The organism is Stenotrophomonas sp. Br8 (genome assembly GCF_014763005.1).
Lineage (GTDB): Bacteria > Pseudomonadota > Gammaproteobacteria > Xanthomonadales > Xanthomonadaceae > Stenotrophomonas > Stenotrophomonas lactitubi.
The window spans coordinates 1-112,581 of sequence record NZ_JACGTN010000018.1 but is presented as its reverse complement, the minus strand read 5'-3'; the positions used below and the strand labels follow the sequence as shown (position 1 = coordinate 112,581).

Below are 112,581 nucleotides of genomic sequence, written 5' to 3'. Positions count from 1 at the left end.
CCGCCTTGTGCACCGGGCCGGTCACCACGCCGTGCAGTTCACCGGACAGGCAGGCTTGGCCAGCACCCAGCAGGGCAGCGATCACTGCGCCTGCGTTGGCAGAGTCGGTATGGCCAAAACGGCTGGGGGTGCTGTTGGCGACGGCGCGCAGGCGCAGGTCGCCGGGGACGCGGGCATGCGCGTCCTCGGGCAGCAGTTGCAGGGGCAGGTTCAGCGCGGCAGCGGCCGCGCGCAGGGTGTCCGGATCGGCAAATGCCAGCAGCCGGCAATCATCGCGCGGCTGCTGGACCAGTCGAACACACAGCTCCGGGCCGATCCCGGCGGGCTCGCCCGGTACCAGAGCGAGCTCGGGGAGCATGGCTCAGGACTGCGGCGGCGTGGCGGTATTTTCCGCCCGGTCACCGCTGCGGAAGCTGACGTAGGCTTCGCCACGCAGTTCCTGCAGGAAGCGGTTGTACTCGTCTTCCAGCTTGCGGCGGCCGATGGTCTCGCGGACCTGGGCACGCTGGTTGTCGCTGCCGACGTCGGTCTGGCGGGTGCCTACGCGCTGCACGATGTGCCATCCCGCATCGGTGCGGAACGGCTGGCTCACGCCGCCGTCCTGGATGCCTGCCACCTGCTGGCCGAAGGCCGGGCCGAATGCGTCGGCCGGGAACCAGCCCAGATCGCCGCCCTGGCCCTTGCTGTTGGTGTCCTCGGACGATTCCTTGGCCACCTGCTGGAAGTCGGCACCGCCGGCAATGCGGGCGCGCAGGGTATCGATCTTGGCCTTGGCGGCCGCGTCGGACTGTGCATCGTCCACGCGCACCAGGATATGGCGGCCGTGGTACTCGGTGACGGTGTGGGTGCCTGCCGCCGCGCTGGCGTCACGCACTTCCACCAGCTTCAGCAGCTGGAAGCCGCTCGGGCCGCGGATCGGGCCAACCACTTCGCCAGGCTTCATCTGCTGCATCGTCTGTGCGAACGCCGCCGGGATTTCATCCAGGGTGCGCCAGCCGAGGTCGCCGCCTTCCAGTGCATTGGGGCTGTCGGAATAGCGCACGGCCGCCGCATTGAAGTCCAGTTCGCCCTTGTCCAGCAGCTCCTTCACGCCGTCGGCTTTCTTCTGGCCGGTGGCGATCTGCTCGGCAGTGGCGCCGTCGGGCAGGGCGACCAGGATGTGCGCCAGGTGGAACTGGTTGCCGGCATCGGCCTGCTGCTTCAGGGCCGCATCGACCTCGCCTTCGCTGACGCTGATGCGGCTCTGCGCAAAGCTCTGGCGCAGGCGCTGCACGGTGATCTCGTCACGCACCGAGGCACGGAAATCATTGAAATCGATGCCGTCACTGGCCAGGCGCTGGCGCAGGGCATCCAGGGTCGAACCGTTCTGCTGGGCGATGGCGTTCATCGCCTGGGTCAGTTCCTGGTCGCCGACATGGATACCGCTGCCCTGCGCACGGGCCACCTGCAGCTTGACCAGCACCAGGCGCTCGAGCACCTGGCGGCTGAGCACGTCATCAGGGGGCAGCTGGGCCTCACGGCCGGCGTACTGCGCCTTGATGTTGGCGATCGCACGCTGGAGCTCGCTCTGCAGGATCACGTCCTCATCGACGACAGCAGCGATGCGGTCCAACGGCTGGGCCTCCTGCGCAAGAACCTGCAGGGGGGCGGACACGCTGGACACCGCCAGAAGCGATGCGAGGAGAACGGGGAAGCTCTTGGTCATGGGATCTGATTCGGATCGTAGTCATCGCGGGTCGTTCCGGTGTTGCTGGGCGGCACGAGATAAAGGTCGTCGCGGTTGTAGCCGAGGATAGCACGGCGCAAAGTGCGGTCCGTGTCCTGGCCGAGGGAGCTCAAGCCCTTGAGCACGAACTCGAGCTGGATGGAGTTGTTCATTTCGCCTTCGCGGTTGCGCACGTAGCGGCGGGCCACGGCGCGCACGGCCAGGCAGCAGCTGTCCCACTGTACGCCACCGATGATCTCCAGCGGTTCCTTGTCCTGCAGCGAGTAGTAATAACGGCCCACCAGACTCCAGCGCTCGTTCAGCGGGTACAGGAACGACAGGTCGGCCTGTTCCAGCAGGGTACGGTCGTGCTTGTTGGCATTGGCCGGGGCACCGGAATTGATGCGGTAGCGGTAGCTCAGGTTGACCACGCCGTCGTTGGACATCAGGTAGCGGGCACGGACGCTGGCCAGGTCCTCGCGCTTGTACTTGGGATCCCACTGGTAGGTGGCACCCAGCGTCCAGCGGTCGTTGATCATGTAGTTGCCGTCGGCGATCCAGGCCGACTTGCCCTTTTCCACCGGCGCGCCACCGGGGGTCACGGACACCCGCGATTCGTCGAAGTACTGGATCTGGCCGATGGAGGCCGAGAAGCGTTCCTTGCCGGTGGTCTGGTCGATGAAGCGGGTGCCCAGCGCCAGGGTCAGCTGGTTGGCGTCGTTCTGGCGATCCGCGCCGGTATAGCGCGAATCGCGGAACAGCTGGCCCCAGCTGAAGGTGAAGTCGCGGGTATCGAAGATCGGCAGCTCGTCCTGGTTGCGGTAGGGCGTGCGCAGGTAGAACAGGCGCGGCTCCAGGGTCTGCAGGAACGACTTGCCACCGATCTTCGTCTCACGATCGAAGAACAGGCCGGCGTCGAGGCTGGCGATGGGCAGGCTGCGGCTGGGCGAGGTATTGCCGCGCAGCTGTTCCGGCGTGGCCGTGTTCGGATCGATGCCCTGCGAGACCAGGATGCTCCTGCGGGTGGCATCGGCCAGCCCGCGGTCCAGCTCGTAGCCGGTATAGCGGTAGGCCAGGGTCGGGGTGATGTACCAGGCCGCGCCGCTGATCGGGAACGACACGTAGGGCTTCACATCCAGGCGCGAGCCGCCGTACATGCGCTGGGTCTGGCCGTTGCGCGTGTACTGCAGGTCGGGACCGGCACTGGCGTCGTACTTGAAATTGATGTCGTCGTGGGTGAAGCGCACGGCCTCGGCATAGACACCGGTCTCCAGCCATGGCAGCAGCGGCTTGTCCCAGTTGACGTACAGGCGCGGCTGGCGGTTGTAGGCCAGCGCGCGTTCGTCGAGGGTGTAGTCGGTCAGCTGCCAGCGGTCGGCCATGATGCCGGCCGTCCAGTTCTTGCCGGTGCCGTACAGGCCCACGGTGCTCTGCAGGTTCGATGCGGTGACACCCACCAGGCGGTTGGCGAAGTCCTCCACATAGCGCTCGTCGCTGACCCAGGCCAGGTTGGCGCGTGCCTGCCAGTGGTCGTCGAGGTTGTGGTAACCGCCGAACATCACCCGGCCGCGGTCGCGGTCGCGCAGCTTGTCGTTGGGCATGAACGCGGTCAGCAGTTCGCCACGGCCGCCCTCGTAGAGGTAGCGGAACTCATTGTCGAGCATCAGGCCGCGCCGGCTCATGTAGCGCGGGGTCAACGTGTCGTCGTAGTTCGGCGCCAGGTTGAAGTAGATCGGTTGTGCGTAATCGAAACCGTTGCGGCCGGACATGCCCAGCTGCGGGAACAGCAGGCCGGTCTTGCGCCGGTCATCGATCGGGAACTTGAAGTAGGGCGCCCACAGGATCGGCACCTTGCCGATCCGCAGCACCGCGTTGCGGGCGGTGCCGAAGCCTTCGTCATTGTCGACTTCGATTTCCGGCGCCGTCAGCCGCCATACCGGCTGCGACGGGTCGCAGGTGGTGTAGGTGGAGCGGTGCATCTGCCCGACCGCGCCCTGCAGGTCGACCGATTCGGCTTCGCCATTGCCGCGGCGGGACACCAGCTGGTACTGGATGTCGGTGATCTTGTGGGTGTCGCTTTCCTGGTTGCCCTCGGCGCGCTTGGCGACCATCCGGATCGAGGCATCCTGGTAACGGACGTTGCCGTCGGCGACGTAGTTGCCGCTTTCGGTATCGAAGCTGAGCTTGTCGGTGCCGACGAACTGGTCGCCCCGGCGCAGCGCCACATTGCCTTGGTACTGCGGCACGGTGGTGGTGCCCAGCAACTGGTCGCCCTCGATGTCGGTGGGCTGCTGCTCGCGCGCAGCGCTGGCGGCAGCCTTGTCCTGGCCGGGCACCGGCGTCGGCGCGTCGGTGAACGCAGGGATCACGTCCGTGGCCGGGCAAAGGCCCCAGTTGAGCGGCTTGTCATCGGCCCATGCCGGAAGGCAGACGGCGATGCTCAGGGGCAGGGGAAGCAGGCGGAGGGCTCGGCGCACGCGGTTCGGATTCGGGCGAAAACGGACGGTAGCTTGCCCCATCCCTTGCATAGGGGCAATGAAGGCCTCCCCGGATTGCCGGTTCGGGTTCATCCAGGCCCGTTGCCGGAAGGTGTCGCCATCAGTGCCTGCAGATGGGCCACGCTGCACTCGGCCAAGGCCTGCAGGTCGTATCCGCCCTCCAGCATCGACACCACCCGGCCAGCGGCATGGCGGCGTGCCAGCGCGTGCAGTTCGCGGGTGATCCAGGCGAAATCGTCGGTCTCCAGCATCAGGTCGGCCTGCGGATCGCGCAGGTGGGCATCGAAGCCGGCCGAGATCAACAGCAGCTGGGGGCGGAAGTCGTCGATCGCCGGCAGCATCTCGTCGGCCCAGACGTTGCGGAAGCGGAAGCCACCACTGCCCGGTGGCAGCAGGATGTTCATCAGGTTGCCGGCGCCGCGGTCACGGCGCAGGCCGGATTCGGGGAACAGCCCTGCCTGATGGGTGCTGTAGTAGGACACCCGGGCGTCGTGCTGGAAGATGTCCTGGGTGCCGTTGCCGTGGTGGACATCGAAATCGACCACCGCGATCCGCTCCAGACCGTGGCGATCGCGGGCGTAGGCGGCGGCGATGGCGATGTTGTTGAGCAGGCAGAAGCCCATCGCGGTACTGCTGGTGGCGTGGTGACCGGGCGGGCGCACCGCGCAGAAGGCCAGTGGATCCTCACCCAGCATCACTGCATCGACGGCCGCGACACCTGCGCCGGCGGCATGCACCGCGGCACTGGCCGAACCCGGCGAGGTCCAGGTGTCCATGTCCAGCTGGCGCAGCGGTGCGGTCTGCGGTTGCAGCACCAGATCCAGCAGCGCGCTGTCGTGGACCCGGGTCAGTTCGCCAAACTTCGCCGGTGGCGCTTCGCGCCACTCCAGTTGGCCGGGGAAAGCCTCATGCAGCGCATCGAGCACCACCTGCAGGCGTTGCGGGCATTCAGGATGGCCAGGGCCGGGATCGTGCAGCAGGCAGGCGGGATGGGTGAAGACCAGCATGGCGGCTCAGCGCTGGCGATGCTGTGGTTGCCACAGCGCTTCGCCGTGGCCATCGGCCCGTGCCAGCACCCGGGCCAGCACGAACAGCAGGTCTGACAGCCGGTTGAGGTACTGCAGCGCTTCGCTGCGTACCGGTTCCACCCGGGCCAGGGCCACCGTGTCGCGCTCGGCGCGGCGGACCACGGTACGGGCCAGGTGGCAGCGCGCGGCGGCCTCGCCACCGGCCGGCAGGATGAACTCCTTCAGCATCGGCAGGTCGGCGTTGTAGTGGTCCAGCTGCTGTTCCAGAGCCGATACGTCGGCGGCGTGGATCGCGGCATGGCCGGGAACGCACAGTTCAGCGCCCAGATCGAACAGCTGGTGCTGCAGGTGCACGACCAGCGCGCGGACGTCCTCCGGCAGCGGCACGGCCAGCAACAGGCCGAGCGTGGCATTGGCTTCGTCGACGGTGCCATAGGAGGCAACACGCAGATCGTCCTTGCCGACCCGGCTGCCGTCACCCAGGCCGGTGCTGCCGTCGTCGCCGGTGCGGGTGTAGATGCGCGAGAGGCGATGACCCATGGCGCGGCTCAGTGATGGATGTCGCGGCGGGCCTGCAGGAGCTTGAGCACCTGCTCCACGGCCAGCTGCAGTGCGGCGGCCAGGGCCACGTAGATCGCGGTGGTGCGCAGGTAGGGGCCGAACCACTGTGCGTAGTTCTGCGCCCAGCCGGCCACGGTCGGCTCGGCCACGTTCTGGCTGGTCCAGTAGAAACCGCCCTGTGCCAGCAGATGGCACAGCGCCACCGACGCCACCAGCAGCAACGCACCCTTGCCCAGCACCGACCACTGCGCACTGCGGTAGTTGCGGCCCAGCAGCATGCCGCCGGCCCACATGGCGAAGTACGCCGGCAACAGCAGCCAGTAGCCCGGCGACACGCAGTAGTGCTGCCAGAAATCGAGGCCGCTGCTGCGGATCACGATCCAGTCGACCAGCACCGCGAACACCATCAGCAGCGGGAACGCCCAGCGGGTCCAGCGGGCGAGGTAGAAGCCGCCGATGAAGAACACGGCCCAGGAGGCGTCCGGGATTGCCGCGAAGTGATTGACGCGGGTCGCCGCCAGCAACAGCACGAGCACTGACAGGACGAAGGCGCGGGGTGCGGAGTCGGACATGGCGGTGGGGGCCGGAGCGGATTCAGGTTTCATTCTAGCCCGGCGCGACGCTGGGCGCAGGCGGGGCCGTGCCGGGCATGCAGGCGCGGCGAGCGCGTATCATGCGCCCATGAGTGAACGACATGACGTGCTGATCGTCGGTGGTGGTCTGGTGGGTGCCAGCCTGGCCATCGCCCTGGACCGGCTGGGCCGCGACGTGGGCCTGCTCGAAGCCAGCCCGGCGGGTGAACTGCCAGCGGTGTTCGACCAGCGCAACCTCAGTTTTGCCGCAGCCACCATCAACGCGCTGACCGCGCTTGGGGTCATGCAGAAGCTGTCGATGGCACCAGGCCCGATCCGCCGCATCCATGTCAGCCGCGCCGGTGATTTCGGCCGCGTGCAGCTCGATGCAACGGATTACGACCGGCCGTGGTTCGGCCAGGTGGTGGTGGCGCGTGATTTCGGCCAGGCGCTGGAAAGCCGGCTGCAGGAGCTGCCACGACTGCGCCGCTACCGGCCGATGCGTTTCCTTGGTCTGGGCGATGTGATTGATGGTTACCGCCAGGTGCGGGTGGCCGATGACAGCGGCGAGCGCGTGCTGCTGGCGCGGCTGGTGGTCGGTGCCGACGGCACCAGCAGCGGGGTGCGCGATGCGTTGGGCATCGAAGTTGATCGCCACGATTTCCAGCAGACGCTGTTCGTGGCCCGCGTACGCAGCCAGCGTGCGCCCGATGGCACCGCCTGGGAGCGCTTCACCGATACCGGCCCGACGGCGTTGCTGCCGCGTGGCGACCGCCATTTCGGCACCGTGCATGGCGTCGCCCGTGACCAGGCCGAAGCGGTGATGGCGCTGGACGACAGCGCGTGGCTGCAGCGCCTGCAGCAGGCCATCGGCTGGCGTGCGGGTCGCCTGCTCGACTCTGGTCCGCGCAGCGCCTATCCGCTGATCCAGGTAATGGCGCGCGCGCTGGTGGGGGAGCGCACGGTGCTGCTTGGCAATGCCGCGCAGACCATCCATCCGCTGGGTGCACAGGGCTTCAACCTCGGCCTGCGCGATGCGTTGACGTTGGCCGAGCTGCTGGAAGTGGAGGGCGACGCTGGCAGTGATGCGCTGCTGCGGTCCTACGTAGCCCGCCGCGAAGAAGATCGACGACAGACGGTGGCGTTCTCCGGTGGTCTTGCCCGCCTGACCAGCAATCCGGCGCCGCTGCTGCGCCCCCTGCGCAGCCTGGGCCTGGTGGCCGCACAGCGCGCCTCGGTGCAGTCGATGCTGGTCGGTGGTGCGATGGGCTTCCGTGGCGACGTGCCGCGTCTGTGCCGTGGAGAAGGCGCATGAACCGGCGCGCACGCCTGGACGTGGCCATTGTGGGTGGCGGCGTGGTCGGCGCTGCCTGTGCGCTGGCCTTGGCCGATGCTGGTCTTGCAGTGGCATTGGTGGAAGGCCGTGAACCTGCGCCGTGGCAGGCCGCACAGCCGGACCTGCGGGTGTTCGCCTTCGCCGCCGACAACGTGCAGCTGCTGCAGCGTCTCGGCGTGTGGCCGACGATCGCGCAGGCACGCGCCTGGCCATACCGGCGCATGCAGGTGTGGGACGCGGCCGGTGGCGACGACCTGCTGTTCGACGCGGACCGCTTCGGCCGTCGCGAACTGGGTTTCATCGTCCAGAACGGCTTGCTGCAGGATCGCCTGTGGGCGGCGTTGCCGGCCGCCGGCGTGGAGCTGCATTGCCCGGCGCGCGTGGAAGCGCTCGAACAGGACGAGCACGGTGTGCGCCTGCGCCTGGATGATGGCCGTCGCATCGAAGCCGCGCTGGCCGTGGCCGCCGACGGTGCGGAATCGACCCTGCGTGGACTGGCCGGGATCGAGGTCGAGCGCCACGATTACCAGCAGCGCGGGGTGGTCGCCTATGTGGACAGCGAGCTGCCCAACCAGGCCACGGCCTGGCAGCGCTTCCTGCCGACCGGTCCGCTGGCGTTGCTGCCGGTGGCCGAGCATCGCAGCTCCATCGTCTGGACGTTGCCCGACGACGAGGCGGCACGCGTACTGGCCCTGGACGAAGACGCATTCAATCGTGAGCTGACCCGCGCCTTCGCCGCGCGCCTGGGCGAACTGCGGCTGGCCTCGCCGCGCGCGGCGTTCCCGCTGCGCCGGCAGCTGGCCCGCCACTACGTGGCCGGTCGCGTGCTGGCGCTGGGCGATGCCGCCCACGTAGTGCATCCGCTGGCCGGGCAGGGCGTCAACCTCGGCCTGCGCGACGTCGCCGCCCTGCAGCACTGGCTGGCGCCATCGGCCGAACGGCGTGGGCAACCCCGGTTGTCGCCGCAGCGCGTGCAGCGCTGGGCGCGCGAGCGTCGCAGCGACAACCAGATCGCCGCCTACAGCTTCGACGCGATCAACGGGCTGTTCTCCAACGACGAGATGCACCTGACCCTGGCGCGTGGCCGCGCGCTGGGCTGCGTGGGCAAGTGGCCGCCGCTGGTGCAGGCCTTCTGGAAGCGCGCCGCAGGGGTATGACCGCTGGGTGCCAACCAAGGTTGGCGCGCGTGCCCCGGATCATCCACCGGTAGCGCCGGGCCATGCCCGGCGAGCGCGCAGCGCGGTTCATGGATTCCGCCGGGCATGGCCCGGCGCTACCGCCGTCGGTAGATCCACGCCATGCGTGGATACCGTTACCGCAGCGGGCTCAATCCACCAGCCAACCGGCCAGATCGGCGCGGTCCAGCTTGCCGCGACGCTTCACGTCCAATGCGTTGAACTCGTCGGCAAGCGCCGGGTTCACCTGCGCCTCCTCACGGCTGATGAAGCCATCACCGTCCACGTCCAGCTCGGCGAAATGGATGCGGTACTGGCCGACCACGCTGGCCGGCGCCAGCGAACGCACCGTTACCGGGGTTTCGCCCAGCGGCACCACGATGTCGACGCTGCCGGTCACCCGGCCGGGCGACAGTGACTGCTGGCGGACCACGCCACTGTCATCGCGCAGCGGAGCACTCTGTGCCGGCTGCGGGCGCACCGGCTGTGCCAGCGCCGGCGATGCCAGCAACGCGGTACACAGCAGCAGGGAAATGCGCGGGGTGTTCATCAGCGCAGCGGCGACGCCAGCACCGTGATTTCCTCACGGTCGTGGTACAGCTGCTTGGCACGCACCACCAGCGGCTTGCCGGCCTGGTCCTGGAACAGGTCCAGGCACAGGCGCGTTTCGTCCCAGCGCTTCTTCATCGGCAGCTTCAGGTTGAAGATCGCGTGCCTGCACCAGCCCTCGCGGAACCAGGTGGCCATGCGTTCGGCGACGCGACGCGGTTGCTCGACCATGTCGCAGACCATCCAGTCCAGCGGCTGCTCCGGATGCCAATGGAAGCCATCGGCACGCAGGTGCTCGACCAGGCCGGTGTCCAGTACGTGCTGGCGCAGCGGGCCGTTGTCGATGCTCAGCACATGCACGTGCTGGCGGGTCAGCACCCAGGTCCAGCCGCCCGGTGCCGCGCCGAGGTCGGCCGCGCGCATGCCCGGGCGAACCAGCGCTTCGCGTTCTTCCGGGGCAAGCAGGGTCAGCAGTGCCTCATCCAGCTTCAATGCCGAGCGCGAGGGTGCGTCGGGCAACAGCTTCAGGCGCGGAATGCCCAACGCCCAGGGTGCACTGTCGTCCGGGTTGGCCACGCAGATGAAAGCGTGGGTGCCATCGACGAACACCACGTGCAGGCGCGGCAGGCGTGCGTTGGGTTTGTCGCTGAGTTTGCCGGCCTTGCGCAGCGCCGGGCGCAGGGCATTGCCGAACGCACGCGCCAGTCCGGACAGCGGTTTGCCAGCGTCCGAATCGGGATGCTCCACCCACAGATCACCAAAGCGCGGCGCATCGGCCAGCACTTCCAGCATCGGGGTGATGCGGTCGGCCGGGTCCAGCTGCGGCAGCTCGGCCAGCACCACCAGCTTCTGGCGGGCGAAGATCAGCTCGCGCCACGGCAGTCGCGGTGCAAGCGCCGCGGCTTCATCGCACATGAAGAGCACGTAGCCATCATTGCGCTGGGTGCGGGCGTAACCGGCAAAACCGGCAGCGCCTGCGCGGAACTGCAGTTCGCCGGCCAGCTCGGGCTCGAAGCCCTGCCGGCACAGGCACAGCAGGCCGATGCCGGTCTCAGTAACGGGCGCCATCGCTTTCCCCATAGGCACGCAGCACGCTGCGCGCCGCATCGCGGTTCAGACCCTGCACCACTTCGATGCCGCGCTTGTTGAGTTCGCCCACCCAGTCGGCCGGCAGCGGGCCTTCATCGAACGGGGTCAGTTCTTCCACGTCGGCCGAACTCGCGCCGATCAGCAGGCGGTCGATGCCGGCCCACACGGTAGCGCCGTAGCACTGGCAGCAGGGCTGCGAGCTGGTGGCCAGGGTGATGGGCGACAGCACCGTGTTCAGGCGCGGGGTCTGCAGGCGCTGCTGGGCCAGCATGTAGGCCATGTTCTCGGCGTGCGCCAGCGAGGTCGAGTGCGGCATCACCCGGTTCACGCCGGCGGCGATCACCTTGTCATCCGGCCCGAACACCACGGCGCCGAACGGGCCGCCACTGGCGTGGTCGACGTTCAGCCGCGACAGCTCGATCGCCAGCGCGACCTTGGCCTCGTCGCCCGGATATCGACGATCCAGGTCGATCTGGTCGTGGATCCAGGCGGGAAGGGTCAGGTGGACTTGCGCGTACAGCATCGCGGGGGTGCCTCGTTGGGAGTGAAAGGAACAGGTGCAGCAGATGTCGGCGCGCAGTGTAGCGGCAGTGGCATGTACCGGGCGTGCGCGCTGGATTCAGGCCGGTGACGGTGAGCCGGTGCGGATCACCACGTACTGCTTGCGGAACTCCAGCCCCGCCTGCGGCCAGCGCGCGGCATAGGCGCGCAGCAGCGGCAGGGCAGGGGCGAAGTCATGGCCGTTGACCCGGCAGTCGGCTTCGCACTGGCCCTGCTCGTCGCGCGACGCGAACAGGCGGATGGCCAGGAAGTGGTGGGCCTTCAGCAGGTCGTCGAAGGCATCGATGCTCTTGGTGAACAGGCAGCAGGGGCAGGAGCCGTGGTCGTCCTCGCTGCATGCGGCAGCGTCGTCCAGTTCGCGGGCGCGGTAATGGGCCAGCGGCCCCAGCACCACGGTGCGCTCGTGTTCTTCGCCTTCGTCGCCGCTCGGGTAGGTCAGCCCCATCATCGGCAGATCCGGTGCGTCTTCGGCACCGACGGCGGCCTGCAGGGTCGCCAGATCCACCCGCACCCAGGTGTCGAAGCCGGACAGCAACGACTCCTGTTCGGTCGCGCCATTGGCGTGCTGGTATTCGAACAGGCCATCGGCGAACAGGCCGGCGTGACGGGTCTCGATGACGGTGGAGGTCTGCCAGCCGCCGTTGTCGCGTTCGTTGCTGGAGACGCTGTGCGGCGTCAGCTGCAGGCCGCTGCCAAGCAGCAGGTCATCACCCTCGACGGTGCAGGCGATGTCACGGCCCAGCAGGACCTGTTGCAGCAGCGGCAGAAGTGCACTCGGGGCAGCGGACATGGCAGGGCCTGACAGGGGCGAGGAGGGGATGATGACGCCGACAGCGGCTGCGCGGTGGCATTGCATGCCTGCGCTCGCGCAGCAAGGCCTGCCGTTACCGAGGGTCGGCTACGCAGGCTTCAGCAGAGGATGAGGCAGTTGCAGGATGACGCGGGCGCCTTCGCGGCGCCCGCGCAGGTGCTCAGGCCGACCAGGTGTCGCGCAGGGTCACGCTGCGGTTGAACACCGGCTTGGCTTCGGTGTGGTCGCGGCGGTCGGCAACGAAGTAGCCGGTGCGCTCGAACTGGAACGACTGTTCCGGCGCAGCGGTGGCAGCCGCCGGCTCGACATAGCCGGTGACGGTGCGGCGCGATTCCTGATTGAGGTAGTCGCGGTAGGTCTTGCCTTCCGATTCGTCGTCCGGGTTCGGTACCGAGAACAGGCGGTCGTACAGGCGGATCTCGGCCGGCACGCCGTGCACCGCGCTGACCCAGTGGATGGTGCCCTTGACCTTGCGGTTGGCGCCTTCCATGCCCGGGCGCGATTCCGGATCCAGCCAGCCGCGCAGCTCGGTGATGGTGCCGTCGGCATCCTTGATCACGTCGTCGCAGCGGATGATGCCGGCCCCGCGCAGGCGCACTTCGCCACCGGGAACCAGGCGCTTCCAGCCCTTCGGCGGCACTTCGGCGAAGTCCTCGCGGTCGATCCACAGCTCACGTGCGAACGGCACGTCGCGGGTACCGAAGCTCTCGTCCTTCGGATGGTTACTGAAGGTCAGCTGCTCTTCGTGGCCTTCGGCGAGGTTGGTCAGCACCAGCTTGACCGGGTCGACCACGGCCATGCGGCGCGGTGCGGCGCTGTCCAGGTCTTCGCGCAGCGCGCCTTCCAGCACGCTGAAATCGATCAGCGAATTCTGCTTGCTGATGCCCACGCGCTCGGCGAACAGGCGCATCGCCGCCGGCGTGTAGCCGCGGCGACGCAGGCCCTGCAGGGTCGGCATGCGCGGGTCTTCCCAGCCGTCCACCAGCTGTTCGGTGACCAGCGCCATCAGCTTGCGCTTGCTCATCACCGTGTAGTTGATGTTCAAGCGCGAGAACTCGATCTGGCGCGGCTTGGCCGCTTCGCGCGGCAGGCCGGCGTCGACCAGCGGCTGGGTCAGCGCGTCATCGTGGGCGAAGTCGACGTTGTCCACGCACCAGTCGTACAGCGGGCGGTGGTCTTCGAATTCCAGCGTGCACAGCGAGTGGGTGATGCCCTCGATCGAATCGCCCAGTGCATGGGCAAAGTCGTACATCGGGTAGATCGGCCACGCGTTGCCGGTGTTCTGGTGCTCGACGTGCTTGATGCGGTACAGCGCCGGATCGCGCAGGTTGATGTTGCCGCTGGCCATGTCGATCTTGGCGCGCACGGTGCGCGCGCCATCGGGGAATTCACCGGCACGCATGCGGCGGAACAGGTCGAGGTTTTCCTCGACGCTGCGCTCGCGGTACGGCGAGGGACGACCCGGTTCGGTCAGGGTGCCGCGGTAGGCGCGCACTTCCTCGGCCGACAGGTCACAGACGTAGGCCTTGCCGTCGGCGATCAGCTTCTCGGCGGCCAGGTAATAGGTCTGGAAGTAGTCCGAGGCGTGGCGCAGCTCGTTCCACTCAAAGCCCAGCCAGCGCACGTCGTCCTGGATCGCGGCCACGTACTCCGGGTCTTCCTTGGCCGGGTTGGTGTCGTCGAAACGCAGGTTGCAGACGCCACTGAACTCACCGGCGATGCCGAAGTTCAGGCAGATCGACTTGGCATGGCCGATGTGCAGGTAGCCGTTCGGCTCCGGCGGAAAGCGGGTCTTGATCGCCTGGTGCTTACCGCTGGCCAGGTCCTCGCGCACGATCTGGCGGATGAAATCACGCTTCTCGTGGCTGTCGGCGGGGGTCTCGGGGCTGGCGGGGGTGTGCTCTGACATGAGTCGGCGAAAGTAAGGCAGAAAGATTGCCAGTCTAACGCTTACCGGGAAGGGCTGCCCGGTGGGCGGGCATGGATGGTTGGTGTTGCCGGCCAGCGGCCGGCACTACCCGCGTCGTCTGTAGTGCCGGCCGCTGGCCGGCAACCCGCGGATGCCACCCGCGGCACCATTCAGCCCCCGGGCGTATGCTGGAATCCTGTCCCACGGAGCTGCCGCATGCACATCGTGTACAAGGCCGACAATCTGTTCGACGCCCACCTGGTCAAGCACGCGCTGGAAGACGCCGGCATCCCGGCCTTCGTGTTCGGCGAGTCGCTGCTGGGTGGCATGGGCGAGCTGCCGCTGTTCGGCGTGCTGCGGGTCGGGATCCCCGACGCCGCGCGCCCGCAGGCCGAGGACATCGTCGCCGCGCTGGACTTGGGCCACGCCCCCAGCGACCCCATTTCAGATGCCGACGACATTGCCGGCCTTCCGGCGTAGGAGCGCATCATGTTGGGAATCGGACAGGGCATCCTCGGCATCGGGGCCTTCAAGCAGCGCCTGCCGCGCCCGGAAGAAGCGCTGCCGGGCCGCGAGCAACCGCTGCCGCTGCACAGCAACCAGCACTTCGTGAACAGCCATCCGCTGAAGGACCGTTTCGCCGGCCTGCAGCAGATCCGCTTCGCCCTGGGCTGCTTCTGGGGCGCCGAGCGCAAGTTCTGGAGCGAACCGGGCGTGTACAGCACCTCGGTGGGCTATGCCGGCGGCATCACCCCGAACCCCACCTATGAAGAGGTCTGTTCAGGCCTGACCGGCCACACCGAGGTGGTGCAGGTGGTGTTCGACCCGGCGGTGGTGAGCCTGGAGCGCCTGCTGCAGCTGTTCTGGGAAAGCCATGACCCGACCCAGGGCATGCGCCAAGGCAACGACACCGGCACCCAGTACCGTTCGGCGATCCACGCCACCGACGAGGCGCAGTACGCGGCGGCGCTGGCCAGCCGCGAGGCCTACCAGGCGCAGTTGGCTGCAGCGGGCTATGGCCCGATCACCACCGAGATCGTGTACCCGGCGCCTGAGAACTACTACGCCGAGGACTATCACCAGCAGTACCTGGCGAAGAATCCGAACGGTTACTGCGGCATCGGCGGTACCGGCGTGAGCTGCCCGATCGGGTTGGATGTGGAGGTGCCGCGCTGACGCGCGGTGGTCCGCCTGCGGCGGGCAGAAGCTGAAAGCAACGGCCAAAGCCAAAGCCAAAGCGGCTCTGGGTTGCTGTGGGTTTGGCGGGACGGGTACAGATGGCGGGACACGCCGTAAACCCATCCCTGGGGGCTCGGCCACGGCATCCATGCCGTGGACGGTCCCGCCATCTGCACCCGTCCCGCCTTCGACAGTTTCCCGGTGACGGTGGGCAAGAGCATTGGGTTACTGACGACCTGATAGAAAACAAAAAGGACGCGGCATTCGCCGCGTCCTTTTTGTTTGTGAGCACGCGTAGCGCGCGACCCGCTTTTGCTCTTCTTTTCTTTCTTCCGTGGCGGACCGCCGCAGGAAATTGTCGAAGGCAGGGCGGGTGGGCCGTGCAGGGGCGTGAGCCGCATGGATGCGGCGACCGAGCTTACATGGACGTACTTGCAGCGTCCCCTGCATGGCCCACCCGCCCTGCCAATCCCACGATCTGCCTTGAGCGCCCCCCCACGAGGGGCTCAGCCGTTGGCCGGAATCCTCACAGCGCCTCGCGGATCCGCTGACGCAGCGCTTCCAGATCCTTGGCGAATGCATCGATACCGGTCGCCAGCTTCTCGGTTGCCATCGGATCGGCCGCCAGGTCCGCAGCGAACGTCGTCGCGTCGATCGGCGTCACCTGCACCACTTCAGCGGCACCGGCCACCAGCTTGCGCGGCAGCACGCCGTGGTCGGCATCCAGCTTCTCCAGCAGGTCCGGCGAAATGGTCAGGCGATCGCAGCCGGCCAGCGCTTCGATCTGCGCGGTCGAACGGAACGAGGCGCCCATCACCACGGTCGGCGAACCGCGGCGCTTGAATTCGGCATACACGCCACGCACGAACACCACGCCCGGGTCTTCGTCGATGTTCGCCGGGGTCTGGCCGTTGGCCACGTACCAGTCGAGAATGCGGCCGACGAACGGCGAGATCAGGAACGCGCCGGCTTCGCTGCAGGCGAGTGCCTGGGTCGGGTTGAAGATCAGGGTCAGGTTGCAGTCGATGCCTTCGGCCTGCAGCACGCGCGCGGCTTCCACGCCTTCCCAGGTCGCGGCGATCTTGATCAGGATCTTCTCGCGCGGCACGCCAGCATCAGCGTACATCTGGATGAACTGGCGGGCCTTGGCCACGGTCGCGGCAGTGTCATGGGCCTGGTCGGCATCCACTTCGGTGGACACACGGCCCGGTACCAGCGTGCTCAGCAGCGCGCCGACGCCGATGGTCAGGCGGTCGGCCACGGCGTGCACCACGGTCTCGCGGTCACCGCCCTGCTGGCGGCCCCAGGCCAGTTCGCGTTCGATCAGTTCCGCATAGACCGGCAGGTCCAGCGCCTTCTTCACCAGGGTCGGATTGGTGGTGCAGTCCACCGGCTGCAAGCGCTTGATCGCCTCGTAGTCACCGGTATCGGCAACGACCACGGACAGTTCGCGCAGCTGGGACAGTTTGGACGGGGTACTCATTACGGCTCCTGGTGCGGGGATTGCAGGGAAACTGATCGCGCGCGGTACGCAGCGCAGGTCAGGGACGGTCGTTGTGGACCGCGCTCACGCGCAGCCGCAGCTTGCGGCCGCCGGGGGCGGTCCAGTCGATGCTCTGGCCCACGGCCAGGCCAAGCAGGGCGCTGCCCACGGGCGCCAGCACGGACACCTTGCCTTCATCGACATTGGCTTCGCGGGGGAAGACCAGGGTCAGGACATGCTTTTCGCCCGACACTTCATCTTCGCACTCCACGCGCGAATGCATCATGACGATGCCTTCGGGAATCTGGTCTGGCGGCAACACGGTCGCCCGGTTGAGTTCGTCGGCAAGCGCACGCGCGGCCGGCGTCTGGCTGTTTGCCGGAGATTCGAGCATGGCGTCCAGGCGGTCCATGTCGAGGGTGGAAACGGTGATCGACGGCGGCAGGCCGCTGGCGGTGTTCATGGTGACGCTCCTTGGTTGAAAGCCATGCAAAAGGCGGCACCTGCTGGCGCCGCCTGACTGTATTGTGGGGACAAATGCGGCCGGAATCGACTCCCGGCGGTTTCGAGGCCCGGCTGCGGTGTCTCAGCCGTTCAGCACCGGCGTGGGCGGGGTGGCAGCATCGCCGTTTGCCGGGGCCAACGCCTCCAGCGTAAACAGCGCATCGGGCAGGCGCTTGAACTGCTCGGCCAGCTCCATCAGGAACTCGTTCATCGCCGAGCTGCGGCGCCAGATCATGGCGATGCGCCGGCTGGGACGGCCCTCGCCGACGAAGTCGAGCAGGCGGATGTTGTTCGAGCGCGGCACCGGCGGCTGTACCGACAGGCTGGGTAGCAGGGTGATGCCAACGTCGGCGGCGACCATCTGTCGCAGCGTTTCCAGGCTGGTGGCGCGGAATTCGGATTTTTCATTGGCGCCGAACAGGCGACAGACTTCCAGCGCCTGGTCACGCAGGCAGTGGCCGTCTTCCAGCAGCAGCAGTTTCTGCGTGGCCAGTTCCTGCACGTCCAGATGCTCGCGCGTGGCCAGCGGATGGCGGCCGGATACGGCCAGCAGGAACGGCTCCTCGAACAGGAATTCGGCATGAAGCTGGTCGTCGATCACCGGCAGTGCCAGCAGTGCGGCGTCGAGCTTGCCTTCGCGCAGGCGCTCCAGCAGCACATCGCTCTTTTCTTCCACCAGCAGCAGTTCCAGCTCGGGGAAGCGGCTGCGGATGCGCGGAATCACGTGCGGCAACAGGTACGGGCCGAGGGTGGGGAAGATCCCCAGGCGCACGGTACCCGCTTCCGGATCGCGGCTGCGTCGCGCCGCTTCCTTCAGCTGCTCCACTTCGGCCACGATCACCCGTGCCCGCGCGGCCGCTTCGTGGCCTGCAGGGGTCAGCATCACCTTGCGCGGCGCGCGTTCCACCAGCGGCAGGCCCAGTTCCTCTTCCAGCTTGCGGATCTGCGTCGACAGCGTGGGCTGGCTGACGAAGCAGGAGGCGGCGGCCCGGCCGAAGTGCTTGTGATCGGCCAGGGCCACCAGGTATTTCAGGTCACGCAGGTTCATCCTCAGACCTCTCGGGGTACTGCACCGGCATGGCGTTGCCCCGCCGGTTGATGGTGCTCCCGATGGCCTGGGAACGTTGGATCAGGCCGCTTCGGCCACCGCACCGCTGCTCTTGGGAACCGAAGAGCGGATCAGGTGATCGAAAGCGCTCAGTGCGGCGGTCGAACCGGCGCCCATCGCGATGATGATCTGCTTGTAGGGTACCGTCGTGCAATCACCCGCGGCGAACACGCCCGGCAGATTGGTCTGCCCGCGGTCATCGATGACGATCTCGCCACGCGGCGAAAGAGCCACGGTGTCCTTCAGCCATTCGGTGTTCGGCAGCAGGCCGATCTGCACGAAGATGCCTTCCAGTTCAACGCGATGCGAATCGCCGCCGACACGGTCCTTGTAGACCAGGCCGGTGACACGGCTGCCGTCGCCCAGCACTTCGGTGGTCTGCGCGCTGGTCAGCACGGTGACATTGGCCAGGCTGCGCAGCTTCTTCTGCAGCACTTCGTCGGCACGCAGGCTGGAATCGAATTCCAGCAGGGTCACATGCGACACGATGCCGGCCAAGTCGATGGCGGCTTCAACGCCGGAATTGCCACCGCCGATCACCGCTACGCGCTTGCCCTTGAACAGCGGGCCGTCGCAATGCGGGCAGTAGGCCACGCCCTTGTTGCGGTACTGGTCTTCGCCGGGCACGTTCATCTGCCGCCAGCGGGCACCAGTGGACAGGATCACCGAGCGCGACTTCAGCACCGCGCCGTTTTCCAGCTGCACCTGCACCAGGCCGTCTTCACCGGCCGGCACCAGCGCACTGGCGCGTTGCAGGTCCATGATGTCGACCTCGTATTCGCGCACATGCTGCTCCAGCGCCGCGGCCAGCTTCGGGCCTTCGGTCTCCTTCACCGAAATGAAGTTCTCGATCGCCATGGTGTCCAGTACCTGGCCACCGAAACGCTCGGCAGCGATGCCGGTACGGATGCCCTTGCGCGCAGCGTAGATCGCCGCTGCGGCGCCGGCCGGGCCACCACCGACCACCAGCACGTCGAAGGCCTCCTTGGCGCCGATCTTCTCGGCATCGCGCTTGCTGGCGTTGGTATCCAGCTTGGCCACGATCTGCTCCAGGGTCATGCGACCCTGGTCGAACACGGCGCCATTGAGGTAGACGGTCGGCACCGACATGATCTCGCGCTGCTCGACTTCCTCCTGGAACAGCGCACCGTCGATGGCCACGTGCTGGATGCGCGGGTTGAGCACGGCAGCCAGGTTCAGCGCCTGCACCACGTCCGGGCAGTTCTGGCAGGACAGCGAGAAGTAGGTTTCAAACTTGTAGTCGCCTTCCAGGTTCTGTACCTGCTCGATCAGCTCGGCGGTGGCCTTGGACGGATGCCCGCCGACCTGCAGCAGTGCCAGCACCAGCGAGGTGAACTCGTGGCCCATCGGCAGGCCGGCGAAGGTCAGGTGGATGTCCTGGCCCGGCGTGCCCAGGTCGAAGGACGGCACGCGGCCTTGGCCATCACGCAGCACCTGCAGCGAGATCTTGTCCGACAGGCTTTCCAGGGTCTGCAGCAGGTCCAGCATCTCCTGCGACTTGGCACCGTCGTCGGCATGCGCGGTGATCTGGATCGGGCGGGTCACGCGCTCCAGATAGGTCTTCAGCTGCGACTGCAGGTTGGCGTCCAACATGGTCTTCTCCTGGCTTCAGGCAAAACGGGGGCGTGGCACCGCTGTAGAAGGTAGCGGACCAGCGAGGGGTAGGGGTGAACCCAAGACAGCGACACCGTGGAAGGGGCTGGCTGGCCAAGGCTGGCGCGCGTTGGCTTGCGGGCTCGGCTGTCTTGGGTTCACCCCCACGCCGGCGGGGGGACCGGCACGGGGATGAAGGCCGCGCCGCAGCGTGGGGCTGCGGCAGGCCGGTACTGCGGGTACTGCTTTAGATCTTGCCGACCAGGTCCAGCGACGGGGTCAGGGTCTTTTCGCCTTCCTTCCACTTGGCCGGGCAGACCTGGTTCGGGTTGGCGGCGGTGAACTGGGCAGCCTTCAGCTTGCGCAGGGTCTCGGAGACGTCACGGGCGATCTCGTTGGAGTGGATCTCCAGGGTCTTGATCACGCCTTCCGGGTTGATGATGAAGGTGCCGCGCAGGGCCAGGCCTTCTTCTTCGATGTGCACGCCGAAGGCGCGGGTCAGCTGGTGGGTCGGGTCGCCGACCAGCGGGAACTGGGCCTTGCCGACGGCCGGCGAGGTTTCGTGCCAGACCTTGTGCGAGAAGTGGGTGTCGGTGGTGACGATGTAGACCTCGGCGCCGGCCTTCTTGAACTCGGCGTAATGGTCAGCGGCGTCTTCGATCTCGGTCGGGCAGTTGAAGGTGAAGGCTGCCGGCATGAAGATCAGGACCGACCACTGGCCCTTCAGGGTGCTGTCGGAGACCTTGATGAACTCGCCATTCAGGTAAGCGTTGGCTTCGAACGGCTGGATCTGGGTGTTGATCAGGGACATCGTTTTTCCTCTGGGTGAAGGGGAGTGGGTGAATCGACAGGACCTAGGTTACTGGTTCTGTTTCGATAAGGACAATGCATTGATTACATCTATTTGATAGAGGCAGGCTATCAAAATCCAATGGGCAGGCACTGAACCCGGCCACGTCCATCCTGCAACTGCCTGTGTGACAAGGAAAATCTTCCTGGACGTGTGAAGAGGGCTGATAGCCCCTCCTTATCCCCTCTGGCGGAACCTGAACGGATTCCAGCATTCTCTAGCGTCGAGCCATGCTCGGCTGTGGATCCTTAGAGCCGAGCCCACGCTCGGCTGGGGCTACCGCGAACAGCAGCCGAGCATAGGCTCGGCTCTACAATTGCCGGATGTCTCTACAACCCGAACCCACCCTGCGCCAAGTCGTGACCGACGCGAGTACCCGGCTGGGCGGCGTCGACGCCCGCCATGAGGCCGAACTGCTGCTGCTGCATGTGCTGGAGCGGCCGCGCAGCTGGTTGTTCGCGCATGCCACCGATCCGTTGCCGGCCGCCGAACAGGCCGCCTTCGAGGCCCTGCTGGGCCGTCGCCTTGCGGGTGAACCGGTGGCTTACCTGACCGGCCGCCGTGGCTTCTGGACGCTGGACCTGGAGGTCGACCCGGCCACCCTGATTCCGCGGCCGGAGACCGAACTGCTGGTGGAACTGGCATTGGACCGCCTGCCACCGGACCGCGCGCTGCAGCTGGCCGACCTCGGCACCGGCAGCGGCGCCATCGCCCTGGCCCTGGCCAGCGAACGGCCGCAGGCGCAGGTGCTGGCCACCGACGCCAGTGCCGCGGCCTTGGCGGTGGCGGCCCGCAACGCCGCGCGCCACGAGCTGGGCAACGTGCGTTTTGCCGAAGGGGGCGACGACTGGTACGGACCGCTGCGCGGCGAGCGCTTCGATCTGATCGCCAGCAATCCGCCCTATATCGCCAGCGACGACCCGCACCTGGAACAGGGCGACCTGCGCTTCGAGCCGGCCACGGCACTGGCCTCGGGCGTTGATGGGCTGGACGACATCCGCCGCATCGTCGCCGGCGGCGGCGACCATCTGCAGCTCGGCGGCTGGCTGCTGATCGAGCACGGCTGGGACCAGGGCGATGCCATCCGCGCGCTGTTCGAGCAGGCCGTCTACAGCGACGTGCAGACCGTGCAGGACCTGGAGCAGCGCGACCGGGTCACCCTGGGCCGGCGACCGGCCTAGAATGGGGGTTCTCCTGCCAAGGGCAGGGCACCACCACGGAGCTGCAAGCATGCGTACGCTGTACCCCGCCATCACCCCTTACGACGTCGGCACCCTGAAGGTCGACGACCGCCACACGCTGTACTTCGAACAGTGCGGCAACCCGGACGGCAAGCCGGTGGTGATGCTGCATGGTGGGCCGGGCGGCGGCTGCAGCGACAAGATGCGCCAGTTCCACGACCCGGCCAAGTACCGCATCATCCTGTTCGACCAGCGCGGCGCCGGTCGTTCCACCCCGCACGCCGATCTGGTGGACAACACCACCTGGGACCTCGTTGCCGACATCGAGAAGCTGCGCCAGCACCTGAAGGTCGATCGCTGGCAGGTGTTCGGTGGCAGCTGGGGCTCGACCCTGGCGCTGGCCTATGCCGAAACCCATCCGCAGCGAGTGACCGAACTGGTGCTGCGCGGCATCTTCATGCTGCGCCGCTGGGAACTGGAATGGTTCTACCAGGAAGGCGCCAACCGCCTGTTCCCGGATGCGTGGGAGCACTACCTCAAGCCGATTCCGGCGGTGGAGCGCCACGATCTGATCTCCGCCTTCCATCGCCGCCTGACCAGCGAAGACGAAGCAACGCGGCTGGATGCGGCCAAGGCCTGGGCGGTGTGGGAAGGTGCGACCAGCTTCCTGCATGTGGACGATGACTTCATCAACAGCCATGAAGACCCGCATTTCGCGCTGGCGTTCGCCCGCATCGAGAACCACTACTTCGTCAACGGCGGTTTCTTCGAAGTGGAAGACCAGCTGCTGCGCGACGCGCACCGCATCGCCGATATCCCGGGCGTGATCGTGCATGGCCGCTACGACGTGGTCTGCCCGCTGGCCAACGCCTGGGACCTGACCAAGGTGTGGCCGAAGGCGAAGCTGGAGATCACCCCGGCCTCGGGGCACTCCGCGTTCGAGGCCGAGAACGTCGACGCGCTGGTGCGGGCCACCGATAGTTTCGCCTGATCGATGGTAGTGCCGGCCGCTGGCCGGCAACGCCTTGCCGGTAGCGCCGGGCCATGCCCGGCTGCTCTCGCGTCGAAGCATTCATCCACGCATGGCGTGGATCTACTGCGGGTCGGTATCCACGCATGGCGTGAATCTACTGCGGGTCGGTATCCACGCGTGGCGTGGATCTACTACAGGTCAGTAGAGCCAGGCCATGCCTGGCTGCTTTTGCCTTGAAACGCTCATCCACGCAACGCGTGGATCTACCAATCCCCGGCGAGCAACGCCTCGGCCAGCACCTGCAGCTTCGGCGAGTGCTGCCGCGACGGCGGATAGATCAACGACAACGCGCGGCTGCGGCCTTCGAACGGCTGCAGCACGCGCTGCAGGCGACCATCGGCCAGCGCGTCGGCCACGGCGAAATCCATTACCTGCACGATGCCGATGCCCGCGATCGCTGCTTCGACCAACGGATCGCCGCAGTCGAACACCATCCGCGTCGGCGGCGTGACCTCGCGCAGCTGCCCGTCCTGCAGAAACTGCCAGTCCACCAACCGGCCACTGCGCAGGTTGCGCACCGCCAGGCAGGCATGGTCCTGCAATGCCGCCACGTCGGCCGGCTCGCCCTGCGCGGCCAGGTAGGCCGGGCTGGCCACGGTCACCCAGCGCAGTGGCTTCAATGGACGCGCGACCATCCGCTGGTCAGCGATGGTGCCAGTGCGCAACGCTGCATCGAAGCCTTCCTCCACCAGATCCACCAGGCGGTCGCTGAGCACCGCTTCCACCTGCAGCTGCGGATGCCGTTCCAGCAACGGCCCCAGCAACGGCACCAGCACCTTGCGCCCGAACATGGAGGGCGCGCTGATTTTCAGCACGCCCGAGGGCGTGCAGGGGCGGTCGGCCAGCAGCCGCTCGGCGTCTTCCATGCCGCACAGCAACGGTCCCACCTGCTCGACGAACTGCTGGCCATCCGGGGTCAGCGCGACATTGCGGGTGTTCCGCTGCAGCAGCTTCACTCCCAGCGACGCTTCCAGCCGGCCGATCGCGCGTGACAGCCCGGACTGGCTCAGGCCGAGCTGGCCGGCGGCCACGGTGAAGCTGCGCGCTTCGGCTACCTGCACCAGCATGCGCACCGCATTGAGGTCCATCGAGGATCCATTCATGCCAAAAATCATGACAGAAATCGCGCGAAGGGGGTTTATTGATGCACCGGCATCAATGAGACTGCCGTCCCCCCCTCCGAACCGGGCGCCGCATGCCTCCCCTGAAATACCCGCGCTGGGCGCTGACCCTGCTGGCCACCGCGCAGCTGATCATCGCCCTGGACGCCACCATCATCTTCGTTGCCCTGCACGACATGGGCCGCGCGCTGCAGATCAATGCGCAGCAGCTGCAGTGGGTGGTCAGCGCCTACACCGTGGCCTTCGGCGGCAGCCTGCTGCTGGGCGGGCGGGCGGCTGATCTGCTGGGCCGGCGCCGCTTCTATCGGCTGGGCATGCTGCTGTTCGCGCTGGCCTCGCTGCTGGGCGCGCTGGCGCCCAACGCCACGCTGCTGATTGTGGCGCGTGCGGTGCAGGGCATCGGTGCGGCGCTGCTGTTCCCGGCCACCCTGGCGCTGATCAATACCCTGTATGCGGAAGGCCCCGTGCGCAACCGCGCGCTGGCGATCTGGAGCATGGCCAGTGCGGCGGGCCTGGCGCTGGGCACGCTGCTGGGCGGCGTGCTGACCCAGGCCTTCGGCTGGCCGGCGGTGCTGGCAGTGATCGTGCCGCTGGCGACCGCCTGTGCGGTTGCCGCCGGTGCATGGCTGCCGGCCGATGGCCCGCGCGTGCGCGGCCGTTCCTTCGACCTGGCCGGTTGCCTCACCGTCACTGCTGGCGGCAGCCTGCTGGTCACCACCCTGGTGCAGGGGCCGGAGTGGGGCTGGACCGCGCCGGCCACGCTCATCTGCCTGCTGCTTTCCGCTGTACTGCTGACAGTGTTCGTGCAGATCGAAAAGCGCAGCCGTGACCCGCTGATGCAGTTCGCGCTGCTGCGCCTGCCTGGCCTGCGTGCAGCACTCGGCCTGACCTTCGCGTTCATGAGCAGCTATGGCGTGCAGTACTACTTCCTGGCGCTGTACTTCCAGGATGGTTACGGCTGGAGCCCGCTGCAGGCTGGCATGGCCTTCCTGCTGCCGACGCTGGTGTGCACCTTCGGCATCCGCATTGCCGAGCGCATGCTGCAGCGCCGTTCGCCACGGCAGGTGCTGGCCTGGGGCTTCGCCGCCGGTGCCATCGGCATCACCGCAGTGGCGCTGGCGATGCCGCACGGCGCCGGCTACTGGCCGCTGCTGCCGGGCATCGTGGTGCTCAGCGTCGGCCAGGGCATGAGCTGGACGGCGATGTGGATCGTGGCCGGGCAGGGCGTGCCGGGTCCACAGCAGGGTGTCGCGTCCGGCATGGCCGCCACCGCACAGCAGATCGGCGGCGCGTTGGGGCTGGCGGTACTGGTGATGGTGGCCAATGCCGCGCGCGGTACGCAGGCAGCGACCAGTGCCGATGCCCTGCAGGGTATGGTCAACGCACAGTACGGCGCCGCGCTGTTCGCCGCGCTCGGCGTGGTCATCGCGCTGGGCCTGCGTCCGGCACGGGTAGACTCGGCGACGACCGCTTGCCTGAGCAACGAAGCATGATCGAGCTGCTGGACCTGCAACAGACCCTGCACGCGTTCGCAGCCTGCAACGATGACGATGAGGTGTATGCCTCCTTCGGTTGGGTGCACGCCACCGATGACGACCTGCTGCAGGCGCGCTTCTGGTTGCCGGCCGATGAAGACGCCGCGTTCGATGATGACGGTGAGGTGCCCGAGGCCGCGCAGGCGCTGGGCCTGTCGACCTGCCTGGAACCGGCTACGTTCGCTGACGTCCTGGATGTGCAGAAGCGCCAGCGTCCACTTTCTTCCCTGCGCGATTACGCCCAAGCGTTGGCGTACTACGCAGAGTACGACGCCTTCCTGCAGGTGGAGGGTGTCGATGAAGCATTGGGCGAGGCGGGTGCTGCGGAGCAGGCCGCTGCGCACGCAGCCGGGGTAGGGCCGGGCATCTTCGCCGCGTTCGGGTTGACGCTGGAGGGATGTGCGGACGAACAGATCAAGGCTGCGGCACAGCGCGTGGCGCACCTGCTCGACATTCCGGTGGGTGAAGCGTTGGCACGCTGCCGTGCGCTGCCGCTGGTGCTGGGTGAAGCACTGGATCGGCGTCGCGCACAGGCGATCAAGGATGATTTTGAAGCGATCGGCGCGACCGTGCAGGTGCTCGGGTTCAAGCCGTTCCCGTGGATGGATGTTCCCGTGCTGCGTTGACGAAAATCATCCACGCATGGCGTGGATCTACTTGTAGTGTCCCAGTAGATCCACGCCATGCGTGGATGCGGTCATCCGAACGCCAACAACTGCGGCTGCAACGCGGTGAAAATCCGCGCCAACCGCTCCGCCCAGGCCTGCTGACCGGCTTCATCGGCAATCAGGTCCTGGCGGATCTCCAGTTCCACGTGCACCAGGCCATGGCCTTCGCCATGCACCGGCACCGCGTAGTCGCTGCTGCTGTTGACCGAATAGGGTTCGTTGTCGCCCACCACCAGGTCGCCTTCATCGCGCAGCGCCTGCAGCAAGGCGTGGGCAAAGCGCGTGTCCTGGTGGTACAGCACGCCGGCATGCCAGGGACGCTCAACGCCGTTCATCACTGGGGTGAAACTGTGCATCATCACCAGCAGCGTCGGCCGTGCCGCATCGCGGCGCGCATCCAGTTCGGCATCGATGCGTGCATGGTAGGGCGCGTGGATCGCATCGATGCGCTGCTGCCGCTGCGCGGGCGACAGCCCGGCATTGCCCGGCACCACGGTGTGGTCGCTGACCTCGGGGATCAGCGTGGGCGAAACCAGCGGACGGTTGCAGTCGATCAGCAGCCGCGAATAGGTCTGCTCGATCGCCCACGCATCCAGCCGCTCGGCCAGTGCACGCGTGGTGCCGCCGATGCCGATGTCCCAGCCGATATGGCGGTCCAGTTCGGTCTGCGGCAATCCAAGATCGGCCAGCGCACGCGGTACCCGCTGGCCTGCATGATCGGCCAGCAGCAGGAACGGCGAAGCGCCCTGCGCACGGTGCACGCTGAAGATCGCCGGATCGTCGGCACCCAGCAGCGTCGGCAGCGCGTGCAGGCCGGCATCAGCCACGGGGGCGGCCGTCCAGATGGTGCTCGATCATCCACAGGCCGGCCCACAGCTTGGCATCGGCTTCATAGCCTTCGGCCATTTTCTGCACCAGCCAGGCGGCCGCCTGCGTGCGTGGGATCTCATGCACGGTGATGTCCTCGCTCTCGTCGCCGCCGCCTTCGCCGATGCGACGCAGGCCGGTGGCACGGACGAAGGCGATCTTCTCGCTGCTGGCACCGGAGGAGGTAGGACCGATCATCAGCACTTCGGCGTGCTCGGCGGTCCAGCCGGTTTCCTCTTCCAGCTCGCGTACCGCGGAAACTTCGATCGACTCGCCCGCATCGATGTCGCCGACCAGCCCGGCCGGCATCTCGATGGTCGGTGCCTGCAGCGGCACGCGGAACTGTTCGACGAACAGCACCTTGTCCTCGGGGGTGACGGCGATGATGATCGCGGCCAGGCCACCGGCGTGGGTGCGCTCGCTGTATTCCCAGGTGCCGCGCACCACCATGCGCTGGTATTTGCCTTCGTAGACGACACGCGGTGCTTCGGTGTTGCGCTGGCTCATGCGGGCTCGCTGGAAGTGGGAGAAGTGGGAACGGGGTCGGAAATGCCGGCGGCATTGAACAGCCGACGACGGGTCATGGGGCCGAAGCGCAGGGTCTGGCACAGGCCGCCAAGCAGCTCTGGATCGGCCGCCTGGCGCGGCATGCCGGGCTGGCAGCCTTCCAGTGGGGCGTCCAGGGCGATGGTGGTCAGCTGGCGCCAGAGCTGGGCGTGCTCGCGCTGCTCACGCAGGCGCACCGCCATCTGGGCCGCGCCGCGCAGGCGCAGGAACGGCACTTCGTCGAGGCGTTCGTACAGCACGTCCATGCTGCCGAAATGGGCCAGCAGCACGGCTGCCGATTTGGCGCCGACACCGCTGATCCCCGGAATGTTGTCGACCGCATCGCCACACAGCGCCAGGTAGTCGGCGATCTGGTGCGCGTGCACGCCGTGCCTGGCCTTTACCCCGGCCACGTCCCAGCGCTGGTTGCGTGCGTAGTCCCATTGCTCGTCATGGTCGAGCAGCAACTGCGACAGGTCCTTGTCGGCGGAAATGATCACGCCGCGATGGCTGTTGCGATGGCCATGCAGGGCGCTGCCGATCAGGTCGTCGGCTTCGTAATCATGGTGGGCCAGCACCGCCAGGCCCAGTGCCGCGCACAGCGCCTTGCAGTGCACGAACTGGCGCTTGAGCGCTTCCGGTGCCGGGTCGCGGTTGGCCTTGTAGGCCGGGTACAGGCGGTGGCGGAAGCCGCTGTCCAGCGCTTCATCGAAGGCGATGGCGATGTGCCGCGGGCGCTCGCGCTCAAGCAGGTCGAGCAGGAAACGGGCGAAACCATGCACGGCGTTGGTCGGCCAGCCCTGGCTGTCCTGGAACTCGTCCGGCAGCGAATGCCAGGCGCGGAACACATAGATGCTGGCGTCGACCAGGTACAGCGGCGGCGGTGCCGGCAGGGTCATGCCGGAGGGGTCCAGTCACGCAGCAGCGCCATCGGGTCCGGGCGCTCGCGCTCAGGCACCTCGGCCTTGGGCGTGCCGATGTGGATGAAACCGGCAATGCCTTCGCCCTCGGCCAGCCCCAGATGGGCGTGCACGGCGGGATCAAAGGCCATCCACGCGGTCAGCCACTGCGCGCCGAAGCCCAGCGCCTGGGCCGCCTGCAACAGAGCAAAGCACACGCAGCCAGCGGTCATCAGCTGTTCCTGCGCGGGCACTTTCGGGTCCGGGCGCGGGCTGGCTACCACCACGATCACCAGGGGTGCGTGGCTGAAGCGCTGGCGGTCCTTCTCGAACACGGCGTCGCCGGCATGCGGATCGCGCTCACGGCTGCGCGCGGCCAGAAAGTCGCCCAGAGTGTGACGTGCATCGCCGGCGATCTTCAGGAAGCGGAACGGCACGCGCTTGCCGTGGTCGGGCACGCGCACCGCCGAGGCCAGCATCCGCTGCAGGGTGGCCGGGTCTGGTCCGGGCTCGCCCAGTTGCCGCGAGGGCACCGAGCGGCGGGCATCCAGGGCAAGCAGGGCAGCAGGGTCGGGCATGGAGTCTGAACCGGTCATCACGGGTCGCTGATTATAGTCGGGGAGGTAGATGACGCCGTTTGTGTCGCGTCAGACCCCTGAATAGCAAACTGTGATGAACATCATGCCACTGGCGGATCACGAAGCCCCGCTTCCCCTCGCCTCGCAGGCCCTGCACGGCTTACGATACGTAATATTGCCGGGCCGCCGTTCATGAGGTTTGAAGTGAGGACTGTTTCACTGTCCGTGATGGGCTGGCCGGCCTACCATCGAGGGACCGGTGCATGGGGTGCACCGGCCGTCGCGATGTCCATGATGTCTGTCGCACCAGAGAAGGTGGGGAGCCTTCCCGAATGATGAGCGCGCCCACTCCGATGGGATCGCCGGGCCGTGACCCGGCCCAGCTCCAGCTTGCCCGGGACATCGTCCTGCCGGCGTTGTGCCAGGCCTTTGGCGCGGCACTGGCCCGCTTCGATGATGCCCTGTTCGACCGTGCCGGCAATGCCGGCTCGTCGCAGTTGCTGTTCCTGGACGCGATGCGCGAGCTGCGCCGCCGCCGTGAGGAGATTGCCGGTGCCTTCGCCGGCCATCTCGGCCATGCCTGGGCCGGCCTGGCTGCAGGCGAGCCCGTCTCTGCCGAGCTGACCCTGTCCGGACAGGCCCAGGACGGCCTGAGCCTGGTGCCGGAACATGTACTGGAATCGCGGTTGGCGGTGCGCAACTTCGCCACCGTGCTGCTGCGCGACTTCAAGCCGGTGCTGGCGCGGCTCGACCGTCGCCTGGGCTGGCTGGGTGGCGGTATCGACCTCGATGCCGACCGCAACCCGATCAGCCCCGAGCATCTGGGCGTGGCCATCCACGAAGCCTTCGCCGGCTGTGAGCTGGCCCCGGAAGTGCACCTGGTGCTGATCAAGCTGTGCGAGCGCGACATGCGCGCGCCGGTGGGCCGCATCTACGAAAAGCTGGACGAGCACCTGGCCGCGGCCGGGGTGATGTCGCAGATGGGTGCCCCGCGCCGACCACTGGCGCCGGCCCCAACGCAGCACGTTGCGCATGGCCTGGATGATCTGGTCGAGCAGCGCACGGCACCTGGCTTCGACAACGAATTCAATGACGACGAACAGGCCGCACCGGCCTGGGCGCAGCGATTCGCCGCGCGCTGGTCGGAGCGTCGTGGCCACATGCAGCAACACGCGGGTGGCGAAGAGAGCCCGTCCGGTGAAGCCTATTCCGGCCAGCAGGGCATGCTGCTGGAGGCCCTGCACGAACTGCTGCAGCAGACCCGCCACGTGCGCGAGGACGCGACCTCTGCGGCGCAGGTCGCGGTCGGCCAACATCGCCCGTTGAGCCAGCGCGAAATGATGTCCGTACTGTCGCTGCTGCAGGCCACGCCCAGTGCGACCCTGCGCGCGGCGATCGGCGAGGACGGCGAATCCCTGGCGCAGCGCTTGAAGAGCGAAGTGCTGTCCAGCGCCACCCGGCTGGGTGTCGATCCGGGCCAGACCCGGCTGGATGCGCAGGACGAGGATGCGATCGACCTGGTCGGCATGCTGTTCGACGTGATGCTCGATGAGCGTGAACTGGAAGGCCGCTCGCGTGAGCTGATCGGCCGTCTGGTGGTTCCGTTCGTGAAGGTGGCGATGCTGGATCGCCGCATGTTCGTGCAGAAGACCCACCCGGCGCGCAAGCTGCTCAACTCGCTGGCTGAAGCCTGCGAGGGCAACACCGGCGAAAGCCAGGCCGAACGCATGCTGATGGCCAAGGTCGAAGAAATCATCGAGCGGCTGGTCGCCGAGTTCAACGAGAACCTGGCAATCTTCCTGACCCTGGAAGAAGAGTTCCGCGATTTCCTGGTACAGCACCGCCGTCGCGTGGAAATCGCCGAGCGTCGGGCCGCCGAGACCCAGCGCGGCCAGGAAAAGCTGGAAATGGCCCGTACCCGTGCCGGTGCCGAACTGGATCGTCGCATCGGCGACGCCACCCTGCCGCCGGCGATCGCCGAATTCCTGCGCCAGCCCTGGCAGCACCATCTGACCCTGGCGCTGCTGCGCGAGGGCGAGGAGGGTGCCTCGGTGGCCGAAGCGCTGACCCTGGCCGATGGCCTGCTGGAGGAAGTGGCCGAGGCGCGCCGGCAGATTGTCGGCAAGCCGTGGCTGCAGGCCTGGCAGCCGCTGCTGGCCAAGGTGTTTGCCAGCGTCGGCGTGCATGGCGACGCAGCCACCGCCGCCGTCGATGCGCTGCACGACACATTGCAGGGCATCGCCGAATCGCGACCGGAGCTGCAGCGCGCGTTGCCCGAGCTGCCGCAGGTGGTGCTGCCCGCACCGCCGGCACCGGAAACGCCCGCCGTCGAGCTGGGCAGTACCTTCAATACCGACGATTTCGACAACGCCGATGCCGATCGCTTCCGCCGGATGGAAATCGGCAACTGGCTGGACTTCGTCGACAAGGACGGCAAGGTGCAGGCCGGCAAGCTGTCCTGGATCAGCCCGATTTCCGCACGCCTGCTGTTCGTCAACCGTCGTGGCGTGCGCTTCTGCGTGGCCTCGCCCGAGGAGCTGGCGGTGATGGTGCGGTTGGGTCGCCTGCGTCCCCACGTCGACGATGGCGCCTTCGACAGCGCCATGCAGGGCGTGCTTGACCGCCTCGACCCGGGTGGTGCGACGCTGCACTGAGCCGCGTACGCCTGCTAGGATCGGACCCACTCACCGATCAGCGGGAATCTGCATGGCCGTGGTGTTGCTGGGGATCAAGGAGACCGCGCCGGGCGAACGACGCGTTGCGCTCACGCCGGAGACGGCGCGCAAGCTCGGTGCGCTTGGCATCACCGTGTGGTATCAGCCCGGTGCGGGCCAGGCCGCCGGTTTCACCGATGCCGCCTACGACGACGCAGGTGCCCGCGCCTTCGACGCCGCCCGTTGGGCCGAGATCGACATCCTGCTGTGCGTGCAGGCGGCACCCGCCGAGGTGCTGGCCCAGCTCAAGCCGGGCGCGAGTGTGGTCGGCCTGCTGACCCCGGCGGCCGACCCGGCGTTGGCTGCATTGGCTTCGGATGACCGCCTGCACCTGTTCCCGCTGCAGCAGTTGCCGCGCACCACGCGCGCGCAGGCGATGGACGTACTCAGCTCGCAGGCGGGCATGGCCGGCTACAAGGCGGCATTGATCGCTGCCGAACGCGCGCCGCGTTTCTTCCCGATGCTGACCACGGCGGCTGGTACCGTGCGTCCAGCCAAGGTGCTGGTGATCGGCGCCGGTGTCGCCGGCCTGCAGGCCATTGCCACCTCGCGCCGCCTGGGTGCGCAGGTGGAGGGCTTCGACGTGCGCCCGGAAACCCGCGAGCAGATCCAGTCGCTCGGTGCGCGCTTCCTCGACCTCGGGGTAAGCGCGGTGGGCGAGGGCGGTTATGCGCGGGCGCTGACCGACGAAGAGCGTGCCGAACAGCAGCGTCGTCTCGGCGACCATCTGCGCAGCGTGGACGTGGTGGTCTGCACTGCCGCCGTGCCGGGACGCCGTGCGCCGATGATCGTCACCGCCGCGATGGTCGAAGGCATGGCAGCGGGCAGCGTGATCGTCGATCTGGCCGCAGAGAGTGGTGGCAACTGCGAACTGACCCAGCCCGGTGGATGCATCGAGCACCAGGGCGTGACCATCGATGGCCCGCTGGGCCTGGCCAGCCTGGGTGCGACCCAGGCCAGCGAGATGTATGCGCGCAACCTGATGAACTTCGTCGCCCTGTTCGTGCGCGAAGGCCAGCTTGGTTTCGACTGGGAAGACGAGCTGCTGGCGAAAACGCGCTGGCAGGCATGACCCGGCAACGCCGGTTGCCTCTCCGGTAGATCCACGCCATGCGTGGATGAGGGGCCCCGCGTGCGGATGGCGGGTTACCGCGGTTTCGCCGGCGGCGGATTGTCCCGTACCCATTCCCTGCGTTCGTCCGCGCTCATCTGCGACCAGCGCTCGCGCATGGCATCGCGCTGGGCCGGGCTGAGGTCACGCATCTGGCCGAACAGCGCCCGGGCCTGCTCGCGTTGTTCCGGGCTCATGTGTTCGAAGCGGCGCAGGCCGCGGCGGGCCTTGTCGCGTTCTTCCGGGCTCATCGACTGCCAGCGCTGGCCGTGCGAGAGCATGCGCTGGCGCTGAGCAGCGTCGGCGCCGTTCCAGCGGTCACGCAGCGGCGCCAGCAGCGCTTCACGCTGGGCCGGGCTCAGCTGTTCCCAGTCCGGCAGCGGCACGGTTGCAGGGGCCGGCCGCGCGGCAGGCGCCGGTGCGGTGGCCTGCGCCAGAGCCGATGCAGCCGGCAGCAGGGTCAGGGCGATCAGCAGGGGCAGGGAGGGGTATCGCAACATGGTTCACTCCATCGCCAGGTCGTTGTCGCCCAGCCACAGGTACAGATCGGGATTCTCGTCGTACAGCACGCCATTGTCTTCTTCCGCCGCCACGATCGGCGCGGCGGCACCGCCTTGATGTTCGCCCGGGCCGACGAACTGGACACCGATGCCCAGCGCGATCACCAGCGAACAGGCGCTGGCCAGCCACCAGCGCCAGCGACCGGCGTGCGCCCTGGCAGCGCTGTGACGGGCACCACGCAGGCGTGCCAGCGTGGCCGGCGACAGCGCCTGCAACGACTGCGCGTGCAGGCTGCGCAGGGCGTCATCGGAAGGCAGGGGGCGGTTCACAGGTGCATCTCCAGTTGATTCTGCAGCGCCTGTCGGGCGCGCGCCAGATGGGTCTTTACCGCGCCCTCGCTGCAGCCCATGGCGCGGGCGGTGGTGGCGCCGTCCAGGTCCTGCAGCACGCGCAGGGTGAAGGCTTCGCGCTGGCGGGCGGGCAGCGCGCGCAGTGCCTGCACCAGCTGCTGGTACTGCTGGCGCTGCTCGTGCGCCTGCGCGGGGTCCGGGCCAGGGTCGGCCCAGTCGATCTCGCCACCGTCGGCGTCCTGGTTGTCGCGCCAGAACGGCAGGCGGAAGCGGCGGCGGCGCTGCAGGTCGATCACCCGCCGGCGCAGGATGCTCCAGAACAACGGCGCCCACTCGGCGGCCGGCTTGTCGGCGTAGTCCAGCATGCGCAGCAGCGCATCCTGCACCGCATCCAGCGCGTCATCACGCTGGCGCAGGCCGGCCTCGGCGAAGCGGAAGGCGCGCGGCCCGACGCTGGCCAGGAACGCTTCCAGCGAGGCCGGAACGGCGTCGGCATCGGTGGTTGAGGGGACAGGGCTGCTCACCAGCACAGGGTACGGTTCCTCGGCAGGGGTCACCATCGACAACGCGTGAGCGCGGTTGTGGTTGACCGGAACGCGCGCCGGGTTCAGCCCGTGGTTATGATGGGGCGACGAAGACAGAGCAGGAGCGTTGCCGGTGAGTGACGGGTTCGTGGCGCTGTACATCTTCATGTTGGCCGCGATTGCCGGCCACGTGATCATTTCCCGGGTCCCGGTGATCCTGCATACCCCGTTGATGTCGGGCTCCAACTTCATCCACGGCATCGTGCTGATCGGCGCGATGGTGGTGCTGGGGCACGCGCAGACACCGCTGGAGAAAATCCTGGGGTTCCTTGCCGTGGTACTCGGCGCCGGCAACGCAGCCGGCGGCTATGTGGTCACCGCGCGCATGCTGGAAATGTTCAAGCCGAGCGTGCGCAAGACCGGCAACGATGAACCGAAGGAGCCACAGGCTTGAACATCAGCACCGTCGAACTGCTCGATTGGCTGGTCAAGGCCAGCTACCTGGTTGCCGCCACGTTGTTCCTGCTCGGCCTGCAGCGCATGGCCTCGCCGATGACCGCAAGCAGCGGTATCCGCTGGGCGGGGCTGGGCATGCTGCTGGCCACGGTGGCGACCTTCTTCCTGCCCGAACTGCACAACGTGCCGCTGATCCTGGTGGCACTGCTGCTGGGTGCCGGCCTGGCCTGGTGGTCGGCGGGCAAGGTCGCGGTCACCGACATGCCGCAGATGGTCGCGCTGTACAACGGCATGGGCGGTGGCTCGGCGGCGGCCATCGGTGCGGTGGAACTACTGCGCTATGCCTTCCTGGCCAACCGCGATACCACCCACTGGAGCGCGCAGGCGCTGGCCGACCTGGCCGCGCGCCAGCCGTCCGGCACGGTGCTGGTGCTGGCCGTGGTCGGCGCGGCGATCGGTGCTGTGTCGCTGTCCGGCTCGGTGATCGCCTGGGCCAAACTCGATGGCCGCCTCGACAAGCGCGTGACCTGGCCCGGCCAGCAGGTGATGAACCTGCTGGTGGCGCTGGCCGTAGTGGTGCTGGGCATCATCGCTGCAAGCACGCTCAGCACCTGGGCCATCGTTGCCTTCTTCGTGCTGGCGCTGGCGCTGGGCGTGTTGATGACGCTGCCGATCGGTGGCGCCGACATGCCCGTGGTGATCTCGCTGTACAACGCGTTCACCGGCCTGGCGGTGTCCTTCGAAGGCTACGTGCTGGGCAACGAAGCATTGATCATTGCCGGCATGATGGTCGGCGCAGCCGGCATCCTGCTGACCCGGTTGATGGCCAAGGCGATGAACCGGCCGATCCGCAACGTGCTGTTCTCCAATTTCGGCGGTGGCGCCGGGGGGGAAGCGCAGGCGATTTCCGGATCGCAGAAGCCCATTGAAGCGGCCGACGTGGCCGCGATGATGGGCTTTGCCGAACGTGTGGTGATCGTGCCCGGCTATGGCATGGCCGTGGCCCAGGCCCAGCACAAGATCTGGGAACTGGCGCAGCGGTTGATCACGCGCGGGGTGAAGGTGAAGTTCGCCATCCACCCGGTGGCCGGGCGCATGCCCGGGCACATGAACGTGCTGCTGGCCGAAGCGGGTGTGCCGTATGACCTGATCGCGGACATGGACGACATCAATCCCGAATTCGCCACCACCGACGTGGTGCTGGTGATCGGCGCCAACGATGTGGTCAATCCGGTGGCGCGCACCGATCCGGCCAGCCCGATCTACGGCATGCCGGTGCTGGACGTGGTCAACGCGCGCAACGTGGTGGTGATCAAGCGCGGCAAGGGCACCGGCTTTGCCGGTATCGAGAATGCGCTGTTCTACGCCGACAACACGCGCATGCTGTATGGCGATGGTGCAGAGGCGGCGGCGTCGCTGGTCAGCGAACTGAAGGCGCTCGACGGCGGGCATTGAGGGTTGGGGTCGGATCCCTTTCCGCAGGAAAGGGCTCTGACCCCAGATCCAACCACCCATCCACGCGTGGCGTTGATCTACCAGGGCATCACCGGCGCGATCAACGCGCCAGCCACGCTCCAATCACAACGGCCACCGCCAGCCACAGCCATTCGACCACGCCATTGGCCAGGGTGATCAGCGTCCAGGCCAGGTGCGGGCCCATCCGCAGCGAGGCGTCCCACGGGTTCAGGCCCATCGAGCCGCCCATCCAGGCACTGGCGATGGCCCAGTTCGCGATGGCGGCCACCAGCAGCGTGCCCAGCACCACCAGGGCGATGCGCAGCTTGCCGGGGCCAAGTGTGCCCAGACGCAGCATGAACACCAGTTCCAGGGCGGTCAGTACCGCCATCCAGCCGACCGGACGGCCGGTGAACAGGGCGATCAGCATCCAGGCGAGGGGGGCGGTGGCCAGCGCCAGCAACAGCATGAAGGGCCAGAGCCAGGTAACGGTCCTGGCGCGTGCGGCATTGGAGGACATCGAAGCTCCTGAAGGTCACCCACAGGATACTGTGGTTTGCCGCAGTGCACCGGCGAGGGCCGGGCGCCTACGTTAGAATGCCGTCTTGCGTGGCTTCGGCCGCAGCCCCATATCGGTCCCCATGTATTCCCGTAGCAGCGAACCTGTCCACTTCGAACGCGATTGCGAGGCCGTGATGGTCCCGCAGGGCGACACCGTGACCCTGCCCGCCGGCAGCTATGGGTACATCACCCAGGCGTTGGGCGGCAGTTATTCGGTGTTCGTCGAGGGCAATCTGTTCCGCATCGCCGGCAAGGATGGCGATGCCATCGGCAAGGAAGCGCCGGCGCCGCTGGAGCTGCCCGACGATGCCAGCGACGAGCAGGTCGAACAACTGGTGTGGCAGCAGCTGCGCACCTGTTTCGACCCGGAAATTCCGGTGAACATCGTCGAACTGGGCCTGGTCTACGAGGTCGAGATCAAGCACCTGGACGAAGGGCAGCGCGAGATCGACGTGAAGATGACCCTGACCGCGCCCGCGTGCGGCATGGGCGACATCCTGGTCGACGACGTGCGCAGCAAGCTTGAAATGATCCCGACGGTGGCCGAGGCCGACGTCGAGCTGGTCTTCGATCCGCCGTGGAACCAGCACATGATGTCCGAGGCTGCGCGCCTCGAAACCGGCATGCTTTGACCCACGGCCCGCAGTGACGCGGGCCCGGCATTACCCGCAACCAGAACAGGAAATCTCCGGTGTCCCAGTCCATTCCCAGCTTCGCCGTCACCCGTTCGGACCACCCGCGCAGCGCTGAAGAGCGCGCCCAGATCCTGGAGAAGCCGGGCTTCGGCCTGCACTTCACCGACCACATGGTGGAAGTGCGCTGGGACAAGGACACCGGCTGGCACAACGCCAACGTGCGTGCCTATGGTCCGCTGCAGCTGGACCCGGCCGCGGCCGTGCTGCACTACGGCCAGGAGATCTTCGAGGGCATCAAGGCCTACCGCCATGCCGATGGTTCGATCTGGACCTTCCGCCCCGATGCCAACGGCCGTCGCCTGCAGCGTTCGGCGCAGCGCCTGGCGCTGCCGGAACTGCCGGTGGAGATCTTCGTCGAATCGCTGAAGCAGATGATCGCCGTCGACAGCGCCTGGGTGCCGTCGGTCGATGAGTCGAGCCTGTATTTCCGTCCGTTCATGATCGGCGATGAAGCCTTCCTTGGCGTGCGCGGCGCACACAAGGCCGGTTACTACGTGATCGCCAGCCCGGCCGGCCCGTACTTCGCCAAGGGCGTCGCCCCGGTGTCGATCTGGCTGTCCACCGAGTACGCGCGTGCGGCCAAGGGCGGCACCGGTGCGGCCAAGTGCGGTGGCAACTATGCCGCGTCGCTGCTGCCGCAGCAGAAGGCGCAGGCACAGGGCTGCTCGCAGGTGCTGTTCCTGGACCCGGTCGAAGGCAAGTATCTGGAAGAACTGGGCGGCATGAACGTGTTCCTGGTCTACAAGGACGGGACGCTGGTCACGCCGGAACTGTCCGGCAGCATCCTCGAGGGCATCACCCGCGAGAGCATCCTGCAGCTGGCCCGCGACCGCGGCATGAAGGTCGAAGAGCGCAAGGTCACCATTGACGAGTGGAAGCAGGGCGTGACCTCCGGCGAGATCGCTGAAGTGTTCGCCTGCGGTACCGCTGCGGTGGTCACCCCGATCGGCCAGCTGAAGGGCGAAGGCTTCTCGGTGGGCGACATCAATGCGCCGGCCGGCGAAGTGACCATGTCGCTGCGCAAGGAACTGACCGACATCCAGTACGGCCGCCTGCCGGACCGCCACGGTTGGCTGGTCAAGCTGGGTTGATCGCCTGCATTGAACTGTAGAGCCGAGCCCACGCTCGGCTGCTCCTCCGGAAAGCCCGTCCTTGTGACGGGCTTTCTGCGTTGTGAGCCTGGGGTCAGATCCCTTTTCCGCAGGAAAAGGGATCTGACCCCGAATCTACCGACGCCGATGTCAGCAAAGACATGATGAGACAGGACATTGCGCAGTCAGGTCTGTGCAGGTGACGCGAAAGTTCCTTCACCTTCACAAACCCTCGACCCGGAAAGTCTCAGATCCAACATTTCATCTTGCTGAAAAGACGCTGAAAATCTTGTGGTGTCCGGTTTGAGCCACTAGCGTCATCAACACAGCGGATGGTCAGGGGAATCCGCTGGCTCGCCGGACCCGAACCTCGCCATTGCAAGCCAGCCCACGGTTCAGGCCGGTGCTTCTGCCGATTCCGGCATTCCTACCATTAGAAGGGAAATCCGATGTCCCAGGTAACGCAACCGCGTGTGCGTCGTGTGTGGGTGGTCCTTGGTGCGTCCGTCCTGTCATCGCTGCTGCTGGCCACGCCTGCGCTGGCCGGTGATGTCCAGCTCAGCGGCCTGCAGTCCGCGCCGACCCATCAGCGGTTCATCGTGAAGTACCGCGACGGCAGTGCGCCGGTGGCCAACACCACCGCACTCGCCTCTTCGCTGAAGACCGCTGCTGCCGGCATCGCCAGCAGCCAGGGCCGCGCGCTGGGCCTGCAGCAGGTCCGCAAGCTCGCTGTCGGCTCCACCGTGGTCAGGACCGACCGTGCACTGGACCAGGCCGACGCCGAACTGCTGATGCGCAAGCTCGCCGCCGACCCGAACGTGGAATACGTCGAAGTCGACCAGATCATGCGCCCGACGCTGACCCCGAACGACACCCGCTTCAGCGAGCAGTGGGGCTTCGGTACGTCCAACGCGTCGATCAACGTGCGCCCGGCCTGGGACAAGGCCACCGGCACCGGCGTGGTCGTGGCCGTGATCGATACCGGCATCACCAACCATGCCGACCTCAACGCCAACATCCTGCCCGGCTATGACTTCATCAGCGACGCGGCGATGGCGCGCGATGGTGGTGGCCGTGACAGCAATCCCAACGACGAGGGTGACTGGTACGGCGACAACGAGTGCCAGGCCGGTTACCCGGGCTCGAACTCCAGCTGGCATGGCACCCACGTGGCCGGCACGGTCGCCGCTGTAACCAACAACAGCACCGGCGTGGCCGGTACCGCCTTCAATGCCAAGGTCGTGCCGGTGCGCGTGCTCGGCAAGTGCGGCGGCTATACCTCCGATATCGCCGACGCTATCGTCTGGGCCTCCGGCGGCACGGTCAGCGGTGTGCCGGCCAACGCCAATCCGGCCGAGGTCATCAACCTCTCACTGGGCGGCGGCGGCAGCTGCTCGACCACCTACCAGAACGCCATCAACGGCGCGGTCGGCCGTGGCACCACCGTGGTGGTCGCTGCCGGCAACAGCAATACCAACGTGTCCTCGTCGGTTCCGGCGAACTGCCCGAACGTGATCGCGGTTGCCGCGACCACCTCGGCAGGTGCACGTGCCAGCTTCTCCAACTACGGCACCGGCATCGACATCTCCGCACCGGGCCAGGGCATCCTGTCCACCCTCAACAGCGGCACCACCACCCCGGGCAGCGCCAGCTATGCGTCCTACAACGGCACCTCGATGGCGGCGCCGCACGTGGCTGGCGTCGTTGCGCTGATGCAGTCGGTGGCACCGAGCCCGCTCAGCCCGGCGCAGGTGGAAAGCATCATCAAGAGCACGGCGCGTCCGCTGCCGGGTGCGTGCTCGGGTGGTTGCGGCGCCGGCATCATCGACGCCGATGCCGCGGTGACAGCTGCGATCAACGGCACCACTCCCAACCCGGGTGGCACCGTGCTGCAGAACAACGTGCCGGTCACCGGCCTCAGCGCGGCCAGCGGCGCATCGCTCAGCTACACCGTCAACGTCCCGGCTGGCAGCTCACAGCTGCGCGTGGCGATCAGCGGCGGCAGCGGTGACGCCGACCTGTACCTGCGCCAGGGCAGTGCCCCGACCGACACCGTCTACACCTGCCGCCCGTACCTGAGCGGCAACAACGAGACCTGCACCGTCAACAGCCCCGCTGCCGGCGTATGGCACGTGCGGGTGAAGGCCTACAGCACCTTCTCGGGCGTGACCCTCAACGCCCAGTACTGAGCCCAAGCCCCTCTCCATGGGCACGCCCCGGCCTCGGCCGGGGTGTTTTTTTGTAGAGCCGAGCCCACGCTCGGCTATCAGAGGGCTGCCGAGCATGGGCTCGGCACTACAAGTCCCTCAAACCGACTCGAACCGGTTCGCCGCCACGTTCTTGCGCACATGCTGCGGATCGAAGATCCGGCCATTCATCGCGATGAACACCCCCGCCGGCAGCGACTGCACCGCACCGATCGCACAACCGATGTTGAACTCCGCATCCGAACCACGGAAACGCGCCGGGCTCAGCGCACCGGTCATCACGATGGTCTTGTCGGGAATCGTCGCCAGCACCTTGCCGGTCTGCACCATCGAATCGGTGCCGTGGGTCACCAGCACATGGCGGGTGGGCTGCGCAGCGATCGTCGCGCGGATCAGCTCACGATCGTCGTCGTTGATGTGCAGCGAATCCTTGCGCAGGATCGGAATCACGTTGAAACGGAACGTGACCCCCAGTTCGCGCAGGATCATGCCGATCTGCGGGTCGCCGATCTGGTAGTCCGACTTGTCGTCGAAATAGATCTTGTCGATCGTGCCACCGGTGGTGACGACCAGGAGCTCTTCCATCATGTGCATGCGCGAAACCAAGGCAGGTACAGCGGCGCGGGGCCGGGAACGCAGATGATACGGCCCGCCGGGCGCAGCGTCAGCGCCGCGGACCGAAACGGGCGCGCAGGCCGGGCAGGCTGGCCGAGAAGATCACCAGCAGCGCCAGCGCGATCTCGATCAGCGCCAGCCAGCGGGTCTCGGGATGGCTCCAGGCGCTCATCACGCCGTGGCTGAACCAGCCCAAGGCCAGCACCGCGGCCCAGAACCCGGCCTTGCGCCAGCCCAGCCGCAGGGCGATGGCCAGGGCCAGCGGTGGCGCGGTGAACACCAGCTGGGTGGCCAGCCAGTGCCTGTCGTTGATGAACCAGCCGGCAAACAGCGCCGCCAACCCCATCAAGGCCAGCAGCAGCACGGTGCGCGGCGCGGCGCTCATCGTGCCAGCCGCTGCGCGATGTCGGCCACGCGCCGGCCCAGCGCCCGTGCCAGAACCGCCTCATCGTCGGTCGGTTGCGGGTCGTCGGCGGCACCGGCCACGTGGCTGGCGCCATACGGCGTGCCGCCACTGGTGGTGTGGCTCAGCGCCGGCTCGGTGAACGGAATGCCGACGATCAGGCAGCCGTGGTGCAGCAGCGGCACCTGCATCGACAGCAGGGTCGACTCCTGGCCGCCATGCATCGACGCGGTGGACGTAAACACCCCGGCCGGCTTGCCCGCCAGCGTGCCGTTCACCCATTCGGCGCCGAGCCCATCGAGGAAATGCTTGACCGGCGCGGCCATGTTGCCGAAACGGGTGGGGCTGCCCAGCAGCAGTCCCTGGCACTCCACCAGGTCCTGCACGCTCACATACGGCGCGCCATCGTCCGGCACCGGAGGCTGCGCGGTCTGGGTGACGGCAGCCACCGGCGGCACCGTGCGCAGCCGCGCCGCCATGCCCGGAACCTCGCCGATGCCCCGCGCGATCTGGCGCGCCAGCCGTGCCACCGAACCGCCGCGGCTGTAGTACAGCACCAGGATTTCGCCCATTGCGCCCAGCTCTCCTCATCGTGTGGACGCCAGTATGGCTATCCTGCACCGATTCCGCATCGGGTACCCTTTCGCCGATGGAACCTTTGGATACGCTCAATTTGTGGATGGAGCGCGCGCGGGATCGCGCACGCGCCGCCAGCTTCGGCCGCTTCCTGTGGCGCCGCTTCCTCGACGACCGCCTGTTCCAGGCGGCCGCCGCGCTGGCCTACACCACGGTGTTCGCGCTGGTGCCGTTGGCGATCGTGGTGTTCGGCGTGCTCTCGGCCTTCCCGGTGTTCGATCGCTGGAGCGACCAGCTCAGCGACTACGTCTTCTCCAACTTCGTGCCCAATGCCGCGCGCGCCGCCGAAGGCTACCTGCGGCAGTTCTCGGCCAGCGCGGGGCAGCTCACTGCGGCCGGCTTCATCGCGCTGGTCATCTCGCTGCTGATCACCCTCAACAGTGTTGAAGAGACATTCAACCAGATCTGGCGCGTCGGCAGCAGCCGGCCGCGGCTGACCCGCTTCCTGGTCTACTGGACGGTGCTGACCCTCGGCGCGATGCTCGCTGCCGCTTCACTGGCCGTGTCGGCGCGCGTGTTCGCGATGCCGCTGTTCGGCACGCAGGAGGGGCGCTGGCTGGCCGATCTCGCGTTGCGGCTGGCGCCGATCCTGATCGAATTCGTCTGCATCACCCTGATGTTCCGCGTAGTGCCACACCACACCGTGAAGTGGCGCCACGCGGTTCCGGGCGCGATTCTCGCCGCGGTGATCCTGGAGCTGGTGAAGTGGGGCATCGGTGCTTACCTGGGCAGCTTCCAGTCCTACCAGAAGTTGTATGGCACGGTGGCCTTCGTGCCGATCCTGCTGCTGTGGATCTACCTGTGCTGGGTGGCCGTGCTGCTGGGCGCGTCGCTGGCGTCGTCGATGGCGGCCTTCCGCTACCAGCCGGTGGAGCTGCGCCTGCCGCAGGGCTACGAGTTCTATGGCCTGCTGCGACTGCTCGGGCGCTTCCAGCACGCACGCGCCAAGGGCAGGGGTCTGGCCGACGACGAGATCCTGCGGCTGGAACCGATGCTGACCGACTCGCTGCTGCAGGACCTGGCCTGCAACCTGGAAGGCATCGGCCTGCTGCGCCGTGATGAGCGCGGCGAATGGCTGCTCGCACGCGACCTGGACCAGGTCAGCCTGGGCGATCTGTACGAATGCACGCAACTGCGCATTCCGGTGGCCGAACAACACCTGCCTTACCGCGATGACAGCCTTGGCCGGGCCGCATTGGCCGCGCTGGATGAGTTGCGCCTGCCGCTGCGTGAACGCCTCAAGCGTCGCGTCAGCGACATCTACCCTGATTCTGGAGACGCCCCATGACCTGCAAGACCCCATTGCTGCTGGCTGCGCTGCTGGCTTTGGCCGCCTGCAAACCCGCGCAGGAGCCGACCCCGGCCAGCAGCCAGCCGCCCGCGCAGGCACCAACCCCGACCGCCCCGGCGCCGGTTCAGGACACACCCGCCGAGCGCGTCACCGCCGAGTTCCCGACGCTGAAGATGAAGGCGGTCGATGGCAGCGATTACGACCTGGCCGCACATCGCGGCAAGTGGGTGGTGGTGAACTTCTGGGCGACCTGGTGTGCACCCTGCCGCAAGGAAATGCCCGAGCTGTCGGCATTGCATGCCATGCGCAGCAACATCGAAGTGGTTGGCCTGGCCTACGAGGACATCGAGGCGCCGGAGATGCAGTCGTTCCTGACCAAGCATCCGGTGACCTATCCGATCGTGATCGTCGATCCGTTCGATCCGCCGGCCGACTTCGCCACCCCGCGCGGCCTGCCGCTGACCCACCTGATCGATCCGCAGGGCAAGCTGGCCCACAGCTTCCTGGGCCCGGTCACCGCCGCCGACATCGAACAGCAGATCGCGGCTGCCAAGTAACAGGTGGGTCGGCAGGGCTGCGCCCTGCACCCGCCGAAGCAACAGCAACAGCCGAAGCAGAAGCGGGTTTCCTGAGGGTAGGCGGGGTGGGTCCGGTTGCGGGGGACGCTGCAAGTACGTCCATGTAAGCTCGGTCGCGCCATCCATGGCGCTCACGCCCCCGCAACCGGACCCACCCCGCCTTCGACAGATTCTCGCGATCTGTCGGAATGTCATGGCCTGTTCTTGGTGGGTGTCGACCTTGGTCGACACGTAGATCCACGCCATGCGTGAATGCTTTTCGATGAATTGTCGAAATATTCGATTTCGATGGAGATTCATTCACGCATGGCGTGAATCCATCAGCCACCGGAAATCTGTCGAAGGTGGGGCGGTGTCGGATTGCGGGGTGTCAGCCGCATGGATGCGGCTGCCAAGCCTACAAGGACGTACTTGCGGCGTCCCCGCAATCCGACACCGCCCCGCCATCCCCCGGAATGCCGCTTCGGCCGTTGCTTCGGCTGTTGCCGTTGCCTGTAGCAGGTGCAGGGCGCAGCCCTGCCGAACAAACCCTATTCTTCGACCGGGAAATCCTCGATCGGCTTCAGTACATCGTAGTGCTCGCGATGCAGCTTGCCCTTCAGCTTCGGCAGCTCCGGCAGCGGCGCATCCACCCGCGTGTCCGGCAGCCGGTCCAGCAGGTTGCGGGCCAGGGTCAGGCGGCCCAGCCGCTGGTCGTTGAAATCCACCAGCGTCCACGGCGCACCGTCGCGATGGGTGGCGCGCAGCATTGCCTCGCGCGCTTCGGTGTATGCGCTGTACTTGCTGCGTGACTTCAGGTCCACCGGTGACAGCTTCCAGCCCTTCAGCGGATCGACATGGCGTTCGGCAAAGCGCTTTTCCTGCTGCTCCTGGTCCACGCACAACCAGTACTTGAACAGCAGGATGCCGTCATCCACCAGCAGCTGTTCGAACACCGGTGCCTGACGCAGGAACTGCTGGTACTCGGTCTCGCTGCAGTAGCCCATCACCCGTTCAACGCCGGCGCGGTTGTACCAGCTGCGGTCCATCAGCACGATCTCGCCGGCAGCCGGAAGATGCGAGGCGTAGCGCTGGAAGTACCACTGCGTGGCTTCGCGGTCGGTGGGTTTGGGCAGCGCCACCACCCTGCATTGGCGTGGGTTGAGGTGCTCGCTGATGGTCTGGATCGCGCCACCCTTGCCGGCGGTATCGCGTCCTTCGAACAGTACCAGCAGGCGTTGCCCGCTGTGCTGCACCCAGCGCGCCATCGCAGCCAGTTCCAGCTGCAGCGGCTGCAGCAGTTCGTCGTATTCCTTGCGCTTGAGCTTGGCCATCGTCATACCACGCGGGAAGGAAGCCCGAGCGTAGCGCAGGGCGAGGTCAGGGCGTGTCGAGGCCCTGCCAGCCCTGTTCGCGGGCCAGCTGCTGCAGCAGTGCGGACAGATCACGCGCGAAAGCTGCCATGTCGAACAGGTCACTGCGCTCGCGTGCCTGCGCCAGTTCGGCGCGCACTGCGGCCAAGGCGACAGGGTCGTTGCCGAGTGCACTGGCGGTGGCGACGAACGCCGCATCGTCGGCGACGTTCATGTGCTCCAGACCCAGCTGATGATTAAGGCTGCCGGCCACGCGCGCGGCGAAGGTGGCGCCGGGGCAGGTCAGTACCGGGCAGCCGGCCCACAGTGCATCCGACGCGGTGGTGTGCGCGTTGTACGGGTTCGTATCCAGGAACAGGTCGGCCAACTGATAGCGGGCCAGATACTGCGGATGCGGCAGCTTGGCCATGAACACCAGACGCGCCGGATCGAGTCCTGCTGCCTGCGCAGCGGCACGCAGCCGCGCATCGGCCTGGCCGGGGCCGGACAGCAGCCACAGCACGCTGCCGGGTACGGCCTGCAGCACCGCGAACGCGCGGCCCATGCTGCGCGGGTTGAGCTTGTAACTGTTGTTGAAGCAGCAGAATACCGTGCCCTGCGCAGGCAGCCCGCACGCCGCGCGGTCCGGTGCCGGCTCCAGCACGCGGGTGTTGTCCGAGGGCTGGAACGCGCGCGGCAGGCGCAGCACACGTTCGCTGTAGTGCGCCTCCAGCGGGGGCGGCAGCGTGAAGTGGTCAGCGATCACGGCATCCAGCCATGGTGCACCGGAGGTGCCGGGGTAGGCCAGCCAGTTGAGCTGTAGCGGGGCAGGGCGCATGGCCAGTACTTCCGGTGTGCCGCCGCCGCCCCAGCCGCGCAGGTCGAACAGCAGGTCGATGCCCTGTGCACGGATGCGTGCGGCCGTATCGGCATGGCGCAACCCCGCCACGTCATGCAGCCGGGTGGCGGTCTGCAGGCGCTGGCGGATGCGGCTGCCATCGTCGGCGTTGAGCGCGAACAGATGCAGGTGCAGGGCCGGGTTCTGGCTCATGTGTTCCAGCAGTGCCACCGTCAGCAATCCGGTGGGATGAGCGCCGAAACCGTTGGACAGGAAGCCCACGCGCAGTGGACCTCGTTCGCGCAGCTTCACCGGGAGCAGGGGGCGCACCGACGCCGCCACAGCGGCCGCGCGCGCACGCGCACAGGCCAGCTGTTCGGCCGCGCTGGCGTCTTCGCTGAGGAACGCGAAGGGTTCGACCACGCCCTGGCCGGATACAAGCGCGCCGCGTACCTGGGTGGCAAGCGCATCCACGTCCTGCCAATCGCACAGGCGACGCTGCCAGGCGAGGCGCTGTGCGGCGATATACGGCTCATCGGGCATCAGTGCGTGCGCACGGCGATAGGCTGCCGATGCACCTTCCGCATCGTTGGCATCTTCCAGCGCGTGCCCCAGCCACAATGCGATGCCCGGGTGCTCCGGTGCCAGCGCGGAGGCCTGGCCCAGCAGCGTGGCGGCATCGGCGTGCGCCCCTGCCATCCACGCTACCCGGCCCAGCCGGGCAAGTGCTTCAGGATGATTGGGCCGCAGCTGCAGCGCGCGTCGCGCGGCCTGCTCGCCGGCCGCAATGTCGCCGGCTTCCAGTTCCAGGTCGGCCAGCATCACCCAGGCAACGAAGTCGCCGGGCTGGCGCGTGATCGCCTGCTGCAGTTGCTGCCGCTGCTGCCAGGTCGACATGCTGGTCAGCCCGCCGAAAGCTGGGCCAGGGCGTCGACCTGATGCTCGTGACTCAATCGCTGCAGCAACGGGTCCAGGTCGCCGGCCAACACGTTGGGCAGGTCGTACAGGGTCAGCCCTTCCACGCGGTGGTCGGTGATGCGGCCCTGCGGGAAGTTGTAGGTGCGGATGCGCTGGCTGCGGTCGCCGCTGCCGACCTGCAGGCGCCGTGATTCGGCCTGCGCCGCGTCATGGCGCTGGCGCTCGGCATCGAGCAGCTGCGCCTTCAGGCGTTTCATCGCCTTGTCCCGGTTGGCGTGCTGGCTGCGCTCGGTCTGGCATTCGACCACCACGCCGCTGGGCACGTGGGTGATGCGGATCGCCGATTCGGTCTTGTTGACGTGCTGGCCGCCGGCGCCGGAAGAACGGTAGGTGTCGACTCTCAGGTCAGCCGGGTTGATGACGATCTCATCGACTTCGTCGGCTTCCGGAATGATCGCCACGGTGGCCGCCGAGGTGTGGATGCGGCCCTGCGATTCGGTGGCCGGCACGCGCTGCACGCGGTGCGTGCCCGATTCGAATTTCAGGCGCGAGAACGCGCCACGGCCGACCACGCGTGCCACCACTTCCTTGTAGCCGCCATGTTCGCCGGGATTGTCCGATTCGATCTCGACCTTCCAGCCCTGTCGCTCGGCGTAGCGGGCGTACATGCGGAACAGGTCGCCAGCGAAGATCGCCGCCTCGTCACCACCGGTGCCGGCGCGCACTTCCAGGAACAGGTTGCCTTCATCGCGCGGGTCGCGCGGCACCAGCAGCAGCGCCAGTTCCCGCTCCAGTTCCTGCAGGCGGGCTTGCGCGGCGGCGATTTCCTCGTCGGCCAGCTCGCGCAGGTCCGGGTCCGTACGCATGCTTTCGGCCGCAGCCAGGTCGGCCTTGGCGCGTGCTTCATCGGCCAGTGCGGTGGCGATCGGTTCGAGCTGGGAAAATTCGCGCGAAAGATCGCGGAAGCGCGCGTTGTTGGCGACCACCTCCGGTTCGGCGAGCAGACGTTCCAGTTCTTCGCGGCGCTCGGCCAGCGCTTCCAACTTACGGCGCAGGGTCGGCGTCATCGGTTCTCACAGGTGGGTGGCGGTAACCCGGCGTCGCCGGGAACAGGCGCTCGGCGGCGCGGGTCAGGTCGGCATCGCCGCTGAGCGCGGCCGCACGCAGGGCGGCGGTCGGCGGGTGCAGCAGGCGGTTGGTCAAGCCGTGGGCAAGCAGTTCCAGCACTTCGTCGGCCGGCTTGCCGTTGGCCAGCTGCTGGCGCGCGCGTTCCAGCAGTTCGGCACGGGTGGCCTCGCCGAAGGCGCGCAGCTGCCGCAGCGGTGCCTGGTGGGCACTGGCCTGCAGCGTTTCCACGAAGCGCGAAACCTGCAGGTCGATGATCGTCTCGGCCTCAGCGGCGGCCTCGCGGCGGCTGCGGCGGTTGTCTTCCACCGCGCGCTCGAGATCGTCCACGGTGTACAGGAACGCATCCTTGAGCGTGGCAACGTCGGCTTCGATGTCGCGCGGCACGGCCAGGTCGAACAGCAGCATCGGTTTGTGCCGGCGCGCACGCAGGGCGTTGGCCACTGCGGCACGGTGGATCACCGGCTCACGGGCGGCGGTGGCCGAGAACACCACGTCGGCCTCGGCCAGGTGGCGTTCCAGCTCGGTAAGCGGCAGCGCCACACCGCCATGGCGGCTGGCCAGTTCCTGCGCATGGGCGAGGGTGCGGTTGGCGATCAGCAGACGCCGCACCTTGCCTTCGCTGAGGTGGCGCGCGGCCAGTTCGATGGTCTCGCCGGCGCCGACCAGCAGCACGGTGGAATCATCGAGGCGGGCAAATGCGTTCTGTGCCAGGCGTACCGCTGCCGAGGCCACCGAGACCGGGTTGGCGCCGACCTGGGTATCGGTACGCGCGCGCTTGGCCACCGAGAACGTCTGCTGGAACAACCGGTCCAGGCGCTGGCCGAGCAGGCCGTGGTCGCGCGCGGTCGACCAGGCATCCTTCACCTGGCCGAGGATCTGCGGCTCGCCCAGCACCATCGAATCCAGCCCCGTCGCCACCCGGAACAGGTGGCGCACGGCATCGGCATCGGCGTGCTGGTACAGATAGCCCTGCAGGTCGCCGGCCTGGGCGTGCAGCCACTGGTCCAGTGCCTGCGCGGACTCGGCGACGGCATACAGCTCGGTGCGGTTGCAGGTGGACAGCAGTACCGCCTCGGCGATCTGCGGGGTATCGCGCAGCGAACCGAGCGCGCGCGGCAACGCGTCACCGGCGAAGGCTGCGCGTTCGCGCAGTTCCACCGGTGCGGTCTGGTGATTCAGTCCGAGCACCCACAGGGTCATTGTTCAGTTGCTTGCGATAAGCTGCTGGCCATTGGACGACATTTTAAGGCCCCGATGCCGACGATGCCCGCATTGATTCGCATCCCCAGTGTTCTGCTGCTGTCTCTGGCCTGTGCCCAGGCCCTGGCGGCGGTGCCCGCCAAGGCGCCCGCACGGCCCGCGGTGACTGAGGAACTGGCGCTGGAGCCGGTCCTGGCTGGTGAGTTCGCCCTGCAGGCGGGCAAGCTGGCCGAGGCCGCGCGCTGGTACCTGCAGGCCGCCCAGCAGACCGACGGCGACGCCGGCCTGGCCGAGCGGGCGACCCGCATCGCCATGCTGGCCAACGAGGATGATGCGGCAGCCAAGGGCCTGGCCCTGTGGCAGCAGCGTGCGCCGCGCTCATTGGCGATGCGCAGCGCCGCCGGTGCGCTGGCGATGCGCCAGGGCGATGTGAAGACTGCGCGCAGCGAGCTTCAGGCTCTGTTGCAGGACCCGGGCGACGAGGGCTGGAAGTTTGCCCTGGGCGCTCTGATCGGCGGCGGCCGCGATCCGGCCGTGCCGGCCCAGGTGCTGGGCGAGCTGGTCGATGCCAACGCCATTCCCCAGAAGATCGAGGCCTGGCAGGAGTTTGGACGCCTGGCGTTGCGCATGGAGAAGCCCGAGCTGGCGCGGCGCATGATCGATGAGGTGGTCAAGCGCTTCCCCGAGGAGCCGCGCGTTGCCTTGCTGCGCGCCAGCCAGCTGCAGCAGGCCGGACAGACCGAGCAGGCGCTGTCGCTGCTGCGTGGGGTGGAACCGAAGACCCGTCAGGATCCGGAACTGCGCAATGCGGTGGCCATCGCCTATGACAGCCTCGGCCAGCCCGCAGCGGCCGAGCGCGTGCTGGCGGTCGGTCCGCAGAATGTGCAGACGTGGGGCATGCGCGCTTCGCTGCTGGCCAAGCAGGGCGACAAGGCCGCGCTGTCCAACCTGTACAACGAACTGTCGCGGCAGGCGGCCAAGCCTGACCCGGCGCAGCGCCTGTTGCTGGGCAAGATCGCCGAGTACCTCAAGCGCTACCCGGAAGCGGTCAACTGGTACCACAGCGTGCCTGGCGGCGATGAACTGAATGAAGCGCGCCTGCGCGCGGCCAATGCACAGGGTCTGGCGGGCCGGCAGTCGCTGGCGCTGGATGAAGTGCATGCGATCCAGTCCGATGCCGGCGTGGATGACGATGTGCGGCGCGATGCGTATCTGCTGGAAGCCGAGCTGCGCCAGCGCGCCGACGACCTTCCCGGCGAGATCGATGCACTGGCCCGTGGCCTGGCGGCGTATCCGGACGAGAACGGCCTGTTGTATGCCCGTGCGCTGGCCTGGGAGCGTCGCGATGACATCGCCCGCGCCGAGGCCGATCTGCGCAAGATCCTGGTGACCGAGCCGGAGAACGTGCCGGCACTGAACGCACTGGGTTACACCCTGGCCGACCGTACCGGCCGCTACCAGGAAGCGCTCGAACTGATCGACCGCGCGCGCGTGGCCGAGCCGGACAACGCGGCCATCGTCGACAGCTATGGCTGGGTGCTGTATCGGCTGGGACGCAACGCCGACGCGCTGGTACAGCTGCGCCGCGCCTGGACGCTGGCCAAGGACCCGGAAATCGCCGCCCACGTGGGCGAGGTGCTGTGGGTACTGGGCAAGCACGATGAAGCCCGTCACTTCTTCGAGGAAGCGGCCCGGCTCGACCCTGAAAACCGCGCGCTGCTGCGCGCCCGCGAGAAATTCAATCCATGAGTGTTTCCACGATCCGGCCCCTGCTGCTGGTGGCCGTGACCCTGGCTCTGAGTGCCTGTACCACCGTTGGCCGGCAGAAGACGCCGGCACCGGCCGTGGTCAGCACCGTTTCCGCCGAAGCGGCCGCTACCGAGGTCGCGCGCGTGGAAGCGCTGCGATCGGCAGCGGACTGGAATTTCCAGGGCCGGGTGGCGGTCAGCAAGGGCAAGGACGGTGGCAGCGGCCGCATCGACTGGAAACAGGAAGGCCAGCGCTATGTCGTCGAACTGAGCGCGCCGGTGACCCGCCAGAGCTGGAAGTTGAGCGGTGATACCCACCATGAAGCCGGGCGCCTGGAGGGACTGGCCGGTGGTCCGCGGGAGGGTGAAGACGCGCAGGCGCTGCTGCTGGAGGCGACCGGCTGGGATATTCCGGTCAATCAGCTGCCGGACTGGGTACGCGGCCTGGTTGCCGGCGACAGCGCTGGGCCGGGAAAGATCGACCGTGATGCTGATGGCCGTCCGCGGCGCATGCAGCAGATGGGGTGGGTGATCCAGTATCTGGACTGGTACCCGGCCGAAGCCGGGCGTCCGGCCCTGCCGCGCAGGGTCGAAGCGGTCAATGGCGACGCCAAGGTGCGCCTGCTGGTCGACCAATGGGGCCAGGGCGCGCCATGAACGCGCGGGTGGATGACGCGGGCTGGTCCTGGTGGCCGGCCCCGGCCAAGCTGAACCTGTTCCTGCACATCACCGGCCGCCGTGCCGACGGCTACCACGAGCTGCAGACGGTGTTCCGCCTGCTCGACTGGGGCGACCGGATCGGCCTGCGCCTGCGTGAAGACGGTCAGGTGCGACGGCAGGGCGATGGCCTGGCCGGCGTCGCCGAAGCCGATGACCTGGCGGTTCGCGCAGCGCGGATGCTGAAAGAAGTGGCGAATGTCGAGAAAGGTGTCGACATCATCGTCGAAAAGCATGTTCCTGCGGGCGGCGGTTTCGGCGGCGGTTCGTCCGATGCGGCCACCGTACTGGTGGTTCTGAACCGGCTATGGGGCGCGGGGCTGGACGAAAATGCGCTGGCTGCGCTGGGGTTGCGCCTTGGCGCCGACGTGCCGGTGTTCGTGCGTGGCCACAACGCCTGGGCCGAAGGGGTGGGCGAGCGGCTGCAGCCGATCACCCTGCCGCAGGCCTGGTATGTGGTGGTCGAACCGGGCGTTCATGTGCCGACGCCCCTCCTGTTCGCTGATCCGGATTTGACGCGCGACAGTCCACAGGCGAAAATAGAGGACTTCGCTTCCGGCACGCTGGTCGGGAACGTGTTCGAACCGGTGCTGCGCCGCCGTGAGCCTGCCGTCGAGGTCGTGCTTGCTGCGTTGAGCGACATCGGCACGGCACGTCTGACCGGTTCGGGAAGTGGTTGTTTCGTCGAGTTCGATTCGCAGGCTGCCGCCGAGCAGGGACGAGCGAAGTTGTCGAAGGAGTTGCGGGCAAGGGTGGCTGCGGGCGTTGCACGTTCGCCACTGCTGGATGCACTCGAGCAACACTGATTCATCAATGCAGGGGCGTCGCCAAGAGGCCCAAGGCACCAGGTTTTGATCCTGGCATTCGGAGGTTCGAATCCTCCCGCCCCTGCCAATGCGGCTGCGTCCGCGCCTTCCAGCGCATCATCTGCGCGGGACGTGGGAACAGCCGCGGTGTTGTCAGCAGCAGGGGCCGCAGTGGTCCTTGCCGCTACCGGATCCCCGCCACTCGTCCCCGCCCGAGACAATCATGATGCAAGAGTCCCCGAACCTGCTGGTCTTTTCCGGCAACGCCAACAAACGTCTGGCGCAGAACATCTGCAAGGAACTGGGAGTCCGCCCGGGCAAGGCGCTGGTCTCGCACTTCTCCGATGGCGAAGTGCAGGTGGAAATCGAAGAGAACGTCCGCAAGCAGGACGTGTTCGTGATCCAGCCGACTTCGGCGCCGAGCGCGGAAAACCTGATGGAACTGCTGGTGCTGATCGACGCGCTCAAGCGCGCATCGGTGGCCAGCGTGACCGCGGTGGTGCCGTACTTCGGCTACTCGCGCCAGGATCGCCGCATGCGTTCCTCGCGCGTGCCGATCACCGCCAAGCTGGCGGCGAAGATGTTCAGCACCGCCGGCGCTGATCGTGTGCTGACCGTCGACCTGCACGCCGACCAGATCCAGGGTTTCTTCGATATTCCGGTCGACAACGTGTATGCCTCTCCGCTGCTGCTGGCCGACATCTGGCGCGCCTACGGCACCGAGAACCTGATCGTGGTGTCGCCGGACGTGGGCGGCGTGGTCCGTGCCCGCGCAGTGGCCAAGCGCCTGGATGACGCCGACCTGGCGATCATCGACAAGCGCCGTCCGCGCGCCAACGTCTCCACCGTGATGAACATCATCGGTGACGTCGAAGGCAAGACCTGCGTGATGGTCGATGACATCGTCGATACCGCCGGCACCCTGTGCGCCGCTGCCGCTGCCCTGAAGGCGCGCGGTGCGCTCAAGGTCGCCGCCTACTGCACCCACGCGGTGCTGTCGGGCCCGGCGGTGGACAACATCACCAACTCCCAGCTCGATGAGCTGGTGGTGACCGACACCATCCCGCTGAAGGACGCCGCGCGGGTGTGCAGCAAGATCCGCCAGCTGAGCGTGGCGGAAATGCTGGCCGAAACGATGCGCCGCATCGCCTTCGGCGAGTCGGTCAGCTCGCTGTACGTCGATTGATTTTTTCGTCCCCGCCGGCAACGGCAGGGACACACTGGGCACTTCTGGTCGCGGAAGTGCCTTCAACCGCCAAGCCGCAAGGCAAGGCAACAACCGAGTAGTCGAAAATGTCGAAGACCCATGAAATCAAGGTCACCAAGCGTGAACTGCAGCGTAAGGGTGCGAGCCGCCGCCTGCGTACCGCTGGTGTGATCCCGGCGATCGTGTACGGCGGCAACGCCGAACCGGTCGCCATCAGCCTGGACCACAACGAAATCTGGCTGGCCCAGCAGAACGAGTGGTTCTATGCCTCGATCCTGGACCTGAACCTGGACGGCCAGGTGCAGAAGGTGCTGCTGCGTGACATGCAGCGCCATCCGTTCAAGCAGCTGATCATGCACCTGGACTTCCTGCGCGTGAACGAGAACGAGAAGCTGACCGCTTCGGTTCCGCTGCACTTCATCAACGAAGACACCTCGCCGGCTGGCAAGGCTGCCGACGTCGTGGTCGCCCACGAACTGAAGGAAGTGGCCATCACCTGCCTGCCGAAGGACCTGCCGGAGTCGATCGAAGTCGACCTGGGCGAGCTGAAGGCTGGCGACGTTGTGTACCTGTCGGACATCAAGCTGCCGAAGGGCGTGGAAATCCCGGCGCTGGCGCTGGGCAAGGACCACGACGACGCGATCGTCACTGCCAAGCACGGCAAGCAGGATGCTGCCGACGCTGAAGAAGCAGCGGCCGAGTAATACCCCGCGGCGCCTGTCCCTCGGGGCAGGCGCCGTATCTGGATGGAACGATGGCAGGATTGCGACTGATCGTCGGTCTGGGCAACCCCGGATCGGAGCACGCCCGGACCCGGCACAATGCCGGGTTTCATTTCGTTGAGGCCCTGGCTGAAAAGGCCGGTGCGCGATGGAACGTGGACAGCAAGTTGTTTGGCGAGACCGCCAAGGTCGACATCGCTGGGCAGACGGTGTGGCTGCTCAAGCCCGCCACCTTCATGAACCTCAGCGGCAAGTCGGTCACCGCCGCGCAGCGGTTCTGGAAGATCGAGCCGGAGGAGACCCTGCTGGCCCATGACGAACTGGACCTGGCGCCCGGCGTGGCGCGGTTGAAGTTCGACGGTGGCCACGGCGGACAGAACGGCCTGCGTGACACCATCCGGTTGCTCGGCCATGGCAAGTTCCATCGCCTGCGCGTGGGCATCGGCCACCCCGGCCACAAGGACCGCGTGGTGGGCTGGGTGCTGGGACGCCCCTCCAAGGACGATGAAGTACTGATTTCGCGCGCCATCGACGATGCGATCGACGTGCTGCCGTTGGCAGTGCAGGGCGATTTCAGCGAAGCGATGAAGCGGCTGCACACCCCGAAGTAACCCGCTTTGGGTAGGTGCCAACCTCGGTTGGCACAGATGTTGATCGGCAACACCGAGATGGATTGGCCAAGCGGCGCGCGCGCTGTTTCACCAATCACTTTCACCCCAGAGAGCTGTCACCCATGGGTATCAAATGCGGCATCGTCGGCCTGCCCAACGTCGGCAAGTCGACCCTGTTCAACGCGCTGACCAAGGCGGGCATCGCCGCGGCGAACTTCCCGTTCTGCACCATCGAACCGAACGTCGGCATCGTGCCGGTGCCGGATCCGCGCCTGAACGAACTGGCAGCGATCATCAACCCGCAGAAGGTCATCCCGACTGCGGTCGAGTTCGTCGACATCGCCGGCCTGGTGGCCGGTGCCGCCAGCGGCGAAGGGCTGGGCAACAAGTTCCTCGCCCACATCCGCGAAGTGGATGCGATCACCCACGTGGTGCGCTGCTTCGAGAACGCTGACGTCATTCACGTCAACAACAAGGTCGACCCGATCTCGGACATCGACACCATCGATACCGAACTGGCTTTGGCCGACCTGGACAGCGTCGAGAAGGCACTGAACCGCGCCGAGCGTGCGGCCAAGGGCGGCGACAAGGACGCAGCGGCACGCAAGCCGGTGCTGGCCAAGCTGCAGGCCGCGCTGGCCGACGGCAAGGCCGGTCGTTCGGCAGGTCTGGACGAGGAAGAGAAGGCGCTGGTGCGCGATCTGTTCCTGCTGACCCTGAAGCCGGTGATGTACATCGCCAACGTGCTGGAAGACGGTTTCGAGAACAATCCGCACCTGGACGCCGTGCGCGCCCGTGCCGCCGAAGAAGGCGCACAGGTGGTGCCGGTGTCGGCGGCGATCGAAGAAGAGCTGTCGCAGCTGGACGACGAAGACCGCGATACGTTCCTGGCCGACCTCGGCCTGAGCGAGCCGGGCCTGAACCGCGTGATCAACGCGGCGTACAGCCTGCTCGGCCTGCAGACCTACTTCACCGCTGGCGTGAAGGAAGTCCGTGCGTGGACCGTGCGCAAGGGCGCCACCGCACCGCAGGCTGCCGCAGTCATCCATACCGACTTCGAGAAGGGCTTCATCCGCGCCGAAACCATCGCGTATGACGACTTCATCAAGTACAAGGGCGAAGCCGGCGCCAAGGAAGCCGGTCGCCTGCGCCTGGAAGGCAAGGAGTACCGCGTGCAGGAAGGCGACATCCTGCACTTCCGCTTCAACGTCTGATCGACGACGCAGCGCAGTGATTGCCAACAGGGCCCCGCAATGCGGGGTCTTGTTGTATCGGCCGCCTGTCGGAAGGCGCACACGCTGGCAGTGTCATTGCGCATCTGCGCTGCGGAAGCGCCAGCCCGGTGTTGCGGGTGGCAGTGGACATAAATTCACCGCGCGTTGAAACGCTTGGCCTGCATGGCTCGCGGCGACTTGTCCACACCAAACCCCCACGGCTTTCCACGTGGCGTGTGGAAAACCGATGAGGCGCCTGGACAAAAAACAGCCACTCCTTGAAACGCTTGCGGCATAACGTTCAAGGTGGGTTGTCCACATCAAGTTCGCATCGCTTTCCACCTGCTGTGTGGAAAACACGCACCTGCCTGCATCCTGGACGGCCTGGACAAAAAATAGCCAGCGTCGAAAACGCTTGTCGTGCGTGGCTTACGACCACTTGTCCACATCCAGCCCCCATCGATTTCCACGCGCGGTGTGGAAAACAACGAGGGGTCCGACGAAGCATCGTCGGACCCCTCGATGGGCTCGCCAGCGGTACGTCTTACCAGCGGTAGGAGACGCCCAGCTGACCGCTGGTATCGCGGAAGCCCATGCCGCCGGTCTGCCGGCTGATCTCGCCCCAGCCACGCCAGCCGCCTGACAGATTCACCTGCACGCCGGCCTTGGCTTCGTAGATGTCACGCGGCAACTGCCGGCGCAGGCGTTCGCCGTCCATGGCGATGGCGGCGTCGTTGCCACCGGACCACCAGTTCACCGCGACGAACGGCTGTACCTGCCCCTGGCCCTGCGTCAGCGAACGCGTGTACAGGCGCATGCCCACACGCGTGGTGGTGCTGTCCTTGTCGCGACCTTCGACCACCGTGCCATTGGTTTCGACCACGCGGTCGGCATCGTAGCGGCTGTGGATCACCTGCAGCTGTGGCTCCAGGTAGACACCGCGCTGCGCTGTACGCTGCACGGGCAGCACATAGCCTGCCTCGGCCGAACCGGTCCAGCTGTGCGAGCGATAGTGCTCCTTCTGCAGCCCTTCGCCCTGCACGCTGTTGCGGAACCGTCCGTACTGCAGCCAGCTGTCCACATACGCACCGCTGTCCATCCGTGCGTCCTGCAACCAGGTGGCATACAGGCCCAGGCTGGTGCCGTTGACCACACCGTGCGCGGTGTACCCGGTCACCTGCGAACGGCTGTCGTTGCGTGCCCGACCCTGGCCGGCCATCACACCTGCCTGCAGCTGACCACCGGGATTGGCTTCGAAGCGGCGACCGACACCCAGCAGCACGCTGTTGAGCTGGCTGTCCACATCCACCTGGCGGCCGCGGCTGCCGGGCTGGCTGCTGCGCACCTGTGCCCATGCAATGGCGTCGCTGCCGCCGTCGGTTGCATCGGCAGGATCGCCACTGCGGTCGTACAGGCTGTGCCGGAACATGCCCAGCGCACTGCTCTGGTTGGCCATGTACACCGCCGGCTCCGGACGCTCCACACGCGGTGGGACCGGCGGCAGCGGCGGGTCGACCGGTGGGACCACCGGCGGATCGATTGGTGGATCGATCGGCGGAGCAGGCGGATCAATCGGCGGAGTCGGCGGATCAATCGGCGGCTCCGGCGGATCGGGCGGTTCCGGCGGATCGACCGGCGGTACGTATTCCGAGCGCAGGTACCAGTTGCCGTCGTCCGGCGTGGAGACGCCACCCTTGTACAGGAAGTAGTCGTAGGCGCCGGCCACCGCGCGTCCCTGCAGCGAGAACTGTGCATCGGACTGGCCGCCCACGCTGATCAGGCGGATGCCTTCGCTGGTCAGGGCACCAGCGCCCCCCGCGTTGCGCACGCTGACAGAGGCCGTGCCACTGCTGTTGCCCTGGATCACCAACTGGTCACCCCGCGAAGCATCGTCGCCCAGTGCGCGGTTGAACAGCCAATGGCCATCGTTGCCGACATAGTCGCCGGTGACGGTCAGGGTCTTGAAGTCGTCGGTGGCGGGAGCGACGAAGGCGATGGTGCCGGCATGGTCCAGCGAGCCGACGCTGGAATTGCCACGCACGTTCCACTGGCTGCTGCCATCCATCGCCAGCTGTGCGACCTGGTAGCTCGAGTCGTTGCGCAGTGCACCGTTGAACACGGTGCCGTTGCGCAGCGTCATCTGCACGTTGGCGGTGGCGCTGTCGACCACGACATCGCCGGTCAGGCGGCTGTTGTCGGCGGTGAAAAGAATGTCTGCGGTGGCGACCGAGCTTCCATCGGTGAACACCGTGTCGCTCACCCGCAGCAGGCGGCCACCATCGAGGCTGTCCTGCTGGCGCGCGACGACATCGGTGTTGTTGAGCGTCAGCTCGTGGTTGCTGCCCTGCAGCCACAGCGCGGGACCGTCCTGGGTCTGCAGGGTGCTGTTGTTGAACGCCAGACGGTCCCAGTACGGCCCAAACACCGTGATGTAGGAGCGATAGGCACCCGAGTTCGTCCCTTGTGCATGGATGCTCAGGTTGTCGGCGGTGAGCTTGGCGGTGTTCATCTGCACGATGCCGAACGAGGATGCACCCAGCGTGGTGATCGAGCCTCCGTCCAGCTGTATATCGGCGGTGCTGCCGCCGAGGAAGACGCCGCCGCCCCCGCTGCCGTAGGTGGTGATGTCCAGATCCTTGGCACGGATGCGCGAATAGGGCGTCGGCGGATTGCTGCCCGAGGCGCGCAGGCCGTAGACACCATCGCCGTGGGTATCGATGCTGCCGCCGGTGATCGTGGCAGTACCGCCCCAGACGTCCACGCCGTGGCCGTAGCCGTTGTCGCCATAGGTGCTGATCGTGGTATCGGTGAGGTCGGCGAGCGAGTCCGCGCCGGACAGCCAGATACCGGAAGAGCCATCGCGCACGGTGAAGTGGGCGCCGTTGGCGGTCAGTTTGGCCCAGCTGTTGACGTTGACGCCATAGCCGCCGACGGTCTCGAAGCGGCCGCCGGTGATATCGGCGGTGGAGTACAGCCGGTTGCCACTGTTGCCGAGCAGACGGATGCTGCCGCCCTTGCTGCTGGCACTGCCTCCGACGATCTGCAGCGTGCCACCGTTGTTGATATCGAAGTAGCCGTTGACCACGTCCACGTCGCGCAGCGACAGCACGCTGCCGCTGCCGTTGGAGGAGACGCGCCCGCTGTAGCCACTGGTGGCTTCGGCGAAGGTCAGCGTCAGCGACTCCAGCGCCAACAGTGCGCCGCCCTCGGCGTACACCGCGCTGTTGGCGCCGTTGTTGATCTCCGTACCGGTCACGTGCAGTTCGCTGCCACGCCCATTGGAGTACAGAGCATGTCCGGCGCTGCTCACACTGCCGCCATTCAACCAGAGCTTGCCACCACCGGTGGCATTGACCGTGCCGTAGCCCGAACCGTTCCGGTAAGCATTGATGACCAGGTTGTTGGCCCGGATCACGCTACCCGCACCGCTGGCGTTCAGCGCATAGCCGACGGGGGTGCTGTCGCCGCCGACCTGCAGGATGCCGCCCTCGATCAGGACGCTGCCACCGGCGCTGGCAAGGATGCCGCTGCCGCCTCCGGTGCTCGCGATCCAGCTGCCATTGACGGTAATGGTGCTGCCGACACCATTGGCCTCCAGCGCGTAGCCACCGGCACTGTGCGACAGCATGTCGTCGGCGCCCAGCTGCAGGCTGCCGCCATCGGTAACCTTCAACGGCCCCTGCAGTTCGGCCGCGTGCACGGGCAGGGCGGCCCACAGCGCGCTGGCCAGCAGGCTGGGAATCAAGGGGAGGCGCGAAGCGCGCGCGCAGGCAGACGCACGGCGGCGCCGTGGGGGAGAGGCGTTCATGCTGGTGTATTCCTGTGGCAGGGCGCAGCGCGGCTGCGCGATCTGGCGCGGCAGGGCCGCGTCGCTGTGGAAACCGGGTGTGATGGCCGCTGCAGGCGCCATCCGGTTTCGCTCCCGCCGGTAACGCGATGACGATGGGAGATCGTCACCATGGCGGGATGCATCCAGACTAGAAACCAGACCTGTCCGATGGAATCAGGCGTTTCCTAAAGCACTTCGTGCCCTGTGCATGGGCGGGGCACGGTTCAGCGATGTGGAGGCCTCAGCCGAACATCGACGACTGCAGGCAGTACTCGATCAGCGCCTGGTCGCTGTCCACACCCAGTTTGCGCATCGCGTTGATTTTCTGCGTGCTGACCGTCTTCGCACTGCGCTGCAGCTGGCGGGCGATGTCACCCACGCTCATGCCCCCGGTGAACAGACGGATGACTTCCAGTTCGCGCGGCGAGAGGCGCGCCAGCACCACCTCGGCATCGGCCGGTTCTGCGGCGGCAACCGGCAGCAGGCCGGGAGGGCGATAGACGCGGTCGGCCAGCACCGTGCGCAGCGCCTGTACCAGGCTGCCCAGGCCGTGGCTTTTGAGCACCACGCCGCTGGCACCGGCTGCGTACATGGCCGCCACCAGCGAAGGATTGGAGACCATCGTCAACACCAGCAGACGCACATCGGGGAAGCTGCGACGCAGAAACGAGATCAGCTTGATGCCATCGCCGAAACTGTCACCACCGGGCATGCTGTAATCGGTGATCACCGCGTGGGGCAGGGTGCTCGTCATCAGCTCGATCAGGGTCACTGGATCGGCGGCCTCGCCGACCACGTCCAGGTCGAGTTCGCCGGCCAGGACATCGCGGATGCCGGCAAGCACGATCGGGTGGTCGTCAGCGATGAGGATGCGGGTGGTCATGGAGGTGCCGGGTTGCTGGAAGGTGAGGGGGCGGCGACGTGCGCCAATGGTTGCAGCAGCCGCTGCAGGCGCCGTTGGAAATGGTCGAGCGCCGTAGCGAGAGCAGGCAACGCGTCGCCGTCGCCGATCTGCTCTTCGATCTGCTGGCCGTGTGCCACCAGTGCCGGTGCGCCAACGATCACCAGTGCGCCGCGGATGCGATGCAGCACCTGTGCCACGCGTTCTGGTGCGGCATCGTCGATCGCCCGCCGCAGGCTGTCCAGGTCGGCCTGCATGGTCTGCACGAACAACGCCTGCATTTTCTCCGGAACCTGCAGTGGCGCATCGGCGTCGTCGTCGATGGGTTCGCTGTGCGGCCGGGCTGCAACCTGGGTCAGCAGGCGCTGCAGTGCTGCCAGGGTGATCGGCTTGACCAGCACCCCCTGCATCCCCGCCTCATGGCAGCGTTGCCGCTCCGCCGGGTCGGCGTTGGCGGTGGCGCCGTGGATCGGTACGTCAACCCCACGCGCGCGCAGTGCACGGGCCAGTCCGTAACCATCCAGTCCCGGCATGTTGAGGTCGGTCAACACCAGGGCGAAGGGACGCTGCGGCCAATAGTGCAGGGCTTCATTGCCGTCACTGGCGACCACGGCGTGGCAGCCGAGCTGCTCCAGCTGGCCACGCAGGATCGCCTGGTTGATCGGGTTGTCTTCGGCGACAAGAACCTGCAGCCCGAACCTGCGTGGCGCCGGCAGACGTCCGTTGACCTCGGCGGGCACTGCTCGCCCGGCCGCAGCCGCCAGCGCGAGCACGATCGCATCCAGACGATGCACGCCGACCTGCCAATGTCCCCGCACCTGCTGTGGCTGCATTCCGCCTTCGCGGCACGCCACCACCTGCGGTCCACTCCACGTAGGCGTGCCCTCGTCCAGCACCAGGTCGAGCATCACCGCGCCGGGATCGGCAAGCTCCGGCGCATCGTCGCGATGCACGCTGGCCTGTGCGCCGCGCTGCTGCAAGCGCTCGCATATCGATTTTGCGAACTCGCGGACGCTGCCACGGACCTGCACCGGCAACGCTGCCGGCAATCGCGGTGAAGCCCCCTGCAGCGGATCGGGTGTTGCCTCGGGCAGTGGCAGCTCGACCGAGAAACTGCTGCCCAGCCCGCTTTCGCTGACCACCCGCAGGTGGCCCTCCATCATCGTGGTCAGATGTGCACAGATGGCCAGGCCCAATCCGGTACCCCGCATGGCATCGGTGCCCGGGTTGGCCTGGAAGAAGGGTTCGAACAGATGTGCTTGGTGCTCGCTGGCGATGCCGATGCCGGTATCGGCCACCTGCCAGCGCAGCCAGCAGCGATCATCGATGTGCTGTGCGCCCAGACGCACCACGACCCGGCCGCTGTCGGTGAATTTCAGTGCATTGCTGATCAGGTTGTTGAGGATCTGGCGGATGCGCGCGGCATCACCGTTGACCGTAGCCGGTACATCCGGATCGATGCAGGCGTAGAACTGCAGGCCCTTGTGTGCGGCGGCAGCGGCGTAGGAGTCCAGCGCGTCCTCGGTCAGCCGCACCGGATCGAACGCGCCGGGCTCCAGGCTCAGCTGGTCGGCCTCGGCCTTGCTGACATCCAGGATGTCGCTGATCAGCTGCATCAACGTCGATGACGAGCGCTGGATCGTGTCCAGGTAGTCCTGCTGGCGAGCATCCAGCGGGGTCAGGCCCAGCAGCTCCAGCGTGCCGAGCACGCCGTACAGCGGGGTGCGTATCTCATGGCTCATGGTGGCCAGGAACTGGCTCTTGGCGCGGTTGGCCTGGTCAGCCGCACGCCGTGCCTGCTGCAGCACCTGTTCGGCCTCGTGCTGGCTGCTGAGGTCGATGAACAGGCACAGCACGGCGGGTTCGCCGCGATAGCGCGCGGGCGTCGCGGTGATCAGCAGATGACGGCTGTCCGGCGTGGTGTAGGCCAGGCCGTCGCCCGCCACGGTACCGCCGGCGGCGAGCACGCTGCGCCGCCAAGGCCCGTGCCAGCCACCGTCGTCGTGGTCCTCCCCCAGCCAGTGACGCGCCAGCGCGTTGTCCAGCAGCACGCGGCCATCGGTACGGCGCAGCAGGCACAACCCGATCGGTGCGTTGTCGAGGATGGTGCGGCTGAAGGCTTCGCTTTCCAGCAATCGCGCATGGTTGCGGCGCAGTGGCTCGATCACCGAGCGCCGGTAGGCACGCAGGATCAGCACGCCGCCGGTGGCCAGCAGCAACGCCACCACCATGCTGCCCAGCAGGGGCCCACGCGGGTGCTGGAACACCTGTTGCCAGCCAACGTGATACACCGCCAGCCATCCCTGTTCGCTGCGCATGCGGAACAGCAGGCCGTCCAGACCCGCACGCCAGGACGTGCCGGCGCGGCTGGCATCGCTGGCATCACCCAGCAGCAGGCGGCCGTTGCCATCGAACAGCGACATCCGTTCGAACACCGGTGTACCCATCACCTGGCGGTAGTCATCAACGCGGCCGGGATCCAGCAGGCAGGCCACCGCGGCCAGCGACTCGTCCTCGCTTTCACCCCACAGGCGGGCATCCTGCGGTGCGTGCGCGATGGCAAGCAGCCGGGTCTGTCCCTCGCGCCAGGCCACCGGTGTCCACACCACGTTGCCGCGCCGCAGCGCTGGCCGTTCGCGCAGGACCTGGTGGATGGCGGTCAGTGCCGGCTGCAGGTGATGCGGGCTGCTCTGGCCGGGATCACCACGCACTGTCTGGATCGGTGCAAGCAGGCCACGGCGGCCCTGCCCATCGACCAGCAGGCACTGCGGAGGCGGAAACCGGGAGGCCGCCCAGAAGGCGCCGTAGAAGCGCAGGAAGCGGTCGCCCAGTTCGGCCGTGGCCTGTGTCGAGGCGCCGCCGTCGGTACCGATGCGCGCGAAACTGGCGAACAACGGGTTCGGCTGTGCACCTGAGGCAGCCTCGTCCACGGGCTGCCCGCGATTGCCCACGTCATGCAGCCGCCATTGCCGCAGGAAGCGATCCTGTTCCTGCAGCGTGCCGTCCAGCCGGCGGAAGTGATAGCGGATCTTGCTCTGTTCTTCGTTGAACAGTTGGCTGCCGGTCGAAAGCAGCAGGCCAGCCTGCAGCGTTGCCAGCACCACCACGCCAATCAGCAGCGCATGTACACGCAGGGAGCGGCGGGCGAGTCGACGTACGGGAGCGGCCTCGGCCGGCATGGGCAGGTCTCGGAGCGGTAGGCGGTCGATGGCGGCCCGAAGGGCCCAGGGCACGGCCGGTGCCGCCGCGCAGAGAGGATCGTCAATGACTCTTGATGGGATTGTGAAGCCTTTCAGCGTTGCCTGTCAGCGCGACGCGGCCCGGTTGCTGCCGGCGGCAGCATGGGGAACATCTTCGCCGAGCAGACGGGTGAAGTCGTCCGAGGGCAGCGCCTGCGAAATCAGGAAGCCCTGTACCTGATTGCAGCCGAGCTGACGCAGCGCGGCCAGATCGGCATCACTCTCCACGCCTTCGGCAACGATGGTCAGGCCGAGCTGGTTGGCCAGCGCGATCACCGTGGTCAGGGTCAGGTGCAGGGCGGGATCACGTGCGCAACCGCTGACCAGCGCACGATCGATCTTGACCTCGGTGAAGGGGGTGTTGACCAGGTTGTGCACCGAGCTCAGCCCCTGGCCGAAATCGTCCTGGGCCAGGCCGAAGCCCTTCATCCGCAACCGGCACGCGCCGGCATAGAAGTCGCTGACGTGGCGGGTGGTGCTGTTCTCCATCAGTTCAAAGCACAGATCCGCCGGAGTGCCGCCTGCGGCCAGGGTCAGCGCCAGCAGTTCATCCGGAAGATCGGACTGCTCCAGCAGGTGCGGTGGCAGGTTGATTGATACCGGCACGCGGAATCCCTGCGCGCGCCAGCGCGCCTGTGCCCGGATGCTGGCGGTGAGCATCGCCCGCAGTAGCTCGCCCTCCAGGCCATGACGGCACAGCGCCGGCAGGAAACTGCCGGGCGCCAGCGTCCCCAGCTGCGGGTGGCGCCAGCGCACCAGTGCCTCGGCGGCAACCACGCGCCCGGACTGCAACGACTTCTTCGGCTGGAACCAGGCGGTCAGGCTGCCGTCGGCCAGCGCCTGCCGCAGCTGCGCCGCATCCGGCTCGGGCGTCAGCGCCGCCGGGCTGGTGCGCACCGCTGGCCGCGCCTGCGCCAGTGCATCAAGCAGCGCATCGACATCGCTGGCGGCGACCGGCTTGGCCAGCAGGCCGACCACGTCCAGGCCCAGTGATTCGGCCATCAACCGCGCCGAACTCATCATCCGCCGCGAGGCTGCGCTGACCACGGCAAGCCGCGGCGGGCGCGGTTGCGCGGCCAGCGCCTGGATGAACTGGATGCCATCCTGGCCCGGCATCAACAGATCGCTCACCACCAGGTCATAGGCCTGGCAGGCACACAGGGCGATCGCCGCCTCCACGTCTTCGCAGGCGTCGACCTGCACGCCGGCACGCGCGCTGAACAGATTGACGAGGTAACCACGTTGGAACGGCTGGTCTTCCAGGATCAGGACACGGCGGGTCATGCAGGATCTCCTTGGCGAACGGCGGAAAGCGCCTGACGCAGGCGTGCGATGTCGATGGGTTTGCTCAGATAGCCCTGCATGCCGCTGGCCAGGCAGCGCTCGCGCTCCTCGGCGGTCGCGTTGGCGGTGGCGCCGATCACCGGCAGCAGATTGCCCTCCGCCCGCAGCCGGCGCGCCAAGGTGTGGCCGTCCATGCGCGGCATGTTGATGTCGGTGACCACCAGGTCGAAGCCATGGGTCTGGCACAGCTGCAACGCCTCGACACCATCCTGCGCAAGCTCCACCTCGCAGCCCAGGGCCTGCAGCTGTTCGGCCAGGATCACCCGGTTGATGGGATTGTCTTCCACGGCCAGCACCCGCAGTCCCAGCGGACCCGGTTGCACATCGCGCGCTGCGGTCGGCAGCGTTGCGCATTGCCGCTGCTGGCGTGCGACCGCCAGGGCGATCGAGGACATGCCGTGCAGGGTGACCAGCAGCGCGCCATCGGCGGTGGCTGCGGGTTGGTCGCCACCGTCGATCGAGGCCAGCACGCGCGGGCCCTGCCAGGCCAACGGTTGTTCCGCCTCGCCATCCATCAGGATTGCGCCGGCGTGGTCGAGCAGGACAGGGTCGCCCTGCAGAGGCTGCGCATTGGCACCCCAGCGGCGCAGCCAGCCACATGCACTGTCGACCAGCTCGCGATCGCGGCCGCGCACGTAGACCGGCGGCTCGGCCAGCAATGCGGGGCCATCCTCGGTCGCGGCCAGCACCGGCAAGGGCAGGCGTACGGTGAAACTGCTGCCCAGTCCCGGTTCGCTGACCACGCGCAGTTCGCCACTCATCAACCGCACCAGGCGGTCGCTGATCGACAGGCCCAGCCCGGTGCCCTGCGCGCTGGCGGCGCCACGGACCTGGCGGAAGGGCTCGAACAGGCGCGCCTGTTCCTCGGTGGCGATGCCCACGCCGGTATCGGTGACCTGCCAGGCCAGTACGCTCGACTCGCCTTCGCGCTGCACCAGTCGCACGCGCAGCACTACCCGGCCATGCTCGGTGAACTTGATGGCGTTGCTGAGCAGGTTGCCCAGCACCTGGCGGATCCGGTCGGCATCGCCGAGCACCCGTGTCGGCAACCGTGGGTCGGTGCAGACCAGTACCTGCAGGCCCTTGCGCGTCGCCGCCGCGGCGAAGCTGCGCAGCACGCTCTCGGTCAGCTCGCGCGGCGAAAACGATGTCGGCTCCAGGCTCAGCTGGCCCGACTCGATCTTGGACACATCCAGCACATCGCTGATCAGTTGCAGCAGCACCGATGAGGAACTCTCGATGGTGCGCAGGTACTGCGACTGGCGTGCATCCAGCGGCGTGCGGCCGAGCAGCTCCAGCGTTCCAAGCACCCCGTACAGCGGGGTGCGGATTTCATGGCTCATGGTCGCCAGGAACGCGCTCTTGGCCTGGTTGGCGGCGTCGGCTGCCTGCCGTGCCGACGACAGCGCCGCCTGTGCCTGCCGATGGCGTGAGATGTCATGGAACACGCACAGCAGTACATCGTCATCCTGGTAGCGGCAGGCGGCATGCAGTACCTGCAGCTGGCGACCGTCGCGCGCGGTGAACTCCAGCCCGCGACCGCGTTCGCCGGCATGTCCGCGCCACGGTGCCTGCCAATCGCTGTCGGTGCCATCCTCGCCCAGCCAGTCACGCAGCAGCTGGTTGGACAGCAGCAGTTGGCGGTCGCTGCGACGCAGGACACAGATGCCGACCGGCGCCAGGTCGATCACCGTCGAACTGAAATCCAGGCTTTCCAGCAGCCGCCGGTGCTGCAGCAGCGCCGGTTGGATCAACTGGCGGTCGACGCGATGCCGCAGCAGACGCAGGGCGACGCCGGCCAGCAGAAGCAACGCACTGCTGATCAGCAACGAGGTCGCCATGTCACCGAGCAGCAGGCGCGGAGGCAGGTGATAGACCAGCCGCCAGCCGTCATTGCCTACCCCCTTCACCAGGGCCACGCCGCGCGGCAGGCCCGTGCTCCAGAGCACGCCGAAACTGTCGTCCTGGCGCTGCTGCAGTGCTTTCCAGCCTGCGCTGTCCAGGCGTGGAGCCAGGCTCGACAGGGCGGGCTGCCCGTCGCGGTCCAGCAGGGCGTAGCCGCCGATACCCTGGCCATCGATCATGTCCGAAGCGGCCGCACTGTCCAGCAGCAGCATCAGCCACTGGCTCGGCTGCGCTCCGGTCTGTACCGGTTGTGCCAGGGCGACGCCGGCATCGCCCGCGCGCAGCCAGTACACCGGATCGGTACCGGCAAGCGTGCCACTGCGCTGCCGCAGCACCTGCAACGTGGGCAGGCCGGCGATGTCCACGTCGGCCTGGCCGCCCGCCAGCCAATGCGTTCCCTGCGCATCGACCAGCAGCAGATGGGTCTGCAGGGTCTGCAGCGTGTGCTCTGCGCGCGGTGACAGCAGCAGGCGCTGGCCGGGCTTGCCGCCCGGCCCGTCCAAGGGCAGCTGGCGTACGCCCTCGCTGGACGGCACCGACGGATCGCCCACCACCACCGAATCGCCCAGATAGCGCAGCAGGGCCTCGCGCTGGTCGAAGTAGATCTGTGCCTTGTACGCGGCGGCATTCATGTCGCGGCGGTGGCTGGAGATATCTTCGGTCAACGCCGTCAGCAGATAGAAGCCGGTGGCGGCCGCCAGGCACAGGAACACGCACACCGTCAGCCAGCGCAGCAGCACCGAAGCGGTGGTCGGCGGCGCGACCAGGGGCAGGGAAGGGCGAGGGAATCGGAACATGCACCGATCCTAGGGAGGACGGTCACCCGCCCGGAATCAGCCATGTCCTAAAAAGCGGCCTGCTTCCCGTGCAGGAGACTACCGGCGGGGAACCGTTCAGGCTGGCGCTGGCGATCAAAAAAAAGACCCCCGCCGAAGCGGGGGTCTGTATCGTGCAGCCAGCAGGGGCGCCCTTACAGCGCGCTGCCGCCGAACTTGTGCGTGTACTGCAGGTTGATGGTGCGGCCGACGCTGTCGAACCAGGACACGTCGTAGTACGGGTACGCCGTATAGGTCTTGTCCTTCGGCGGCATCTTGTTGAACACATTGACCACCGACAGCGACAACCGCGAGTGATCGTCGAAGCGGTACTGCAGCGAGGCGTTGTAGCGGTAGGTTGCCTTGATCCACGGGCTGTCGCCGCTTTCCTCGTCGAACACCTGGTCGTAGCTGTCCGAGGTTGGCAGCTTGCCCAGGCGCGAGCCGTACACGGTGGCCGACCACGCATCCTTCTCCCAGGTCACGCTGACACTGGTCTTGGTGCGGGGAATATCAAAGCCACTGTTGATCGCGAACTGGTCTTCGGTCACATCACCGGCATAGCGCTGGAAGTCATGCTTCTTCACCCAGGTGTGGGTGCCATTGAAGATGAAGTCGCCGATGCCGGTCTGCAGGCGGTAGCGCAGGCCGACGTCGACGCCGGAGGTGGACTCGCGCGCAACGTTGATCGGGTTCACATGCACGCCATACAGGCGGCCATCGGCAGTGCGGGTGATGCGGGCCAGGGCGTCCACGCAGGTCGGCGAACCGATGTCGGCGCTGCCCAGCCGGCAGTTCGCTTCGCTGGCCAGGATCGTGCGCACGTCCATGTCCTGCACCTGGTCGCGCATGTCGATGTTGAACCAGTCGGCCGACAGGTCCAGGCCGGCGGCCGGCGACCACACGAAGCCAGCGCTCCAGGAGGTGCTGGTTTCCGGGTCCAGCTCGCGGTTGCCACTGCGGCTGCGGATCACGTTGCGCTCGTAATCGGCGCAATCATCGGCGGCATCGGCGCGGCAGTTGTACAGATCTTCTGCGCTGGTCTCGTCGTTGCCCGGGCCGGCGAACACGTAGTGCAGGTCCGGTGCGCGGAACGCGGTGCCGTACGAGCCGCGCACCAGCAGCGTGTCGATCGGACGCCATTCCAGGCCGCCGCTCCAGGTTGCCTTGCCGATGGTGTGGCCCGAATAGCGGTACTGGTCGTAACGGCCGGCCACGCTCAGGTTGACCGTTTCATGCAGCGGCATGCGCAGCTCGGCGGCGGTCGCCCAGCGGTTGCGCGATCCCTTGCCGTCCGAATCCTTCCAGCTGTAGTAGTAATAGCCCGTCGCCAGCGGATCGGGATTGAGCGCATAGGCCTGCTGGCCCACTTCCACCGTCGCGGCAAAGCCGGCATCGCCACCGGGCAGGGTGAACAGCGAACCATTGGTCAGCGTCAACGCCGCCGTCTCGGTGCGCGACTTCGGCGTATAGGTGGTGCGTGCGGCGATCGAATCGTACTCGGCACGGGTCAGCGGCCGGTACAGGCGCGACGGATCGGCGTTGTAGATCGGGAAGCCGTCATCGTCCTCGCCCAGCTGCGGGCCCAGGAACAGGTCGTTGGCCTTGGACGCGATGATCTGCGCCCAGCTGATCCGCGACTGGTATTGCGAATGGCTCAGTGACGCTTCGTAGTCCCAGCTGCCGGTCAGGTTGCCCTTGAAGCCGGTGGTCACGCTGAAGGTCTTCTGCGTGCTGCGCACCATTGCATTGTCCAGCCCGCCCATTTCCTCGGGCGAGAACTGGCGCTGCCAGAACTCGATCTCGCCGGTCGCTTCATTGTTGAAGTAGCCAGACTCATCACCGTCGGCGGCCATGCGGCCCCACTTGGTGACATCGCGCATCAGCGACATCGTGTGGTAGCCCAGCTGCACGTCGGCGAACCACTGCTGGCCGTTGTCGAAGTCGTAGCTGAGCGAGGCATAGCCGTTGGCGCCGCGGCGCTTGCTGAGGATCGTGCCGTAGCCGATCGAGCTGTCGCTGCCGCAGTAGTAGCCGTAGCGCGGACGGAACGCGCGGTAGGTGCTGCCCTGGTTCTGCGCCGACAGTGCATCACAGGTCGCTGCGCCCGGGTCCAGGTAGTCATCGTTGTAGTCGGTGCGCAGGTAGGAACGACGGGCGATGCGCGCGCCTTCGGTCGGGCCGTCCTGGGTCGAGTCCTGGATGTCGCGGTCGTAGGCCCACAGCGGCGTCTGCGACTGCAGTTCGACGCTGTACACCGCGTTGAAGTTGCCGCTGCTGAAGCCGCTGGCCAGGCTCATGTCGAACGACTCACCACCGCCTTCGGTGGTGGTGCCCATGCGCATGTCGATGGTGGTGCCATCGGCCTTCTTCTTCAGGATGAAATTGACCACGCCGGCGATCGCATCCGAACCGTAGATCGCCGACGCGCTGCCGGTCAGCACTTCAATGCGGTCGATCATGCCCAGCGGAATGTTGGACACATCGGTGAAGTTGCTGCGGCCCTTGAACGGCATCGGGAAGTCGGCGATGCGACGGCCGTTGACCAGCACCAGGGTGTGGTTCGGCCCCAGCCCACGCAGGTCGACCTGCTGCGCACCCGGCGAGAAGTCGGCGCCACCGGAGGACTGCTGGCTCTGCGTCTCACCGCCGTTCTGGGTCATCGCGCGCAGCACGTCCGGCACGGTGGTGAAGCCGCTGGAGCGGATCTGCTCTGCGTTGATGACAGTGATCGGCGCCGGTCCTTCCACCTGGGCGCGCGGGATGCGTGAGCCGGTCACCTGCACCGCATCCAGCTGTTGTACCGAAGAGGAAGCGGGAGTCTGCGCCGCCGCCGAAGCAGCAACGCCCATCAACGCCAGCTGGATCGACCACGCCATCGCCTGTCTACGCATGAGAAATTCTCGGAAGTAATGCCGGCCCGCAGAGGAGGGGCCCTGTCCCCCATTCACATTTCAGGAATGGGCGCGCGCATTTAACGCCTTTTTTATGTCCTTGACTACTGGGGATATGTCTGGCAAAGAGTGAAAACGGTTGCAAGTCGTTTTTGTTCAGGGAGATCAAGATGCGACGCCTTCGCTACGGGCTGCGTGGCCCGCTCCTCGCCTTGGTGCTGTCGGCGCTCTGCTGGACATCGCCTGTGGCGGCACAGGAACTGATGGACCCCGGCTTCGCCTATTACGAAGTGGGTGATCTGGATGCGCCGCGGCCCGGTCCGCGAGCCCCTGCGATGATGCTGATGGGGGGCGGCGAATGGGTGCCTGAAGCCTTCCAGTGGTGGCTGCGCCAGGCCGGCAATGGCCGTGTGCTGATCCTGCGCGCCTCCGGCACCGATGAGCTGCAGGACCGTCTGTACCGGGAGATTGGCGGTACTACCGCAGTGCAGACCCTGGTGTTCGACAACCGCCGCGGTGCCGACGACCCGGCTGTGCTGCGGGTCGTGGCTGCGGCCGATGCGATCTTCATCGCCGGCGGTGATCAGTCCCGCTACATCCGCTTCTGGAAGGGCACCGCGCTCAATCGCGCGCTGAATGCCCACGTGCGCGCCGGCAAGCCGATTGCCGGTACCAGCGCCGGGCTGGCCATCCTCGGCGGCTACGCCTATGGCGCGCTGGATGGCGGCAGCATCGATTCGGCCAGCGCCATGGCCGACCCGATGGGCGAGGCCGTGACCCTGGACCGCGGCTTCCTGCAGTTGCCCTACCTGCAGCGGGTGGTCACCGACACCCACTTCGACAAGCGCGACCGTCTCGGCCGCCTGATCGTGTTCGTGGCCCGCGCCGCGCATGACAGTGGTGACCCGGACATGGTCGGTATCGGCGTCGATGAAGACACGGCCCTGTGCGTGGAGCCTGACGGCCAGGCCCAGGTCTACAGCGCCGACGGCGAAGGCAAGGTCTGGGTTGTCAGCCCCGGACGCGATGCCGATCGGCTGGTGGAAGGTGAACCCCTGCGCTTCCACGCGGTGCCGGTCACCGTGGTCGCCAGCGGCAGTCGCATGCGCCTGGACGACCTGCAGGCCGAGGCGGCCTACGAGGCCTTGGCTGACATCAGCGACGGCGAGATCGACGTCATCCGCCAATGATCCGGTAGCGCCGGGCCATGCCCGGCGGATGCCGCGGCGCTGCGCCTTCCACCGGGCATGGCCCGGCGCTACCGTGCAATCCAATCCCTTTCCTGCTGGAGATCTGCTTCCATGAAACTGCGCCTGGCGCTGTCCGCGCTGTTGTCCCTGCCACTGCTGGCCCAGGCCGCACCCACCGCATCACCGCTGCTGGTCATCCACGGCGGTGCCGGGGTGGAGCGCAAGGATCTCTCCGCGGCGGAAGAGCAGGCCGCGCGCGCTGCGCTGAAGGCGGCATTGCTGAAGGGCCATGCCGAACTTGCAGCCGGGCGTCCGGCATTGGCGGCGGTCACTGCTGCGATCACCGTGCTCGAGGATGATCCGACCTTCAACGCGGGCAAGGGCGCTGTGTTCACCCACGAGGGCCGCAATGAACTGGACGCGGCGGTGATGGATGGCGCTACCCAGGCGGCCGGCGCAGTGGCTGGCGTGCAGCGCGTGCGCAACCCGATCCTCCTCGCGCAGACGGTGATGCAGAGGTCCAGGCACGTGATGATGGTGGGGCAGGGCGCCGAAGCCTTTGCCACCGAACAGGGCGTGACCCTGGTCGACCCCTCCTACTTCCGCACCGACAAGCGCTGGCAGCAGCTGCAGCGTGCATTGAAGGAAGAGGCGAGCGGGCAAGCGCATGCCGACCTGGAAACCGCAAAGCACTTCGGCACGGTCGGTGCGGTCGCCCTGGATGCGCAGGGCCATCTTGCTGCAGGCACTTCCACCGGCGGCATGACCAACAAGCGCTATGGCCGTGTCGGCGACTCGCCGATCATCGGTGCCGGCACCTGGGCCGATGCGCGTTGTGCGGTATCGGGTACCGGTTGGGGCGAGTACTACATCCGCACCGCGGCAGCCCATGAGATCTGCGCGCGCATGCGCTACCTCGGTCAATCGCCGGAACAGGCGGGCAAGGGCGTGATCAACGACGCGATTCCGCAGATGGGCGGTGACGGCGGGGCAATCGTGCTCTCTGCAGATGGAAAAGCGGCAGCGCCGTTCAACACCCAGGGCATGTATCGGGGCTGGATCGGGGCCGATGGCGTTGCCCATGTGGCCATCTTTGCCGACGAGACAATTGCACTGCCCTGAGCAGACCCTTGCGTATCAAGGGGTTTGCGACGCGCGTGAAAAAAAGTGAAAAAAAGCGTTGACAGACCCCCGCTTCATCTCCAGAATTGCGGGCTCACCACCACACACCGCAACGCTTCGGCGGCACGGGACGGGGTGGTAAAAGGAGGGATACCCAAGCGGCCAACGGGGGCAGACTGTAAATCTGCTGGCTTACGCCTTCGGTGGTTCGAATCCACCTCCCTCCACCAGCTTCACGTTGTGGCACATTCCCGGTGCGGGAGTAGTTCAATGGTAGAACCTCAGCCTTCCAAGCTGATGGTGCGGGTTCGATCCCCGTCTCCCGCTCCATTGAGTGAACTTTGAATATTATCGAGTTCATGCCATAATGCAAAACTCGCTCACATAGCTCAGTCGGTAGAGCACTTCCTTGGTAAGGAAGAGGTCGAAGGTTCGATTCCTTTTGTGAGCACCATCTTCAGCACCACACCAGACGAATTCGAGATAAGCAGCCATGGCCAAGGGTAAGTTCGAGCGCACCAAGCCGCACGTCAACGTCGGCACCATCGGTCACGTCGACCACGGCAAGACCACGCTGACCGCCGCACTGACCAAGATCGGTGCAGAGCGCTTCGGTGGCGAGTTCAAGGATTACTCCGCGATCGACGCCGCGCCGGAAGAAAAGGCACGTGGCATCACGATCTCGACCGCGCACGTCGAATACGAATCCGTCAATCGTCATTACGCACACGTCGATTGCCCGGGCCATGCTGACTACGTCAAGAACATGATCACCGGCGCTGCCCAGATGGACGGCGCGATCCTGGTGTGCTCGGCCGCTGACGGCCCGATGCCGCAGACCCGCGAGCACATCCTGCTGTCGCGTCAGGTCGGCGTGCCGTACATCGTCGTGTTCCTGAACAAGGCCGACATGGTTGACGATGCCGAGCTGCTGGAACTGGTCGAAATGGAAGTCCGCGAGCTGCTGAGCAAGTACGACTTCCCGGGCGACGACACCCCGATCATCTCGGGTTCGGCCCGTCTGGCGCTGGAAGGCGACCAGAGCGACATCGGCGTGCCGGCCGTCATCAAGCTGGTCGAGGCGCTGGACACCTGGATCCCGACCCCGGAGCGTGACGTCGACAAGGCATTCCTGATGCCGGTCGAAGACGTGTTCTCGATCTCGGGCCGCGGCACCGTGGTGACCGGTCGTATCGAGCGCGGCGTGATCAAGGTCGGCGAAGAAATCGAAATCGTCGGCATCCGTCCGGTGCAGAAGACCACCGTGACCGGCGTGGAAATGTTCCGCAAGTTGCTGGACCAGGGTCAGGCAGGCGACAACGCCGGTCTGCTGCTGCGCGGCACCAAGCGTGACGACGTCGAGCGTGGCCAGGTTCTGGCCAAGCCGGGTTCGATCAAGCCGCACACCAAGTTCGACGCCGAAGTCTACGTCCTGTCGAAGGACGAAGGCGGCCGTCACACCCCGTTCTTCAAGGGCTACCGTCCGCAGTTCTACTTCCGTACCACCGACATCACCGGTGCGGTCGAGCTGCCGGAAGGCGTCGAGATGGTGATGCCGGGCGACAACATCAAGATGGTTGTCACCCTGATCAACCCGGTCGCCATGGACGCCGGCCTGCGCTTCGCAATCCGCGAAGGTGGCCGTACCGTCGGTGCTGGCGTGGTTGCCAACATCCTCGAGTAAGCCTGCATGCCGGCGGTCGCATAGCGCTGCCGGTCTGGCGAGTGGCGGGCCGGGAACCTCGGTCCGCCTTCGCCGTCTAAGGGAAGGCAAGTTTTCTACGTACGCCAGTAGCTCAATTGGCAGAGCAGCGGTCTCCAAAACCGCAGGTTGGGGGTTCGAGTCCCTCCTGGCGTGCCATCTGCCCACCTTACCCAGCGGCCCTGCCGCTAAAGCAGACACAGCCTGATGAATAGCAAGATCGAACATTCCAAGGACACCTCCGCGCAAGGCGGGGATATCGTCAAGTACGTCCTCGCATCGTTGCTGGTGCTGGCAGGTCTGTTCGTCTGGTTCTGGTTCTCCGCCGACTCCGGTCGCGCTGCCCAGCTGGGCACGTGGGCGGGTCAGCTGCGTGCGTTGGCGGTCGTGGTCGGCCTGGTTGGCGGTATCGGCGTGTTCATGCTGACCGGCAAGGGGCGCGACACCCGCGAATTCCTCTCCGAGTCGCGTTTCGAACTGCGTAAAGTGGTTTGGCCGACCCGTCAGGAAGCCATTCGCATGACCTGGGTGGTGATTGTCGTCGTCCTGATCCTCAGCTTGCTGCTGGGTGGGTTCGACTTCTTCATCCAGAAACTGACTCAGTGGTTCCTGAGCCGCTAAGGAGAAATGCATGAAGCGTTGGTACGTCGTTCACGCCTATTCGGGCTTCGAGAAGTCGGTGGCGCAGGCTCTGCGCGATCGCATCGTCCGTGACGGCATGGAAGAGCGCTTCGGCGACGTCCTGGTTCCGACCGAGGAAGTGATCGAAATGCGCGCCGGCCAGAAGCGCCGTTCCGAGCGCAAGTTCTTCCCGGGTTACGTGCTGGTCCAGATCGAGACCCACGAAGAAGCGGGTATTCCGCGCATCGACAACGAAAGCTGGCACCTGGTCAAGGAAACCCCGCGCGTCATGGGCTTCATCGGCGGAACCGCCGATCGTCCGCTGCCGATCGCAGATTCCGAGGCCGAAGCGATCCTGAACCGTGTCCAGGAAGGCGTCGAGAAGCCGCGTCCGAAGGTGCTGTTCGAGCCGGGCCAGATGGTCCGCGTCACCGAGGGTCCGTTCAACGACTTCAACGGTGTCGTCGAAGAAGTCAACTACGAGAAGAGCCGTCTGCGCGTCTCGGTGCTGATCTTCGGTCGCGCCACCCCGGTCGAGCTCGAGTTCGGTCAGGTCGAAAAGGCCGTCTGATCTGTATTCACATGCCGCTTCAGGCATGTGAAGAAAAAACCTGATATGCTGCGCGGCTCCCGTTGGGAAGCTGGCGGGACGAGGCCACCGAAAGGTGGCCTTCGGCATGATTTCAAAACGCGATGCCGGGACGCGTGATTCCCGGTCCGATGGGGAGCCTGTTGTCGCAAGGCGCTAGCACCCGGAGAGTACTCACATGGCAAAGAAAGTTGTCGGTTATATCAAGCTGCAGGTGAAGGCCGGTCAGGCCAACCCCTCGCCGCCGGTCGGTCCTGCGCTGGGTCAGCGCGGCCTGAACATCATGGAATTCTGCAAGGCCTTCAATGCCGCCACGCAGAAGCTCGAGCCGGGTCTGCCGGTTCCGGTGATCATCACGGCCTATTCGGACCGTACGTTCACCTTCATCACCAAGAGCACTCCGGCCACCACGCTGCTGAAGAAGGCCGCTGGCATCTCGTCGGGCTCCAAGCGCCCGAACACCGAGAAGGTCGGCAAGGTCACCCGTAAGCAGCTGGAAGAGATCGCCAAGGCGAAGGAACCGGATCTGACTGCCGCCGACCTGGACGCCGCCGTGCGTACCATCGCTGGCTCTGCCCGTTCCATGGGCCTCGTGGTGGAGGGTTAATCAGATGGCACAGAACAAGCGCGAAAAGGCCATCAAGGCCGCCGTTGTCCCGGGTAAGGCGTATGCCTTCGAGGACGCAATCAACATCCTGAAGACCGCCACCAAGGCCAAGTTCGTCGAGTCGATCGACGTTGCTGTGCGCCTGGGCGTCGACGCGAAGAAGTCCGACCAGCAGGTCCGTGGCTCCACCGTGCTGCCGGCTGGTACCGGCAAGTCGGTCCGCGTCGCTGTCTTCGCTCCGGCCGGTGCCAAGGCTGATGAAGCCCTGGCCGCTGGTGCCGAAGCCGTCGGTATGGACGACCTGGCCGAGAAGATGCAGGCCGGCGATCTGAACTACGACGTCGTGATCGCGACCCCGGACGCAATGCGCGTCGTCGGTAAGCTGGGTACCGTGCTGGGCCCGCGCGGCCTGATGCCGAACCCGAAGGTCGGCACCGTCTCCCCGAACCCGGGTGAGGCTGTGAAGAATGCCAAGTCGGGTCAGGTGCGTTACCGCACCGACAAGGCCGGCATCATCCACTGCACCATCGGCAAGGCCGACTTCGCCGAAGACGCGCTGAAGTCGAACCTGACCGCGCTGCTGCTGGACCTGATCAAGGCCAAGCCGGCCACCTCGAAGGGCCTGTACCTGCAGAAGGTGTCGGTCAGCTCGACGATGGGCCCGGGCGTCACCGTCGACCAGTCGTCGCTGAGCCTGAAGTAATCGTTTCAAGCGATCGCGGGTCCCTCGGGTCCCGCGGTCGTGACATTTGAAGGCATCGCCGGCAACCCATCGCCGGTGGTAGCCGTCAAAGACCGCAGGTGCGGTCGTGGTATGCCGGCGACGGGCACGGAAGCTCGATTTGGCAGGGAGTCGCCGCCGGAGCAGCCACGAACGCTTAATCGATTCCCCGGAATCACCCTGCGTAGATGGTGCCCTTCTGGAGTTTTTCTGGTTCACGCACGTCTGGGGTTACCCAGGTTGGCCCACTCCAGGTCTAGAACGGCCCACCCCCCGGAACATCATTCCGATGTTCCCGGCGTCCAGGACGGATGCCGCACAGGACCGCACACGGCAGGAGCCGTAAGCGGAGTTCAATCGGAGGAGTGCAATGGCTCTCAATCTGTCCCAGAAGCAAGAAGTAGTCGCGGAGCTGGCAGACATCGCCGCCAAGGCCCACTCCTTGATCGCAGCCGAATACGCTGGCACCACGGTCGCTCAGATGACCGCGATGCGTAAGCAGGCTCGTGAAACCGGCGTTTTCTTGAAAGTTGTCAAGAACACCCTGGCGTCGCGTGCTGTTGAAGGCACCGAGTTCGCATGTGCACAGGACAAGCTCGTTGGTCCGCTGCTGTACGCGTTCTCGCTTGAGGAGCCCGGCGCTGCCGGTCGCCTGATCAAGGATGCCGCCAAGGGCAACGACAAGCTGCAGGCCAAGGTCGTCGCCATCGGCGGCGAAGTGTTCCCGGCAAGCCATGTCGACGTGTTGGCCTCGCTGCCGACCCGCGACCAGGCCCTGGCAATGCTGGCACGCGTCCTGACCGAGCCGGTCACGATGTTCGCCCGCGCCATCAAGGCAATCGGCGACAAGCAGAATGGTGGCGACGTCGCCGCCGACGCTGCTGAACCGGCCGCCGAGACCGCCTGAGTTTCGACTAATCGTGGTTCCTGACGGAACCTCAATCCAGAAAAACATCCAAAGGTAATTATCATGTCCCTTACCAACGAACAGATCGTCGACGCCATCGCCGAGAAGTCCCTGATGGAAGTGATGGAGCTGGTCAAGGCCATCGAAGAGAAGTTCGGCGTCTCCGCCGCTGCTCCGGTCGCCGCTGCTGTGGCTGGCCCGGCTGCCGTCGTTGAAGAGCAGACCGAATTCGTCGTCACCCTGAAGACCGCTGGCGACAAGAAGGTCGAAGTCATCAAGGCCGTCCGCGCCATCACCGGCCTGGGCCTGAAGGAAGCGAAGGACCTGGCCGAAGCCGGCGGCGTCCTGAAGGACAACGCTTCGAAGGACGAAGCCGAGAAGATGAAGAAGGACCTGGAAGCTGCTGGCGCGACTGTCGAAGTCAAGTAAGCACTTCCATTGCGTCGCCATCGAAATCCGGCGATGCAGCCAAGGCTGGGGGCGTAAGCCCCCGGCCTTTGGTCGTTGTTGTAGGGCCAGCCAATCGTGGCGCGGTTCTACGGAAATACGGTGAAAAAGCCCAACACGGGCTGCGGTCAAACCCTGGTCGGCCAGCGCAAAGCGCGGCGGCGGGGGAGTGGATGCAGACGAGTTGGCAGTTGGAAGTAGCGGGAGAAGGCGTGCTGGTGCCGGCAATACCAGCGACTTCCAACTGACAATTTCAAGTTCCCTTCGGGTCGTGGGCGCACGACTCGCACAACAAGGTGGAAGACCTCATGACGTCCTATTCGTTCACCGAAAAAAAGCGTATCCGCAAGGATTTCGGCAAGCAGCGTTCGATTCTCGAAGTGCCGTTCCTGCTCGCCATCCAGGTGGATTCCTACCGTGAATTCCTGCAGGAAAACGTCGATCCGGCCAAGCGCACGGACCACGGCCTGCACGCTGCACTGAAGTCGGTCTTCCCGATCGCCAGCTACAGCGGCAATGCTGCTCTGGAATACGTCGGCTACAAGCTGGGCGATCCGGTCTTCGACGAGCGTGAGTGCCGTCAGCGTGGCATGAGCTACGGTGCGCCGCTGCGCGTGACCGTGCGCCTGGTGATCTACGACCGCGAGTCGTCGACCAAGGCCATCAAGTACGTGAAGGAGCAGGAGGTCTACCTCGGCGAAATCCCGCTGATGACCGACAACGGCACCTTCATCGTCAACGGCACCGAGCGCGTCATCGTCTCGCAGCTGCACCGCTCGCCGGGCGTGTTCTTCGACCACGACCGTGGCAAGACCCACAGCTCGGGCAAGCTGCTGTACAGCGCCCGCATCATTCCTTACCGCGGCTCCTGGCTGGACTTCGAGTTCGACCCGAAGGACGCGCTGTTCACCCGTATCGACCGTCGCCGCAAGCTGCCGGTGTCGATCCTGCTGCGTGCGCTTGGCTACAGCAACGAAGAGATGCTGGCCGAGTTCTTCGAGATCAACACCTTCCACATCAACCCGGATGAAGGCGTCCAGCTGGAGCTGGTGCCGGAGCGCCTGCGCGGCGAAACCCTGGGCTTCGACCTCGCCGATGGCGACAAGGTCATCGTGGAAGCCGGCAAGCGCATCACCGCGCGCCACATCAAGCAGCTGGAAGCCTCGGGCATCGCCGCCCTGGCCGTGCCGGACGACTACATCGTCGGCCGCATCCTGTCGCACGACGTGGTCGATGCCTCGACCGGTGAACTGCTGGCCCAGGCCAACGACGAAATCACCGACGAGCAGCTGCAGAACTTCCGCAAGGCCGGCGTCGATGCAGTGGGCACCCTGTGGGTGAACGACCTGGATCGTGGCCCGTACCTGTCCAACACCCTGCGCATCGATCCGACCAAGACCCAGCTGGAAGCCCTGGTCGAGATCTACCGCATGATGCGTCCGGGCGAGCCGCCGACCAAGGATGCTGCGCAGAACCTGTTCCACAACCTGTTCTTCACCTTCGAGCGCTACGACCTGTCTGCAGTCGGCCGCATGAAGTTCAACCGTCGCGTGGGCCGCAAGGAAACCACCGGCGAAGCCGTGCTGTACGACCGCAAGTACTACGGCGAGCGCAACGACGAAGAGTCCAAGCGCCTGGTTGCCGCCCACGGCGACAGCTCGGACATCCTGGAAGTGATCAAGGTCCTGACCGAGATCCGCAACGGTCGTGGCGTGGTCGATGACATCGATCACCTGGGCAACCGTCGCGTGCGTTCGGTCGGTGAAATGGCCGAGAACGTGTTCCGCGTGGGCCTGGTCCGCGTCGAGCGCGCGGTCAAGGAACGCCTGTCGATGGCAGAGTCGGAAGGCCTGACCCCGCAGGAGCTGATCAACGCCAAGCCGGTGGCTGCGGCGATCAAGGAATTCTTCGGCTCCTCGCAGCTGTCGCAGTTCATGGATCAGAACAACCCGCTGTCGGAAGTGACCCACAAGCGTCGCGTCTCGGCCCTGGGCCCGGGCGGCCTGACCCGTGAGCGCGCCGGCTTCGAAGTGCGCGACGTGCACCCGACCCATTACGGCCGCGTCTGCACCATCGAAACGCCGGAAGGCCCGAACATCGGCCTGATCAACTCGCTGGCCGTGTACGCACGCACCAACCAGTACGGTTTCCTCGAGACCCCGTACCGCAAGGTCGTGGACGGCAAGGTCTTCGACGAAGTCGAGTTCCTGTCGGCCATCGAAGAAAACGAGTACGTCATCGCCCAGGCCAACGCCCTGACCGATGCCAACAGCGTGCTGACCGAGCAGTTCGTTCCCTGCCGTTACCAGGGCGAATCGCTGCTGAAGCCGCCGGCGGAAGTCCACTTCATGGACGTCTCGCCGATGCAGACCGTGTCGATCGCGGCTGCGCTGGTTCCGTTCCTGGAGCACGATGACGCCAACCGCGCACTGATGGGCGCGAACATGCAGCGTCAGGCTGTGCCGACTCTGCGTGCGCAGAAGCCGCTGGTCGGTACCGGCATCGAGCGCGCCGTGGCGCGTGACTCGGGCGTGACCGTGAATGCCCGTCGTGGTGGCGAGATCGTGCAGATCGATGCCGCCCGCATCGTGGTCAAGGTCAACGAAGTGGAAATCACCGACGCGACCGATGCCGGCGTCGACATCTACAACCTGATCAAGTACACCCGCTCCAACCAGAACACCTGCATCAACCAGCGTCCGCTGGTGGAAGTGGGCGACGTGGTGGCGCGTGGCGACGTGCTGGCTGACGGTCCGTCCACCGACATCGGTGAACTGGCCCTGGGCCAGAACATGCTGATCGCCTTCATGCCGTGGAACGGCTACAACTTCGAAGACTCCATCCTGCTCTCCGAGCGCGTGGTGGAAGAGGATCGCTACACCACGATCCACATCGAAGAGCTGACCTGCGTTGCGCGTGACACCAAGCTGGGGCCGGAGGAAATCTCCGCCGACATCCCGAACGTTTCCGAGCAGGCGCTGAACCGTCTGGACGAGAGCGGCGTGGTGTACATCGGTGCCGAAGTCCGCGCTGGTGACATCATGGTCGGCAAGGTCACCCCGAAGGGCGAAAGCCAGCTGACCCCGGAAGAGAAGCTGCTGCGCGCGATCTTCGGCGAGAAGGCTTCGGACGTGAAGGACAGCTCGCTGCGCGTGCCGCCGGGCATGGACGGCACCGTCATCGACGTGCAGGTCTTCACCCGCGATGGCATCGAGAAGGACAAGCGCGCTCGTCAGATCGAAGAATCTGAAATCAAGCGCGTCAAGAAGGACTTCGACGACCAGTTCCGCATCCTGGAAGCAGCCATCTACATGCGTCTGCGTTCGCAGATCGTGGGCAAGGTGGTCAACGGTGGCGCTGGCCTGAAGAAGGGCGACGTCATCTCCGACGCCTACCTGGATGGCCTGAAGAAGGCCGACTGGTTCGTGCTGCGCATGAAGGACGAGGACGCTGCCGAAGCCATCGAACGCGCACAGAAGCAGATCCAGGCGCACGAGAAGGAATTCGAGCGTCGCTTCGCCGACAAGCGCGGCAAGATCACCGCCGGCGACGACCTGGCTCCGGGCGTGCTGAAGATGGTCAAGGTGTTCCTGGCCGTGAAGCGCCGCATCCAGCCGGGCGACAAGATGGCAGGCCGCCACGGCAACAAGGGTGTGGTGTCCAACGTGGTGCCGGTCGAGGACATGCCGTACATGGCCTCGGGCGAAACCGTGGACATCGTGCTGAACCCGCTGGGCGTGCCGTCGCGTATGAACATCGGGCAGATCCTGGAAGTGCACCTGGGCTGGGCTGCCAAGGGTCTGGGTCGCAAGATCCAGGCGATGCTGGAAGCCCAGGCGGCGGTCGCCGACCTGCGCAAGTTCCTGGACGACATCTACAACCACGATGACACCAACGTGGCCAACCGTGTCGACCTGTCGCAGTTCAGCGACGAGGAACTGCTGCGCCTGGCCCGCAACCTGTTCGACGGCGTGCCGATGGCCACCCCGGTGTTCGACGGTGCCACCGAAGCGGAAATCAAGCGCATGCTGGAACTGGCCGACCTGCCGAGCAGTGGCCAGACCCAGCTGTATGACGGCCGCACCGGTGAAGCCTTCGATCGCCACACCACCGTTGGCTACATGCACTACCTGAAGCTGAACCACCTGGTCGACGACAAGATGCACGCCCGTTCGACCGGTCCGTACTCGCTCGTCACCCAGCAGCCGCTGGGCGGCAAGGCGCAGTTCGGCGGCCAGCGCTTCGGTGAAATGGAAGTCTGGGCGCTGGAAGCCTACGGCGCGGCCTACACCCTGCAGGAAATGCTGACGGTGAAGTCCGATGACGTGCAGGGCCGCAACCAGATGTACAAGAACATCGTCGACGGTGAGCACGAGATGGTCGCGGGCATGCCGGAATCCTTCAACGTGCTTGTGAAGGAAATCCGCTCGCTGGCCATCAACATGGAACTGGAAGACAACTGATCCATGCCGGCGCGGCGGTCTACGCCGCCGCGCCGCTGGCAGTCAACTGAAAGCCCATCGACACAGCATTCCTCCTTCTGGAGAACACCATGAAAGACCTGCTCAACCTCTTCAACCAGCAGCGCCAGACGCTGGACTTCGACGCGATCAAGATCGCGCTGGCTTCGCCGGACCTGATCCGTTCGTGGTCCTTCGGCGAAGTGAAGAAGCCGGAAACCATCAACTACCGTACCTTCAAGCCGGAACGTGACGGCCTGTTCTGCGCCGCCATCTTCGGACCGGTCAAGGACTACGAGTGCCTGTGCGGCAAGTACAAGCGCATGAAGCACCGCGGCGTGGTCTGCGAGAAGTGCGGCACCGAAGTGACCCTGGCCAAGGTGCGTCGTGAGCGCATGGGCCACATCGACCTGGCTTCGCCGGTCGCGCACATCTGGTTCCTTAAGTCGCTGCCGTCGCGCATCGGCCTGATGCTGGACATGACCCTGCGCGATATCGAGCGCGTGCTGTACTTCGAAGCCTACGTGGTGACCGAGCCGGGCCTGACCGCTCTGGAGCGCCGCCAGCTGCTGACCGAAGAGCAGTACCTGCAGGCACGCCAGGAGCACGGTGACGACTTCGACGCCGCCATGGGCGCCGAGGCCGTGTACGAACTGCTGCGCACCATCGACCTGCAGTCGGAAATGACCCGTCTGCGCGAAGAGATCGCCAGCACCGGTTCGGAAACCAAGCTGAAGCGACTGACCAAGCGCATCAAGCTGATCGAAGCCTTCCTGGAATCGGGCAACCGTCCGGAGTGGATGGTCATGACCGTCCTGCCGGTGCTGCCGCCGGACCTGCGTCCGCTGGTTCCGCTGGACGGTGGCCGCTTCGCGACCTCCGACCTGAACGACCTGTACCGCCGCGTCATCAACCGCAACAACCGCCTGCGCCGCCTGCTCGAACTGAGCGCGCCGGACATCATCGTGCGCAATGAAAAGCGCATGCTGCAGGAATCGGTCGATGCGCTGCTGGACAACGGTCGTCGTGGCCGTGCCATCACCGGCACCAACAAGCGCCCGCTGAAGTCGCTGGCCGACATGATCAAGGGCAAGCAGGGTCGCTTCCGTCAGAACCTGCTCGGCAAGCGCGTCGACTACTCGGGCCGTTCGGTCATCGTGGTCGGTCCGTACCTGCGCCTGCACCAGTGCGGCCTGCCGAAGAAGATGGCGCTCGAACTGTTCAAGCCGTTCGTGTTCGCCAAGCTGCAGCGTCGTGGCCTGGCCACCACCATCAAGGCCGCCAAGAAGCTGGTCGAGCGCGAAGAAGCCGAAGTCTGGGACATCCTGGAAGAGGTCATCCGCGAGCATCCGGTGATGCTGAACCGTGCGCCGACCCTGCACCGTCTGGGCATCCAGGCCTTCGAGCCGGTCCTGATCGAAGGCAAGGCCATCCAGCTGCACCCGCTGGTCTGCACCGCGTTCAACGCCGACTTCGACGGTGACCAGATGGCCGTCCACGTGCCGCTCTCGCTGGAAGCCCAGCTGGAAGCGCGTGCGCTGATGATGTCGACCAACAACATCCTGTCGCCGGCCAACGGCGAGCCGATCATCGTGCCGTCGCAGGACGTCGTGCTGGGTCTGTACTACATGACCCGCTCGCTGGAAAACAAGAAGGGCGAGGGCATGGCCTTCGCCAACATCGCCGAAGTCAAGCGCGCCTACGACAACCGCGTGGTGGAACTGCACGCGCGCGTCAAGGTCCGCATCACCGAGGTGGTGACCGACGAGGAAGGCAACAAGCAGAGCAAGACCTCGATCGTGGATACCACCATCGGTCGCGCCCTGCTGGCTGAAATCCTGCCGGAAGGCCTGCCGTTCGCGCTGGCCAACACCGAGCTGACCAAGAAGAACATCAGCCGCCTGATCAACTCCAGCTACCGTCAGCTGGGTCTGAAGGACACGGTCGTGTTCGCCGACAAGCTGATGTACACCGGCTTCGCCTACGCGACCCGTGCCGGCGTCTCGATCGGCATCGACGACATGCTGATCCCGGACGAGAAGAAGGGCATCCTCACCGAGGCCGAAGCCGAAGTGCTGGAAATCCAGGAGCAGTACCAGTCGGGCCTGGTCACCGCCGGCGAGCGCTACAACAAGGTGGTCGACATCTGGTCGCGCACCAATGAGCGCATCGCCAAGGCGATGATGGACACCATCGGTACCGAGAAGGTCATCAATGCCAAGGGCGAGACCATCGACCAGAAGTCGATGAACTCCCTGTACATCATGGCCGACTCCGGTGCGCGAGGCAGCCAGGCGCAGATCCGTCAGCTGGCCGGCATGCGTGGCCTGATGGCCCGTCCCGATGGCTCGATCATCGAGACGCCCATCAAGGCGAACTTCCGCGAAGGCCTGAACGTGCAGGAGTACTTCAACTCCACCCACGGTGCCCGTAAGGGTCTGGCCGATACCGCGCTGAAGACCGCGAACTCGGGTTACCTGACCCGTCGTCTGGTCGACGTGGCGCAGGACGTGGTGATCACCGAGGTGGACTGCGGTACCTCCGAAGGCCTGATCATGACCCCGATCGTTGAAGGCGGCGACGTGGTCGAGCCGTTGAAGGATCGCGTGCTGGGTCGCGTGGTTGCCGAGGACGTGTTCCTGCCGGGCAACGACGAAGATCCGATCGTCACCCGCAACACCCTGCTGGACGAAGCATGGGTCGCCAAGCTTGAAGAGGCCAGCGTGCAGACCATCAAGGTCCGCTCGACGATCTCCTGCGAATCGGCCTTCGGCGTCTGCGGTCGCTGCTACGGCCGCGATCTGGCCCGTGGCCACCTGGTCAACATCGGTGAAGCGGTCGGCGTCATCGCCGCCCAGTCCATCGGTGAGCCGGGTACCCAGCTGACGATGCGTACGTTCCACATCGGTGGTGCGGCATCGCGAGCTGCTGCGGTCGACAACATCACCGTCAAGACCACCGGCTCGGTCAAGTTCAGCAACCTCAAGTCGGTTTCCCATGCCAACGGCTCGCTGGTCGCGGTGTCGCGCTCGGGCGAAATGTCGGTGCTCGATGCGCACGGCCGTGAGCGTGAGCGTTACAAGCTGCCGTACGGCGCAACCATCACCTCCAAGGACGGTGATGCGGTCAAGGCTGGCCAGACCGTGGCCAACTGGGATCCGCATAACCACCCGATCGTTTCGGAAGTGGCTGGTTTCATCCGCTTCATCGACTTCGTCGACGGCATCACCGTCATCGAGAAGACCGATGAGCTGACCGGCCTGGCGTCGCGCGAAATCACCGACCCGAAGCGCCGCGGCGCCCAGGCGAAGGATCTGCGCCCGATCGTCCGCATCGTCGATGGCAAGGGCAACGACCTGTCGATTCCGGGCACCGACCTGCCGGCGCAGTACCTGCTGCCGCCGCGCTCGATCGTCAACCTGCAGGACGGCGCTGCCGTCGGCGTGGGTGACGTGGTTGCCAAGATCCCGCAGGAAGCGTCCAAGACCCGCGACATCACCGGTGGTCTGCCGCGCGTGGCCGATCTGTTCGAAGCGCGCAAGCCGAAGGATCCGGCGGTGCTGGCCGAGCGTTCGGGCATCATCAGCTTCGGCAAGGACACCAAGGGCAAGCAGCGCCTGATCATCAAGGACACCGATGGTTCGGAGCACGAAGAGCTGATTCCGAAGTACCGTCAGGTCATCGTGTTCGAAGGTGAGCACGTGACCAAGGGCGAAACCATCGTCGACGGCGAGCCGAGCCCGCAGGACATCCTGCGTCTGCTGGGTGTCGAGCCGCTGGCCGCCTACCTGGTCAAGGAAATCCAGGACGTGTACCGCCTGCAGGGCGTGAAGATCAACGACAAGCACATCGAGGTGATCACCCGCCAGATGCTGCGCAAGGTCGAGATCACCGATCAGGGCAGCAGCAAGTTCCTGAACGGCGAACAGGTCGAGCGCCAGCGCGTCATCGAGGAAAATGCACGCCTGACCACCCGCAACGAGCTGATCGCTCGTTTCGATCCGGTCCTGCTGGGCATCACCAAGGCCTCGCTGGCAACCGAATCGTTCATCTCGGCGGCCTCCTTCCAGGAGACCACCCGCGTGCTGACCGAGGCTGCCGTCCGCGGCACCAAGGACAACCTGCGCGGCCTGAAGGAGAACGTGATCGTCGGCCGTCTGATTCCGGCCGGTACCGGTCTGTCCTACCACGCCAACCGCCGCCGCAACGCGAGCGGGCTGACCGACTCGGAAATGCAGACCCTCGCCGGTACCCCGGCAGCTGCAGCCCCGGTGGCCGTGGCAGCACCGGAAGTGGTGGTGGAATCGACCGACGCCGAGCAGGCCGAGGATTGATCGGCGGGTCCGGCTCCGGCCGGACCTCGATCGGGCAGGGGACGGCCATCGGTCGGTCCCTGCCGTACGGTCCGGCCTCGTGCCGGACAAGCATCACGCAGCACCGGTTCCGGCCGGATCTGCACTCGAGGGCCCAGGCCGCTGGTCTGTTGGCTTTCGATGAGGTAGGATGCCGCCCGGCCCAGCGATGGGTCGGACGACAACCTGAACGGGGGGCATGGAGAAGGCTCCCCTGTAACGGCCCGGGATCAGGGCTGGCTTGGCGTGTGCGCATTTGACCGCGTTTTCGCCAGGTTGCTACAATCGTCTGTCTCAGCAGGCCGGTTTTTCGCCTGCTCGCACATATCCGCATTCATGGCCGGTTTCTTTCGGCCTCTCTCAGAAGAACATACTGATGGCGACGATCAATCAGCTTGTCCGCAAGCCGCGGCAGGCAACCACTTATAAGAGCGCCTCGCCGGCTCTCGAAAAGTGCCCCCAGCGCCGTGGCGTCTGCACGCGCGTTTACACCACTACTCCGAAGAAGCCGAACTCGGCGCTTCGCAAGGTTGCCAAGGTTCGCCTGACCAACCAGGAAGAAGTGATTTCCTACATCGGCGGTGAAGGCCACAACCTGCAGGAGCACTCCGTGGTCCTGATCCGTGGCGGTCGCGTCAAGGATCTGCCGGGTGTGCGTTACCACACCGTTCGTGGTTCGCTCGACGCCTCCGGCGTTGCCAAGCGTCGCCAGGGCCGTTCCAAGTACGGCGCCAAGCGTCCGAAGAGCTAAGGGAAAGCACACATGTCTCGTAAAGGTAATACGCCGCAGCGCGCAGTCCTGCCGGATCCGAAGCACGGAAGCGAAACCATCGCCCGTTTCATCAACATGGTGATGCTGAGCGGCAAGAAGTCGGTCGCTGAAAAGATCGTCTATGGCGCCATGGACGTGATCGGTGAGAAGAACCCGAATTCCGTCGAGCTGGTTCAGAAGGCTCTGGAAAACGTGGCTCCGTCGGTCGAAGTCAAGTCCCGCCGTGTCGGTGGTGCCACCTATCAGGTGCCGGTCGAAGTGCGCGCCTCGCGCAAGATGGCCCTGGCCATGCGTTGGCTGATCGACTCCGCGCGCAAGCGTGGTGAGAACACCATGCCGAAGAAGCTGGCCGCTGAACTGATCGACGCTGCGGAAAACCGTGGCGGCGCCATCAAGAAGCGCGAAGAAACCCACCGCATGGCCGAAGCCAACAAGGCATTCGCCCACTACCGCTGGTGAGTTTGACGGCCTTGTAAAACAGGCAGGGCAGCACCATCTCGGTGCTGCCTCGCGGCCCCAGAAGGGCTGCGCCAATCCGAAGGCCGCCGAAAGGCGGCGTTCGGCCATCCGAAATCCAAGAAATCTGAGAGGCTCCCCGTGGCCCGTTCCACTCCCATCGAGCGTTACCGCAATTTCGGCATCATGGCTCACATCGATGCCGGCAAGACCACCACGTCCGAGCGCATCCTGTTCTACACCGGCAAGAGCCACAAGATCGGTGAAGTGCATGACGGCGCCGCCACCATGGACTGGATGGAGCAGGAGCAGGAGCGTGGCATCACGATCCAGTCCGCTGCGACCACCGCGTTCTGGAAGGGCATGGACAAGTCCCTGCCGGAGCACCGCTTCAACATCATCGACACCCCCGGGCACGTCGACTTCACCATCGAAGTGGAGCGCTCGCTGCGCGTGCTCGACGGTGCCGTCTTCGTGCTGTGTGCCGTCGGTGGCGTGCAGCCGCAGTCGGAAACCGTGTGGCGCCAGGCCAACCGTTACAAGGTGCCGCGCATCGCGTTCGTCAACAAGATGGACCGCACCGGTGCCAACTTCAGCAAGGTCGTTGGCCAGCTGAAGGCGAAGCTGGGCGCCAAGGCCGTTCCGATGCAGCTGCCGATCGGCGCTGAGGAAGGCTTCAAGGGCGTCGTCGATCTGCTGAAGATGAAGGCCATCCATTGGGATGAGGCTTCGCAGGGCATGAAGTTCGAGTACAGCGATGTGCCGGCCGAGCTGCTCGCTGAAGCAACCGAAGCCCGTACCTTCATGATCGAAGCGGCTGCCGAAGCCAGCGAAGAGCTGATGGACAAGTACCTGGGCGGCGATGAGCTGACCGAGGCCGAGATCATCGAAGCCCTGCGCGTGCGCACCCTGGCCACCGACATCGTGCCGATGTACTGCGGCTCGGCGTTCAAGAACAAGGGCGTGCAGGCCATGCTGGACGGCGTGATCCAGCTGCTGCCGTCGCCGATCGACGTGCCGGACGTGACCGGTACCGACGTTGACGATGAAACCAAGGAAATGAGCCGCAAGTCTGACGACAAGGCTCCGTTCTCGGCCCTGGCCTTCAAGATCATCACCGATCCGTTCGTCGGCGCGCTGACCTTCTTCCGTGTCTACTCGGGCACGCTGAATGCAGGCGACCAGCTGCTGAACTCGGTGAAGGGCAAGAAGGAGCGCATCGGCCGTATCCTGCAGATGCACTCCAACAACCGCGAAGAAATCAAGGAAGTTCTGGCCGGCGACATCGCCGCCGCCGTGGGCCTGAAGGACACCACCACGGGTGACACCCTGTGCTCCATGGATCAGCCGATCATCCTCGAGCGCATGGTGTTCCCGGAGCCGGTCATCTCGATGGCTGTCGAGCCGAAGACCAAGTCCGACCAGGAAAAGATGGGTCTGGCACTGGGTCGTCTGGCACAGGAAGATCCGTCGTTCCGCGTCAAGACCGACGAAGAATCCGGCCAGACCATCATCTCGGGCATGGGCGAGCTGCACCTGGACATCATCGTTGACCGCATGAAGCGCGAGTTCAACGTTGAAGCCAACGTCGGCAAGCCGCAGGTGGCCTACCGCGAAACGATCACCATGTCGGACGTGAAGTCGGACTACAAGCACGCCAAGCAGTCCGGTGGTAAGGGTCAGTACGGTCACGTCGTGATCGAGCTGTCGCCGATCACCGAGGCCGATCGTGCAGATCCGAAGATCGCTGCTGGCATCAAGGACGACTTCCTGTTCATCAACGACATCACCGGTGGCGTGATTCCGAAGGAATTCATCCCGTCGATCGAAAAGGGCCTGCGCGAAACCATCACCAGCGGTCCGCTGGCTGGCTTCCCGGTCGTGGACGTCAAGGTGAAGCTGGTGTTCGGCTCGTACCACGACGTCGACTCCTCGGAAATGGCGTTCAAGCTCGCTTCCTCGATGGCCTTCAAGGAAGGTTTCCGCAAGGCCAAGCCGGTCCTGCTGGAGCCGATCATGAAGGTCGAGATCGTGACCCCGGAGGATTACCAGGGTGACGTGATGGGCGACGTCAGCCGTCGTCGCGGCGTTCTGCAGGGTTCTGATACCACCGGTGACGGTTCGGCCAGCATCATCAACGCGATGATTCCGCTGGGCGAAATGTTTGGCTACGCGACCTCGCTGCGTTCGCAGACCCAGGGCCGCGCCACCTTCACGATGGAATTTGACCACTACGAGCCGGCGCCGAACAACATCGCCGACGAAGTCATGAAGAAGGCCTGAGCGTAACGCTCAGGTCCTCCAAACCACTTACGAACCAATAAGGTAGAAAGAAATGGCAAAGGGTAAGTTCGAGCGCACCAAGCCGCACGTCAACGTCGGCACCATCGGTCACGTCGATCACGGCAAGACCACGCTGACCGCCGCACTGACCAAGATCGGTGCCGAGCGCTTCGGTGGCGAGTTCAAGGATTACTCCGCGATCGACGCCGCGCCGGAAGAAAAGGCACGTGGCATCACGATCTCGACCGCGCACGTCGAATACGAATCCACCGTTCGTCACTACGCCCACGTCGATTGCCCGGGCCATGCTGACTACGTCAAGAACATGATCACCGGTGCTGCCCAGATGGACGGCGCGATCCTGGTGTGCTCGGCCGCTGACGGTCCGATGCCGCAGACCCGCGAGCACATCCTGCTGTCGCGTCAGGTCGGCGTGCCGTACATCGTCGTGTTCCTGAACAAGGCCGACATGGTTGACGATGCCGAGCTGCTGGAACTGGTTGAAATGGAAGTCCGCGAGCTGCTGAGCAAGTACGACTTCCCGGGCGACGACACCCCGATCATCTCGGGTTCGGCCCGCCTGGCGCTGGAAGGCGACCAGAGCGAAATCGGCGTGCCGGCCGTCATCAAGCTGGTCGAGGCGCTGGACACCTGGATCCCGACCCCGGAGCGTGACGTCGACAAGGCATTCCTGATGCCGGTCGAAGACGTGTTCTCGATCTCGGGCCGTGGCACCGTGGTCACCGGTCGTATCGAGCGCGGCGTGATCAAGGTCGGCGAAGAAATCGAAATCGTCGGCATCCGTCCGGTGCAGAAGACCACCGTGACCGGCGTGGAAATGTTCCGCAAGCTGCTGGACCAGGGTCAGGCAGGCGACAACGCCGGTCTGCTGCTGCGCGGCACCAAGCGTGACGACGTCGAGCGTGGCCAGGTTCTGGCCAAGCCGGGTTCGATCAAGCCGCACACCAAGTTCGACGCCGAAGTCTACGTGCTGTCGAAGGACGAAGGCGGCCGTCACACCCCGTTCTTCAAGGGCTACCGTCCGCAGTTCTACTTCCGCACCACCGACATCACCGGTGCGGTCGAGCTGCCGGAAGGCGTCGAAATGGTGATGCCGGGCGACAACATCAAGATGGTTGTCACCCTGATCAACCCGGTCGCCATGGACGCCGGCCTGCGCTTCGCGATCCGTGAAGGTGGCCGTACCGTCGGTGCTGGCGTGGTTGCCACCATCCTCGAGTAATCTGTTAGACTCTGCGCCCCGATGTTGCCTGGGTAGGGCATCGGGGCGTATCAAACGGGAAAGTAGGCACAGGATGTGCCTTGTGTTCCCCGGACCAGGAAGGGTCAATGCCATTCAGGCGGCGTCAACAGGAGACTGTTGACAGCTGCCTTGCGTGCCATTATGCTTCTCCGTCTGGGCAGGCCGGTTTCACGGGTCTGCCTATGCTTTTGGGGTCTACGGATTGACCTTGTCGGCCTGCGGGAATGCGGGCCGTCTGTATTCAGGGATTTCATGGGGCAAAGCAACCCAGAGGCTTTGTCTGTCGCTCTTTTATCGAAGGAACCTACCGCCATGGCGGACCAAAAGATCCGGATCCGGCTGAAAGCGTTCGATCATCGTCTGATCGACCGTTCGGCCAGCGAGATCGTTGAGACGGCGAAGCGGACCGGCGCGCAAGTGCGTGGCCCGATCCCGCTGCCGACCAAGATCGAGCGTTACACCATCCTCGTCTCCCCGCACGTCGACAAGGACGCGCGTGACCAGTACGAGACCCGCACGCACAAGCGCGTGCTCGATATCGTTGACCCGAATGACAAGACCGTGGACGCGCTGATGAAGCTCGAACTGGCTGCCGGCGTCGACGTTCAGATCAAGTTGACCTGAGGACTACGACCATGACGAAGAAATATTCGTTGGGCTTCGTGGGCCGCAAGGCTGGCATGAGCCGCGTGTTCACCGAAGATGGCCGTTCCATCCCGGTGACCCTGATCGAAGCAACCCCCAACCGCATCGCGCAGATCAAGACCGTCGAAGCTGACGGCTACAGCGCCGTGCAGGTGACCGTCGGCGCGCGTCGCGCTGCCCTGGTCAACAAGCCGGAAGCCGGCCACTTCGCCAAGGCGAAGGTGGAAGCGGGTCGTGGCCTGTGGGAATTCCGCGTTGAAGACGCCCAGCTCGGCGATTTCGCCGTTGGTGGCGAAGTCAAGGCGGACATCTTTGAAGTCGGCCAGATCGTCGACGTCCAGGGTGTCACCAAGGGTAAGGGCTTCCAGGGCACCATCAAGCGCTACAACTTCCGCATGGGTGACGCTACCCACGGCAACTCGCTGTCGCATCGCGCGCCGGGTTCGCTGGGTCAGCGCCAGACGCCCGGCCGCGTGTTCCCGGGCAAGAAGATGTCCGGTCACATGGGCTCGGTGCAGCAGAGCACCCAGAACCTGGAAGTTGTCAAGGTCGACGTCGAACGCGGTCTGATCGCGGTTCGCGGCGCCGTTCCGGGCGCGGCGGGTGGCGACGTGATCGTCCGTCCGGCGAGCAAGGCATAAGGAGAGATGACGATGGAACTCGTTATCACGGGTAGCAATAACAAGGTCTCGGTCTCCGACGCCGTGTTCGGTCGCGATTTCAGCGAAGATCTGGTTCACCAGGTTGTCGTTGCTTACCGCAACGCCGGTCGCGCCGGCACCAAGGCGCAGAAGACTCGCTCCGAAGTGGCAGGTACCACCAAGAAGTCGAAGAAGCAGAAGGGCGGCGGCGCGCGTCATGGCGCACTGACGGCTCCGATCTTCGTCGGCGGCGGTGTCACCTTCGCGGCAAAGCCGCGCAGCTTCGAGCAGAAGGTCAATCGTAAGCAGTACCGTGCCGCCATGTGCGCGATCCTGTCCGAGCTGAACCGTCAGGGCCGTCTGACCATCGTGGAGTCCTTCGATGTCGAAGCGACCAACACGAAGGCTCTGATCGCCAAGCTGGCCGGCCTGGAAGTGGGCAAGCGCCCGCTGATCGTCACTGAAGAAGCCTCCGAGCACCTGTACCTGTCGGCGCGCAACATTCCCTACGTGGAAGTGCGTGACGTCCAGGGCCTGGATCCGGTGTCGCTGGTCGGTGCCGACACGGTCGTCATCACCGCTGACGCGGTCAAGAAGGTCGAGGAGTGGCTGGCATGAACAGCAACGAAAAAATCTTCAGCGTGCTGCTCGCCCCGCGTGTCTCCGAAAAGACCGCGCGCCTGCAGGAACTCTCCAATCAGTACGTCTTCGAAATTTCGAACGAAGCCACCAAGGCCGATGTAAAGGCCGCGGTTGAGCAGCTGTTCGACGTCAAGGTCGAAGCAGTCAACGTGGTCAACGTCAAGGGCAAGAACAAGTCCTTCCGTAACCGTGCTGGCCGCCGCGGCGATTGGCGCAAGGCGTACGTTCGCCTGGCCGACGGCCAGTCGATCGATGTAACGGCCAAGGCCTGAGGTACATCCCATGCCATTGATGAAATTCAAGCCCACTTCTCCCGGCCGCCGTTCGGCCGTGCGCGTGGTTACTCCCGACCTGTACAAGGGCGCTCCGCATGCCCCGCTGGTCGAGTCGCAGAGCCGTTCGGGTGGTCGCAACCACCACGGCCGCATCACCGTGCGTCACGTCGGTGGTGGCCACAAGCAGCACTACCGCCTGATTGACTTCAAGCGCAACAAGCTGGGCATCCCGGCGCGGGTGGAACGCATCGAATACGATCCGAACCGCACCGCCCACATCGCCCTGCTGTGCTACGTCGACGGCGAGCGCCGCTACATCATCGCCCCGAAGGGTCTGAAGGCTGGTGATCAGGTGATCGCTGGTTCGGATGCTCCGATCAAGGCGGGCAACACCCTGCCGCTGCGCAACATCCCGGTCGGTACCACCATCCACTGCATCGAGCTGAAGCCGGGCAAGGGCGCTCAGATCGCCCGCGCTGCAGGTGCTGCCGTGCAGCTGGTTGCTCGTGAAGGCATCTACGCCACCCTGCGCCTGCGCTCGGGTGAAATGCGCAAGGTTCCGGTCGAGTGCTGCGCGACCATCGGCGAAGTCGGCAACGACGAGCACAGCCTGGAAAAGCTGGGCAAGGCCGGTGCCAAGCGCTGGCGCGGCGTCCGCCCGACCGTTCGTGGTGCTGCCATGAACCCGGTTGACCACCCGCACGGTGGTGGTGAGGCGAAGGCCGGCCAGGGTAACCCGCATCCGGTCACCCCGTGGGGTGTTCCGACCAAGGGTTACAAGACGCGCCATAACAAGCGCACTCAGCAGTTCATCGTCCGCGATCGTAGGGGCTAATCGACCATGGCACGTTCACTCAAGAAGGGCCCGTTTGTCGATCACCACCTGGTTGCTAAGGTGGCTGCCGCTGCGGGTAGCAAGCGTCCGATCAAGACCTGGTCGCGTCGTTCGATGATCCTGCCTGACATGGTAGGCGTCACCATTGCCGTGCATAACGGCAAGAACCACATCCCGGTTCTCGTCAACGAGAACATGGTCGGCCACAAGCTCGGCGAATTTGCCATCACCCGGACCTTCAAGGGTCACGGTGGTGACAAGAAGTCGGGCAAGTAAGGAGAGATGACAATGGAAGCGAAAGCCATCCTGCGCACCGCGCGCATCTCCCCGCAGAAGGCACGTCTGGTCGCTGACCAGGTGCGCGGTCTGCCGGCCGAGCGTGCCGTCAACCTGCTGAAGTTCTCGGACAAGAAGGCTGCCCACCTGATCAAGAAGGTGGTGGAGTCGGCTATTGCAAATGCCGAGAACAACCAGGGCGCCGACGTCGACGAGCTGAAGGTTCAGACCATCATGGTAGATGAAGGTCCGACCCTGAAGCGTTTCATGGCGCGGGCGAAAGGCCGCGGTACCCGCATCCTCAAGCGCACCAGCCACATCACTGTGGTTGTGGGCGCCGCCAAGTAAGCGGATAAGGAAAAGACCATGGGTCATAAAGTTCATCCGATTGGTATCCGCCTCGGCATTTCCAAGGACTGGAACTCCAAGTGGTACGCCAACAAGGCCGAGTTCGCTGGTTACCTGGCAGCCGACCTGAAAGTGCGCGAAATGCTGCGCAAGAAGCTGGCTCAGGCCGGCATCAGCAAGATCCTGATCGAGCGTCCGGCAAAGACCGCTCGCGTGACGATCCACACCGCCCGTCCGGGCGTGGTGATCGGCAAGCGCGGTGAGGACATCGAGAAGCTGCGCAAGGAAGTGAGCGAGATGATGGGCGTCCCGGCGCACATCAACGTCACCGAAGTGCGCAAGCCCGAGCTGGACGCACAGCTGGTTGCCGAATCGATCGCGCAGCAGCTGGAGCGTCGCATCATGTTCCGCCGTGCAATGAAGCGCTCGGTCGGCAACGCGATGCGCCTGGGTGCCCTGGGCATCAAGGTCAACGTCGGTGGCCGCCTCAACGGTGCAGAAATCGCCCGTTCGGAGTGGTACCGCGAAGGCCGCGTGCCGCTGCACACGCTGCGTGCCGACATCGACTATGGCTTCGCTGAAGCCAAGACGACCTACGGCATCATCGGCATCAAGGTCTGGATCTACAAGGGCGAGGTCTTCGATTTCTCCCAGGTTGGCCAGGAAAAGCAGGACGACACCCCGTCGCGCAACGATCGTCATGATCGCGGCGACCGCGGTGACCGTCAGCGCCCGGCTCGTGAAGCGAGGTAACGACAATGTTGCAACCCAAGCGAACCAAGTACCGCAAGGTGCACAAGGGCCGTAACGAAGGCCTCAGCTGGAGCGCAAACGCTGTCAGCTTTGGCGAGTACGGCCTGAAGGCAACCGCCCACGGTCAGCTGACCGCGCGTCAGATCGAAGCGGCTCGCCGTTCGATCAGCCGCTACGTGAAGCGCGGCGGCAAGATGTGGATCCGAGTGTTCCCCGACAAGCCCATCACCAAGAAGCCCATCGAAGTTCGAATGGGTTCGGGTAAGGGCAACGTGGAATACTGGGTGGCCCAGATCCAGCCCGGCCGCATGATCTATGAAATCGAGGGTGTTACCGAGGAAGTGGCACGCGAGGCGTTCCGCCTGGCCGCTGCCAAGCTCTCGGTCACCACCACTTTCGTGACCCGGACGGTGCGCTGATGGATATCAAAACTCTCCGTGAAAAGTCGGCTGACGACCTCAAGGCCCACCTGATCGACCTGCGTAAGGAACAGTTCTCTGTCCGTATGCAGCAGGTCACCGGCCAGCTGCCGAAGACACACGACATCCGCCGGGTGCGTCGCGAAATTGCTCGCGTCAAGACCCTGCTCGGCAGCACGAAGTAAGGATGGCCGCTATGAGCGACAATACTGAAAACAAAGCGCTGCGCACGGTCGAAGGCCGTGTCGTCAGCAACAAGATGGACAAGACGGTTACCGTCCTGGTCGAGCGTCAGGTCAAGCACGCACTGTACGGCAAGTACATCAAGCGCTCGACGAAACTGCACGCCCACGATGCCGACAACGCCTGCAAGGAAGGCGATGTCGTCCGCGTGACCGAGATTGCTCCGATGTCCAAGACCAAGAACTGGCGCGTGGTGGAAGTCATCACGCGTGCGGCTGAATAAGGAGTCTGAATCATGATCCAGATGCAGAGCTACCTTGACGTCGCCGACAATTCTGGTGCCAAGCGAGTGATGTGCTTCAAGGTGCTGGGTGGTTCCAAGCGCCGTTACGCCGGCATCGGCGACATCATCAAGGTCACCGTGAAGGATGCGATTCCGCGCGGCAAGGTCAAGAAGGGTGAAGTGTATGACGCTGTCGTGGTGCGTACCCGCAAGGGTGTGCGTCGCGCCGACGGCTCGCTGATCCGCTTCGACGGCAACGCTGCCGTTCTGCTTAACAACAAGCAGGAGCCGATCGGGACCCGTATCTTCGGGCCGGTGACTCGTGAACTTCGTTCGGAGAAGTTCATGAAGATCGTCTCGCTCGCTCCCGAAGTGCTGTGAGCGACAGGAGATAATCATGGCTAACCGTATCAAGAAGGGCGACCAGGTTGTCGTCAACGCTGGCAAGGACAAGGGTAAGCAGGGCGAAGTCGTCCGCGTCGATGGCGACCGTCTGGTCGTTGCCAACGTGAACATCGTCAAGCGCCACACCAAGCCGAACCCGCAGGCAGGTGTTGCCGGCGGCGTGGTCGAGCGTGAAGCGTCGATCCATATCTCCAACGTGAATGTGCTGAACCCGGCTTCGGGCAAGGGCGAGCGCGTTGGCTTCAAGGTGCTGGAGGATGGACGCAAACTGCGTGTGTTCCGCTCCAGCGGTGAGGCGCTCGACGCCTGAGGAATGAGAAGATGACTTCCCGTCTCGAAAAGTTTTACAAGGAAGAAGTGGTTCCGGCGCTGATGAAGCAGTTCGGTTACACCAATTCCATGCAGGTGCCGAAGCTGGTCAAAGTCACCCTGAACATGGGTGTCGGCGAAGCGGCCACCAACAAGAAGATCCTGGAAAACGCCGTTGGCGACATGACCAAGATCTCGGGCCAGAAGCCGATCGTCACCAAGTCGCGTATCTCGGTGGCATCGTTCAAGATCCGTGATGGTTGGCCGATCGGCTGCAAGACCACGCTGCGTCGCCACAAGATGTACGAGTTCCTGGACCGCCTGATCAACATCTCGCTGCCGCGCGTGCGCGACTTCCGTGGTGTTTCCGGTCGTTCCTTCGACGGTCGCGGCAACTTCAACATGGGTGTGAAGGAACAGATCATCTTCCCGGAAATCGACTTCGACGCTGTCGACGCGATCCGCGGTATGGATATCGCCATCACCACCACTGCGAAGACCGACGCGGAAGCGAAGGCGCTGCTGGCAGCGTTCAAGTTCCCGTTCCGTAACTGATTCGTCGAGGAAACCGAAATGGCAAAGACCTCCATGGTCAACCGCGACATCAAGCGGAAGAAGCTGGCTGAAAAGTTCGCTGTCAAGCGTGCTGCTCTGAAGAAGATCGTGTCCTCCCCGGACGCGAGCTACGAAGAGAAGATCGAGGCCTCCACCAAGTTGTCGAAGCTGCCGCGCGATTCGTCGCCGAGCCGCCACCGCAACCGTTGCGAACTGTCTGGCCGCCCGCGTGGCGTGTACAGCAAGTTCGGCCTGGGTCGCAACAAGCTGCGCGAAGCCACCATGCGTGGCGACGTTCCGGGCCTGCGCAAGGCCAGCTGGTAATTCCAGCCGGTCCTGCCAGCGAGGGCGCCTTCGGGAGCCCTCGCAGCCGGGGAGGGGGAGTGTTCAGCTTTCCCTCTGCAAAAAACCGAAGAGCCCGACGCAAGTCGGGCTCTTTTGGCGTATACTCCCGCGTCTTGCTCTGCGCAACGCGTAGGGGGAGGGGGCCTGGCCCGTTTCCAGGAGACAACAGATTTTCGCGAAAGCGGATATCGGTGCACTCAAAGGTACTCATATGAGCATGACTGATCCCATCGCCGACCTGCTGGTCCGCATCAAGAATGCGGCAGCGGTTGGCAAGCAGACGGTGAAAGCCCCGTCGTCCAAGATCAAGGTTGCGATCGCCCAGGTCCTGAAGGACGAGGGTTACATCGCCGACCTGCGCGTGACCGCGCTCGAGAACAACAAGTCCGAGCTGGAAATCGTGCTGAAGTATTTCGAAGGCAAGCCGGTCATCGCGACCCTGAAGCGCTTCTCGCGTTCGGGCCTGCGCCAGTACCGCGGCAAGAGCGAACTGCCGAAGGTCATGAACGGCCTGGGCATTTCCATCATTTCCACTTCCAAGGGCATCATGACTGATGCGCAGGCGCGCCAGTTGGGCGTCGGCGGCGAAGTCCTGTGCTTCGTGGCCTAAGGCGAAAGGAGTAGACCATGTCCCGTGTAGCCAAGAAGCCGATCGACCTGGGTAAGGTTGAACTGAACGTCCAGAACGACAACGTCATCGCCAAGGGCCCGAAGGGCACCCTGTCGCTGGCCAAGCCGGCTGGTATCAACATCAATGTCGAAAACGGCGTTGCCACCCTGAGCACCGACAACGTGGACCTGATCCCGCTGACCGGTACCGTCCGCGCCATCCTGTCCAACATGGTCAAGGGTGTTTCCGAAGGCTTCGAGCGCAAGCTTGAGCTGGTCGGCGTGGGTTACCGTGCTGCGATGCAGGGCAAGGACCTCAGCCTGTCGCTGGGCTACTCGCACCCGATCGTGTTCGTGGCGCCGGAAGGCATCACCATCACCACCCCGACCCAGACTGAAATCCTGGTGCAGGGCGCTGACAAGCAGGCCGTCGGTGAAGCTGCCGCCAAGATCCGTGCGTTCCGCAAGCCGGAACCGTACAAGGGCAAGGGCGTGAAGTACTCCGACGAAGTCATCATCCGTAAGGAAGCCAAGAAGGCGTAAGCGCGAGTCCCTCGCAAGAGCCCGCACATCCATGTGCGGACTTTCCAGGGAAAAGCCCAACCTTCAGCTTTCAAGGAAAAAACATCATGAACAAGAACATCGCCCGCCTGCGTCGCGCCAAGTCGACCCGTGCCCACATCCGTGTGCTCGGTGTTGCCCGCCTGTCGGTGCTGCGCACCGGCCAGCACCTGTACGCACAGGTCTTCACCGCTGACGGCTCGAAGGTGCTGGCTGCTGCCAACACCACCCAGGCCGACATCAAGGAAGGCCTGAAGAACGGCAAGAACGCCGATGCCGCCGCCAAGGTTGGCCGCATCGTCGCTGAGCGCGCCAAGGCCGCCGGCGTCGAGAAGGTTGCCTTCGATCGTTCGGGTTACCGTTACCACGGCCGCATCAAGGCCCTGGCTGACGCTGCCCGCGAAGCCGGCCTGCAGTTCTAAGGGATCAGGGCAGGGGACTTCGGTCCCCATGCCCGCCTGCTCGCCAGCCTGAGTGAGGCTGGGCGGCGCCGCTCTTCTGCAGCGGCCCACCGCAACAACGCACCACTCCACAACCATAAGCGGCCTCGAGCCGTACATAACCCAACAACCAAGGAATAAACATGGCAGAAGAACGTCAGCAGCGGGGTCGCGATCGCGACCGTAACCGCGAAGAGAAAGTCGACGACGGCATGATCGAAAAGCTGGTCGCGGTCAACCGCGTCAGCAAGACCGTCAAGGGTGGCCGTCAGTTCACCTTCACCGCCCTGACTGTTGTCGGCGACGGCGAAGGCAAGGTCGGTTTCGGTTATGGCAAGGCCCGCGAAGTGCCGGTCGCCATCCAGAAGTCGATGGAGCAGGCTCGCAAGAACCAGGTCACCGTCGATCTGAACAACGGCACCCTGTGGCACACCATCAAGGATGGTCACGGCGCAGCGCGCGTGTTCATGCAGCCGGCTTCCGAAGGTACCGGCGTCATTGCCGGTGGTGCCATGCGCGCCGTGCTGGAAGCAGTGGGCGTGAAGAACGTGCTGGCCAAGGCCACCGGTTCGCGCAACCCGATCAACCTGGTGCGTGCCACCGTGAAGGGCCTGACTGCAGCGCAGTCGCCGGCTCGTATCGCGGCCAAGCGCGGCAAGAAGGTGGAGGATCTCAACCATGGCTAATGAAACCACCAAGACCGTCAAGGTCCGTCTGGTTCGCGGCCTGCGTGGTGCCCAGGCGCGTCATCGCCTGTCGGTGCGTGCGCTGGGTCTGGGCAAGCTGAACGATGTGCGTGAACTGAAGGACAGCCCGCAGGTTCGCGGCCTGATCAACAAGGTCCACTACCTCGTCAAGGTTGAGGAATAATCCAATGACCATGCATCTGAATGAATTGAGCCCGGCACCGGGCGCCCGCAAGGAACGTACCCGCGTCGGTCGCGGTATCGGTTCCGGCCTGGGCAAGACCTGCGGCCGCGGCCACAAGGGTTCGTTCGCCCGTAAGGGTGGCGGCAAGATCAAGGCTGGCTTCGAAGGCGGCCAGACCCCCATGCAGCGTCGTCTGCCGAAGATCGGCTTCCGTTCGCCGATCGCCAAGGACACCGCTGAAGTGCTGCTGTACCAGCTGGACAAGCTGCCGGCCGGCGAGATCGACTTCGCTGTCCTGCGTGCTGCCAAGCTGGTTCCGAGCACTGCCAAGAAGGCCAAGGTCGTCGTCAAGGGCGAAGTGACCAAGGCGTTCACCCTGAAGGGTGTTGCTGCCACGGCTGGTGCCAAGGCTGCGATCGAAGCTGCCGGCGGCAGCGTAACGGAGTAAGAGAATCATGGCGCAAGCTGGCATCGGTAACCTCGCGGGCGGAATGGGCAAGTTCACTGAACTTCGCCAACGTTTGCTGTTCGTCGTCGGGGCTTTGATCGTCTATCGCATCGGCTGCTACGTGCCGGTGCCGGGCGTCAATCCCGATGCCATGCTTGCCATGATGCAACAGCAGGGCGGCGGCATCGTGGACATGTTCAACATGTTCTCGGGCGGCGCCCTGCACCGTTTCAGCATTTTCGCGCTGAACGTGATGCCGTACATCTCGGCATCGATCGTGATGCAGCTGGCTGTGCACATCTTCCCCGCCTTGAAGGCGATGCAGAAGGAAGGTGAGTCCGGCCGCCGCAAGATCACCCAGTATTCGCGTATCGGCGCCGTGCTGCTCGCAGTGGTGCAGGGCGGTTCGATCGCGCTGGCGCTGCAGGGCCAGGTGTCGCCGACCGGCGCACCGGTCGTGTACATGCCGGGCATGGGCTTCGTGCTCACTGCCGTGGTCGCACTGACCGCCGGCACCATGTTCCTGATGTGGGTTGGTGAGCAGGTGACCGAGCGCGGCATCGGCAACGGCGTCTCGCTGATCATCTTCGCCGGTATCGTGGCGGGCCTGCCGGGTGCGGTCATCCACACCTTCGACGCCTACCGCGACGGCAACATCCAGTTCATCCAGCTGCTGCTGATCGCCATCGTCGTGCTCGCCTTCACCTTCTTCGTGGTGTTCGTCGAACGCGGCCAGCGCCGGATCACGGTGAACTACGCGCGCCGCCAGGGCGGTCGCAACGCGTACATGAACCAGACCTCGTTCCTGCCGCTGAAGCTGAACATGGCTGGCGTCATCCCGGCGATCTTCGCTTCGAGCCTGCTGGCCTTCCCGGCGACCCTCGCCATGTGGTCCGGCCAGGCTGCCAACCAGAGCACCTTTGGCCAGACCCTGCAGAAGGTCGCCAATGCCCTGGGTCCGGGCGAGCCGCTGCACATGATCGTGTTCGCTGCGCTGATCACCGGTTTCGCGTTCTTCTATACCGCGCTGGTGTTCAACTCGCAGGAAACCGCCGACAACCTGAAGAAGTCGGGCGCGCTGATTCCGGGCATCCGTCCGGGCAAGGCCACCGCCGACTACATCGATGGCGTGCTGACCCGACTGACTGCTGCCGGTTCGGCCTACCTGGTGATCGTCTGCCTGCTGCCGGAACTGATGCGCACGCAGTTGAATGCCTCGTTCTACTTCGGCGGTACTTCGCTGCTGATCGTGGTGGTGGTGGTGATGGACTTCATCGCCCAGGTGCAGGCGCACCTGATGTCCCATCAGTACGAGAGCCTGCTGAAAAAGGCCAACCTGAAGGGCGGCAACCGCGGTGGTTTTGCTCGCGGCTGATTAGCCTGTTATACTTTCGTCTTCCTGACGTGATGGTCCTCCGCTTCGCGGACTCTGGCCACACAAACGAAGGGCGGCCCCCGCAGCGGTTCCGGGTGGGGGTGTGATGAGGTGGTCCCGCGCTGGAGTAGCGCGGGCGGCCCGGGAGGCAACTCCAGGTCCAACCCCATCCGGCGCCGGAGCCTGGGCACACTCCCCGGGCCGGGTTCATGAAACCTCTGGTTTCACGGGCTTCCAAGTAAACCGGAACCTTGTTAGTATCACTGGTTCACTTTTTTGATCCATCCTGCCGGATCGGCGTGCCTTGAGCGCGCTGTCGGCCATCACTCAGCTGGAGAACCGCGTCATGGCGCGTATTGCAGGCGTCAACCTGCCAGCCCAGAAGCATGTCTGGGTCGGGTTGCAAAGCATTTACGGCATCGGCCGTACCCGTTCGAAGAAGGTCTGCGAAGTCGCAGGCGTCACTTCGACCACCAAGATCCGCGATCTGTCGGAGCCGGAAATCGAGCGCCTGCGCGCCGAAGTCGGCAAGTACATCGTGGAAGGCGATCTGCGCCGTGAAATCGGTATCGCGATCAAGCGCCTGATGGACCTGGGCTGCTACCGCGGCCTGCGTCACCGTCGCGGTCTGCCGCTGCGTGGCCAGCGCACCCGTACCAACGCCCGCACCCGCAAGGGCCCGCGCAAGGCGATCAGGAAGTAAGGGACATATAAATGGCTAAGCCTGCTGCTAAGACCAAGAAGAAGATCAAGCGCGTCGTCACCGACGGCGTTGCCCACGTCCACGCTTCGTTCAACAACACCATCGTGACCATCACCGACCGTCAGGGCAACGCTCTGTCGTGGGCGACCTCCGGTGGCGCTGGCTTCCGCGGTTCGCGCAAGTCGACCCCGTTCGCAGCCCAGGTGGCTGCCGAAAAGGCCGGTCGTGCTGCGCTGGACTACGGCGTGAAGTCGCTGGAAGTCCGCATCAAGGGTCCGGGTCCGGGCCGTGAGTCGGCCGTGCGTTCGTTGAACAACGTCGGCTACAAGATCACCAACATCATCGACGTGACGCCTATCCCGCACAACGGGTGCCGTCCGCCGAAGAAGCGTCGCGTCTAAAGGGAGCGATAAGAAATGGCTCGTTATATCGGTCCTACCTGTAAGCTCGCCCGTCGCGAAGGCGCCGACCTGTCCCTGAAGAGCCCGGCGCGTGCGCTGGACTCCAAGTGCAAGTTGGAGCAGAAGCCCGGCCAGCATGGCGCCACTGCCCGTAAGGGCAAGCTGTCCGACTACGCTACCCAGCTGCGTGAAAAGCAGAAGGTCAAGCGTATCTACGGTCTGCTGGAGCGTCAGTTCCGCAACTACTACAAGAAGGCCTCGACCAAGAAGGGCAACACCGGCGAGAACCTCCTGCAGCTGCTGGAAACCCGCCTGGACAACGTTGTCTACCGCATGGGCTTCGCCGTGACCCGTCCGGCTGCCCGTCAGCTGGTGTCGCACCGCGGCGTCACCGTGAATGGCAAGTCGGTCAACCTGGCCTCGTACCAGGTCAAGGCTGGCGACGCCATCGCCCTGTCTGAGAAGGCTGCCAAGCAGCTGCGCGTCCAGGAAGCCCTGACCGTCGCCGCCCAGCATGACCTGAGCCCGTCGTGGGTTGAAGTGGATTCCGGCAAGTTCTCCGGCATCTTCAAGGCTGTTCCGGATCGTTCGGATCTGCCTGCAGACATCAACGAAGCGCTGATCGTCGAGCTGTATTCGAAGTAATTCACATTGGAGAGCCCCCGGCGACGGCCGGGGGTTCACTAGGAGAACCCGCAACATGACGGTTACCGCCAACCAGGTTCTGCGTCCTCGCGGTCCGCAGATCGAACGCATTACCGACACCCGTGCAAAGGTCGTTATCGAACCTTTGGAGCGGGGTTACGGGCATACGCTGGGTAATGCCCTGCGTCGCGTGCTGCTGTCGTCCATCCCGGGCTTCGCCATCACGGAAGTCGAAATCGACGGCGTGTTGCACGAGTACACCACGGTCGAAGGTCTGCAGGAGGACGTGCTGGAAGTCCTGCTGAACCTGAAGGACGTGGCCATCCGTATGCACTCTGGCGACAACGCGACTCTGTCCCTGTCCAAGCAGGGTCCGGGCGTTGTCACCGCTGCCGACATCAAGGTCGACCACAATGTGGAGATCTTGAACGGCGACCACGTGATCTGCCACCTGACCAAGGACACGGCAGTGAACATGCGTCTGAAGATCGAGCGTGGTTTCGGCTATCAGCCGGCTGCTGCGCGTCGTCGTCCGGACGAAGAAACCCGTGCCATCGGCCGTCTGGTCCTGGATGCCTCGTTCTCGCCGGTCCGCCGTGTCGCCTATGCCGTGGAAGCGGCTCGTGTCGAACAGCGCACCGATCTGGACAAGCTGGTCATCGATATCGAGACCAACGGCACCATCGACGCCGAAGAAGCAGTGCGTACCGCTGCCGACATCCTCAGCGATCAGCTGTCGGTGTTCGGTGACTTCACCCACCGCGACCGCGGTGCGGCGAAGCCGGCCAACAACGGCGTGGATCCGGTGCTGCTGCGCCCGATCGACGATCTGGAGCTGACCGTGCGTTCGGCCAACTGCCTGAAGGCCGAGAGCATCTACTACATCGGCGATCTGATCCAGAAGACCGAAGTCGAGCTGCTGAAGACCCCGAACCTGGGTAAGAAGTCGCTCACCGAGATCAAGGAAGTGCTGGCCCAGCGTGGCCTGTCGCTCGGCATGAAGCTGGAGAACTGGCCGCCGGCCGGCGTCGCCAGCCACGGCATGCTGGGCTGATACAGCCTTTCTGCAAGACTGCATGGCCCCGTCGGCAACGACGGGGCCATTGCACCAAGGCAATACCGCCACGACGAACGAAGGTTCGCGGGCAGGTCGTCCAGGACGGATGGCCAGGACCAACCGCAGTCCGAGCAGCAGCGCCAGGAAGGCGACAACGATCCGCAAAGCCACATCATTAACCAAGGAATATCATCATGCGTCATCAGAAATCCGGCCGTAAGTTCAGCCGTACCAGCGCCCACCGCGAAGCGATGTTCAAGAACATGGCCGCCTCGCTGTTCAAGCACGAGCTGATCAAGACCACCCTGCCGAAGGCCAAGGAACTGCGCCGCGTCGCCGAGCCGCTGATCACCCTGGCCAAGGTCGACTCCGTCGCCAACCGTCGTCTGGCCTTCGCCCGCCTGCGCGACAACGAAGCCGTCGGCAACCTGTTCACCATCCTGGGCCCGCGCTACGCGACCCGTCCGGGCGGCTACCTGCGCCTGCTGAAGTGCGGCTTCCGCGCCGGCGACAACGCGCCGATGGCCTACGTCGAACTGGTTGACCGTCCGGTCGTGGCTGAAGCCGTCGAAGAATAATCGACGCGCGACACCCGTCATTCGGTGAAGAACCCGGCCTCGTGCCGGGTTTTTCCGTTTCTGCGGGGGCAGAGCCCTTTGCATCCGCAAAGGGATCCGACCCCGCACCGTTCCGACGGGCGCGACGTTGTGGCGGTTCGAACGGCGCGCAGTCTCGGTTACGCTTGCGGTCCGTACTACACGAGCGTTGCCGATGAATCCTCTGCGCTGGCCTTTCCGCGCCCAGTTTCTGCTGGGCTTCCTGATCTGCGCGGGCCTGCTGGGCTACGCCATCTTCCTGCAGTTGAAGATGGGCCTGGAGCCGTGTCCGCTGTGCATTTTCCAGCGCCTGGCATTTGTCGCCCTGGGCCTGCTGTTCCTGATCGGCGCCCTGCATGGGCCGTCCAACCGTCCGGGGCGTGCGACCTACGGCATCCTCGCGTTCATCGCCGCTGCCGTGGGCGTGGGCATCGCCGCACGCCACGTCTACGTGCAGATGCTGCCGCCGGAGATGGGTGCGACCTGTGGCCCGCCGCTGGCCTTCCTGCGCGAAACCATGGGGCCGCTGGAAGTGTTCCGTACCGTGCTGACCGGCACCGGCAACTGCGGCAACATCGACTGGACCTTCCTCGGTCTGACGATGCCGATGTGGTCGGGCGTGTGGTTCGTGCTGCTGGCGCTGTGGGCGTTGGTTGTGTCGCTGCGCAAGGTCAAGCGCTGATCCAGCCTGGAGCCACGCATGGCGTGGCTCTACTGCATATCGGCAGCCACGCATGGCGTGGCTCTACTGGGTTCCGGTAGCAACCCTGAGGGCGGTGCAGTCCCCTGCAATGCCGGCCAGCGGCCGGCACTACCTCAGAAATCCTGCTGCAGGCTCAGATAGGCGCCGCGACGCGGCCCCCATTGCGGCGCGAACACGCCGATGCCGCCGCCATCGCGCAGCTGGTAGCTGCGGTCCAGCGTGTTGAGCACGGCCAGCTGCACATGCAGCGGATGGCCGCTGTCGGCGTTGAAGTCATGCGCGGCGCTGAGATTGACCTGAAGGTACGACGGCAGCTCGCCGCCATTGGGCACGCCCTCGATGTCCGAGCGCAGGCCGCTGCCGTATACGTAGTTCGCACCCACCCGGTTGTGGCCGGCGAAGGCGTAGCTGACGCCGCCGGAAGACGTCAGCTTCTGGTCGTGGTCCAGATGGATCCAGTTCTGCTGCACGTAGGCCAATGCATCCGGATCGAGGTTGTACTGGCTGGTGATGACCTGGGTGCCCATCGCCTTGTTGTAGGCCGCGTTGAAGTACGCGCTGATCGGCCCGTTGCTGTAGTCGGCGCTGAACTCCAGGCCGTGGATGTGGCCGCGCCGATAGTTGAAGGTGGAATAGATGTAGGCGGCGCCGAACTGGCCTTCGTCCTGCAGGCGCGAGACGCGGCGGTCGTAGGCATCCAGGCCGAGGGTGAGGTGCTCGCCGACCTGCTGTGAGACGCCGATGTCGTAATAGTCACTGCGCTCGGACAATGGCGTGTTGCTGCCACCGGCGGGTTGCTGGTTGCTGGTGCCGTCGAACAGGGCCAGATCGCTGCCGGCAACCAGTTCGCTGGCGGGTGGGGTGAAGTAGCGCGAGTAGCCGGCATGCACCGTGGTGCTGTCGCTGGCATTCCAGACCACGCCCAGGCGCGGGCTGAGCTGGCCCTCGGTGTGGCCGAACGCCTTGAAGCGGTCGCCGCGCAGGCCGTAGTTGACCGTCCAGTCATCGCCTATCCGCCACTCATCCTGCACGTACAGTGCCGCGGTGCTGGCGTGGAAGGCATTGCGGTCCGGGATCAGCTGCGGCGTGGTGCTTGTCTGCCGGCCATCGGCATCGACCGGGAAGACCCAGCTGCTGTTGTTGGCGGCGGCGTGTTCGTAGTTGCCATACAGGCCATAGCGCAGGGTGTGGTTGTCGCCCAGCGGCGTGGAGAAATCGGCCTGTAGCGTGTCGGCACGGTTGTTGCGCTGGACCTGCGAGGCGACGCCACTGAACACCAGGTCGCCGACGACGTCCGGGTTGAAGGCCACATCGCTGTAGCGCTGGCCGGCCGAGAGCTGGTACGCGGTCTGGCCCAGCGTGCCCTGCAGCACCAGCATGCCGAAGCGGGTGGTCTCGCGCTGGGTTTCGTCCAGCTGGCTGGAATCGAAGGTGGTGGTGTCCAGGTAACCGAACTGCGGGGTCTGCCCCGGGTTGACCGGAATCTGGAAGCGGTTGTTGGCGAAGCCGGCGAACACGCTCAGGCGGGTGTTGTCGTTGACCAGATAGGTCAGGTCGGCAAAGGCCTTGCCCTGGTGGGTATCGTCATGCAGCGGCTTGCGTGCGCTGGTGGGGTTCTCCAGCCCGACCTCGTTCTGGTCGTAGTTGCCGGTCAGGAACCAGCTCCAGCGGCCCTGGTTGCCCCACCAGGAGGCATTCGGGTTGACCTTGCCGAAGGAGCCGGCGGTGATGCCGGCGCTGCCGCCGTTGCCCAGCTCGGCGCCACTGCGGGTCGTGATATCGACCACCGCGGCGGTGCGTTCACCGAACTGGGCCGGCAGGGCACCATCCATCAGGCGGATGCTCTTGATGGTGCGGGCATCCAGGGTCTGGCCGAAGCCGGAGATCGATTCGGGCAGCAGTACGCCGTTGATGCGGTACTGCAGGTTGGCGTGGTCGCCGCGCACGTGCACGCCGCCGTAGGAGTCCTGGACCACGCCCGGGGCCTGCAGCAGTACCTGGCTGAGCGGGGCGGAGGCGCCCAGGGGCTGCTTCTGGATGTCCTCGGCGGTGATCTGGTACTGGCTGCTGCCGATGTCCGGGGAGAGGGCGTTGCGGGCCTGGTCGAGCTGGGCGCTGACGGTGACCACGTCGAGGTTCTTGACCGCAGCCGCGCTGGAATCAGTGTCGGCGGCAAGTACGGGTTGGCTGGCCAGGATCAGGGCGAAGGTGATGGCGGTGGTGAGCAGGGAGGGCTTCATGGGAAATGGGCAGGGAAGAGGGAAGGGGCCGGTCCATGAGGGAGTGTTACTCCGTAACAACTGCGTGCCGATCATGCGCCTGTCCAGCGGTGGCGACCATGCCGTTTCTGGCCGATCACGCGGCCCCTTTCCACGCCGTTCAGGCAGTCGCGGCGGTGCCTGGCCCTTTGCGTCAGCGGCTGGCTCTGCGACCATGACCGCCCCCCACCCCCGGATGTCCGTGATGAGCCTGTCCGCCGTTCCGCCCGCCCCCGATCCTGCCGCCATCGCTGCTGGCGCTGCCTGGTCACCGGAGAGCTGGCGGGGCAAGACCGCGCTGCAGATGCCGACCTATCCCGATCCGGTGGCGCTGGATGCCGCGCTGCACGAGTTGAAGCGGCTGCCGCCGCTGGTGACGTCGTGGGAGATCCTGGCGCTGAAGCAGCAGCTGGCCGACGCCCAGGAGGGCAAGCGTTTCCTGCTGCAGGGTGGCGACTGCGCGGAGAATTTCAGCGACTGCGAATCGGGCACGATTTCCAACCGGTTGAAGGTGCTGCTGCAGATGAGCCTGGTGCTGGTGCACGGCCTGCGTCAGCCGGTGATCCGCGTCGGCCGTTTTGCCGGGCAGTACGCCAAGCCGCGCTCGGCCGATACCGAAACCCGCGACGGTGTGACCCTGCCCAGCTACCGTGGCGATGTCATCAATGCGCCGGCCTTCACCGAAGCGGCGCGGCTGCCCGATCCGAAGCGGATGCTGCAGGCCCACGCGCATTCGGCGATGACGATGAACTTCGTGCGGGCGCTGATCGATGGCGGCTTTGCCGACCTGCACCATCCCGAATACTGGAACCTGGAATGGGTAAGCCATTCGCCGTTGGCCGCCGACTACCAGAAGATGGTCGCCTCGATTGGCGATGCCGTGCACTTCATGGAGACCCTGGCCGGGGCGCGCGTGCACAACCTCAACCGCATCGATTTCTACACCTCGCATGAAGCGCTGCTGTTGCCCTACGAGCAGGCGCTGACCCGGCAGGTGCCGCGCCAGCAGGGCTGGTTGAACCTGAGCACGCACTATCCGTGGATCGGCATGCGTACCGCCGCACTGGATGGCGCACACGTGGAGTACCTGCGTGGCGTGCGTAATCCGATCGCGATCAAGGTCGGCCCGTCGGTGACGCCGGACCAGCTGCTGCGCCTGATCGATGTGCTCAATCCGGATGACGAGCCGGGCCGCCTGAGCTTCATCCACCGCATGGGTGCGGCGCAGATCGCGCAGAAGCTGCCGCCGTTGCTGGATGCGGTCAAGCGCGATGGTCGTCGCGTGCTGTGGGTGTGCGATGCGATGCACGGCAATACCGAGAGCACCGCCAACGGCTTCAAGACGCGGCGCTTCGACAATGTACGTGGTGAGGTCGAGATGTCCTTCGACCTGCACGCGGCTGCAGGCACCCGCCTGGGTGGCGTGCATCTGGAACTGACCGGTGAGGATGTGACCGAATGCACCGGCGGTGCGCGCGAGTTGACCGAGCGTGACCTGGAGCGTGCGTATCGTTCGACCGTCGATCCGCGATTGAACTACGAGCAGTCGCTGGAGATTGCGATGGCGATCGTGCGCAAGCAGGAGCAGGTGCGGTAAAAGGTGTTTCGGCAGGGCTGCGCCCTGCACCCGCAGAGGCAACGTCAACGTCAAATGCGGGCATTCGGCGTGTTGGCGGGGCGGTGTCGGATTGCGGGGACGCCGCAAGTACGTCCTTGTAGGCTTGGCCGCGGCATCCATGCCGCGGACACCCCGCAATCCGACACCGCCCCACCTTCGACAGATCTCCACGGCTGTTGGTAGGTGTCGACCTTGGTGGACACAAGTAGATCCACGCCATGCGTGGATGACTCCATCGAAATCGAATATTTCGATATCGGAACGAATTGAGCCGAGCATTGCTCGGCTCTACAGAAATGCCGGCAGATCGCGGAAATCTGTCGAAGGCGGGGTGGGTCCGGTTGCGGGAGTGTCCGCGGCATGGATGCCGCGGCC

At 65.7% G+C, this 112,581-nt stretch carries 107 protein-coding genes and 5 tRNA genes (1 of these 112 only partly in view); 73 read left to right on the top strand and 39 right to left on the bottom strand.

Annotated elements, in window-relative coordinates; genetic code table 11:
- From pdxA to H3005_RS16530, 6 genes are all read right to left on the bottom strand, one after another.
- Window positions 1-358, bottom strand: partial view of a 4-hydroxythreonine-4-phosphate dehydrogenase PdxA gene (gene pdxA, locus H3005_RS16555; protein ID WP_191078608.1) — the 5' portion only. Its footprint begins 623 nt before the window's first position; 358 of the gene's 981 nt are visible here — the first part of the coding sequence; its start codon is at window positions 356-358; its stop codon lies beyond the left edge, outside the window.
- Window positions 359-361: 3 nt separating this feature from the next.
- The gene (locus H3005_RS16550) at window positions 362-1,705 is read right to left on the bottom strand and encodes a peptidylprolyl isomerase (protein ID WP_191078607.1); all 1,344 of its coding nucleotides are present in this window, start codon (window positions 1,703-1,705) and stop codon (window positions 362-364) included.
- Entirely contained in the window at window positions 1,702-4,182 is a 2,481-nt protein-coding gene (gene lptD / locus H3005_RS16545; protein WP_331273774.1) for an LPS-assembly protein LptD, read from the bottom strand. The genes H3005_RS16550 and lptD overlap by 4 nt, the downstream gene beginning before the upstream one ends.
- A gap of 89 nt (window positions 4,183-4,271) precedes the next feature.
- Complete coding sequence (locus H3005_RS16540) at window positions 4,272-5,210, bottom strand: histone deacetylase family protein (RefSeq protein WP_100551605.1); 939 nt, start codon at window positions 5,208-5,210, stop codon at window positions 4,272-4,274.
- A gap of 6 nt (window positions 5,211-5,216) precedes the next feature.
- Entirely contained in the window at window positions 5,217-5,771 is a 555-nt protein-coding gene (locus H3005_RS16535; protein WP_089238883.1) for a cob(I)yrinic acid a,c-diamide adenosyltransferase, read from the bottom strand.
- 8 nt (window positions 5,772-5,779) lie between these two features.
- The gene (locus H3005_RS16530) at window positions 5,780-6,364 is read right to left on the bottom strand and encodes a hypothetical protein (protein WP_025877927.1); all 585 of its coding nucleotides are present in this window, start codon (window positions 6,362-6,364) and stop codon (window positions 5,780-5,782) included.
- A 109-nt stretch (window positions 6,365-6,473) separates the two neighbouring features.
- On the opposite strand from H3005_RS16530, the gene ubiH reads away from it, so the two are divergent.
- Both ubiH and H3005_RS16520 read left to right on the top strand, forming a co-directional pair.
- A complete protein-coding gene (gene ubiH, locus H3005_RS16525) occupies window positions 6,474-7,679 on the top strand; it encodes a 2-octaprenyl-6-methoxyphenyl hydroxylase (protein WP_191078605.1) in 1,206 nt (401 codons plus the stop codon).
- Complete coding sequence (locus H3005_RS16520; protein WP_191078604.1) at window positions 7,676-8,857, top strand: UbiH/UbiF family hydroxylase; 1,182 nt, start codon at window positions 7,676-7,678, stop codon at window positions 8,855-8,857. The genes ubiH and H3005_RS16520 overlap by 4 nt, the downstream gene beginning before the upstream one ends.
- Window positions 8,858-9,026: 169 nt before the next feature.
- Here H3005_RS16520 and H3005_RS16515 read toward each other — a convergent pair whose 3' ends face one another.
- From H3005_RS16515 to H3005_RS16495, 5 genes are all read right to left on the bottom strand, one after another.
- Window positions 9,027-9,425 (bottom strand): EF-hand domain-containing protein, encoded by a 399-nt coding sequence (locus tag H3005_RS16515; RefSeq protein WP_191078603.1) that lies wholly within the window; start codon window positions 9,423-9,425, stop codon window positions 9,027-9,029.
- A complete protein-coding gene (rlmM, locus tag H3005_RS16510) occupies window positions 9,425-10,492 on the bottom strand; it encodes a 23S rRNA (cytidine(2498)-2'-O)-methyltransferase RlmM (RefSeq protein WP_191078602.1) in 1,068 nt (355 codons plus the stop codon). The genes H3005_RS16515 and rlmM overlap by 1 nt, the downstream gene beginning before the upstream one ends.
- Window positions 10,476-11,036: a nucleoside deaminase gene (locus H3005_RS16505; protein WP_191078601.1), complete on the bottom strand. Its 561-nt coding sequence runs from the start codon at window positions 11,034-11,036 to the stop codon at window positions 10,476-10,478. Before H3005_RS16505 ends, rlmM begins: the two co-directional genes overlap by 17 nt.
- A gap of 96 nt (window positions 11,037-11,132) precedes the next feature.
- Window positions 11,133-11,864 (bottom strand): DUF6348 family protein, encoded by a 732-nt coding sequence (locus tag H3005_RS16500; RefSeq protein WP_191078600.1) that lies wholly within the window; start codon window positions 11,862-11,864, stop codon window positions 11,133-11,135.
- A 181-nt stretch (window positions 11,865-12,045) separates the two neighbouring features.
- Window positions 12,046-13,794 carry a glutamine--tRNA ligase/YqeY domain fusion protein gene (locus H3005_RS16495; protein WP_191078599.1) on the bottom strand — a complete coding sequence of 583 codons (1,749 nt, stop codon included), beginning with the start codon at window positions 13,792-13,794 and terminating at the stop codon, window positions 12,046-12,048.
- Between the two features lie 216 nt (window positions 13,795-14,010).
- Between H3005_RS16495 and H3005_RS16490 the strand changes: the two genes are divergently transcribed.
- Complete coding sequence (locus tag H3005_RS16490; RefSeq protein ID WP_191078598.1) at window positions 14,011-14,274, top strand: DUF2007 domain-containing protein; 264 nt, start codon at window positions 14,011-14,013, stop codon at window positions 14,272-14,274.
- Window positions 14,275-14,304: 30 nt separating this feature from the next.
- Window positions 14,305-14,970 carry a peptide-methionine (S)-S-oxide reductase MsrA gene (msrA, locus tag H3005_RS16485; RefSeq protein WP_191078613.1) on the top strand — a complete coding sequence of 222 codons (666 nt, stop codon included), beginning with the start codon at window positions 14,305-14,307 and terminating at the stop codon, window positions 14,968-14,970.
- A gap of 529 nt (window positions 14,971-15,499) precedes the next feature.
- On the opposite strand, the gene H3005_RS16480 is transcribed toward msrA, so the two are convergent.
- The 5 genes from H3005_RS16480 to ahpC form a co-directional block, all read right to left on the bottom strand.
- Complete coding sequence (locus tag H3005_RS16480) at window positions 15,500-16,456, bottom strand: transaldolase (RefSeq protein ID WP_191078597.1); 957 nt, start codon at window positions 16,454-16,456, stop codon at window positions 15,500-15,502.
- A gap of 58 nt (window positions 16,457-16,514) precedes the next feature.
- The gene (gene rnk / locus H3005_RS16475) at window positions 16,515-16,919 is read right to left on the bottom strand and encodes a nucleoside diphosphate kinase regulator (protein ID WP_089238903.1); all 405 of its coding nucleotides are present in this window, start codon (window positions 16,917-16,919) and stop codon (window positions 16,515-16,517) included.
- 123 nt (window positions 16,920-17,042) lie between these two features.
- Window positions 17,043-18,008 carry a LysR substrate-binding domain-containing protein gene (locus H3005_RS16470; RefSeq protein ID WP_191078596.1) on the bottom strand — a complete coding sequence of 322 codons (966 nt, stop codon included), beginning with the start codon at window positions 18,006-18,008 and terminating at the stop codon, window positions 17,043-17,045.
- Between the two features lie 81 nt (window positions 18,009-18,089).
- Window positions 18,090-19,682, bottom strand: coding sequence for an alkyl hydroperoxide reductase subunit F (gene ahpF, locus H3005_RS16465; RefSeq protein WP_191078595.1), 1,593 nt, complete (start codon window positions 19,680-19,682; stop codon window positions 18,090-18,092).
- Between the two features lie 247 nt (window positions 19,683-19,929).
- The gene (gene ahpC / locus H3005_RS16460; protein WP_025877950.1) at window positions 19,930-20,493 is read right to left on the bottom strand and encodes an alkyl hydroperoxide reductase subunit C; all 564 of its coding nucleotides are present in this window, start codon (window positions 20,491-20,493) and stop codon (window positions 19,930-19,932) included.
- 362 nt (window positions 20,494-20,855) lie between these two features.
- Between ahpC and prmC the strand changes: the two genes are divergently transcribed.
- Both prmC and pip read left to right on the top strand, forming a co-directional pair.
- On the top strand, window positions 20,856-21,713 hold the full coding sequence (prmC, locus tag H3005_RS16455; RefSeq protein WP_100551615.1) for a peptide chain release factor N(5)-glutamine methyltransferase: 858 nt from the start codon (window positions 20,856-20,858) through the stop codon (window positions 21,711-21,713).
- A gap of 49 nt (window positions 21,714-21,762) precedes the next feature.
- Window positions 21,763-22,704, top strand: coding sequence for a prolyl aminopeptidase (gene pip / locus H3005_RS16450; protein WP_100551616.1), 942 nt, complete (start codon window positions 21,763-21,765; stop codon window positions 22,702-22,704).
- 245 nt (window positions 22,705-22,949) lie between these two features.
- Here the strand turns inward: pip and H3005_RS16445 are convergent, their stop codons facing one another.
- Entirely contained in the window at window positions 22,950-23,834 is an 885-nt protein-coding gene (locus H3005_RS16445) for a LysR family transcriptional regulator (protein WP_191078612.1), read from the bottom strand.
- Between the two features lie 107 nt (window positions 23,835-23,941).
- Here H3005_RS16445 and H3005_RS16440 point away from each other — a divergent pair, with 107 nt between their 5' ends.
- Together H3005_RS16440 and H3005_RS16435 are read left to right on the top strand one after the other, a co-directional pair.
- Window positions 23,942-25,360 (top strand): MFS transporter, encoded by a 1,419-nt coding sequence (locus H3005_RS16440; RefSeq protein ID WP_191078594.1) that lies wholly within the window; start codon window positions 23,942-23,944, stop codon window positions 25,358-25,360.
- The gene (locus H3005_RS16435) at window positions 25,357-26,028 is read left to right on the top strand and encodes a hypothetical protein (protein WP_191078593.1); all 672 of its coding nucleotides are present in this window, start codon (window positions 25,357-25,359) and stop codon (window positions 26,026-26,028) included. The genes H3005_RS16440 and H3005_RS16435 overlap by 4 nt, the downstream gene beginning before the upstream one ends.
- A gap of 71 nt (window positions 26,029-26,099) precedes the next feature.
- On the opposite strand, the gene H3005_RS16430 is transcribed toward H3005_RS16435, so the two are convergent.
- From H3005_RS16430 to H3005_RS16415, 4 genes are read right to left on the bottom strand one after another with little or no spacing between them, the layout of a single operon-like run.
- Window positions 26,100-26,897, bottom strand: a complete 798-nt coding sequence (locus tag H3005_RS16430; RefSeq protein ID WP_191078592.1) for an N-formylglutamate amidohydrolase — start codon at window positions 26,895-26,897, stop codon at window positions 26,100-26,102.
- Window positions 26,890-27,444, bottom strand: a complete 555-nt coding sequence (locus H3005_RS16425) for an NUDIX hydrolase (protein WP_100551621.1) — start codon at window positions 27,442-27,444, stop codon at window positions 26,890-26,892. Before H3005_RS16425 ends, H3005_RS16430 begins: the two co-directional genes overlap by 8 nt.
- Window positions 27,441-28,382: a 5'-3' exonuclease H3TH domain-containing protein gene (locus H3005_RS16420; protein ID WP_191078591.1), complete on the bottom strand. Its 942-nt coding sequence runs from the start codon at window positions 28,380-28,382 to the stop codon at window positions 27,441-27,443. The genes H3005_RS16425 and H3005_RS16420 overlap by 4 nt, the downstream gene beginning before the upstream one ends.
- Window positions 28,379-28,960, bottom strand: coding sequence for a nitroreductase (locus H3005_RS16415; protein WP_191078590.1), 582 nt, complete (start codon window positions 28,958-28,960; stop codon window positions 28,379-28,381). The genes H3005_RS16420 and H3005_RS16415 overlap by 4 nt, the downstream gene beginning before the upstream one ends.
- Window positions 28,961-29,292: 332 nt before the next feature.
- Here H3005_RS16415 and H3005_RS16410 point away from each other — a divergent pair, with 332 nt between their 5' ends.
- Together H3005_RS16410 and H3005_RS16405 are read left to right on the top strand one after the other, a co-directional pair.
- Entirely contained in the window at window positions 29,293-31,614 is a 2,322-nt protein-coding gene (locus H3005_RS16410; protein ID WP_191078589.1) for a DUF1631 domain-containing protein, read from the top strand.
- Between the two features lie 52 nt (window positions 31,615-31,666).
- The gene (locus H3005_RS16405) at window positions 31,667-32,746 is read left to right on the top strand and encodes an NAD(P) transhydrogenase subunit alpha (protein ID WP_191078588.1); all 1,080 of its coding nucleotides are present in this window, start codon (window positions 31,667-31,669) and stop codon (window positions 32,744-32,746) included.
- A gap of 74 nt (window positions 32,747-32,820) precedes the next feature.
- Here H3005_RS16405 and H3005_RS16400 read toward each other — a convergent pair whose 3' ends face one another.
- The 3 genes from H3005_RS16400 to H3005_RS16390 are packed head-to-tail and all read right to left on the bottom strand — an operon-like array spanning window position 32,821 to window position 34,196.
- Window positions 32,821-33,285 (bottom strand): DUF3106 domain-containing protein, encoded by a 465-nt coding sequence (locus H3005_RS16400; protein WP_191078587.1) that lies wholly within the window; start codon window positions 33,283-33,285, stop codon window positions 32,821-32,823.
- A gap of 3 nt (window positions 33,286-33,288) precedes the next feature.
- A complete protein-coding gene (locus H3005_RS16395; RefSeq protein ID WP_191078586.1) occupies window positions 33,289-33,615 on the bottom strand; it encodes a hypothetical protein in 327 nt (108 codons plus the stop codon).
- Entirely contained in the window at window positions 33,612-34,196 is a 585-nt protein-coding gene (locus H3005_RS16390) for an RNA polymerase sigma factor (protein WP_100551627.1), read from the bottom strand. Before H3005_RS16390 ends, H3005_RS16395 begins: the two co-directional genes overlap by 4 nt.
- A gap of 97 nt (window positions 34,197-34,293) precedes the next feature.
- Between H3005_RS16390 and H3005_RS16385 the strand changes: the two genes are divergently transcribed.
- Window positions 34,294-34,614 (top strand): NAD(P) transhydrogenase subunit alpha, encoded by a 321-nt coding sequence (locus H3005_RS16385; protein WP_089238935.1) that lies wholly within the window; start codon window positions 34,294-34,296, stop codon window positions 34,612-34,614.
- Window positions 34,611-36,071, top strand: a complete 1,461-nt coding sequence (locus tag H3005_RS16380) for an NAD(P)(+) transhydrogenase (Re/Si-specific) subunit beta (RefSeq protein WP_025877971.1) — start codon at window positions 34,611-34,613, stop codon at window positions 36,069-36,071. The genes H3005_RS16385 and H3005_RS16380 overlap by 4 nt, the downstream gene beginning before the upstream one ends.
- A 100-nt stretch (window positions 36,072-36,171) precedes the next feature.
- On the opposite strand, the gene H3005_RS16375 is transcribed toward H3005_RS16380, so the two are convergent.
- On the bottom strand, window positions 36,172-36,591 hold the full coding sequence (locus H3005_RS16375; RefSeq protein WP_089238939.1) for a hypothetical protein: 420 nt from the start codon (window positions 36,589-36,591) through the stop codon (window positions 36,172-36,174).
- 121 nt (window positions 36,592-36,712) lie between these two features.
- Between H3005_RS16375 and sufT the strand changes: the two genes are divergently transcribed.
- The 3 genes from sufT to H3005_RS16360 all read left to right on the top strand — a co-directional run bounded on the left by sufT (window position 36,713) and on the right by H3005_RS16360 (window position 40,607).
- Window positions 36,713-37,264 carry a putative Fe-S cluster assembly protein SufT gene (gene sufT, locus H3005_RS16370; RefSeq protein WP_025877975.1) on the top strand — a complete coding sequence of 184 codons (552 nt, stop codon included), beginning with the start codon at window positions 36,713-36,715 and terminating at the stop codon, window positions 37,262-37,264.
- Window positions 37,265-37,323: 59 nt separating this feature from the next.
- On the top strand, window positions 37,324-38,418 hold the full coding sequence (locus tag H3005_RS16365; RefSeq protein ID WP_191078585.1) for a branched-chain amino acid aminotransferase: 1,095 nt from the start codon (window positions 37,324-37,326) through the stop codon (window positions 38,416-38,418).
- A 449-nt stretch (window positions 38,419-38,867) separates the two neighbouring features.
- Window positions 38,868-40,607: a S8 family peptidase gene (locus H3005_RS16360; protein ID WP_191078584.1), complete on the top strand. Its 1,740-nt coding sequence runs from the start codon at window positions 38,868-38,870 to the stop codon at window positions 40,605-40,607.
- 117 nt (window positions 40,608-40,724) lie between these two features.
- Here H3005_RS16360 and H3005_RS16355 read toward each other — a convergent pair whose 3' ends face one another.
- From H3005_RS16355 to wrbA, 3 genes are all read right to left on the bottom strand, one after another.
- The gene (locus tag H3005_RS16355; RefSeq protein WP_033830416.1) at window positions 40,725-41,210 is read right to left on the bottom strand and encodes an asparaginase domain-containing protein; all 486 of its coding nucleotides are present in this window, start codon (window positions 41,208-41,210) and stop codon (window positions 40,725-40,727) included.
- Between the two features lie 79 nt (window positions 41,211-41,289).
- A complete protein-coding gene (locus H3005_RS16350; RefSeq protein WP_100551630.1) occupies window positions 41,290-41,625 on the bottom strand; it encodes a DUF2069 domain-containing protein in 336 nt (111 codons plus the stop codon).
- On the bottom strand, window positions 41,622-42,215 hold the full coding sequence (wrbA, locus tag H3005_RS16345; RefSeq protein WP_093818977.1) for an NAD(P)H:quinone oxidoreductase: 594 nt from the start codon (window positions 42,213-42,215) through the stop codon (window positions 41,622-41,624). The genes H3005_RS16350 and wrbA overlap by 4 nt, the downstream gene beginning before the upstream one ends.
- 77 nt (window positions 42,216-42,292) lie before the next feature.
- On the opposite strand from wrbA, the gene H3005_RS16340 reads away from it, so the two are divergent.
- Window positions 42,293-43,567 carry a YihY family inner membrane protein gene (locus H3005_RS16340; RefSeq protein WP_100463142.1) on the top strand — a complete coding sequence of 425 codons (1,275 nt, stop codon included), beginning with the start codon at window positions 42,293-42,295 and terminating at the stop codon, window positions 43,565-43,567.
- Window positions 43,564-44,127: a TlpA disulfide reductase family protein gene (locus H3005_RS16335; protein WP_191078583.1), complete on the top strand. Its 564-nt coding sequence runs from the start codon at window positions 43,564-43,566 to the stop codon at window positions 44,125-44,127. Before H3005_RS16340 ends, H3005_RS16335 begins: the two co-directional genes overlap by 4 nt.
- Window positions 44,128-44,678: 551 nt before the next feature.
- Here the strand turns inward: H3005_RS16335 and ppk2 are convergent.
- Genes ppk2 through hemA form a run of 4 tightly spaced genes read right to left on the bottom strand, consistent with a single transcriptional unit; the run spans window position 44,679 to window position 49,563 of the window.
- The gene (ppk2, locus tag H3005_RS16330; RefSeq protein WP_100465683.1) at window positions 44,679-45,461 is read right to left on the bottom strand and encodes a polyphosphate kinase 2; all 783 of its coding nucleotides are present in this window, start codon (window positions 45,459-45,461) and stop codon (window positions 44,679-44,681) included.
- 46 nt (window positions 45,462-45,507) lie between these two features.
- On the bottom strand, window positions 45,508-47,214 hold the full coding sequence (locus H3005_RS16325) for a tetratricopeptide repeat protein (RefSeq protein WP_191078582.1): 1,707 nt from the start codon (window positions 47,212-47,214) through the stop codon (window positions 45,508-45,510).
- Window positions 47,215-47,219: 5 nt separating this feature from the next.
- Entirely contained in the window at window positions 47,220-48,302 is a 1,083-nt protein-coding gene (gene prfA, locus H3005_RS16320) for a peptide chain release factor 1 (protein WP_191078581.1), read from the bottom strand.
- Window positions 48,280-49,563 (bottom strand): glutamyl-tRNA reductase, encoded by a 1,284-nt coding sequence (gene hemA, locus H3005_RS16315; RefSeq protein WP_100463152.1) that lies wholly within the window; start codon window positions 49,561-49,563, stop codon window positions 48,280-48,282. Before hemA ends, prfA begins: the two co-directional genes overlap by 23 nt.
- Window positions 49,564-49,626: 63 nt before the next feature.
- Here hemA and H3005_RS16310 point away from each other — a divergent pair, with 63 nt between their 5' ends.
- The 8 genes from H3005_RS16310 to ychF all read left to right on the top strand — a co-directional run bounded on the left by H3005_RS16310 (window position 49,627) and on the right by ychF (window position 56,588).
- Complete coding sequence (locus H3005_RS16310; protein ID WP_191078580.1) at window positions 49,627-51,312, top strand: tetratricopeptide repeat protein; 1,686 nt, start codon at window positions 49,627-49,629, stop codon at window positions 51,310-51,312.
- Window positions 51,309-51,968, top strand: coding sequence for a lipoprotein insertase outer membrane protein LolB (gene lolB, locus H3005_RS16305; protein ID WP_191078579.1), 660 nt, complete (start codon window positions 51,309-51,311; stop codon window positions 51,966-51,968). The genes H3005_RS16310 and lolB overlap by 4 nt, the downstream gene beginning before the upstream one ends.
- Complete coding sequence (gene ispE / locus H3005_RS16300; protein WP_100554050.1) at window positions 51,965-52,834, top strand: 4-(cytidine 5'-diphospho)-2-C-methyl-D-erythritol kinase; 870 nt, start codon at window positions 51,965-51,967, stop codon at window positions 52,832-52,834. The genes lolB and ispE overlap by 4 nt, the downstream gene beginning before the upstream one ends.
- Before the next feature lie 11 nt (window positions 52,835-52,845).
- Window positions 52,846-52,922: transfer RNA gene (locus tag H3005_RS16295), tRNA-Gln, on the top strand.
- Window positions 52,923-53,060: 138 nt separating this feature from the next.
- Window positions 53,061-54,020 (top strand): ribose-phosphate diphosphokinase, encoded by a 960-nt coding sequence (locus H3005_RS16290; RefSeq protein ID WP_025879147.1) that lies wholly within the window; start codon window positions 53,061-53,063, stop codon window positions 54,018-54,020.
- 107 nt (window positions 54,021-54,127) lie between these two features.
- A complete protein-coding gene (locus H3005_RS16285) occupies window positions 54,128-54,745 on the top strand; it encodes a 50S ribosomal protein L25/general stress protein Ctc (protein ID WP_100551634.1) in 618 nt (205 codons plus the stop codon).
- Between the two features lie 50 nt (window positions 54,746-54,795).
- Window positions 54,796-55,374 carry an aminoacyl-tRNA hydrolase gene (pth, locus tag H3005_RS16280; protein WP_089238967.1) on the top strand — a complete coding sequence of 193 codons (579 nt, stop codon included), beginning with the start codon at window positions 54,796-54,798 and terminating at the stop codon, window positions 55,372-55,374.
- Between the two features lie 122 nt (window positions 55,375-55,496).
- On the top strand, window positions 55,497-56,588 hold the full coding sequence (ychF, locus tag H3005_RS16275) for a redox-regulated ATPase YchF (protein WP_089238969.1): 1,092 nt from the start codon (window positions 55,497-55,499) through the stop codon (window positions 56,586-56,588).
- A 544-nt stretch (window positions 56,589-57,132) separates the two neighbouring features.
- On the opposite strand, the gene H3005_RS16270 is transcribed toward ychF, so the two are convergent.
- The 6 genes from H3005_RS16270 to H3005_RS16245 all read right to left on the bottom strand — a co-directional run bounded on the left by H3005_RS16270 (window position 57,133) and on the right by H3005_RS16245 (window position 71,515).
- The gene (locus H3005_RS16270; RefSeq protein ID WP_191078578.1) at window positions 57,133-60,396 is read right to left on the bottom strand and encodes an autotransporter outer membrane beta-barrel domain-containing protein; all 3,264 of its coding nucleotides are present in this window, start codon (window positions 60,394-60,396) and stop codon (window positions 57,133-57,135) included.
- 262 nt (window positions 60,397-60,658) lie between these two features.
- Window positions 60,659-61,300 (bottom strand): response regulator transcription factor, encoded by a 642-nt coding sequence (locus H3005_RS16265; protein WP_089238971.1) that lies wholly within the window; start codon window positions 61,298-61,300, stop codon window positions 60,659-60,661.
- The gene (locus tag H3005_RS16260) at window positions 61,297-64,497 is read right to left on the bottom strand and encodes a hybrid sensor histidine kinase/response regulator (RefSeq protein ID WP_191078577.1); all 3,201 of its coding nucleotides are present in this window, start codon (window positions 64,495-64,497) and stop codon (window positions 61,297-61,299) included. Before H3005_RS16260 ends, H3005_RS16265 begins: the two co-directional genes overlap by 4 nt.
- A gap of 126 nt (window positions 64,498-64,623) precedes the next feature.
- Entirely contained in the window at window positions 64,624-65,841 is a 1,218-nt protein-coding gene (locus H3005_RS16255; RefSeq protein ID WP_191078576.1) for an EAL domain-containing response regulator, read from the bottom strand.
- Complete coding sequence (locus H3005_RS16250; RefSeq protein ID WP_100551637.1) at window positions 65,838-68,603, bottom strand: response regulator; 2,766 nt, start codon at window positions 68,601-68,603, stop codon at window positions 65,838-65,840. The genes H3005_RS16255 and H3005_RS16250 overlap by 4 nt, the downstream gene beginning before the upstream one ends.
- 173 nt (window positions 68,604-68,776) lie before the next feature.
- Window positions 68,777-71,515: a TonB-dependent receptor gene (locus H3005_RS16245; protein ID WP_191078575.1), complete on the bottom strand. Its 2,739-nt coding sequence runs from the start codon at window positions 71,513-71,515 to the stop codon at window positions 68,777-68,779.
- A gap of 170 nt (window positions 71,516-71,685) precedes the next feature.
- Between H3005_RS16245 and H3005_RS16240 the strand changes: the two genes are divergently transcribed.
- The 47 genes from H3005_RS16240 (at window position 71,686) to H3005_RS16010 (ending at window position 108,309) form a co-directional block, all read left to right on the top strand.
- Window positions 71,686-72,705, top strand: coding sequence for a cyanophycinase (locus H3005_RS16240; protein WP_191078574.1), 1,020 nt, complete (start codon window positions 71,686-71,688; stop codon window positions 72,703-72,705).
- A 111-nt stretch (window positions 72,706-72,816) separates the two neighbouring features.
- Entirely contained in the window at window positions 72,817-73,827 is a 1,011-nt protein-coding gene (locus H3005_RS16235; protein ID WP_191078573.1) for an isoaspartyl peptidase/L-asparaginase, read from the top strand.
- 144 nt (window positions 73,828-73,971) lie between these two features.
- Window positions 73,972-74,057, top strand: a tRNA-Tyr gene (locus H3005_RS16230).
- A 26-nt stretch (window positions 74,058-74,083) separates the two neighbouring features.
- Window positions 74,084-74,157, top strand: a tRNA-Gly gene (locus H3005_RS16225).
- Between the two features lie 48 nt (window positions 74,158-74,205).
- Window positions 74,206-74,281, top strand: a tRNA-Thr gene (locus H3005_RS16220).
- A 39-nt stretch (window positions 74,282-74,320) separates the two neighbouring features.
- Window positions 74,321-75,511 carry an elongation factor Tu gene (tuf, locus tag H3005_RS16215; protein ID WP_100551641.1) on the top strand — a complete coding sequence of 397 codons (1,191 nt, stop codon included), beginning with the start codon at window positions 74,321-74,323 and terminating at the stop codon, window positions 75,509-75,511.
- 101 nt (window positions 75,512-75,612) lie between these two features.
- Window positions 75,613-75,688: transfer RNA gene (locus H3005_RS16210), tRNA-Trp, on the top strand.
- A 48-nt stretch (window positions 75,689-75,736) separates the two neighbouring features.
- Window positions 75,737-76,150 (top strand): preprotein translocase subunit SecE, encoded by a 414-nt coding sequence (gene secE, locus H3005_RS16205; RefSeq protein WP_089238987.1) that lies wholly within the window; start codon window positions 75,737-75,739, stop codon window positions 76,148-76,150.
- 10 nt (window positions 76,151-76,160) lie between these two features.
- A complete protein-coding gene (nusG, locus tag H3005_RS16200; RefSeq protein WP_025879350.1) occupies window positions 76,161-76,721 on the top strand; it encodes a transcription termination/antitermination protein NusG in 561 nt (186 codons plus the stop codon).
- A gap of 196 nt (window positions 76,722-76,917) precedes the next feature.
- Window positions 76,918-77,346 (top strand): 50S ribosomal protein L11, encoded by a 429-nt coding sequence (gene rplK / locus H3005_RS16195; RefSeq protein WP_004145248.1) that lies wholly within the window; start codon window positions 76,918-76,920, stop codon window positions 77,344-77,346.
- Window positions 77,347-77,350: 4 nt separating this feature from the next.
- Window positions 77,351-78,049, top strand: coding sequence for a 50S ribosomal protein L1 (gene rplA, locus H3005_RS16190; RefSeq protein ID WP_089238989.1), 699 nt, complete (start codon window positions 77,351-77,353; stop codon window positions 78,047-78,049).
- Window positions 78,050-78,437: 388 nt separating this feature from the next.
- The gene (gene rplJ / locus H3005_RS16185; RefSeq protein WP_089238991.1) at window positions 78,438-78,974 is read left to right on the top strand and encodes a 50S ribosomal protein L10; all 537 of its coding nucleotides are present in this window, start codon (window positions 78,438-78,440) and stop codon (window positions 78,972-78,974) included.
- Window positions 78,975-79,037: 63 nt separating this feature from the next.
- Entirely contained in the window at window positions 79,038-79,403 is a 366-nt protein-coding gene (rplL, locus tag H3005_RS16180; protein ID WP_025879347.1) for a 50S ribosomal protein L7/L12, read from the top strand.
- Window positions 79,404-79,729: 326 nt separating this feature from the next.
- Complete coding sequence (gene rpoB, locus H3005_RS16175; protein WP_100551642.1) at window positions 79,730-83,884, top strand: DNA-directed RNA polymerase subunit beta; 4,155 nt, start codon at window positions 79,730-79,732, stop codon at window positions 83,882-83,884.
- Between the two features lie 89 nt (window positions 83,885-83,973).
- Entirely contained in the window at window positions 83,974-88,215 is a 4,242-nt protein-coding gene (rpoC, locus tag H3005_RS16170) for a DNA-directed RNA polymerase subunit beta' (RefSeq protein WP_191078572.1), read from the top strand.
- A gap of 394 nt (window positions 88,216-88,609) precedes the next feature.
- On the top strand, window positions 88,610-88,984 hold the full coding sequence (gene rpsL / locus H3005_RS16165; protein ID WP_025879344.1) for a 30S ribosomal protein S12: 375 nt from the start codon (window positions 88,610-88,612) through the stop codon (window positions 88,982-88,984).
- A 12-nt stretch (window positions 88,985-88,996) separates the two neighbouring features.
- A complete protein-coding gene (gene rpsG / locus H3005_RS16160) occupies window positions 88,997-89,464 on the top strand; it encodes a 30S ribosomal protein S7 (protein ID WP_089238997.1) in 468 nt (155 codons plus the stop codon).
- 138 nt (window positions 89,465-89,602) lie between these two features.
- Window positions 89,603-91,744 carry an elongation factor G gene (gene fusA, locus H3005_RS16155; RefSeq protein WP_099819137.1) on the top strand — a complete coding sequence of 714 codons (2,142 nt, stop codon included), beginning with the start codon at window positions 89,603-89,605 and terminating at the stop codon, window positions 91,742-91,744.
- A gap of 52 nt (window positions 91,745-91,796) precedes the next feature.
- The gene (tuf, locus tag H3005_RS16150; protein WP_100463176.1) at window positions 91,797-92,987 is read left to right on the top strand and encodes an elongation factor Tu; all 1,191 of its coding nucleotides are present in this window, start codon (window positions 91,797-91,799) and stop codon (window positions 92,985-92,987) included.
- Between the two features lie 333 nt (window positions 92,988-93,320).
- The gene (gene rpsJ / locus H3005_RS16145; protein WP_010341589.1) at window positions 93,321-93,632 is read left to right on the top strand and encodes a 30S ribosomal protein S10; all 312 of its coding nucleotides are present in this window, start codon (window positions 93,321-93,323) and stop codon (window positions 93,630-93,632) included.
- A gap of 11 nt (window positions 93,633-93,643) precedes the next feature.
- Entirely contained in the window at window positions 93,644-94,294 is a 651-nt protein-coding gene (gene rplC, locus H3005_RS16140; protein ID WP_049470484.1) for a 50S ribosomal protein L3, read from the top strand.
- Window positions 94,295-94,306: 12 nt separating this feature from the next.
- On the top strand, window positions 94,307-94,912 hold the full coding sequence (gene rplD, locus H3005_RS16135; protein WP_025879302.1) for a 50S ribosomal protein L4: 606 nt from the start codon (window positions 94,307-94,309) through the stop codon (window positions 94,910-94,912).
- Entirely contained in the window at window positions 94,909-95,208 is a 300-nt protein-coding gene (rplW, locus tag H3005_RS16130; RefSeq protein ID WP_025879303.1) for a 50S ribosomal protein L23, read from the top strand. The genes rplD and rplW overlap by 4 nt, the downstream gene beginning before the upstream one ends.
- Window positions 95,209-95,218: 10 nt before the next feature.
- Window positions 95,219-96,046, top strand: coding sequence for a 50S ribosomal protein L2 (rplB, locus tag H3005_RS16125; RefSeq protein WP_099819139.1), 828 nt, complete (start codon window positions 95,219-95,221; stop codon window positions 96,044-96,046).
- 6 nt (window positions 96,047-96,052) lie between these two features.
- Window positions 96,053-96,322, top strand: a complete 270-nt coding sequence (rpsS, locus tag H3005_RS16120; protein ID WP_004145340.1) for a 30S ribosomal protein S19 — start codon at window positions 96,053-96,055, stop codon at window positions 96,320-96,322.
- 12 nt (window positions 96,323-96,334) lie between these two features.
- Window positions 96,335-96,670 carry a 50S ribosomal protein L22 gene (gene rplV, locus H3005_RS16115; protein WP_004145348.1) on the top strand — a complete coding sequence of 112 codons (336 nt, stop codon included), beginning with the start codon at window positions 96,335-96,337 and terminating at the stop codon, window positions 96,668-96,670.
- Window positions 96,671-96,688: 18 nt separating this feature from the next.
- Entirely contained in the window at window positions 96,689-97,423 is a 735-nt protein-coding gene (rpsC, locus tag H3005_RS16110) for a 30S ribosomal protein S3 (protein ID WP_004145350.1), read from the top strand.
- 5 nt (window positions 97,424-97,428) lie between these two features.
- The gene (gene rplP, locus H3005_RS16105; RefSeq protein ID WP_025879305.1) at window positions 97,429-97,842 is read left to right on the top strand and encodes a 50S ribosomal protein L16; all 414 of its coding nucleotides are present in this window, start codon (window positions 97,429-97,431) and stop codon (window positions 97,840-97,842) included.
- Complete coding sequence (rpmC, locus tag H3005_RS16100; RefSeq protein WP_025879306.1) at window positions 97,842-98,027, top strand: 50S ribosomal protein L29; 186 nt, start codon at window positions 97,842-97,844, stop codon at window positions 98,025-98,027. Before rplP ends, rpmC begins: the two co-directional genes overlap by 1 nt.
- Before the next feature lie 11 nt (window positions 98,028-98,038).
- Window positions 98,039-98,308: a 30S ribosomal protein S17 gene (gene rpsQ, locus H3005_RS16095; RefSeq protein ID WP_004145355.1), complete on the top strand. Its 270-nt coding sequence runs from the start codon at window positions 98,039-98,041 to the stop codon at window positions 98,306-98,308.
- A gap of 12 nt (window positions 98,309-98,320) precedes the next feature.
- The gene (gene rplN, locus H3005_RS16090) at window positions 98,321-98,689 is read left to right on the top strand and encodes a 50S ribosomal protein L14 (RefSeq protein WP_025879307.1); all 369 of its coding nucleotides are present in this window, start codon (window positions 98,321-98,323) and stop codon (window positions 98,687-98,689) included.
- 16 nt (window positions 98,690-98,705) lie between these two features.
- The gene (gene rplX / locus H3005_RS16085) at window positions 98,706-99,023 is read left to right on the top strand and encodes a 50S ribosomal protein L24 (protein WP_025879308.1); all 318 of its coding nucleotides are present in this window, start codon (window positions 98,706-98,708) and stop codon (window positions 99,021-99,023) included.
- Between the two features lie 11 nt (window positions 99,024-99,034).
- Complete coding sequence (gene rplE / locus H3005_RS16080) at window positions 99,035-99,577, top strand: 50S ribosomal protein L5 (RefSeq protein ID WP_025879309.1); 543 nt, start codon at window positions 99,035-99,037, stop codon at window positions 99,575-99,577.
- Window positions 99,578-99,595: 18 nt separating this feature from the next.
- Window positions 99,596-99,901, top strand: a complete 306-nt coding sequence (rpsN, locus tag H3005_RS16075) for a 30S ribosomal protein S14 (protein ID WP_089239001.1) — start codon at window positions 99,596-99,598, stop codon at window positions 99,899-99,901.
- A 232-nt stretch (window positions 99,902-100,133) separates the two neighbouring features.
- A complete protein-coding gene (rpsH, locus tag H3005_RS16070; RefSeq protein WP_025879311.1) occupies window positions 100,134-100,532 on the top strand; it encodes a 30S ribosomal protein S8 in 399 nt (132 codons plus the stop codon).
- Window positions 100,533-100,549: 17 nt separating this feature from the next.
- Window positions 100,550-101,074 (top strand): 50S ribosomal protein L6, encoded by a 525-nt coding sequence (gene rplF / locus H3005_RS16065; RefSeq protein WP_089239003.1) that lies wholly within the window; start codon window positions 100,550-100,552, stop codon window positions 101,072-101,074.
- 86 nt (window positions 101,075-101,160) lie between these two features.
- On the top strand, window positions 101,161-101,514 hold the full coding sequence (gene rplR, locus H3005_RS16060; RefSeq protein ID WP_025879313.1) for a 50S ribosomal protein L18: 354 nt from the start codon (window positions 101,161-101,163) through the stop codon (window positions 101,512-101,514).
- Between the two features lie 161 nt (window positions 101,515-101,675).
- Complete coding sequence (gene rpsE / locus H3005_RS16055) at window positions 101,676-102,218, top strand: 30S ribosomal protein S5 (protein WP_025879314.1); 543 nt, start codon at window positions 101,676-101,678, stop codon at window positions 102,216-102,218.
- Window positions 102,211-102,402 carry a 50S ribosomal protein L30 gene (gene rpmD, locus H3005_RS16050; RefSeq protein ID WP_089239005.1) on the top strand — a complete coding sequence of 64 codons (192 nt, stop codon included), beginning with the start codon at window positions 102,211-102,213 and terminating at the stop codon, window positions 102,400-102,402. The genes rpsE and rpmD overlap by 8 nt, the downstream gene beginning before the upstream one ends.
- A 4-nt stretch (window positions 102,403-102,406) precedes the next feature.
- On the top strand, window positions 102,407-102,850 hold the full coding sequence (gene rplO, locus H3005_RS16045) for a 50S ribosomal protein L15 (protein WP_025879316.1): 444 nt from the start codon (window positions 102,407-102,409) through the stop codon (window positions 102,848-102,850).
- A gap of 7 nt (window positions 102,851-102,857) precedes the next feature.
- Entirely contained in the window at window positions 102,858-104,225 is a 1,368-nt protein-coding gene (gene secY / locus H3005_RS16040; protein ID WP_025879317.1) for a preprotein translocase subunit SecY, read from the top strand.
- 346 nt (window positions 104,226-104,571) lie between these two features.
- On the top strand, window positions 104,572-104,928 hold the full coding sequence (gene rpsM, locus H3005_RS16035; RefSeq protein ID WP_025879318.1) for a 30S ribosomal protein S13: 357 nt from the start codon (window positions 104,572-104,574) through the stop codon (window positions 104,926-104,928).
- An 11-nt stretch (window positions 104,929-104,939) separates the two neighbouring features.
- The gene (rpsK, locus tag H3005_RS16030) at window positions 104,940-105,329 is read left to right on the top strand and encodes a 30S ribosomal protein S11 (protein ID WP_004145443.1); all 390 of its coding nucleotides are present in this window, start codon (window positions 104,940-104,942) and stop codon (window positions 105,327-105,329) included.
- 15 nt (window positions 105,330-105,344) lie between these two features.
- Window positions 105,345-105,974 (top strand): 30S ribosomal protein S4, encoded by a 630-nt coding sequence (rpsD, locus tag H3005_RS16025; RefSeq protein WP_025879319.1) that lies wholly within the window; start codon window positions 105,345-105,347, stop codon window positions 105,972-105,974.
- 55 nt (window positions 105,975-106,029) lie between these two features.
- Window positions 106,030-107,028, top strand: a complete 999-nt coding sequence (rpoA, locus tag H3005_RS16020; RefSeq protein ID WP_025879320.1) for a DNA-directed RNA polymerase subunit alpha — start codon at window positions 106,030-106,032, stop codon at window positions 107,026-107,028.
- A 197-nt stretch (window positions 107,029-107,225) separates the two neighbouring features.
- Window positions 107,226-107,609, top strand: coding sequence for a 50S ribosomal protein L17 (gene rplQ, locus H3005_RS16015; protein ID WP_089239009.1), 384 nt, complete (start codon window positions 107,226-107,228; stop codon window positions 107,607-107,609).
- Window positions 107,610-107,802: 193 nt separating this feature from the next.
- Entirely contained in the window at window positions 107,803-108,309 is a 507-nt protein-coding gene (locus H3005_RS16010) for a disulfide bond formation protein B (RefSeq protein ID WP_089239011.1), read from the top strand.
- A 134-nt stretch (window positions 108,310-108,443) separates the two neighbouring features.
- On the opposite strand, the gene H3005_RS16005 is transcribed toward H3005_RS16010, so the two are convergent.
- The gene (locus H3005_RS16005) at window positions 108,444-110,570 is read right to left on the bottom strand and encodes a TonB-dependent receptor (RefSeq protein WP_191078571.1); all 2,127 of its coding nucleotides are present in this window, start codon (window positions 110,568-110,570) and stop codon (window positions 108,444-108,446) included.
- Between the two features lie 223 nt (window positions 110,571-110,793).
- Here H3005_RS16005 and H3005_RS16000 point away from each other — a divergent pair, with 223 nt between their 5' ends.
- A complete protein-coding gene (locus H3005_RS16000; RefSeq protein ID WP_089239015.1) occupies window positions 110,794-112,185 on the top strand; it encodes a 3-deoxy-7-phosphoheptulonate synthase class II in 1,392 nt (463 codons plus the stop codon).
- Window positions 112,186-112,581 lie beyond the last annotated feature (396 nt).

Bases quoted from the DNA above. Each gene is read 5' to 3' on its own strand.
- pip (WP_100551616.1), top strand. From the start codon at position 21,763: ATGCGTACGCTGTACCCCGCCATCACCCCTTACGACGTCGGCACCCTG.
- rlmM (WP_191078602.1), bottom strand. From the start codon at position 10,492: ATGGCGCCCGTTACTGAGACCGGCATCGGCCTGCTGTGCCTGTGCCGG.
- H3005_RS16540 (WP_100551605.1), bottom strand. From the start codon at position 5,210: ATGCTGGTCTTCACCCATCCCGCCTGCCTGCTGCACGATCCCGGCCCT.
- rplE (WP_025879309.1), top strand. From the start codon at position 99,035: ATGACTTCCCGTCTCGAAAAGTTTTACAAGGAAGAAGTGGTTCCGGCG.
- ahpC (WP_025877950.1), bottom strand. From the start codon at position 20,493: ATGTCCCTGATCAACACCCAGATCCAGCCGTTCGAAGCCAACGCTTAC.
- rpoB (WP_100551642.1), top strand. From the start codon at position 79,730: ATGACGTCCTATTCGTTCACCGAAAAAAAGCGTATCCGCAAGGATTTC.
- rpsN (WP_089239001.1), top strand. From the start codon at position 99,596: ATGGCAAAGACCTCCATGGTCAACCGCGACATCAAGCGGAAGAAGCTG.
- H3005_RS16350 (WP_100551630.1), bottom strand. From the start codon at position 41,625: ATGAGCGCCGCGCCGCGCACCGTGCTGCTGCTGGCCTTGATGGGGTTG.
- rplB (WP_099819139.1), top strand. From the start codon at position 95,219: ATGCCATTGATGAAATTCAAGCCCACTTCTCCCGGCCGCCGTTCGGCC.
- H3005_RS16480 (WP_191078597.1), bottom strand. From the start codon at position 16,456: ATGAGTACCCCGTCCAAACTGTCCCAGCTGCGCGAACTGTCCGTGGTC.
- H3005_RS16285 (WP_100551634.1), top strand. From the start codon at position 54,128: ATGTCGAAGACCCATGAAATCAAGGTCACCAAGCGTGAACTGCAGCGT.
- rpmD (WP_089239005.1), top strand. From the start codon at position 102,211: ATGGCTAATGAAACCACCAAGACCGTCAAGGTCCGTCTGGTTCGCGGC.
- ppk2 (WP_100465683.1), bottom strand. From the start codon at position 45,461: ATGGCCAAGCTCAAGCGCAAGGAATACGACGAACTGCTGCAGCCGCTG.
- H3005_RS16005 (WP_191078571.1), bottom strand. From the start codon at position 110,570: ATGAAGCCCTCCCTGCTCACCACCGCCATCACCTTCGCCCTGATCCTG.
- H3005_RS16440 (WP_191078594.1), top strand. From the start codon at position 23,942: ATGCCTCCCCTGAAATACCCGCGCTGGGCGCTGACCCTGCTGGCCACC.
- rplQ (WP_089239009.1), top strand. From the start codon at position 107,226: ATGCGTCATCAGAAATCCGGCCGTAAGTTCAGCCGTACCAGCGCCCAC.
- H3005_RS16270 (WP_191078578.1), bottom strand. From the start codon at position 60,396: ATGAACGCCTCTCCCCCACGGCGCCGCCGTGCGTCTGCCTGCGCGCGC.
- rpsC (WP_004145350.1), top strand. From the start codon at position 96,689: ATGGGTCATAAAGTTCATCCGATTGGTATCCGCCTCGGCATTTCCAAG.
- rpsS (WP_004145340.1), top strand. From the start codon at position 96,053: ATGGCACGTTCACTCAAGAAGGGCCCGTTTGTCGATCACCACCTGGTT.
- H3005_RS16410 (WP_191078589.1), top strand. From the start codon at position 29,293: ATGATGAGCGCGCCCACTCCGATGGGATCGCCGGGCCGTGACCCGGCC.
- H3005_RS16405 (WP_191078588.1), top strand. From the start codon at position 31,667: ATGGCCGTGGTGTTGCTGGGGATCAAGGAGACCGCGCCGGGCGAACGA.
- secE (WP_089238987.1), top strand. From the start codon at position 75,737: ATGAATAGCAAGATCGAACATTCCAAGGACACCTCCGCGCAAGGCGGG.
- rpsL (WP_025879344.1), top strand. From the start codon at position 88,610: ATGGCGACGATCAATCAGCTTGTCCGCAAGCCGCGGCAGGCAACCACT.
- rpsE (WP_025879314.1), top strand. From the start codon at position 101,676: ATGGCAGAAGAACGTCAGCAGCGGGGTCGCGATCGCGACCGTAACCGC.
- H3005_RS16400 (WP_191078587.1), bottom strand. From the start codon at position 33,285: ATGTTGCGATACCCCTCCCTGCCCCTGCTGATCGCCCTGACCCTGCTG.
- H3005_RS16310 (WP_191078580.1), top strand. From the start codon at position 49,627: ATGCCCGCATTGATTCGCATCCCCAGTGTTCTGCTGCTGTCTCTGGCC.
- H3005_RS16425 (WP_100551621.1), bottom strand. From the start codon at position 27,444: ATGAGCCAGCGCAACACCGAAGCACCGCGTGTCGTCTACGAAGGCAAA.
- H3005_RS16535 (WP_089238883.1), bottom strand. From the start codon at position 5,771: ATGGGTCATCGCCTCTCGCGCATCTACACCCGCACCGGCGACGACGGC.
- H3005_RS16245 (WP_191078575.1), bottom strand. From the start codon at position 71,515: ATGCGTAGACAGGCGATGGCGTGGTCGATCCAGCTGGCGTTGATGGGC.
- H3005_RS16420 (WP_191078591.1), bottom strand. From the start codon at position 28,382: ATGACCCTGCCGGCACCGCCGCCGCTGTACCTGGTCGACGCCAGCATC.
- H3005_RS16360 (WP_191078584.1), top strand. From the start codon at position 38,868: ATGTCCCAGGTAACGCAACCGCGTGTGCGTCGTGTGTGGGTGGTCCTT.
- rpmC (WP_025879306.1), top strand. From the start codon at position 97,842: ATGGATATCAAAACTCTCCGTGAAAAGTCGGCTGACGACCTCAAGGCC.
- rplD (WP_025879302.1), top strand. From the start codon at position 94,307: ATGGAACTCGTTATCACGGGTAGCAATAACAAGGTCTCGGTCTCCGAC.
- H3005_RS16530 (WP_025877927.1), bottom strand. From the start codon at position 6,364: ATGTCCGACTCCGCACCCCGCGCCTTCGTCCTGTCAGTGCTCGTGCTG.
- H3005_RS16375 (WP_089238939.1), bottom strand. From the start codon at position 36,591: ATGTCCTCCAATGCCGCACGCGCCAGGACCGTTACCTGGCTCTGGCCC.
- H3005_RS16520 (WP_191078604.1), top strand. From the start codon at position 7,676: ATGAACCGGCGCGCACGCCTGGACGTGGCCATTGTGGGTGGCGGCGTG.
- rplJ (WP_089238991.1), top strand. From the start codon at position 78,438: ATGGCTCTCAATCTGTCCCAGAAGCAAGAAGTAGTCGCGGAGCTGGCA.
- H3005_RS16490 (WP_191078598.1), top strand. From the start codon at position 14,011: ATGCACATCGTGTACAAGGCCGACAATCTGTTCGACGCCCACCTGGTC.
- H3005_RS16325 (WP_191078582.1), bottom strand. From the start codon at position 47,214: ATGTCGACCTGGCAGCAGCGGCAGCAACTGCAGCAGGCGATCACGCGC.
- ychF (WP_089238969.1), top strand. From the start codon at position 55,497: ATGGGTATCAAATGCGGCATCGTCGGCCTGCCCAACGTCGGCAAGTCG.
- H3005_RS16415 (WP_191078590.1), bottom strand. From the start codon at position 28,960: ATGCCCGACCCTGCTGCCCTGCTTGCCCTGGATGCCCGCCGCTCGGTG.
- H3005_RS16355 (WP_033830416.1), bottom strand. From the start codon at position 41,210: ATGGAAGAGCTCCTGGTCGTCACCACCGGTGGCACGATCGACAAGATC.
- H3005_RS16445 (WP_191078612.1), bottom strand. From the start codon at position 23,834: ATGGACCTCAATGCGGTGCGCATGCTGGTGCAGGTAGCCGAAGCGCGC.
- H3005_RS16390 (WP_100551627.1), bottom strand. From the start codon at position 34,196: ATGGTGACCCCTGCCGAGGAACCGTACCCTGTGCTGGTGAGCAGCCCT.
- rpoA (WP_025879320.1), top strand. From the start codon at position 106,030: ATGACGGTTACCGCCAACCAGGTTCTGCGTCCTCGCGGTCCGCAGATC.
- ispE (WP_100554050.1), top strand. From the start codon at position 51,965: ATGAACGCGCGGGTGGATGACGCGGGCTGGTCCTGGTGGCCGGCCCCG.
- rplF (WP_089239003.1), top strand. From the start codon at position 100,550: ATGTCCCGTGTAGCCAAGAAGCCGATCGACCTGGGTAAGGTTGAACTG.
- hemA (WP_100463152.1), bottom strand. From the start codon at position 49,563: ATGACCCTGTGGGTGCTCGGACTGAATCACCAGACCGCACCGGTGGAA.
- H3005_RS16470 (WP_191078596.1), bottom strand. From the start codon at position 18,008: ATGAACCTGCGTGACCTGAAATACCTGGTGGCCCTGGCCGATCACAAG.
- H3005_RS16515 (WP_191078603.1), bottom strand. From the start codon at position 9,425: ATGAACACCCCGCGCATTTCCCTGCTGCTGTGTACCGCGTTGCTGGCA.
- rplO (WP_025879316.1), top strand. From the start codon at position 102,407: ATGACCATGCATCTGAATGAATTGAGCCCGGCACCGGGCGCCCGCAAG.
- H3005_RS16335 (WP_191078583.1), top strand. From the start codon at position 43,564: ATGACCTGCAAGACCCCATTGCTGCTGGCTGCGCTGCTGGCTTTGGCC.
- prmC (WP_100551615.1), top strand. From the start codon at position 20,856: ATGTCTCTACAACCCGAACCCACCCTGCGCCAAGTCGTGACCGACGCG.
- H3005_RS16340 (WP_100463142.1), top strand. From the start codon at position 42,293: ATGGAACCTTTGGATACGCTCAATTTGTGGATGGAGCGCGCGCGGGAT.
- rplW (WP_025879303.1), top strand. From the start codon at position 94,909: ATGAACAGCAACGAAAAAATCTTCAGCGTGCTGCTCGCCCCGCGTGTC.
- H3005_RS16255 (WP_191078576.1), bottom strand. From the start codon at position 65,841: ATGACCCGCCGTGTCCTGATCCTGGAAGACCAGCCGTTCCAACGTGGT.
- H3005_RS16435 (WP_191078593.1), top strand. From the start codon at position 25,357: ATGATCGAGCTGCTGGACCTGCAACAGACCCTGCACGCGTTCGCAGCC.
- rplL (WP_025879347.1), top strand. From the start codon at position 79,038: ATGTCCCTTACCAACGAACAGATCGTCGACGCCATCGCCGAGAAGTCC.
- H3005_RS16495 (WP_191078599.1), bottom strand. From the start codon at position 13,794: ATGTCAGAGCACACCCCCGCCAGCCCCGAGACCCCCGCCGACAGCCAC.
- rpsM (WP_025879318.1), top strand. From the start codon at position 104,572: ATGGCGCGTATTGCAGGCGTCAACCTGCCAGCCCAGAAGCATGTCTGG.
- prfA (WP_191078581.1), bottom strand. From the start codon at position 48,302: ATGACGCCGACCCTGCGCCGTAAGTTGGAAGCGCTGGCCGAGCGCCGC.
- secY (WP_025879317.1), top strand. From the start codon at position 102,858: ATGGCGCAAGCTGGCATCGGTAACCTCGCGGGCGGAATGGGCAAGTTC.
- rplR (WP_025879313.1), top strand. From the start codon at position 101,161: ATGAACAAGAACATCGCCCGCCTGCGTCGCGCCAAGTCGACCCGTGCC.
- rplN (WP_025879307.1), top strand. From the start codon at position 98,321: ATGATCCAGATGCAGAGCTACCTTGACGTCGCCGACAATTCTGGTGCC.
- rpsD (WP_025879319.1), top strand. From the start codon at position 105,345: ATGGCTCGTTATATCGGTCCTACCTGTAAGCTCGCCCGTCGCGAAGGC.
- wrbA (WP_093818977.1), bottom strand. From the start codon at position 42,215: ATGGGCGAAATCCTGGTGCTGTACTACAGCCGCGGCGGTTCGGTGGCA.
- H3005_RS16260 (WP_191078577.1), bottom strand. From the start codon at position 64,497: ATGCCGGCCGAGGCCGCTCCCGTACGTCGACTCGCCCGCCGCTCCCTG.
- rpoC (WP_191078572.1), top strand. From the start codon at position 83,974: ATGAAAGACCTGCTCAACCTCTTCAACCAGCAGCGCCAGACGCTGGAC.
- rplA (WP_089238989.1), top strand. From the start codon at position 77,351: ATGGCACAGAACAAGCGCGAAAAGGCCATCAAGGCCGCCGTTGTCCCG.
- H3005_RS16235 (WP_191078573.1), top strand. From the start codon at position 72,817: ATGAAACTGCGCCTGGCGCTGTCCGCGCTGTTGTCCCTGCCACTGCTG.
- rnk (WP_089238903.1), bottom strand. From the start codon at position 16,919: ATGAACACCGCCAGCGGCCTGCCGCCGTCGATCACCGTTTCCACCCTC.
- ubiH (WP_191078605.1), top strand. From the start codon at position 6,474: ATGAGTGAACGACATGACGTGCTGATCGTCGGTGGTGGTCTGGTGGGT.
- sufT (WP_025877975.1), top strand. From the start codon at position 36,713: ATGTATTCCCGTAGCAGCGAACCTGTCCACTTCGAACGCGATTGCGAG.
- rpsH (WP_025879311.1), top strand. From the start codon at position 100,134: ATGAGCATGACTGATCCCATCGCCGACCTGCTGGTCCGCATCAAGAAT.
- rplV (WP_004145348.1), top strand. From the start codon at position 96,335: ATGGAAGCGAAAGCCATCCTGCGCACCGCGCGCATCTCCCCGCAGAAG.
- rplK (WP_004145248.1), top strand. From the start codon at position 76,918: ATGGCAAAGAAAGTTGTCGGTTATATCAAGCTGCAGGTGAAGGCCGGT.
- H3005_RS16505 (WP_191078601.1), bottom strand. From the start codon at position 11,036: ATGCTGTACGCGCAAGTCCACCTGACCCTTCCCGCCTGGATCCACGAC.
- H3005_RS16240 (WP_191078574.1), top strand. From the start codon at position 71,686: ATGCGACGCCTTCGCTACGGGCTGCGTGGCCCGCTCCTCGCCTTGGTG.
- H3005_RS16000 (WP_089239015.1), top strand. From the start codon at position 110,794: ATGAGCCTGTCCGCCGTTCCGCCCGCCCCCGATCCTGCCGCCATCGCT.
- H3005_RS16250 (WP_100551637.1), bottom strand. From the start codon at position 68,603: ATGTTCCGATTCCCTCGCCCTTCCCTGCCCCTGGTCGCGCCGCCGACC.
- H3005_RS16290 (WP_025879147.1), top strand. From the start codon at position 53,061: ATGCAAGAGTCCCCGAACCTGCTGGTCTTTTCCGGCAACGCCAACAAA.
- H3005_RS16265 (WP_089238971.1), bottom strand. From the start codon at position 61,300: ATGACCACCCGCATCCTCATCGCTGACGACCACCCGATCGTGCTTGCC.
- tuf (WP_100463176.1), top strand. From the start codon at position 91,797: ATGGCAAAGGGTAAGTTCGAGCGCACCAAGCCGCACGTCAACGTCGGC.
- lolB (WP_191078579.1), top strand. From the start codon at position 51,309: ATGAGTGTTTCCACGATCCGGCCCCTGCTGCTGGTGGCCGTGACCCTG.
- nusG (WP_025879350.1), top strand. From the start codon at position 76,161: ATGAAGCGTTGGTACGTCGTTCACGCCTATTCGGGCTTCGAGAAGTCG.
- pth (WP_089238967.1), top strand. From the start codon at position 54,796: ATGGCAGGATTGCGACTGATCGTCGGTCTGGGCAACCCCGGATCGGAG.
- tuf (WP_100551641.1), top strand. From the start codon at position 74,321: ATGGCCAAGGGTAAGTTCGAGCGCACCAAGCCGCACGTCAACGTCGGC.
- rplC (WP_049470484.1), top strand. From the start codon at position 93,644: ATGACGAAGAAATATTCGTTGGGCTTCGTGGGCCGCAAGGCTGGCATG.
- rpsJ (WP_010341589.1), top strand. From the start codon at position 93,321: ATGGCGGACCAAAAGATCCGGATCCGGCTGAAAGCGTTCGATCATCGT.
- ahpF (WP_191078595.1), bottom strand. From the start codon at position 19,682: ATGTTGGACGCCAACCTGCAGTCGCAGCTGAAGACCTATCTGGAGCGC.
- rpsK (WP_004145443.1), top strand. From the start codon at position 104,940: ATGGCTAAGCCTGCTGCTAAGACCAAGAAGAAGATCAAGCGCGTCGTC.
- rpsG (WP_089238997.1), top strand. From the start codon at position 88,997: ATGTCTCGTAAAGGTAATACGCCGCAGCGCGCAGTCCTGCCGGATCCG.
- rplX (WP_025879308.1), top strand. From the start codon at position 98,706: ATGGCTAACCGTATCAAGAAGGGCGACCAGGTTGTCGTCAACGCTGGC.
- rpsQ (WP_004145355.1), top strand. From the start codon at position 98,039: ATGAGCGACAATACTGAAAACAAAGCGCTGCGCACGGTCGAAGGCCGT.
- H3005_RS16550 (WP_191078607.1), bottom strand. From the start codon at position 1,705: ATGACCAAGAGCTTCCCCGTTCTCCTCGCATCGCTTCTGGCGGTGTCC.
- H3005_RS16010 (WP_089239011.1), top strand. From the start codon at position 107,803: ATGAATCCTCTGCGCTGGCCTTTCCGCGCCCAGTTTCTGCTGGGCTTC.
- H3005_RS16500 (WP_191078600.1), bottom strand. From the start codon at position 11,864: ATGTCCGCTGCCCCGAGTGCACTTCTGCCGCTGCTGCAACAGGTCCTG.
- rplP (WP_025879305.1), top strand. From the start codon at position 97,429: ATGTTGCAACCCAAGCGAACCAAGTACCGCAAGGTGCACAAGGGCCGT.